We start from the raw sequence: 115343 nt of genomic DNA on the forward strand, positions 1-115343 counted from the left end.
GGGCATATGCCAGCTTACGTTGTTCAGGAACTTCTGCTTAGTGCCAGAAGCAGACATTTCTAGCTTTAAAACTGGGAGCAAGTCAGGGCAGCTCTTTGCAGTATCGTTTGACCGAGCACTCATTCAGGAGCCCCCAAAAAAGATACGATATTTTTTTCGACTTGTACATCAAAGAGCAAAGGAAGCAAAGATGTCTGAATTAGCACAAGAATCAATCGGAACCAATGACTTCGAAAAGTGGCTGAATGAACGTAGTAACTGGCTTCAAACGGCAGCAAAACAGCTTATCGAGAATAAACGTTTACCAAATGAGGTCGAACTCACTGAGCTGGTTCGACTCTGCAAACTGGAAGCAGCTAAACAAAATGACCCTGGGTTCTTGAAGGTTGCACCTGGCTCATTCTCAGCAGGGTTGCTACAGCGAATTGTACGTATTGAAGAAGTAAGCCAAGTATTTGGTGTAAATGCCATCAAACCAGGGGCGTCCTTACCATTCGGAGCTGGTAGTTTAGCTGTTATATATGGGCAGAATGGCTCAGGGAAAAGTAGTTTTTCTCGTCTGCTCAAACAACTCTGTGGCTCACGTTCAAGGGACGAAATCCGCCCGAATGTTTTCAGCAGCGAAGAGCATACATGCAGTGCTCAATGTCGAATCACCATTGATGGTAAACCCGTAGAAATCAATTGGCAGGCGGGGGCTGCCCCACATCCGATGCTCAAGTATGCCCAAGTATTTGACTCGAAAACTGCGACTCAATATATGGGACGCACTGAATCAAGCTACGAACCGAGCAGCATGCGTTTTATATCTTTGCTCATTCAGATCTCAGGAATGGTTTCTGAACAATTAAGTCGAGAGAAGGAAAAGCTTGTCCGTGCTCTTCCACTTTTCCCAAGTGATCTTACAGAGACCGCCGAAAATACTTGGTTCTACTCTCTGGTGATGCTGCCAACTTACTGATTTAGTGTATGATGGTGTTTTTGAGGTGCTCCAGTGGCTTCTGTTTCTATCAGCTGTCCCTCCTGTTCAGCTACTGACGGGGTGGTGCGTAACGGCAAAAGCACCGCCGGACATCAGCGCTATCTCTGCTCTCACTGCCGTAAAACATGGCAACTGCAGTTCACTTACACCGCTTCTCAACCCGGTACGCACCAGAAAATCATTGATATGGCCATGAATGGCGTTGGATGCCGGGCAACCGCCCGCATTATGGGCGTTGGCCTCAACACGATTTTCCGCCATTTAAAAAACTCAGGCCGCAGTCGGTAACCTCGCGCATACAGCCGGGCAGTGACGTCATCGTCTGCGCGGAAATGGACGAACAGTGGGGATACGTCGGGGCTAAATCGCGCCAGCGCTGGCTGTTTTACGCGTATGACAGGCTCCGGAAGACGGTTGTTGCGCACGTATTCGGTGAACGCACTATGGCGACGCTGGGGCGTCTTATGAGCCTGCTGTCACCCTTTGACGTGGTGATATGGATGACGGATGGCTGGCCGCTGTATGAATCCCGCCTGAAGGGAAAGCTGCACGTAATCAGCAAGCGATATACGCAGCGAATTGAGCGGCATAACCTGAATCTGAGGCAGCACCTGGCACGGCTGGGACGGAAGTCGCTGTCGTTCTCAAAATCGGTGGAGCTGCATGACAAAGTCATCGGGCATTATCTGAACATAAAACACTATCAATAAGTTGGAGTCATTACCCGAAGAACTCAGCGATAAGGCCAAAAATGCAGCAGTCAGCAGGCGAAACGATATGGACTGGTCACGCACGGGTAAACTCTGTTATACTTAGCGTTACACTTTTGGGGCTGATTCTGGATTCGACGGGATTCGCGAAACCCAAGGTGCATGCCGAGGGGCGGTTGGCCTCGTAAAAAGCCGCAAAAAAATAGTCGCAAACGACGAAAACTACGCTTTAGCAGCTTAATAACCTGCTTAGAGCCCTCTCTCCCTAGCCTCCGCTCTTAGGACGGGGATCAAGAGAGGTCAAACCCAAAAGAGATCGCGTGGATACCCTGCCTGGGGTTGAAGCGTTAAAACTAATCAGGCTAGTCTGGTAGTGGCGTGTCCGTCCGCAGCTGCCAGGCGAATGTAAAGACTGGACTAAGCATGTAGTACCGAGGATGTAGGAATTTCGGACGCGGGTTCAACTCCCGCCAGCTCCACCAAATATTGATGTACCGAAGTTCAGTAAAGTCTACTAAGCCCGCACAGCACAAGCTCTGCGGGCTTTTTTACGTCCATTGTCGTCTAGTGAGAATTGCTGAGAACCACGAGTTATGGCACCCTAAATGGGACCCAAGACAAAGGGTCCAAAAATCGAGGGTCCCAAAATGGCAAAGATCGCGAAGAAACTCACCGACACTGAAATCAAAAACACCAAGCCAGCAGACAAAGAAATCAACTTGTTTGACGGGGATGGCTTGATTCTACGAATCTCTCCCCTCTCAACAGGTGGGAAAAAGAATTGGTATTTCAGGTATTCAGTGCCAGTGAGCAAGAAAAGAACCAAGATGAGCCTTGGGACCTACCCTCACCTTACCCTGGCAAGAGCAAGAGCCTTACGTGATGAATACCTCTCCTTGCTTGCGAATGGCACGGACCCTCAAGTCCATAACAACGATAAAGCTAATGCATTAAAGAATGCCACAGAACACACATTACAAGCCGTGGCGAGAAAATGGTTGGATGAGAAGGTAAAGACCTCTGGCATCTCACAAGACCATGCAGAAGACATCTGGCGGAGCCTTGAACGAAATATTTTCCCCGGTCTGGGTAATGTGCCAATCAATGAGATCCGTCCCAAGCTCTTAAAACAGCATCTTGATCCAATTGAACAACGGGGAGTACTGGAAACTTTGCGGCGGCTAATTTCCAGGTTGAATGAAATCTTCCGTTGGGCGGCTACAGAAGAGCTGATTGAATTTAACCCCGCAGATAATCTAGGCCAACGTTTCAGTAAGCCTAAAAAACAGAATATGCCTGCCTTACCCCCCTCTGAACTCCCTCGTTTTCTGGCAGCACTGAACAATGCTTCTGTCCGTTTAGAAACAAGACTACTGATTGAATGGCAACTTCTCACATGGGTTCGCCCTGGTGAAGCTGTCCGCGCAAGATGGTCTGATATAGATATGGATAACAGCATGTGGAACATCCCAGCTGAATTTATGAAGATGAAAAAACCTCATAAGGTCCCATTAAGCAAAGAATCTCTTCGGATACTCAAGTCTATGGAATCAATCAGTGGGCACCGCGAGTGGGTATTTCCCAGCATAAAGGCTCCCTTAAATCATATGCATGAACAAACAGCCAATGCAGCAATTATCCGTATGGGCTTGGGAGGTGAACTTGTTGCCCACGGGATGCGATCTATTGCAAGAACGGCAGCGGAAGAGTCAGGTAAGTTCAGGACAGATGCCCTTGAAGCGGCCCTTGCCCACTCAAAAAAAGACGAAATTATCGCTGCATATAATCGTGCGGAATATATTACCGAACGAGTAGCTCTCATGCAGTGGTGGGGAGATTATGTCCTGGCGCAACAGCTTAAAATTTTTGCTGCTTAAAGGGACGAAAGGCTACTAATCAGTAGCCTTTCCAGTATCCCCATACATGGGGCAAATAACAAACTGTACATAGTACAGGATACATATCAGCAAAAACACTTGGGTAATGACTCCAACTTATTGATAGTGTTTTATGTTCAGATAATGCCCGATGACTTTGTCATGCAGCTCCACCGATTTTGAGAACGACAGCGACTTCCGTCCCAGCCGTGCCAGGTGCTGCCTCAGATTCAGGTTATGCCGCTCAATTCGCTGCGTATATCGCTTGCTGATTACGTGCAGCTTTCCCTTCAGGCGGGATTCATACAGCGGCCAGCCATCCGTCATCCATATCACCACGTCAAAGGGTGACAGCAGGCTCATAAGACGCCCCAGCGTCGCCATAGTGCGTTCACCGAATACGTGCGCAACAACCGTCTTCCGGAGCCTGTCATACGCGTAAAACAGCCAGCGCTGGCGCGATTTAGCCCCGACGTATCCCCACTGTTCGTCCATTTCCGCGCAGACGATGACGTCACTGCCCGGCTGTATGCGCGAGGTTACCGACTGCGGCCTGAGTTTTTTAAATGGCGGAAAATCGTGTTGAGGCCAACGCCCATAATGCGGGCGGTTGCCCGGCATCCAACGCCATTCATGGCCATATCAATGATTTTCTGGTGCGTACCGGGTTGAGAAGCGGTGTAAGTGAACTGCAGTTGCCATGTTTTACGGCAGTGAGAGCAGAGATAGCGCTGATGTCCGGCGGTGCTTTTGCCGTTACGCACCACCCCGTCAGTAGCTGAACAGGAGGGACAGCTGATAGAAACAGAAGCCACTGGAGCACCTCAAAAACACCATCATACACTAAATCAGTAAGTTGGCAGCATCACCAGGAATAGCGACCGGAAACCAGACGGTAACCGTGACCGCCTCTGACGTTAACGGCAACTCGGCCTCGGCGACGGGCTCGCTGACGCTGGATCTGCTGGCACCGGCGCTCTCGTCGCTCTCGGTCTTTGGCGACGGGCTGCTGAATGCCGCCGACGCGCTGGTCAGCCAGACCATTTCAGGCGTCGTCACTAACGCGACGGCAGGCTCCAGCGTCTCCGTAGCGCTGGGCGCGCGCACCTTTACCGGCACGGTGGGCACAGGCGGGCGCTTTACTATCCAGCTTAACCCGACCGATCTCGCCTCGCTGGCGGAGGGCTCGCTGACGCCGCGCGTCACCATCACCACGCCGGACGGCAATACCACGACGGTCAACGGAACGCCGGTGGTCGTGGGCATCACCACGCTGCCGACGGTCGCCATCAATACGCTGTTTGGCGGCGACGGCTGGCTGAACGCGGCGGAGGCGAACGCCGGGCAGGTTATCAGCGGCACCAGCAACCTCACGAGCGGTACGGTCACGCTTAACGTGGGGGGCAGCACCTTCACGGCGGCGATTAGTAACGGTGCCTGGTCGGTGAATGTACCGTCGGCAACGCTGAAAGGCCTCCAGGACGGCACGCTGACGGTCAGCGCCAGCGTTACCGACCCGGTCGGCAACGTGGCGACCGGCTCGCAGATAGTGAATGCGATTGTTCAGGCGCTGCCGCAGGTGGCGGTCAACCCCATCTTTGGGGATGGCATCCTGAGCCTCAGCGATCTGTTAAGCCCACAGCTTATCAGCGGCACCGCCACTAACCTGGCGGCGGGTAGCGCACTGACGGTCAAACTGGGCGCGCTGACGTTTAACACCACGGTGCGCGCCGATGGCACCTGGCAGGTGTCGGTGCCAACCACGTCTCTGCAGGGGCTGACCGACGGCCCGCTGAACGTCACCGTGACGGCGCGCGACGCGGCAGGTAATACCGCCAGCGGCAGTAACGGGCTGACGGTGAATATCGGCGCGCTGCCGACGCTCGCCATTACCTCGCTGTTTGGCGATAACGGCCTTAACGCCACCGATATCCTGAGCGCCCAGACCATTTCCGGCACCAGCACCAACGCTGTCGGCTCGCAGGTCACGGTGTCGCTTGGCGGTAAAAATTACGTCACCACCGTCGGTAATGACGGCACCTGGCAGCTGTCGGTGCCGAAAACCGACCTCAGCGGGCTGCTCGACGGCACGCTGACGGTGAACGCGAGCGTGACCAACCCGGCGGGCAACAGCGCTAACACCAGCGGCGTGCTGAATGTCATTACCCATTCGCTGCCGACGGTGTCACTGACCTCGCTGTTTGGTAACGATGGCTATCTGAACGTTAGCGAGGCGGGCAGCGGCCAGACGATCAGCGGGAAAATCACCGGCGCGGCGGATGGCGCGACGGTGAAAGTGACGCTTGGCACAAACACCTATAACGCGACGGTGGCGAGCGACGGCACCTGGTCGCTGCCGGTCAGCAGCTCGATTCTGGATGGGCTGTCCAACGGCGCGCTGAAAGTGGGTGTCTCGGTGACGGATAAAGTGGGCAACGTCAACAGCACCAGCAGCGACGTGACGGTGAAACTCACCACGCCGACGCTAACGTTCAACCCGCTGACCAGCCTTAACCCGCTGGCGCTGCTCTCAACAGGCCTGACGCTGCGCGGCGGCTCCGCTAACCTGGCGCCGGGCTCGGTGGTGCATCTGTCACTGCTGAACGGGACGGTCAATACCACGGCTATTACCGACAGCAATGGCAACTGGTCAGCAAACCTCGGCCTGGGGCTGAATATTCTGCAACTGCTGTCGCTCTCCAGCGTGCTGAATATTTACGCCACCGATGTGGCGGGCAATACCGGGTACCTCAACGTCGGGCTCGGCGGGCAGATTATCTCCACCACGCCGCCAGCCACGTTCGCGGCCGCGAGCGTTGAGCATGAAGCCTCGCTGTTCGCGCTGGTTGATGAGACCAGTCAGACCGCGACGACAGCCGACAGCCAGCAGTCTGCGGTGACCGCGAAAATCGCCGCTGTTGGCGCGATCACAGAAACAAACAGTGATAGCGGTTCCACCGTGGCAGACGACAGCAGCAGCGTAGCGGGTGGCTATACTATCGGCGGGGTCAGCATCGATCTCGCCGATGGCACCAGCCAGAGCGGCGAGTCGGTGCAGGGCAGTAGCGGCAGCGACACGATTCACCTCGCCTCGCTTGGCTTTGCGTCGCTCGACGGCGGCGCGGGAACCGACACCCTGGTCATCGATGGCGTCAATCTCAAACTCGACCTGACGGCGTTGAGCGGACAGGTTCAGCACATTGAGATCTTCGATCTCGGTAAGTCCGGCACCAACAGCCTGACGCTGGATCTGCACCAGGCGCTGACCATCACCGACAAGCCGGAAGACGATCTGATCGTCAAAGGCGTGAACGGGGATCAGGTCAATCTGGTGAAAGGCGGCAGCGATATCTGGGAAGTGAGCGGACAGCGCGAAGTGGACGGCGTGCAGTTTGATGTCTGGCATAACAGCTCGCAAACCAACACGTTGGGGGATGTCCTGATCCAGCACGGATTGCACGTCAATATGGTCTAACGCCACGGCGCCTCAGGGAGGAGGCGCCTGCGTCATCTTAACAATATCACCAGCCGCGCAGACGGCGTCATAAGGTGGAACTGGATGTACAACAACACAATGCGCTACAGGCGGCTGGCATTGCTGCTGGCCGCTGCCCTTGTCAGTTTTCCCGCCGTTTCACAGGAGGAATTCGCCTGGCAGACCGCTCCCAGCGAGCAGCTACAGGCGCAGCTTACGATAAAAGAAGCCATACTTCGCGCCTTCGCGCGTAACCCAAAAATCGCACAGGCCGCGGCGCAAATCCGTGTCGGCAAAGCCAATCTGGAAGAGGCGCAAAGCGCCTGGTTTCCGCAAATCTCCTTACAGGGCAATGTCGGGCGAAACCACCGTACCGACTCTTCAGGCTCTCTCAACAGTAACGCCGCAGGTGGCGTGAACCTCAAACAGCTGATTTACGATTTCGGCAAAACCGGCGGCAGTATTGACGAGCAGGAAAATCTCTCCGAAGCCTACCGCTTTCAGCTCTACGACACCCTGAATCAGGTCGGAATGCAGACGCTGCAGGCGTATTTACAGGTGCGCCGCTACCAGAGCCTCGCGGCGGCCGCCGAGCGCAATCTTGAGTCGCTGCGTTCAGTACAGAGCATGGCGGATTTACGCTCAGAGGCCGGGCTCAGTACGCAGTCTGATGTGTTACAGGCGCAAAGCCGCATCGCCGGGATGAACGCCACACTTGAGCAGTACCGCGCCCAGGCGCGCTCGGCGCAGGCGGCGCTAAGCGTGCTTACTGGCGTGGTGGCTGACACGTTGCCGGATCTGCCAGAGGATTTGCTGCGCCAGCCGATTACGCTCAAATCGCTGCCGTATGAACAGACCAACGCGGTGCGCGCGGCCCAGGCCAAACAGCTCGCGGCTGAACAGCGCATTCGCCAGGCGCAGGCCCAGCACTGGCCGACGGTTTCTGTACAGGCCGGGCGCACGCGCTACCAGAACGACAATTCCAACTACTGGGATGACCAGGTCCAGCTGGTGGTGGACGCGCCCGTCTATCAGGGCGGCGCGGTGAGCGCCCGCGTGGAGGCGGCCGAAGGCGATCGCGCCAGCGCGCGCGCCGATGTTGAGGCGAGCAAGCTCGATATCAACCAGAAAGCCGCCACCGCCTGGGCTGATTTGACCGGCGCGCAGCAGCGTCAGCTGGCGGGTGAACAGCAGATCGCCAGCGCCGGGCACGCGCGCGAGGTGTACCGCGATGAATACCGGCTCAGCAAGCGCAGCCTGAACGATCTTCTGAGCATCGAACAGGACGTTTTTCAGGCCGACACGCTCGCCATTACCGCCCGCTACGACGCGTGGGATGCCGCGGTGCGCTACGCCGCCGCAGTGGATAACCTGCTCGATATGCTTGGCATTGAACGCGCCCGGATGACCGGAGATACCCTGCCGTCGCTCTGAGCGCGGCATTTTAAGGAGTAGCGATGTCCCAGATCCCTGATACCGAAAGCTGGATCCGCGCCATGACGCGCGCGGCGGGGCGGTTCGGACTGCCCGCCGACGCGCCGGCGGTGCGCCAGCAGATGCGCTGGTTTGAAAATTTACCGCTCGCGCCACGGCTCGAGCGGCTCGCCGGGCTGATGGGCTTACAGGTCCGCCTGACGCCCATTAAAAATATGCGCTGGAACAGCCAGACGCTGCCGGTCATCGTGCAACTGGAAGAGGGCGGGCTGATGCTGCTGGAAGCCATCGACGCCGACGGCGTGGTGACTTACTGGCTGAGCGAAGGCGGCGACCTGGTGCGCGAAGAGCCGCTGGAAGAGTTACTCAAGCGCGTCAAACCGGAGGTGGCGCTGCTCGGTATCGCCGCCCGCGGGCGCGACGCCCGCATCGATGATTTTACCCGCCCTTACGAACAACACTGGTTCTGGCGTCACTTCCGCCATGCCGGGCGCAAGCTGGCGGAGATTTCGCTGGCGTCGATTCTCGGCAATGTGCTGGCGCTCGCGGGCATTTTATTTTCGATGCAGGTGTATGACCGCGTGATCCCGGCGGAGTCGTTCCCGACGCTGTGGGTGCTGTTCTTCGGCGTGCTGCTGGCGGCGCTGTTTGAATTTTTCATCCGGCTTGCCCGCACGCATGTCTCCGACATCATGGGCAAGCATATCGATCTCAATGTGTCATCGCTGTTTTATGCCCGCGCCATGGCGATTAAAAACGACGAGCGGCCGAAATCCACCGGATCGTTTATCTCGCAGTTACGTGAGATCGATCAGGTGCGCGAGCTTTTGACCTCCACCACTGTTGGCGCGGCGATGGATATTCCGTTCGTGCTGCTGTTCCTCGGGATCATGGCGCTGGTAGGCGGGCAACTGGTGGCGATCCCGCTTATCGCGATCCCGCTGATTGTGATCCCGGGGCTTCTGATCCAGTGGCCGATGGCGAAACTCGCCAAAGAGGGGATGCGCGAGAGCGCTATCCGTAACGCCGTGCTGGTGGAGTCGATCGAGGGCGTTGAGGATATTAAAGCGCTCCAGGCCGAGCCCTATTTTCAGCGCCAGTGGGAGCACACGCACAGCGTGGGCGCGAACATCGGCATGAAGCAGCGCGTCTGGGGCGCGCGCTTAAGCGGCTGGGCCTCGACGGTGCAGCAGATTACTTACGCGGGCATGCTGGTGTTCGGCAGCTATCTGGTGCTTGACGGGCAAATCACCACCGGGACACTGGTGGCGTGCAGCCTGCTTTCCTCGCGCACGCTGGCGCCGCTGATGCAACTGACGATGGTCTTTTCCCGCTGGCAGCACGCCAAAACCGCCATGAGCGGGCTGAATGAGCTGCTGAAAAAGCCGCTGGATAAAGAAGCGGGCAGCAAGATGGCGCACTGCCCGGTGCTGGCGGGCCACTATCAGTTTCAGGATGTGCAGTACAGCTACGATAAAGAAAAAGGCGATCAGGCGCTGCTGGTGCCGTCACTTGAGATCAAACCCGGCGAGCGCGTGGCGATCCTCGGCAAAGTGGGTGCCGGGAAATCGACGCTGCTGAAATTGCTCTCCGGCCAGGCGCAGGCGAGCAAGGGCAAAGTGATTATCGACGGTGTCGATCTGGCGCATATCGATCCGATGGACGTGCGCCGCCAGGTGGGATTTTTGTCGCAGGAGTCGCGGCTCTTTTTCGGCACCCTGCGCCAGAACCTGATGCTCGGGCACCCGAACGCCACCGATGCTGAACTGTTGCAGGCGCTGCGCATCAGCGGCGCGCTCTCCATGGTGCAGCATGACGCCGCAAGCCTAGACCGGCTGATTAACGAAGGCGGGCGCGGGCTCTCCGGTGGGCAGCGCCAGATGGTGCTGCTGAGCCGTCTGCTGGTGCGTAATCCGCAGATTGTGCTGCTTGATGAGCCGACCGCATCGATGGACGAACAGCTGGAAAGCTACGTTATCCGCCAGCTTCACCAGTGGCTGACCGGCCGCACGCTGGTGCTGGTGACGCACCGCCCGGCGCTGTTGTCGCTGGTTGACCGCGTGGTGGTGATGGAAAACGGCAAAGTGGTGGCGGACGGCCCGCGCGACGCGATTTTGCAGACGGCGCAGCGCAACAGCAATGTCGCCTCGGTGGCGTAAGGAGCATTGATGAGCCAATTAACGATGCAGGAAGAGCTGGCGCGCCAGGGGCGGTTTTATTCGTCGGTTATCTGGCTGACGCTGGCGGCGCTGGTGCTGTTTTTCGTCTGGGCGTGGTTTGCCACGCTCGATGAAGTGACGGTCGGTACCGGCAAAATCACGCCGTCGAGCCGCGCGCAGGTGATTGAGAGCCTGGACGGGGGCATAGTTAACGCGCTGATGGTGCATGAGGGCGACGTGGTGGAGCGCGGGCAGATGCTGGCGCGGCTCGACCCGACGCGGTTTCAGTCAAACTACGGCGAGGCGGCGGCGAGAGCGCGGGCGCTGCGCGCGTCCAGCGAGCGGCTGCGCTCGGAACTGACCGGTGAGCCGCTTCAGTTTAGCGAGGAATCAATGCGCGAACCGGCGCTGGTGGCCCGCGAACGCCAGCTTTATGAATCGCGCCGTCGTAATCTCAACGAGACGCTGGAGAACCTGCAAAAAACCTACAATCTGGTGATGGCGGAGCTGCGCATGACCCAGCCGCTGGTGGCGAAGGGGGCTGCCAGCGAAGTGGAGGTTATTCGTCTGCAACGTCAGGCCGCGGAGCTGAAAGGCAAAATGGACGATGCGCGTAACCAGTTCGCGGTGCGCGCGCGTGAAGAGCAGGTGAAGAATAATGCCGATCTCGACGCGCAGTTGCAGGTGATGGCGGGCAAGGCGGATCAACTCGATCGCGCTACGCTGTTTTCGCCGGTGCGCGGGGTGGTGAAAGATATCCAGGTGACGACGGTGGGCGGCGTGCTCCAGCCCGGCGGCAAGCTGATGGAGATTGTGCCGCTGGAAGATCAACTGCTGGTAGAAACATGCATCAACCCGCGCGATATCGCTTATATCCGGCCGGGATTACCCGCGACGGTGAAGATCACGGCATACGATTCATCTATCTATGGCGATCTGAAAGGCGAGGTGGAGATGGTCTCGCCCGATACGCTTCAGGATGAGGTAAAGCGCGATCAGTTTTATTACCGCGTGTATGTGCGCACCAAAAGCGCCGAGCTTAAGAACCGCAACGGCAAGCGTTTCCCGATCCTGCCGGGGATGGTCGCGAATGTGGAGATCAAAACCGGGCAGAAAACGGTGCTCGATTATTTGATTAAGCCGCTTAATAAGGTGAAAGAGGCGTTAAGGGAGCGTTAGGTTGGCGGCCTGATAGTGAGGTGCAGGTGCGCTATTGAGATGGCGGGTGCGCTGCGCTTACCCGCCCTACACGCGTATATAGTGTCATCTTGTAGGGTGGGTAAGCGAAGCGCACCCACCGCGCCCATAAAAAAACCGGCATCCGCCGGTTTTTTTGTCGCCAGGCTTAACGCCCCGCGTTTTTCATAATGCGTGCTTTATCAAGCTGCCATTCGCGCTCTTTCAGGTCGGAGCGCTTATCATGCTGCTTCTTACCTTTCGCCACGCCGATTTTGACTTTGCACCACGCGTTCTTCCAGTACAGCGTCAGCGCCACCACGGTATAACCATCGCGGTTAATGCGGCCATACAGATTATCCAGCTCGCGCTGGTTAAGCAGCAGCTTACGCGTGCGGGTCGGGTCGCAAACCACGTGCGTGGACGCCACGTTCAGCGGCTGGAAGTTGGCACCGAACAGATACGCCTCGCCGTCTTTGAGGATAACGTAACTGTCGCCGATGTTGGCTTTCCCCGCGCGCAGGGATTTAACTTCCCAGCCCTGAAGGGCCAGGCCTGCTTCAAATTCTTCTTCGATGAAGTACTCATGGCGGGCGCGCTTGTTGAGCGCAATGGTGGCTGAGCCAGGTTTGTGTGCTTTTTTCTTGGTCATAGTGCCGCTCAGTATAGGTAATCCGGTCGTAAAACGCACCCCTTTCCCGGGGTGGAAAAGGGTTATCTTAGCATGTCTGCCGGCGAGTTTTTGTTTAATGGATGATAAATGTTATTATTTCTAAGTCGTATGACTCACAGGAAATACTATGCCCCAGATTAGTCGTACTGCCCTGGTGCCTTACAGCGCTGAGCAGATGTATAAGTTAGTGAACGATGTAAAATCCTACCCGGAGTTTCTGCCAGGCTGCGTGGGAAGCCGCGTGCTGGAATCGTCGCCGGGCCAGATGACGGCCGCGGTGGAAGTATCGAAAGCCGGCATCAGCAAAACGTTCACCACCCGCAATACGCTGATCAGCAATCAGAGCATTTTGATGCATCTGGTCGATGGCCCTTTCAAAAAACTGATGGGCGGCTGGAAATTTACGCCACTGACCGAAGACGCCTGCCAGATTGAATTCAATCTCGATTTTGAATTCACCAATAAGCTCATCGAACTCGCGTTTGGCCGGGTCTTTAAAGAGCTTGCGTCCAGCATGGTGCAGGCGTTCTCGCAGCGCGCCAAAGAGGTTTACAGTGCCGGGTGAGATTCAGGTGGAAGTGGCGTATGCCCTGCCCGAAAAACAGTACCTGCGTAAGGTCAAACTGCCCGAAGGCGCGTCGGTGGAAGAGGCGATTATCGCCTCCGGCCTGCTGGAGCTGCGTAAAGACATCGATCTGAAGAAGAATAAGGTCGGGATCTACAGCCGTCCGGTTAAGCTTGCTGATACGTTAAATGACGGCGATCGTGTGGAGATTTACCGCCCGCTGATTGCCGACCCGAAAGAGCTGCGCCGCCAGCGTGCCGAACGCGCGGCAAAAAAGTAAGCGGCGAGCCTCGCAACGCATTACTCAATGTCGCCGTCTGGCTCACGCCATAAAGCGGCCAATAAAAAAGGTGCCTGAGGCACCTTTTTCGTTTCAGCATCCGCTGCGATTAACGCTTCGCGTCGAGCTTCGGCTTGTTATCCATATTGGTCAACACACCGTTGCTGTTGAAGGTCAGCGTCAGCGTCTGCTGCGTGACATCTTCGTGACCCGGCTGCTGGCGGAAAACGTAGAACCATGTATTGCTGCCGAACGGGTCCGTCATCATCGGCGTGCCCAGCGCGTAAGCAACCTGCTGTTGCGTCATGCCAATACGGACTTTAGCAATGTCGGTAGACGTCAGGTAATTACCCTGGTTTATGTCGGGGCGGTAAACCACTCGCTCCAGAGTAGAACAGCCTGCGGTCAACATGAGAAGGACCGCTGCGGCAGCAGTCAGCGTTTTACAGCGCATAGTGATTAGATTCCTTTTCGGGCCCGAGCAACACGCGGCTCATACATAATTAGCCGATGATAATAAACCTTCAGTCAGTTTAAAACCTTAAGGCGCTTCACTATGACCGTAGCGGAGGAAAAAAGTTAGCGCAAAAAGCGATTAAAGCACGCCACGCGCTTTTGTTGATGCTTTTCTGAGCGAAAACGCGGGGCGCAAAGCCCCGCCTGGGAGAAATTATGCTGCCAGCAGCTCTTTAGCGTTCGCCAGCGTATTGCGCGTCACTTCGCTGCCGCCCAGCAGACGGGCCAGCTCCTGCAGGCGCGCTTTTTTATCCAGCGGCTGCATATGGGTTTCGGTCATCGCGCCATCGGTCTCTTTGCTGACAAAGAAGTGGTGATGCCCGCAGCCCGCGACCTGCGGCAGGTGGGTAACGCACATCACCTGAGTGGATTCGCCCAGCTGGCGCAGCAGTTTACCCACCACGGCGGCGGTCGGGCCGCTGATACCCACGTCCACTTCATCGAAAATCAGCGCCGGGGTTTCCATCTTACGGGCGGTGATCACCTGAATCGCCAGCGCGATACGAGAAAGCTCGCCGCCGGAGGCCACTTTCGCAAGCGGCTGCAACGGCTGGCCTGGGTTCGTGGAGACGCGGAAATCGATGCGATCCGCGCCTTCCGCTGTCAGGTGATGCTCTTCAAACAGCACGTCGATGGTGAACTGGCCGTGCGGCATCGACAGCGAATGCATACTGTCGGTAATAAGCTGCGTCAGTTCGCGCGCATACACTACGCGACTTTCATGCAGCGCGTGCGCTACCGCCAGCGCCTGCTGGTGATGTTTGTTGACCGCCAGAGTCAACGTTTCCAGGCAATCGGCCTGGTCGTCCAGGAGCTGTTGCTCTTCAAGCAGCTTCTGGTGGAACGCGGGCAGCTCTTCCGGGGCGATATGGTGCTTGCGCGCAAGCGTGATTTGACGGGAGATGCGCTGTTCCAGCTCATACAGACGGTTCGGGTCGAGATCCAGGCGTTCGCAGTAGTGACGCAGTTCGTCGCTGGCTTCGCTCAGCTGGATGGCGGCCTCTTCAAGCATATTCAGCACGCCCGAGAGTTTGTCATCCATGCCGACGAGATCGGTCACCAGATTGCGTGCGCTGTAGAGCTGGCTTTGCAGATTGGCATCTTCCGCGTCGGCCAGCAGGTTTAACGCCTGCTGGCTGGTAGAAAGCAGCTGCCCGCTATTGGCTAAGCGTTTGTACTCTTCATCGATTTGCTCGAACTCGCCCGGCTGCGGGTTGAATTCGTTAAGCTCTTTTAACTGGTAGTGCAGCAGCTCGGCGCGCGCGGCGCGCTCCTGGCTTTGCTGCTGATGCAGGGCGAGATCGCGACAGCTTTGATGCCACTGGCGGTAGCTCTGCGCCATCTGTGCCATCAACTCGCCTTCGCCCGCATAGCCATCCAGCAGGCGTTTCTGATGCTCGGGTTTAAGCAGAAGCTGGTGGGCGTGCTGACCGTGGATTTGAATCAGCAACTGGCCGAGTTCTCGCAGTTGTGAGAGCGGCACAGCGGTACCGTTGATAAAGCCGCGCGAGCGGCCATCGCTGCTGATAACGCGGCGCAGCAGACACTCGCTGCCATCTTCAAGCTGGTTTTCTTCCAGCCAGCGCAGCGCGGCGGGCGTGTCTTTCAATGCAAAGCGGGCGCAGAGATCCGCGCGGCTGGCACCGGCGCGCACCATATCGCCCTCCGCGCGGCCACCCAGGCACAAACCCAGCGCATCGATCGCAATGGATTTACCGGCGCCGGTTTCGCCGGTGATGGCGGTCATCCCGGCGTTAAAGTCGATTTCCAGTTCACGAACAATAGCGAAATTACTGATGGTTAATTGTGCCAGCATAGCCGCCTTCCTGTATAAACTCACAGAGCTGTAATTGCATACAGTATAAACTGGTTTTATATACAGTAAAGTGGCTGATGCCGGTTTCAGAATAATTTTTTTGACCAGCCGAGTTTTGAGCTTAACGTGTTGAAATAGCTGTAATCCTTCGGGTGAATGAGGTTCAGCGGGTAGTCGCAGCGGCGTATAAACACATCTTCGCCTTCCTGGATAGGCAGCGCTATCTGGCTGTCGCAGCTGATTTCGAGATCGCTGCGCATGTTGGAAAAACGCAGGCGAATGGTGCTGCTGCTGTTAATCACCAGCGGACGTGCCGAGAGCGTATGCGGGAACATGGGCACCAGCGTGATGGCATCGAGCGACGGCGTGAGAATCGGGCCGCCTGCCGAGAGCGAATAGGCGGTGGAGCCGGTCGGCGTTGAGATAATCAGGCCGTCAGAGCGCTGAGAGAAGGCGAATTTTTCATCAATATAGACTTCAAATTCAATCATGTGCGCTACTTTTCCGGGGTGTAAAACCACTTCATTAATGGCGGTGCTGATGCGCTTCTGGCAATTTTTCTGGCAGACCTGCGCCTCCAGTAAAAAGCGTTGCTCGCGGATGTAATGACCTTCAAGCACGTCCGCCAGCTGCTGCTGGGCGTTGTCCGGGTCGAGATCGGTGAGGAAACCGAGATTACCGCGGTTGATGCCGATGACGCTGATATCGTAGCGCGCCAGAACGCGCGCGGCGCCGAGCATATTGCCGTCCCCGCCGACCACGACCGCCAGATCCGCCTGCTGGCCGATTTCCGCCAGCGTCCCGGTGCGGGCATCCGTGAGTTTTAACTCCTCGGCTATCTGCTGCTCGATAATGACGTCGTAGCCGCAATCTAAGAGCCAGCGCCAGAGCATTTCATGCGTCGTCAGCGCGGTAGGGTGGCGTGGATGTCCGACAATACCGATGCAGTTGAAATGGTTATTCATTTTCCTGGTCGTCCTTATAGGCGTGGAAAGGGGGACAATCTGTCTGCTTCCCTTGAAACCCGCAAACTGATCCCCATAATAATCCAGGTTAGCGATACGAATGCATAAACGCGGAGAATTTCATGAGTAGTAAAGAACAGAAAACGCCTGACGGGCAAGCCCCGGAAGAGATCGTCACGGAGCAGCATGAAGAGGTTGAGGCTGTAGAATCTGCCGAATCTGCTGAGCAGGTGGATCCGCGCGATGAAGAGATTGCCCGGTTGCAGTCGGAGTTAACGCAGGCCCAGAACCGCGAGCGCGACACTGTGCTTCGCATGAAAGCGGAGATGGAAAACCTGCGTCGCCGTACCGAGCAGGATATCGAGAAGGCGCATAAATTCGCGCTGGAGAAATTCATCAACGAGCTGCTGCCGGTCATTGACAGCCTCGATCGCGCGCTCGAAGTGGCGAACAAAGAAAACCAGGATATGGCCGCGATGGTGGAAGGGATCGAACTGACCCTGAAATCGATGCTGGATGTAGTGCGTAAGTTCGGCGTGGAAGTGATTGCCGACACCAACGTGCCGCTGGATCCGAACGTGCATCAGGCTATCGCCATGGTGGAATCGGAAGACGTTGCGCCGAACCACGTGCTGGCAGTGATGCAGAAAGGCTATACCCTGAACGGCCGCACCATTCGCGCCGCGATGGTGACCGTCGCGAAAGCGAAGGCGTAAGCCGCGTCGTAACGGACGTAGTAATGAAAAAGGCCAGTCATCGACTGGCCATTTTTTAATGGGGTAACGGTTAGTTGCCTTCCACGCTTTCCCGCAGCGGTTTTACCGGCGTTATCCGTACCTGTTTAATCATATTTTCCTGCACATCGAGAATATCGATATCGTACTGGTGCAGACGCAGGCGAATGCCGGCGGAGGGGATCTCCTCCAGCGCTTCGAGGATCATGCCGTTGACGGTGCGGGCTTCTTCTTCCGGTAAGCGCCAGTTAAACGCTTTGTTAAGCTCGCGCACGTTGGCGCTGCCTTCGATGATAACCGAGCCGTCGTTTTGCGGCGTGACTTCCTCAGCAAGCGTGGGTGACATCGAGGTGGTGAAGTCCCCGACAATCTCTTCAAGAATATCTTCTACCGTCACCAGCCCCTGAATATCGCCATATTCATTGACCACCAGGCCCACTTTCTTTTTATTGCGCTGGAATTTCACCAGCTGAACGCTGAGCGGCGTGCCTTCCGGCACGTAGTAGATCTCATCGGCGGCGCGCAGCATCACCTCTTTGGTGAACTCTTTTTTCTCGTTCATCTGCCGCCAGGCCTCGCGGATTCGCAGCATGCCGATAGCGTCGTCAAGGGATTCGCGATACAGCACGATGCGCCCGTGCGGCGAGTGGGTCAGCTGGCGGACGATGGATTTCCAGTCGTCGTTAATATCAATGCCGACGATATCGTTACGCGGCACCATGATGTCGCTGACGCTCACTTTTTCCAGATCCAGTACGGAGAGCAGCATGTCCTGATTGCGGCGCGAAATCTGCGAGCGCGATTCATGCACGATGGTGCGCAGCTCATCTTTGCTGAGCGCGGCGCTCACCACGTTATCCGCTTTAATACCGACCATACGCATCAGCACGCGCGTGATCATATTCAGCAGCCAGACCAGCGGCATCATGATGATTTGCAGCGGGCCGAGCAAAAAGCTGCTCGGGAAGGCCACTTTTTCCGGGTAGAGCGCCGCAACGGTTTTCGGCAGGACTTCGGCGAAAACCAGCACCACGAACGTCAGTACGCCGGTGGCGATCGCCACGCCCGCATCGCCATACAGACGCATGCCGACGATAGTGGCGAGCGACGAGGCAAGGATATTGACCAGGTTGTTGCCGATTAACACCAGGCTTATCAGCCGGTCGGGCTTACGCAGCAGGCGTTCCACCCGTTTCGCCGCGCGGTTGCCCTGCTTCGACAGGTGCCGCAGGCGATAACGGTTGAGGGTCATCATCCCGGTTTCCGAGCCGGAGAAGTAGGCGGAGACCACCACCATCACGATAAGCGTTACGATGAGTGTGGTGGTTGAGATATGTTCCAACGTATTGTCCTTTGAAGTTTAGCCAGCGAACTGCTGGATAACCCGGCTGCCGAAGTAGGCGAGCGTCAGCAAGGCGGCGCCTGCGACGTTAAACCACACTACGCGGCGGCCGCGCCAGCCTTCATGATAGTGTCCCCAGAGCAGGATGATATAGACAAACCATGCGACGATGGACAGCACCGCTTTGTCGATATTCTCCATGCTGAACATGTTGTGAAGATAGAACAGACCGGTGCAGAGCGTCAGCGTCAGCAGCACGACGCCCACCTGGGTGATATGGAACATCTTGCGCTCGATACCCATCAGCGGCGGCATGTCGGCGCTGAACACCAGCTTTTTGTTTTTCAGCAGATAGTCTATCCACGCCAGTTGCAGCGCGTAGAGCGCGGCGATAATCAGCGTCGCGTAGGAAAAGAGCGACAGGCCGATATGCACCATCATGCCGGGCGTGGTTTCCAGATGCGTAATGTATTCATTCGGCACGAAGGTCGCGAAGGCCAGGTTGATCAGCGCAAACGCGTAAACAATCGGCAACAGCAGCCAGCCGCGGTTTTTCGAGGCCACAATAGTCATCACGGTGCAGATCATCAGGCTGACCAGCGAACCGACGTTCAGCAGGCTGAGATTCTGGCCGCCGCTGCTGTCGTCCGGGAACAGTCGACCTTCCAGCGCCACGGCGTGACAGACGAGCGCTATCACCGCCGAAATTATCGCAAGACGACGCCACGCGCTGTTCTTGCGAAGCAGACCGGGAATGATAAGCGCCAGGCTTACCGAGTAGGCGACAAGCGCCAGCAGTGAAAAAACAGGCATATAGGATGTCGGATTAGCCAGAAGAGAAAGAGAAGCAGTATAGCGTTACGCGCCGCCTGCTCCAACCGTTGCATCACAACCAGGGCGGCTTCATGTTATACTGCGCCTCATTCTTACTCGGTGTCGCTGCGGCGGCCTAAAGTTACCCTTGGGCAAGAGATCATGTTTGATAATTTAACTGACCGTTTGTCGCGCACGCTGCGCAATATCAGCGGCCGTGGGCGCCTGACTGAAGACAACATTAAAGAGACGCTGCGCGAAGTGCGCATGGCGCTGCTGGAAGCCGACGTCGCGCTGCCGGTGGTGCGTGACTTCATCAACCGCGTAAAAGAGAAAGCGGTAGGGCATGAAGTTAACAAAAGCCTGACGCCAGGCCAGGAGTTTGTGAAGATTGTTCGTAACGAACTGGTGGCGGCGATGGGCGAAGAAAACCAGAGCCTGAATCTGGCCGCGCAGCCGCCCGCCGTGGTGCTGATGGCGGGCCTGCAGGGGGCCGGTAAAACGACAAGCGTCGGTAAGCTCGGTAAATTCCTGCGCGAAAAGCACAAGAAAAAAGTGCTGGTGGTTTCCGCGGACGTGTATCGCCCGGCGGCGATTAAACAGCTCGAAACGCTGGCGCAGCAGGTCGGCGTGGATTTCTTCCCGTCTGACGTCGCGCAAAAGCCGGTCGACATCGTTAACGCGGCGCTGAAAGAAGCGAAGCTGAAATTCTACGACGTGCTGCTGGTGGATACCGCCGGTCGTCTGCACGTCGACGAAGCGATGATGGACGAAATCAAGCAGGTTCACGCCTCTATCAAACCGGTGGAAACGCTGTTTGTGGTCGATGCGATGACCGGCCAGGACGCCGCCAATACCGCGAAAGCCTTTAACGAAGCGCTGCCGCTGACCGGCGTGGTGCTGACCAAAGTGGATGGCGACGCCCGCGGAGGTGCGGCGCTCTCGATTCGTCACATCACCGGCAAACCGATTAAATTCCTCGGCGTTGGTGAGAAAACCGAAGCGCTGGAGCCGTTCCACCCGGACCGCATCGCGTCGCGTATTCTCGGCATGGGCGATGTACTGTCGCTTATCGAAGATATCGAAAGCAAAGTCGATCGCGCGCAGGCGGAGAAACTCGCCTCCAAGCTGAAAAAAGGCGACGGCTTCGATCTGAACGATTTCCTTGAGCAGCTCAAGCAGATGAAAAACATGGGCGGCATGGCGAGCCTGATGGGCAAACTGCCGGGCATGGGACAACTGCCGGATAACGTGAAATCGCAGATGGATGACAAAATCCTGGTGCGTATGGAAGCCATCATTAATTCGATGACGATGAAAGAGCGCGCGAAGCCGGAAATCATCAAAGGCTCTCGCAAGCGTCGTATCGCGGCAGGCTGCGGGATGCAAGTGCAGGACGTTAACCGCCTTCTGAAACAGTTCGACGACATGCAGCGCATGATGAAGAAGATGAAGAAGGGCGGGATGGCGAAGATGATGCGGAATATGAAGGGGATGATGCCGCCAGGATTCCCTGGCCGCTAAAGGGCCTGGCTTGTTTGCCATTTTGGCACCAGGGTGTGCTCGCCATCCTCACGTACTACGTGTACACTCCGGTGGCTGTGCGCACGCCGGCACCGAACTGACTGCACCGCCGACGGCCTTTTACAGTGGGTGTATCAACTGCAGATTGCTTTTTCCTCAGAAATCAGTAAAATTTTCGGGCTTTTAATATGACGCCGGGCTCCGTTCCTCGATGGGGCCCGGTGTTTTATTCACACAAGAGGATGTTATGGTAACTATTCGTTTAGCACGTCACGGCGCTAAAAAGCGTCCGTTCTACCAGGTTGTCGTTACTGATAGCCGTAATGCACGCAACGGTCGCTTCATTGAGCGCGTTGGTTTCTTCAACCCGATCGCGAACGAGAAAGAAGAAGGCACCCGCCTGGATCTGGATCGTATCGAGCACTGGGTTGGCCAGGGCGCTACCGTTTCCGATCGCGTTTCCGCGCTGATCAAAGCAGCAAAAAAAGCAGCTTAATCTGTCACGGTGGTCATGATGAGCAAGCAAGACGCCGCTAAAGCCCCTGTTAACCCGATTGTTCTCGGGAAAATGGGTTCTTCTTACGGCATTCGTGGTTGGCTCAGAGTGTTTTCCTCCACCGAAGACGCTGAAAGCATTTTTGACTATCAGCCCTGGTTTATCCAGCAGGCGGGTCAGTGGCAGCAAGTACAGCTGGAAAGCTGGAAGCACCACAATCAGGACATGATTATCAAGCTGAAAGGCGTTGACGATCGTGATGCCGCGAATCTGTTGACCAATTGCGAAATTGTCGTGGATTCCTCGCAGTTGCCGGACCTCGAAGAAGGCGACTACTACTGGAAAGACCTTATCGGTTGCCAGGTGGTCACGACGGAAGGGTACAGCCTCGGTAAAGTCATCGACATGATGGAAACCGGGTCGAACGACGTTCTCGTCGTTAAGGCAAACCTGAAAGATGCGTTCGGTATCAAGGAGCGGTTACTTCCGTTCCTCGATGGGCAGGTTATCAAGAAAGTCGATCTCGCTACTCAAACCATTGAAGTAGATTGGGATCCTGGTTTTTAAACCTCCGGACAAACGGTAATAAACGGCGCTATGTGGATTGGCATAATCAGCCTGTTTCCTGAGATGTTCCGCGCGATTACCGATTACGGGGTAACTGGCCGGGCAGTAAAAAATGGCCTGCTGAGCATCGACAGCTGGAGTCCTCGCGACTTCACGCACGACCGGCACCGTACCGTGGACGACAGGCCCTACGGCGGCGGACCGGGGATGCTAATGATGGTGCAACCCTTGCGGGACGCCATTCACGCAGCGAAAGCCGCGGCAGGTGAGGGCGCAAAGGTGATTTACCTTTCACCTCAGGGACGCAAGCTTGATCAAGCGGGCGTCAGTGAGCTGGCGACGAACGAGAAGTTAATTCTGGTTTGTGGCCGCTACGAAGGGATAGATGAGCGCGTAATTCAGACCGAAATTGACGAAGAATGGTCAATCGGCGATTACGTTCTCAGCGGCGGCGAGCTACCCGCCATGACGCTGATTGATTCGGTCGCCAGGTTTATTCCGGGCGTACTCGGTCACGAAGCGTCGGCAACGGAAGATTCCTTTGCCGACGGGTTGCTGGATTGCCCGCACTATACCCGGCCTGAAGTGTTAGAAGGGATGGAAGTACCGCCAGTTTTACTGTCGGGGAACCATGCCGAAATCAGACGCTGGCGCCTGAAGCAGTCGCTGGGCCGTACCTGGCTTAGAAGACCTGAACTTCTGGAAAACCTGGCTCTGACTGAAGAGCAAGCAAAGTTGCTGGCGGAGTTCAAAACTGAACACGCACAACAGCAACATAGACATGATGGGACTGGCGACGCGTAAGCCGCTACCCGAAACATCAGTTTACCCAGGATAAGAGATTAAATTATGAGCAACATTATTAAGCAACTTGAACAAGAGCAGATGAAGCAGGACGTACCTTCCTTCCGTCCGGGTGATACCGTGGAAGTGAAAGTATGGGTTGTTGAAGGTTCCAAAAAACGTCTGCAGGCATTCGAGGGCGTGGTTATCGCTATCCGTAACCGCGGTCTGCACTCTGCATTCACTGTTCGCAAAATCTCCAACGGCGAAGGCGTTGAGCGTGTCTTCCAGACTCACTCTCCGGTAGTTGACAGCATTGCTGTTAAACGTCGTGGTGCTGTACGTAAAGCTAAACTGTACTACCTGCGTGAGCGCACTGGTAAGTCTGCTCGTATCAAAGAGCGTCTTAACTAAGATTCGCTTAAGCGACATCCGATATAAAAAGGGCTGGCCTGCGGGCTGGCCCTTTTTTTGTCGCTTTATCGCTTAAACTGAGTGTAAAGAGCAGCTGTTTCCCTTCCCATGCGTTAACCTTTTACATCCAAATCATTTACAATAAGCCTCCCTTTCTGGAGGTGCAGTGGGCAGCAACATCTTTTATCAGTCCGTGTTTCGTTATCGCGCAGCCATGCTTGCGCTGTTCGCGATCCTGCTGATTGTGGTGGCGCCGCTTATTTCTGTCAGCCTGCAAAAAGGCCCGATGAGCGCGATGCCCGGCATGCATCATGAGATGCCGATGGCGGATATGGGCGATATGGCTGATATGCATCAGGGGATGCATCACGAGAGGGCTGCCCCTGAGCCGATGTCTATGCCGGTCGATCATGCCGAAGCGTGCGGCTACTGCGTTTTACTGGCGCACGTGCCTGGCCTGTTGCTGGCGCTTGTACTGCTCATCTCCTTTATTCTCCAACGCGTGCGGTTGCCGGTTCCTCGCCCGGTGGCCAGGCACTGGCGTTTTTACCCGCGTCTCTGGCCCGATACCCGCGCGCCGCCGCGCCTGTCTGCTTTTTCCTGCTAAAAACCCCTGCGCCCTGGCGCAGCGATAACATCTGCTTTTAAAAAAGGAAAAGTATGACTTCCTGCACCCCGCGCGCGGCATGGCTCAACCTGCTGCGACGCCTTCATTTCTATATTGGTCTGTTTATCGGGCCGTTTATTTTCATCGCCGCGCTGACGGGCACGCTCTATGTCGCAACCCCGCAGCTGGAAAACTGGATCTATCGCGAGGCGCTGTCCGGCGCTACGTCGGGCACGCCTCTGCCGCTGGCGCAGCAAATCGCGGTGGCGGAGCAACAGACCGGCGGTAAGTTGCGCCTCTCTGCGGTGCGTCCGGCATTAACGCCTGGCGAGACGACGCGGGTGATGTTTGCTGACCCGTCGCTTGGTGAGTCGGAGTCGCACGCCATATTTATCGATCCGGTGACCCTTGCGGTAAAAGGCGACATGACCGTCTATGGCACCAGCGGCATTCTGCCCCTGCGCCAGTGGATAGACTATATGCACCGCTCGCTGTTGGCTGGCGACGTCGGGCGTGTCTACAGCGAACTGGCGGCCTCATGGATGTGGGTGGCGGCGCTCGGCGGGATCGCGCTCTGGTGCCTGACCCGCCCGAAACGGCGCATGAAAAACGCGTTTCAGAATACACGCCGCCTGCATACGGGCCTCGGCTGGGCGCTGCTTGCCGGTATGCTGCTCTTCTCTGCGACGGGACTCACCTGGTCGCAGTGGGCAGGCGCGAACGTCGATAAAATGCGCGCCGCGTTTGGCTGGCTGACGCCGCAGGTCAATACGCAACTGCATGGCGGGGCGCAGGAACACGATCCGCATGCGGAACACCATATGCATCACGGCACGATGGACATGCCAGCGCTGCACATTGATGCGCGTCAGTATGACCAGGTGTTGCAGGCGGCGAGAAACGCCGGTATTGACGCCCGCAGGCTGGAGATTCGTCCGCCGCGCGAGGCGGGGCGTGCCTGGACGGTAACTGAGATAGACCGTACCTGGCCCACGCAGGTCGATGCCGTGGCAGTGGACGGCGCCACGCTCCAGGTTATCGATGTCACACGCTTCGCGGATTACCCGTTGATGGCGAAGCTCACACGCTGGGGCGTCGATTTTCATATGGGCATTCTGTTCGGCCTGCTAAACCAGTTGCTGCTTATCACCTTTGGCATCGCGCTGTGCGTGGCAATTGTGCTTGGCTACCGGCTCTGGTGGTTGCGTCGCCCGCAGGGGCCGTTGGTTAGCCCGGCAGCGACGCTAAGCCAGGGCTGGCTGAATCTGCCGGTTGTCTGGCGCGTGGTGACACTCGCGGTAGTCATACTGCTGGGGCTGGCGCTGCCGGTCATGGGCATTAGCCTCGTTATAATATTGTTGATGGACTACTGGCGCTGGCGGCAGGGGCGTCGCGAACCGGTCGTTGAGAAAGGGCAATAATAACAGGGCGGGGAAACCCGCCTTTTCTTATTGTGGAAAGTAATAATTACACGTTCAGGCCCGGTAATCGCCATTTATTTTCCTATTGTAAAGTTATCGGTACGTTTTATGGATTGAAATCTTTACCATCTGTGATATTGTTAAATCCTCCTCGCAGAGGAAAACTATCGCAACGAGCAAACTTACAGGATCGCCATCATGCAAAAAGACGCGCTGAATAACGTTCATATCGCCGATGAACAAGTGTTAATCACTCCGGATCAACTCAAAGCCCAGTTTCCGCTGACCGTTGAACAGGAGGCGCAGATCGCGCGCACTCGCCAGACCATTTCCGATATCATCGCCGGTCGCGATCCGCGCCTGCTGGTGGTGTGTGGACCTTGCTCGATCCACGATCCTGAAGCTGCGATGGAGTATGCTCGTCGATTTAAAGCCCTGTCTGAACAGGTCAGCGATAGTCTTTACCTTGTCATGCGCGTCTATTTTGAAAAGCCCCGTACCACGGTTGGCTGGAAAGGGCTGATTAACGATCCGCATATGGATGGCTCGTTTGATGTGGAAGCGGGGCTGAAGATCGCGCGCCGCCTGCTGGTGGATCTGGTGAGCCTTGGCTTGCCGCTCGCGACCGAAGCGCTCGATCCGAACAGTCCGCAATACTTAGGCGATCTCTTTAGCTGGTCCGCGATTGGCGCGCGTACCACGGAATCGCAGACGCACCGCGAAATGGCGTCCGGCCTCTCAATGCCGGTTGGCTTTAAAAACGGTACCGACGGCAGCCTTGCGACTGCGATTAACGCGATGCGCGCCGCCGCGATGCCGCACCGCTTTGTCGGCATCAACCAGGCAGGCCAGGTGTGTCTGCTGCAAACGCAGGGCAACCCGGATGGCCACGTGATCCTGCGCGGCGGCAAAGCGCCGAACTACAGCCCGGCGGATGTCGCGCAGTGTGAAAAAGAGATGGAGCAGGCGGGTCTGCGTCCGGCGCTGATGATTGACTGCAGCCACGGCAACTCGAACAAGGACTACCGCCGCCAGCCGGGCGTCGCGGAATCCGCGGTGGCGCAGATTAAAGACGGCAACCGTTCTATTATTGGTCTGATGATTGAAAGCCACCTTCACGAAGGCAATCAGTCTTCCGAACAGCCGCGCAGCGCCATGAAATACGGCGTATCGGTTACCGACGCCTGCATTAGCTGGGAAACCACCGAGGCGCTCCTGCGCGAGCTTCATCAGGATTTGCGAGGGGCGCTGGCGGCGCGCCTGGCGTAAGGGGTTTAACGATGGTGGCTGAACTGACCGCGCTGCGCGATCAAATTGATGAAGTGGATAAGGCGCTGCTGGGGTTGCTGGCGCGCCGTCTGGAGCTGGTGGCGGAAGTGGGCGAAGTAAAAAGCCGCTACGGGCTGCCGATTTATGTGCCGGAGCGCGAAGCCTCTATGCTGGCGTCGCGTCGTCATGAGGCCGAAACGCTCGGCGTGCCGCCGGATCTTATCGAAGATGTGTTGCGGCGCGTGATGCGCGAATCGTACTCCAGCGAGAACGATAAAGGCTTTAAAACGCTTAACCCGGCCCTGCGTCCGGTGGTGATTGTCGGCGGCGGCGGCCAGATGGGCCAGCTGTTTGAAAAAATGCTCACGCTTTCCGGCTACCAGGTGCGCATTCTGGAGCAGCAGGACTGGCCACAGGCGCAGACGCTGTGTGCTGATGCCGGAATGGTGATTGTCAGTGTGCCGGTGCACCTGACCGAAGCGATTATCCGCAAGCTGCCCGCGCTGCCGGAAGATTGCGTGCTGGTCGATTTAACCTCGGTGAAAAACGTACCGCTCCAGGCTATGCTGGAAGCGCATTCCGGCCCGGTACTGGGCCTGCACCCGATGTTCGGGCCGGACAGCGGCAGCCTTGCCAAACAGGTAGTGGTCTACTGCGACGGACGTATGCCGGAGGCGTACCAGTGGTTCCTTGAGCAAATTCAGGTCTGGGGCGCGCGGCTGCACCGCATCAGCGCGGTCGAGCACGATCAAAACATGGCGTTTATCCAGGCGCTGCGCCATTTTGCGACGTTTGCCTACGGTCTGCATCTGGCCGAAGAAAATGTACAGCTGGAGCAACTGCTGGCGCTCTCCTCGCCGATTTACCGGCTGGAACTGGCGATGGTGGGCCGCCTGTTTGCGCAGGACCCGCAGCTCTACGCCGACATTATTATGTCGTCGCCGGGCAATCTGGCGCTCATTAAGCGTTACTACCAGCGGTTTGGCGAGGCGATTGGCCTGCTGGAGCAGGGCGATAAGCGTGCGTTTATCGACAGCTTCCGGAAAGTGGAGCACTGGTTCGGCGATTATGCGAAACGATTCCAGCAGGAGAGCCGCGCGCTGTTGCGCCAGGCAAACGACAGCCGCCAGTAACGCAAAATCCGCTTATACTCAAAAGCCAGCAGGCCAGTTCCGCTGGCTTTTTTTATGGCGAAAAAGGATGAACGAAATGGCGCAACCGCAGCTGTTGTTTGATTACACCGGCCACCTGCCGGAATGCCCGACCTGGGACGCGCAGGAGCAGGCGCTCTACTGGGCCGATATCCTGGAGCAGGAGATCCATCGCTACCAGCCGCAAAGCGGCGAACACCGCGTCTGGCAATTCCCGGAAGAGGTGGGATGCTTCGCGCTGCGTGAGAAGGGCGGCTTTATCGTCGCGCTGCGCAGCGGCATCTGGCTTGCTGACGAGCGGGGCATTCTGGGGCAGAAGATTTGCGATAACCCCAATAACCCGGCGCTGGCGCGCTTTAACGACGGCGGCACCGACCACGACGGACGCTTTTACGCGGGCACTTTCTGGGCTCCCGGTGACTACAAAGGCGCGCTGCTGGTGCGTGTAGACAATGATCTCAGCGCGCATGTTATCCAGAGTGATATTCACGGCGCGAATGGCCTTGCCTTCAGCCCTGACAGACGCTGGATGTATACCTCTGATACGCCGAAAGGCGTGATTTACCGCACGCCGCTTGATGAGCTCGGCGAGCCGGGCAAACGCGAGATTTTTAAAACCTTTGGCGAAGGCGAAGGCATTCCTGATGGCGCGGCGCTGGATGTGGAAGGCTGCTACTGGACGGCGATGTATGACGGTCACCGCATCGCGCGGTTTTCGCCAGACGGCGAGCAGCTTGAGGAGTATCGCCTGCCGGTGCGCTGCCCGACGATGGTCTGTTTTGGCGGCCCGGAGATGAAAACGCTCTATATCACCACCACGCGGGAAAATATGGATCTGGAGGAGCTGGAGAAGTTTCCGCTCTCGGGCGCGCTCTTTACGCTTGAGGTCAGCGTCGCAGGCCTGCCGAAGCCGCGATTTAAAGGATAAAAAAACGGCCGGATCTCCGGCCGTGTCTGGTTATGCCGGGTCGACCGGCACCACGTTTTCGCTCGGGTAACAGCCCAGTACTTTCATCGACCGGGTGATCTCCACAAGCTCTTTCAGCGCCTGCTGCATCGCAGCATCGTGGAGATTCGCCTGAACATCCAGATAGAACATCTCTTCCCACGGGTTGCCGTTAATCGGGCGCGATTCAAGCTTCGTCATAATCAGATTGTGATTACGCAGCACCAGTAACGCCTCTACCAGCGCGCCAGCCTGCTGGCCGGTGGCGATTAACAGCGTGGTTTTTGCCGGCACCTGATCGGATACGTTGATTGCCTTGCGGGCCAGCACCACAAAACGGGTGATGTTTTGCGTCTGGTTGGCGAGATTGCGCTCCAGCACCTGCAAACCGTAGAGCGCGCCGCCTGCTTCGCTGCCGAGCGCGGCGACATACGGAGAGCTGGCGTGCGCCACTTTCTCCATCGCGGCGGCGGTGCTTTCGCAATATTCGATTTTCCAGTTCGGGTAGCGCTTGAGGAACTGGCTGCACTGCTGGAACGGCTGCGGATGGCTGTAGACGGTTTCGATTTTCTCAAGCGTGGTGGAGGTGGAGACCAGCACGCAGTGATCGATAGGCAGCGTCAGCTCGCCGACAATCGACAGGCTGGTGTGTTGCAGCAGATCGTAGACATCGTTAATCGCGCCGGAGCTGGTGTTCTCAATCGGCACGACGGCGTAATCGGCCTGGCCCGTCTCCACCTGATTAAAGATATCGTGAAATTTTGCGCAGCCGCTTTCGATGAAGTGATCGAAATGGCGAGCCGCGTACTGGCGGGCGGCCAGGTGCGAGTAAGAGCCTTTCGGGCCGAGAAACGCGATGCGGGCGGAGTGCGGGTTGGTCTGGTTAAGATGCTGCTGGAGTAGCGCCTGCTGGGTAAGAACGGAGTCTTCGATGATCAGCTGAAAAAGCCGGGTGATGTAGTGCGCGTCGAGATGGTGAGTTTTGCCAAGGCTAATTAACCGCTCCAGTAAATCTCGCTCGCGATCGATATCCCTGACCGGACGATGGGTGGCGAGTTTCGCTTTGCCTACCTCAACCGCCAGCGCCCGGCGTTGCGCCAGCAGGGCGAGTAATTGTTCATCCAGCGCGCTGATTTTATCGCGCAGGGCCAGCAACGGGTTTTCCGCAGTCATAACGCCACCTTGTGTATAGCCATAAAAAAGGCCCCCCGGAGTGGGAGGCCTGTTAGTTCGTCTTCGCTTGCTTTCTGTACGACGACACGCCTCCCGTTCAGGGGAAGGTAAAAAAGAAAGCGAAGAAAAACGCGTGTTGCTTCATGAGAGATTCCTTAATAAGCATACCGGTAAAGTACCCGCACCCTTTTTGTTCTGTCAATAAAAAACGCGCCCGAAGGCGCGTGATAAAAGATGACGCTGATGTTTTTACTCTTCTTCTTCGACTTCGGCGAAGTTGGCGTCTTTAACGGAGCCTGTGGTGCGGCGGGCCTCGCCTTTGTGTTGCACCTTGTTCAGTTGCCTTTCCAGCTTGTTAATGAGTTCGTTAATGGCCGTGTACATATCTTCATGTTTGGCGCTGGCGACCAGATGGCCGTTAGGCGTATTGATGGTGGCGTCCGCGACGAACCCCTGGGGCTCTTTAGATAAAATGATATGCGGATTAATCAGATGAGTTTGCCATTTTTCAAGTTTGGCGAGACGGTCGGCGACGTGCTGGCGGATAGCGGGGGTGATTTCCATCTGTTTGCTGGTAATGTTCATTGTCATAAATGTTACCTCTTGTCTTTCCCGTCTTGGTAACTTCAGCATAACCGCCCCAGCGTCAATTTGCGTGATTCAGATCACTTTATTTTGTCACTTTTTGTCAATAAAACGTTTTTGTGAGTCAGGACAGGAAGAGGGCGGATTTCGCTTGTCGGCCTCGTTAAAAGCGGTCATAGTTGATGAGTTAACTCCACCGCCTTCTCTGTTTAAACCTTCATCAAATCCGTTTTTATGCCTCTTTTTTGGTCCGTATACCTTTTTTAAGAGCTCCTCGAAAGGCGCAGCTTCGGCAATAATGCGTCACTCATACCTGCCTAAATGCACGGCTCTTTACGTAAAAAGGATTGTTATGAAAGCCACCTTTCGGCTGACGGCGCTTCGTCGTCTCGCGCTCTGTGTGACGCTCGCCTGTGGCGCTGCGCCTGCCATCGGCGCGTCATTTGATTGTGATAAAGCGGGCACGCCTGTTGAACACGCCATCTGCCAGCAAACGTCGCTCGGCGAACTCGACAGCAAAATCAGCGACAGCTACCTGCGCGCGACAAGCAGCATGACCGCACAGGACGCCGCGGCGTTACGCACGGAGCAGCGCGCGTGGCTTAAAACGCGCAACGCCTGTGCGGGTAACGCGAGTGAACTTAACGCGTGTCTTATGGCGACCATGAAACCCCGCGCTGAACAGCTTGAGCGTATCGCGCGCCGCGCCACCCACGATTTCGATGCCGCGGTCAGTCTTATCCCTGCTTCACCGGCGACCGCCACGGATAAGCTGCGCCAGTATCAGACACCGCTCGCCTCCGCATGGCTGGTCTATCTCAACCGTTTCGTACCCGCCAGCGGCGTGACGGCGCAGGAGGCCAATAAGCGTCATCAGATGGCGCTGGACGGGCTTAAGGATGATGATTTCGCCTGGTCGGTGATGAAAGATATCGACAGCGACCCGAAAGAGGGCAAAGACCGGGCGGTGCTGACGCTGCTGCGTATGAATATCGAAAGGCTGGATTACGAAAACGATAGCGATCGCCCGTACGTCCACTGCTTTATTTTCCCGGCGCAAGGGCAGGCCGCTTATGAAGCGTTTGGGGCGCTGTATGGTTCATCACGCGATGGCGCAGCGCCAGTTTGTGCCCCTCAGGCTGCAATTTTCAGTACGCCCGCCTGGAAAGCGCTCGACGATGCGTTTTCCGATGCGCTGAGCAAAGCGAGTGAAGGCGCCGGGACGATTCAGCATGCCAGCTATGCGGACTGGCGTATTTTTGAGCTGCACGTGACCGTTAAGCCGGAGGATTACCTCAACCCTTCCGAACCGGCTCAAAAACCGCGGGATTCGGAAAAAGAGATCCGCGAGTGGAAAGACGAAGCGGCCTGGCCAAAAGCGCAGCGTGAAAAAGTGCTGGCGGCGCTTGAGCCTGCGCGTCAGGCAACGGCAGAGTGGTTGCAAAACGATCGCGGCTTTACGCCCGAAAACGCCCGTAAAGCGGCAGAGAACATCGTGCGCGAGTGGGTGGATGACCGCGTTACCTTTATTGACGGATCGACGTGGACCGGTGAGTAACGCCATAAAAAAAGCCAGCCCGCCGGGCTGGCTTTTTACGCTGATGTAAGGATCAGGAGCCGGTGTTATTCGCGGCGATAATTTTCGCCACTTTATCCGCCTGCGCGTTGAGCTGCAGCTCGCGATAGGCGTTTTCCATCAGGCCCAGCCCTTCATGGGTCGCCTGGGTATCCGGATAATCACGCAGCATACCTTCCACACGGTTCACAACGGCCACCCACGCGCCGCGTTTGGTGTAATATTGCGCAACGGAAAGCTCATATTTCGACAGACGGTCTTTCAGGTAGACCAGACGTTTAGTGGCGTCGGTAGCGTACTGGCTCTGCGGGTAACCACGAACCAGCTTCGAGAAGTCGCGGAACGCGTCGCGCGCATGCTGCGGATCGCGGTCGCTGCGATCGACGCCGAAGAAGCCCTGCAGCGCACTGTCATCAAGCGCCATATTGGCCAGGCCGCGCATGTAGATAACGTAGTCGATATTCGGGTGGGTCGGGTTAAGGCGAATAAAGCGGTCAATAGCGGCCTGGGCCAGCGGCAGATCGGCGTTTTTATAATAGGCGTAGATCAGATCCAGCTGTACCTGCTGAGAATATGGGCCAAACGGATAACGGTTATCTAACGCTTCCAGTTGCGTTATTGCCGCTTTCCAGTTACCGTCCTGCAGCTTTTGCTGCGCAGTCGCGTAGATCTCTGAAGGCGGATTATCGGGCACCTCTTCCTTAGAACCGGAGCAGCCCGCCAAAGCCAGGCTCAACGTGGCGGCTGCCACCAGATATTTCATGCGCGTCATGACGTTTTGACTTTCCTCAGATGTTATGCGGGAGTTTCACTGTTCCAGCTCCCGATTAAGACCAGCTACAATAGCACACTATATTAAACGGCAAAGCCGTAAAACCCAACGTTAACGAAGAAGCTGTATATGGCACAACGAGTACAACTCACCGCAACGGTGTCCGAGTCACAACTCGGTCAACGCTTAGATCAGGCTTTGGCCGAATTGTTCCCGGATTATTCACGTTCACGCATAAAAGAATGGATCCTTGACCAGCGCGTGCTGGTAAACGGCCAGATGTGCGATACGCCGAAAGAGAAAGTGTTGGGTGGGGAACGTGTCGCCATCAATGCTGAAATCGAAGAAGAAGCGCGCTTTGAGCCGCAGGATATCCCGCTCAATATCGTTTATGAAGATGACGATATTCTGGTTATCAACAAACCGCGCGATCTGGTGGTTCATCCGGGTGCCGGCAACCCGGACGGCACGGTGCTTAACGCGCTGCTGCACTATTATCCGCCTATCGCGGATGTGCCGCGCGCGGGTATCGTGCATCGTCTGGATAAAGACACGACCGGCCTGATGGTTGTCGCGAAAACCGTTCCGGCGCAGACGCGTCTGGTTGAAGCGCTACAGCTGCGTGAAATCACCCGCGAATATGAAGCGGTGGCGATTGGTCATATGACGGCGGGCGGTACGGTCAGCGAGCCTATCAGCCGCCACCCGACCAAACGCACCCATATGTCGGTGCATCCGATGGGCAAACCGGCGGTGACGCACTACCGCATCATGGAGCATTTTCGGATTCACACCCGCCTGCGTTTGCGTCTGGAAACCGGCCGTACGCACCAGATCCGCGTACACATGGCGCACATCACCCATCCGCTGGTGGGCGATCAGCTGTACGGCGGCCGTCCGCGTCCGCCGAAAGGCGCGAGTGAAGCATTTATTCAGGCGCTGCGTAAGTTCGATCGCCAGGCGCTGCACGCAACCATGCTGCGTCTTTATCACCCCATCAGCGGTATTCTGATGGAGTGGCATGCGCCTATTCCGCAGGACATGGTTGATCTTATCGACGCGCTGCGCGCCGACTTCGAAGCCCATAAAGACGACGTGGACTGGTTATGAAACTGATTACTCCGCAGTGGCCGCTGCCTTCGGGCGTCGCGGCCTGTAGCTCTACCCGCCACGGCGGCGTCAGCCTGCCGCCTTACGATGCCTTAAATCTGGGCGCGCACTGCGGGGATAATCCTGAACATGTCGAAGAAAACCGTCGCCGCTTTTATCAGGCGGCGAATTTCCCTTCATCGCCCGTCTGGCTTGAGCAGGTCCACGGCAACGCGGTGCTTCATCTCGACGGCGGGCCGTATCCCTCTAAGCGCGCGGATGCCTCTTATACCCGTGAGCGGGGAACGGTCTGCGCGGTGATGACCGCCGACTGCCTGCCGGTGCTGTTTTGCGAGTCGTCCGGCACGGAAGTGGCGGCGGCGCACGCAGGCTGGCGCGGGCTCTGCGAAGGCGTGCTCGAAGAGACCGTCGCCTGTTTTCGCGCGCCGCCCGCCACTATTCAGGCCTGGCTTGGCCCGGCGATTGGCCCGCAGGCTTTTGAAGTTGGTCCGGAAGTGCGCGAGGCGTTTATCGCTAAAGATCCGGCGGCTGCAGCTGCTTTTCGCCCGCACGGCGAGAAATATTTCGCCGATATCTATCTGCTGGCGCGCCAGCGTCTCGCGAAGATGGGCGTGACCGCCGTTTATGGCGGTGAGCGCTGTACGCATAGCGAAAGCCACGATTTTTTCTCGTATCGCCGCGACAGAACGACAGGTCGTATGGCAAGTTTCATTTGGCTGATATAACCTATTGAATCAAGACGATCCGGTACGGATAACTGACGCTCTACATAATTAAGGTCATTAACCTTGAATAATTGAGGGATGACCTCATTTAATCTCCAGTAGCAATTTTGACCTGTTATGGGAGGAGTTATGCGTCTGGATCGTCTTACCAATAAATTCCAGCTTGCTCTTGCCGATGCCCAGTCACTCGCACTGGGGCACGACAACCAGTTTATCGAACCCCTTCACCTCATGAGCGCCCTGCTAAATCAGGAAGGCGGTTCCGTTCGTCCTTTGCTGACATCCGCAGGCGTTAATGCCGGGAAGTTACGCACCGATCTCGACCAGGCGCTGAGCCGCCTGCCGCAGGTGGAAGGCACCGGCGGCGACGTTCAGCCGTCGCAGGATCTGGTGCGGGCACTGAATCTCTGCGACAAGCTGGCGCAGAAACGGGGCGACAATTTTATTTCCTCAGAGCTGTTTGTTCTGGCGGCGCTGGAGTCGCGCGGAACGCTTGCGGATTTACTTAAAGCTGCGGGCGCCACGACCGCGAACGTCACACAAGCGATTGAAAATATGCGCGGAGGCGAAACCGTGAACGATCAGGGTGCCGAAGATCAGCGGCAGGCACTGAAAAAATATACCGTCGATCTGACCGAGCGTGCCGAGCAGGGCAAGCTCGATCCGGTCATTGGCCGCGATGAAGAAATTCGTCGTACGATTCAGGTTCTGCAACGTCGTACCAAAAACAACCCGGTACTGATTGGTGAGCCTGGCGTCGGTAAAACCGCGATAGTCGAAGGGCTGGCGCAGCGTATCGTTAATGGCGAAGTGCCGGAAGGCCTGAAAGGGCGCCGGGTGCTGGCGCTCGATATGGGCGCGCTGGTGGCCGGTGCGAAATACCGCGGCGAATTTGAAGAGCGTCTGAAAGGCGTACTGAACGATCTGTCGAAACAGGAAGGCAACGTCATTCTGTTTATCGATGAGCTGCATACTATGGTCGGCGCGGGTAAAGCTGATGGCGCGATGGATGCGGGCAACATGCTCAAACCGGCGCTGGCGCGCGGTGAGCTGCACTGCGTAGGCGCCACGACGCTTGATGAATATCGCCAGTACATTGAAAAAGACGCCGCGCTGGAGCGCCGTTTCCAGAAAGTGTTTGTCGCCCAGCCGTCGGTGGAAGATACCATTGCGATTCTGCGTGGCCTGAAAGAGCGCTATGAGCTGCATCACCATGTGCAGATAACCGACCCGGCGATTGTCGCGGCGGCGACGCTGTCGCACCGCTATATTGCCGACCGCCAGTTGCCGGACAAAGCCATCGACCTTATCGATGAAGCGGCGTCCAGCATTCGTATGCAGATTGACTCGAAGCCAGAGGAACTTGACCGCCTCGACCGCCGCATTATTCAGCTCAAACTGGAACAGCAGGCGCTGATGAAAGAGTCTGACGAGGCCAGTAAAAAACGCCTCGATATGCTGAACGATGAGCTGTCGGATAAAGAGCGTCAGTATTCCGAACTGGAAGAAGAGTGGAAAGCGGAAAAAGCCTCACTCTCCGGTACGCAGACCATTAAAGCAGAGCTGGAGCAGGCGAAAATCGCCATCGAGCAGGCGCGCCGCGTGGGTGACCTGGCACGAATGTCTGAACTGCAGTACGGCAAAATTCCGGAGCTTGAGAAACAGCTCGCCGCCGCCACGCAGTCGGAAGGCAAAACGATGCGGCTGCTGCGAAATAAAGTCACTGACGCGGAAATCGCCGAGGTGCTGGCGCGCTGGACGGGTATTCCGGTCTCCCGCATGATGGAGAGCGAGCGCGATAAGCTTCTGCGTATGGAGCAGGATCTGCATCAGCGCGTGATCGGCCAGGATGAGGCGGTCGAAGCGGTGTCGAATGCGATTCGCCGTAGCCGCGCCGGGCTATCCGACCCGAACCGGCCGATTGGGTCGTTCCTGTTCCTCGGGCCGACCGGGGTGGGGAAAACTGAGCTCTGCAAAGCGCTGGCTAACTTTATGTTCGACAGTGACGATGCGATGGTACGTATCGATATGTCCGAGTTTATGGAGAAACACTCGGTGTCGCGTCTGGTTGGCGCACCTCCGGGATATGTCGGTTATGAAGAGGGCGGTTATCTGACTGAAGCGGTTCGCCGTCGTCCTTATTCCGTCATTCTGCTGGATGAAGTGGAAAAAGCGCACCCTGATGTGTTCAACATTCTTCTGCAGGTGCTGGATGATGGACGTCTGACGGACGGGCAGGGCAGAACGGTCGATTTCCGTAATACCGTGGTCATCATGACGTCTAACCTGGGTTCCGATCTGATTCAGGAGCGTTTCGGCGCGCTGGATTACGCGAGCATGAAAGAGCTGGTGATGGGCGTGGTCGGGCAGAGCTTCCGCCCGGAATTCATCAACCGTATTGATGAAGTGGTGGTATTCCATCCGTTAGGACAGAAACACATTGCCTCTATTGCGCAGATCCAGTTGCAGCGGCTTTATCAGCGCCTGGAAGACCGGGGATATGCGGTGCATATCTCGGATGACGCGCTGCAGTTGCTTGGTGAGAACGGCTACGACCCGGTTTATGGCGCGCGTCCGTTGAAACGTGCGATTCAGCAGCAGATTGAAAACCCGCTGGCCCAGCAAATCCTCTCCGGTGAGCTGGTGCCCGGTAAAACTATCGAGCTTATCGTGCGCGACAACCATATTGTCGCTGTGCAGTAACTCGCAAAAAATGAAAAACGGGCCCTGCGGGGCTCGTTTTTGTTTATAAACCAGGCAATGATGGTGGTTCCTCAGCCGTTCTGCCTGGAAAATGAACGATCGGAATTTTTTTTAAAATTACCTCTTGTCAGTTGAGAAGAACTCCCTATAATGCGCCTCCACTGACACGGCACAACGGCAAACGAGCCGGCCCGTCAGACAGACGAAAGCGAAAATAAACGCTTGACTCTGAAAAAGGAAAGCGTAATATACGCCACCTCGCGACAGCAGGCTGAATGCCGCGTCGCACCGCTCTTTAACAATTTATCAGACAATCTGTGTGGGCACTCGGGGCACTGATATCTTAACGTCCTCGGACGATAAACGAATATCAAGTCTCAAGTGAACAACAGTTAATTCATTACGAACTAACAGTTTAATTCTTTGAGCATCAGACTTTTAATTGAAGAGTTTGATCATGGCTCAGATTGAACGCTGGCGGCAGGCCTAACACATGCAAGTCGAACGGTAACAGGGAGCAGCTTGCTGCTCTGCTGACGAGTGGCGGACGGGTGAGTAATGTCTGGGAAACTGCCTGATGGAGGGGGATAACTACTGGAAACGGTAGCTAATACCGCATAACGTCTACGGACCAAAGTGGGGGACCTTCGGGCCTCATGCCATCAGATGTGCCCAGATGGGATTAGCTAGTAGGTGGGGTAACGGCTCACCTAGGCGACGATCCCTAGCTGGTCTGAGAGGATGACCAGCCACACTGGAACTGAGACACGGTCCAGACTCCTACGGGAGGCAGCAGTGGGGAATATTGCACAATGGGCGCAAGCCTGATGCAGCCATGCCGCGTGTATGAAGAAGGCCTTCGGGTTGTAAAGTACTTTCAGCGGGGAGGAAGGTGTTGTGGTTAATAACCGCAGCAATTGACGTTACCCGCAGAAGAAGCACCGGCTAACTCCGTGCCAGCAGCCGCGGTAATACGGAGGGTGCAAGCGTTAATCGGAATTACTGGGCGTAAAGCGCACGCAGGCGGTTGATTAAGTCAGATGTGAAATCCCCGGGCTCAACCTGGGAACTGCATTTGAAACTGGTCAGCTTGAGTCTCGTAGAGGGGGGTAGAATTCCAGGTGTAGCGGTGAAATGCGTAGAGATCTGGAGGAATACCGGTGGCGAAGGCGGCCCCCTGGACGAAGACTGACGCTCAGGTGCGAAAGCGTGGGGAGCAAACAGGATTAGATACCCTGGTAGTCCACGCCGTAAACGATGTCGACTTGGAGGTTGTGCCCTTGAGGCGTGGCTTCCGGAGCTAACGCGTTAAGTCGACCGCCTGGGGAGTACGGCCGCAAGGTTAAAACTCAAATGAATTGACGGGGGCCCGCACAAGCGGTGGAGCATGTGGTTTAATTCGATGCAACGCGAAGAACCTTACCTGGTCTTGACATCCAGAGAATCCTGCAGAGATGCGGGAGTGCCTTCGGGAACTCTGAGACAGGTGCTGCATGGCTGTCGTCAGCTCGTGTTGTGAAATGTTGGGTTAAGTCCCGCAACGAGCGCAACCCTTATCCTTTGTTGCCAGCGGTTCGGCCGGGAACTCAAAGGAGACTGCCGGTGATAAACCGGAGGAAGGTGGGGATGACGTCAAGTCATCATGGCCCTTACGACCAGGGCTACACACGTGCTACAATGGCGCATACAAAGAGAAGCGACCTCGCGAGAGCAAGCGGACCTCATAAAGTGCGTCGTAGTCCGGATTGGAGTCTGCAACTCGACTCCATGAAGTCGGAATCGCTAGTAATCGTGGATCAGAATGCCACGGTGAATACGTTCCCGGGCCTTGTACACACCGCCCGTCACACCATGGGAGTGGGTTGCAAAAGAAGTAGGTAGCTTAACCTTCGGGAGGGCGCTTACCACTTTGTGATTCATGACTGGGGTGAAGTCGTAACAAGGTAACCGTAGGGGAACCTGCGGTTGGATCACCTCCTTACCTGAAAGATACAACCTCGCGTGCTCACACAGATTGTCTGATAGAAAGTAAAGAAGCAAAACCTCTACAGGCTTGTAGCTCAGGTGGTTAGAGCGCACCCCTGATAAGGGTGAGGTCGGTGGTTCAAGTCCACTCAGGCCTACCAACTCCGCAGGAGTTGAAGAGGTTTAACTACGATGGGGCTATAGCTCAGCTGGGAGAGCGCCTGCTTTGCACGCAGGAGGTCTGCGGTTCGATCCCGCATAGCTCCACCATCACTTCAGAGTGTACTCAGTGAGTATACTGCGAAGTATTTGCTCTTTAACAATCCGGAACAAGCTGAAAATTGAAACAGACACGCTGCTGTATTTCTCCGTAATAAGAAATGCGCGGTGTGTCAGAGTCTCTCAAACTCGCAGCACGAAGACTTCTTCGGGTTGTGAGGTTAAGCGAACAAGCGTACACGGTGGATGCCCTGGCAGTCAGAGGCGATGAAGGACGTGCTAATCTGCGAAAAGCGCCGGTAAGGTGATATGAACCGTTATAACCGGCGATGTCCGAATGGGGAAACCCGGTGCACTTCGGTGCATCATCGTTAGCTGAATACATAGGCTAACGAGGCGAACCGGGGGAACTGAAACATCTAAGTACCCCGAGGAAAAGAAATCAACCGAGATTCCCCCAGTAGCGGCGAGCGAACGGGGAACAGCCCAGAGCCTGAATCAGCTTGTGTGTCAGTGGAACGGTCTGGAAAGGCCGGCGATACAGGGTGACAGCCCCGTACACGAAGGCACACAGGCTGTGAGCTCGATGAGTAGGGCGGGACACGTGATATCCTGTCTGAAGATGGGGGGACCATCCTCCAAGGCTAAATACTCCTGACTGACCGATAGTGAACCAGTACCGTGAGGGAAAGGCGAAAAGAACCCCGGCGAGGGGAGTGAAACAGAACCTGAAACCGTGTACGTACAAGCAGTGGGAGCCTTCGTAAGAGGGTGACTGCGTACCTTTTGTATAATGGGTCAGCGACTTATATTCTGTAGCAAGGTTAACCGTATAGGGGAGCCGAAGGGAAACCGAGTCTTAACCGGGCGTTAAGTTGCAGGGTATAGACCCGAAACCCGGTGATCTAGCCATGGGCAGGTTGAAGGTTGGGTAACACTAACTGGAGGACCGAACCGACTAATGTTGAAAAATTAGCGGATGACCTGTGGCTGGGGGTGAAAGGCCAATCAAACCGGGAGATAGCTGGTTCTCCCCGAAAGCTATTTAGGTAGCGCCTCGTGAACTCATCTCCGGGGGTAGAGCACTGTTTCGGCTAGGGGGCCATCCCGGCTTACCAACCCGATGCAAACTGCGAATACCGGAGAATGTTATCACGGGAGACACACGGCGGGTGCTAACGTCCGTCGTGAAGAGGGAAACAACCCAGACCGCCAGCTAAGGTCCCAAAGTCATGGTTAAGTGGGAAACGATGTGGGAAGGCCCAGACAGCCAGGATGTTGGCTTAGAAGCAGCCATCATTTAAAGAAAGCGTAATAGCTCACTGGTCGAGTCGGCCTGCGCGGAAGATGTAACGGGGCTAAACCATGCACCGAAGCTGCGGCAGCGACGCTTATGCGTTGTTGGGTAGGGGAGCGTTCTGTAAGCCTGCGAAGGTGTGCTGTGAGGCATGCTGGAGGTATCAGAAGTGCGAATGCTGACATAAGTAACGATAAAGCGGGTGAAAAGCCCGCTCGCCGGAAGACCAAGGGTTCCTGTCCAACGTTAATCGGGGCAGGGTGAGTCGACCCCTAAGGCGAGGCCGAAAGGCGTAGTCGATGGGAAACAGGTTAATATTCCTGTACTTGGTGTTACTGCGAAGGGGGGACGGAGAAGGCTATGTCGGCCGGGCGACGGTTGTCCCGGTTTAAGCGTGTAGGCTGACTTTCCAGGCAAATCCGGAAAGTTAAGGCTGAGGCGTGATGACGAGGCACCACGGTGCTGAAGTGACAAATGCCCTGCTTCCAGGAAAAGCCTCTAAGCATCAGGTAACATCAAATCGTACCCCAAACCGACACAGGTGGTCAGGTAGAGAATACCAAGGCGCTTGAGAGAACTCGGGTGAAGGAACTAGGCAAAATGGTGCCGTAACTTCGGGAGAAGGCACGCTGACATGTAGGTGAAGCCCCTGCGGGTGGAGCTGAAGTCAGTCGAAGATACCAGCTGGCTGCAACTGTTTATTAAAAACACAGCACTGTGCAAACACGAAAGTGGACGTATACGGTGTGACGCCTGCCCGGTGCCGGAAGGTTAATTGATGGGGTTATCGCAAGAGAAGCTCCTGATCGAAGCCCCGGTAAACGGCGGCCGTAACTATAACGGTCCTAAGGTAGCGAAATTCCTTGTCGGGTAAGTTCCGACCTGCACGAATGGCGTAATGATGGCCAGGCTGTCTCCACCCGAGACTCAGTGAAATTGAACTCGCTGTGAAGATGCAGTGTACCCGCGGCAAGACGGAAAGACCCCGTGAACCTTTACTACAGCTTGACACTGAACATTGAGCCTTGATGTGTAGGATAGGTGGGAGGCTTTGAAGCGTGGACGCCAGTCTGCGTGGAGCCGACCTTGAAATACCACCCTTTAATGTTTGATGTTCTAACCTGGCGCCATAATCTGGCGTGGGGACAGTGTCTGGTGGGTAGTTTGACTGGGGCGGTCTCCTCCCAAAGTGTAACGGAGGAGCACGAAGGTCAGCTAATCCTGGTCGGACATCAGGAGGTTAGTGCAATGGCATAAGCTGGCTTGACTGCGAGAGTGACGGCTCGAGCAGGTGCGAAAGCAGGTCATAGTGATCCGGTGGTTCTGTATGGAAGGGCCATCGCTCAACGGATAAAAGGTACTCCGGGGATAACAGGCTGATACCGCCCAAGAGTTCATATCGACGGCGGTGTTTGGCACCTCGATGTCGGCTCATCACATCCTGGGGCTGAAGTAGGTCCCAAGGGTATGGCTGTTCGCCATTTAAAGTGGTACGCGAGCTGGGTTTAGAACGTCGTGAGACAGTTCGGTCCCTATCTGCCGTGGGCGCTGGAGAATTGAGGGGGGCTGCTCCCAGTACGAGAGGACCGGAGTGGACGCATCACTGGTGTTCGGGTTGTCATGCCAATGGCACTGCCCGGTAGCTAAATGCGGAAGAGATAAGTGCTGAAAGCATCTAAGCACGAAACTTGCCCCGAGATGAGTTCTCCCTGAGACTATAAGTCTCCTGAAGGAACGTTGAAGACGACGACGTTGATAGGCCGGGTGTGTAAGCGCAGCGATGCGTTGAGCTAACCGGTACTAATGAACCGTGAGGCTTAACCTTACAACGCCAAAGAAGTCTGGCGTGTTGAGAGACAATTCAGCTTGTGACGGATAAACGTTCATGGCGGAAGCGGTGAACGGAACAGAATTTGCCTGGCGGCTGTAGCGCGGTGGTCCCACCTGACCCCATGCCGAACTCAGAAGTGAAACGCCGTAGCGCCGATGGTAGTGTGGGGCCTCCCCATGCGAGAGTAGGGAACTGCCAGGCATCAAATAAAGAACCCCTCAGCACCGCTGAGGGGTTTTTGCTTTATGAAATGGATACAAAACCGCAGGGTTTCGGGTATTACCGTATCCGGCTTTTTACGCGCGACAGCACTTAATGCCACCATCTGGTTATCCTCCGCCTTTCTTTCCCTGAACCCCGCCCCTTTGCGCTTATCGCCGGAATGACACCTGTGCTCGCTGCGCTGTCAGCCAGTCAGCGATAAACGCCGCCACCTGCGCGGGCTCGTTGATATCCAGTACCGTCTGTGCCACGCCGGGCAGGGGGATATCGCTGGCCACGGCAATCACGTGGCTGTCCGGCATTAACTCTGCGACGTCCCGCCCGGCACCCTCCCGGAACAGCATGATTTTCGCGATCGCCTCGTGTTTAAACCCTTCCACCAGAATCAAGCTTCGCAACAGAATACCGACGCTACGCACATCAGGGTTGCTACATTAAATCCATCCATACCCCGCTTACAATAAGCCCCGATCTTGCTCAACCTGCGGCCACGTCATATTCTGATTTTCAGCCTGTGAAGCTATGTCAGCAGCGTGTCGCCTTACTGTCGTGTCTCTGTCAGGCCCGTGTCGTGGCGGTTTTTACCAGCAGAGCGCAATACTGTCTGCCACATCCCTCATAAAGAAGGTCACAGTTATGCAAACCGAAAACCGCATCCGCGCGCTTCGCCTCGCTCGCGCCTGGTCTCAGGAACAACTGGCAGAACTCTCCTCGGTCAGCGTTCGCACTATTCAGCGCATAGAAAAAGGCGAGCCGCCCTCGCTCGAAACCTTAAGCGCGCTGGCCGCCGTTTTTGACACGCGCGTAGAAGAATTAACGGGCGCGCCGCTCCAGGCTGCGGGCCCTCTGGATGAAGCGGTATCCACTGCCCGCAGGCGTCTGGATGAGGAGCGACACTTTTATCGCAGCCTGTCCACTGCCGTGGTGGTTTGCGTTGGGCTTTTCCTGATTAATCGTTTTACAGCGCCGGAAAGTCACTGGTCATTATGGGCGATGCTCATTTGGGGTGGATTACTGGTAGTGAAAGGCCTGCGTTTATTCTTACTACGGGGCTGGATTGAACAATGGCAGCAGCAGCGGCTGCAAAAATTACTGCGCAAGTAAGAGAAAAGGCTCCTCAGCTTGCCTGAGGAGCCGACGCGTTACGATTTCTTACCCGGCAGGACGGTATTCATCACCTGATGCGCGGTATCGGCAATCACCTTACCAGCCGATTTATCGCCTTTCGCCATAGAGGACATAAACCCTTTCGCCTGGGCGAAGCTGATATGCGGTGGCAGCGGTGCCACTTCCGGATCGGTTTTCACTTCCAGTACGACCGGACGATCGGCCGCCAGCGCCTGCTGCCAGGCGGCCTGAAGTTCTTCCGGCGAATCTACATAAATCCCTTTCAGCCCGATTGATTCCGCAAACTGCGCATAGGGCACGTCCGGCACATCCTGCGTGGCGGCAAAGCGCGGGTTGCCTTCCATAATGCGCTGCTCCCACGTTACCTGATTCAGATCCTGGTTATTAAATACGCAGACGATCAACCGCGGATCGGACCAACGCTGCCAGTATTTCTGGATGGTAATCAGCTCCGCGAGATTATTCATCTGCATCGCGCCATCGCCCACCAGCGCCACGACGGGTTTTTCCGGGAAAGCGAATTTCGCGGCAATGGCATATGGCACTGCCGCGCCCATACACGCCAGACCGCCCGAGAGCGACGCCCGCTGGCCCTGCTTCACTCTGTAATCCCGCGCAAACCAGTTGGCGCATGAGCCGGAATCTGAGGTGACTATCGCGTTCTCCGGCAGCAATGGCGACATCTCCCACACCACGCGCTGCGGGTTGACCGGCGTCGCTTTCGCCATTGCGCGTTCTTCGATTTTCTCCCACCACGCTTTGACGGAAACCGCGATTTTCTCCTGCCAGCTGCGGTCTTCTTTACGCTTGAGCAGAGGAAGCAGCGCCTGTAACGTGCTTACGGCATCGCCATGCAAATTTACCTCTGTCGGGTAACGCAGACCGAGCATCGAGGCATCGATATCTATCTGTACCGCTCGCGCCTGTCCCTCTTTTGGCAGGAACTCTGTCCACGGGAAGCCGGTGCCAATCATCAGCAGCGTATCGCAGCCCTGCATCAGATCCCACGACGGCTCGGTGCCAAGCAGGCCAATACAGCCCGTCACAAACGGCGCATCATCTGGCAATACATCTTTGCCAAGCAACGCTTTAGCAACACCCGCACCGAGCAGGTTTGCCGCCTGTACCACTTCCACCGCCGCTTCGCGCGCACCCGCGCCTATCAGGATCGCGACTTTTTTGCCGTCGTTAAGAATATCCGCGGCGCGCTGAAGATCGTACTGATGCGGGATCACGTGCGGGCGCTGATAGCCGGGCCCGGAATGCGTGAAGCCATGCGCGTGCTGCGGCTCCTGCCAGGGTTCATCCTGAAGATCTTTTGGCAGGATCAGCACCGTCACGCCATTATTCGCTTTCGCAATCCGCACCCCGCGATCCACCAGATGACGCAACTGCGCGGGCGTTGCCGCCTCCTGAACAAAACTCGCCACGTCGCTGAAGACGCGATCCAGATTCAGTTCCTGCTGATAGGTCGCGCCGCGGGCGGTCGTTTCCGCCTGGCCTGCAATTGCGATAACCGGCATATGATCCATCTGCGCGTCATACAGGCCAGTTAATAGATGGGTAGCGCCCGGCCCGCCGGTTGAGAGGCAAACACCCGGCTCGCCCGTAAATTTCGCATGGGCGCAGGCCATAAATGCCGCCATCTCTTCATGGCGCACCTGGATAAACTCAATGCCGTCGCCGGCTTTATCGGCGCGCTGCAACGCGCCCAGTACGCCGTTAATCCCGTCGCCGGGGTAGCCGTAAATGCGGGTTACGCCCCAGGCTTTCAGTCGTTCTACAAAAAAGTCGCTCGTTTTTTTGGTCATTATCGTGCCTCGCGTCAGGTGAGTGTGCGCATAAATCCTGAGCTGCGCTCGAAAAGCTAACCTGTTGAAGGGTAGTCCACTTCATAGAGGTAAGCGAAAAGCGGGAGTTCTCTGAAGCCTGCTATGGTTATACGAAACGCATTACAGGAGGCACTATCGTGGCCACAAAGCCTTTTGATTATCAGCAGGACTTCGACAGCATCGACTTTCGCGCGCACCCGGAACGGTATCAGGTCGGGCGTGGCGAACAGGGCGTCTTATTGGTTGAGCCGTATAAAAGCGAAATCCTCCCGTACTGGCGCTATAAAGACGAAGAGAGCGCCAAAGCCTCGGCGGAAAAAATCTATCAGTTGTTTGAAGAGTACCGTGAAAAGGACGATTTTGTCGGGATGGATATGGCGCGCAAGTTCATTCAGATGGGGTACACCCGCGCGCGTCGCTACGCCAATTATAAAGGCGGCAAAAAATATGACGCCGACCGTAACCTGAATCCGCGCGGCAACGATCCGACTAAAGCGGCGGCGGCAAAAGTCTTTAAAGGGTGGTGGGATCGCATTCGGGCAGATGAAGATTATCTGCGGCGTAAAAAAGCCCATCAGGAAAAGTGGGGCTAACGACGCGTAAATTCCCCGCCTCCTCACGGAAATGCTATTAACATATAATTAACATGATGTTTTATAGCCTGCTAGTTGCCCCGGAGTACAAGCCGCGGATTTAAAAAGGAGAGAGACATGACCGAAGTTACCGCCCGGACAGATAAACCGTCACTGACTTCCAGCGATACCCGCCGACGTGTCTGGGCGATTGTCGGTGCCTCGTCTGGCAACCTCGTCGAGTGGTTTGATTTCTACGTCTACTCCTTTTGTTCGCTCTACTTTGCGCATATCTTTTTCCCCTCTGACAACAGCACCACACAGCTTCTGCAAACGGCAGGCATCTTCGCCGCAGGCTTTCTGATGCGCCCCATCGGCGGCTGGCTCTTTGGTTACATCGCCGATAAACATGGCCGTAAAACCTCCATGCTGATTTCTGTCTGTATGATGTGTTTCGGCTCGCTGGTCATTGCCTGCCTGCCGGGTTACGCAGTGATTGGCACCTGGGCGCCGCTGCTGTTACTTGTGGCGCGCCTGTTCCAGGGGCTGTCGGTCGGGGGAGAATATGGCACCAGCGCGACTTACATGAGCGAAGTGGCTATCGAAGGGCGCAAAGGCTTTTATGCGTCATTCCAGTACGTGACGCTTATCGGCGGGCAGTTAATGGCGCTGCTGGTTGTCGTCGTGCTGCAACAGATTTTGTCAGATGACGCTCTGCGCGCCTGGGGCTGGCGTATTCCCTTTGCGCTGGGCGCGGTGCTGGCGGTGGTGGCGCTGTGGCTGCGTTGCTCACTGGATGAGACTTCGCAGCAGGAGACGCGCGCGCTGAAAGAGGCGGGCTCGCTGAAAGGCCTCTGGCGCAACCGTCGGGCGTTCATCATGGTACTCGGGTTTACCGCCGCCGGTTCGCTGAGTTTTTATACGTTTACGACCTATATGCAGAAATATCTCGTCAATACGGCGGGAATGCATGCGAATACCGCGAGTATGGTGATGACCGCCGCACTCTTCGCATTTATGCTGCTGCAACCGTTCTTCGGGGCGCTGTCGGATAAAATTGGCCGTCGCAGTTCGATGCTCTGCTTCAGCGCGCTTGCCACGCTCTGTACCGTGCCGATCCTGATGGCGCTGCAAAATGTCAGTTCGCCGCTCGCGGCGTTCGGGCTGGTGATGCTCGCACTGCTGATTGTCAGCTTCTATACCTCGATTAGCGGCATCGTGAAAGCCGAGATGTTTCCCGCGCAGGTACGCGCGCTGGGCGTCGGGCTTTCTTACGCGGTTGCCAACGCGCTCTTTGGCGGCTCGGCGGAGTATGTGGCGCTGTCGCTGAAATCGCTGGGTTCAGAAACGGCGTTTTTCTGGTATGTCTCGGCGATGGGTGCCGTCGCGTTTCTGGTTTCGCTGAAGCTTCACCGCAAAGGAAAAGGCATGCGCCTTTAATGCTCCGCCATCTGCCAGACCGCATAACCGGCGCTGGCACCCGCCACGTCCCACGCCAGATCTTTCCAGCTCCAGCCGCTCCCCGCCGGGCGGCTGTCCCAGAGTTCTTTCGTCGCGCCAAGGGAAACCGAAAACATCAGCCCGAACGCGGCGGACCGATCCGGGGAATGCCCTTGCCGCTGGGCGTATTCATTCCCGGCGGCGGCGAGCAGCGCTGAGCCTAAAAAGTGCTGGGCTTTATCCTGGCCTGCCCAGCTATCCTGCGCCATATGGCTACAGCCGGTAAGTGTGACAACTAACGAAAGCAGAAAGGCGCGCATAGCGTTCTCCATAAAAAAGCCCTGCATGGCAGGGCTTCGTTAAGCGACAGGCGTCAGAGAATGCGGCTAATCAGCCGGTCGATACGGATACGGCGCAGGCGGCGGATAAGCTTGCGCACTTTTACCGGGTAATCGGCGATGCTTTGCAGGTCGCGATAGTGTTTTACCACCGTGGTATGGGTGCGGATTTCGGCAAGTTCACGCTGGCGCAGGGAAGCCAGTTGCTGCTTCGGATCGTGGATAAGAATCGCGTTTTCCAGATCGAGACGCCAGGCGCGCGGGTTAAGGTTGTTGCCGGTCAGCAGCATCCATTCATTGTCGACCCACATGCCTTTCAGGTGATAGCTGTTATCACCATCTTTCCACAGACGCACCACCAGTTGATCGGTGTTGACGTAATACTGCAGACGGCTTAAGAAACGGCGCAGGTTGATCTCATAGAGATAAGGCAGCGCGCCGATGATCTTAAACGGCTGATCTTCCGGAATATAGAAGTCGTTCGCCGTTTTATCGCCGACGATGATTTCCACTTTTTTGCCGTCGCGCAGAAGCTGGATGATATTACGCACCAGCACCGCGGGCAGGTTAAAGTACGGCGTACAGATGACCAGCTTCTCTTCCGCGCAGGGCATCAGGTGAAAAATGGCTTTATTCAGCGGGCTCGATTTGCCAAGCCCCACCAGCGGCGTCACGGCCAGCTGATCGTTATCGGCATCGCCCTGAAAATGGTACGCGGCGTCGCGCAGCAGATGGCGGAACTGGCGGATGTCGTTTTTGATTTCCGGGCTTTTTGGACGGTTCGGATCGTCGAGACGATTCACCGCGTGGCCATTCATTAACTGCGTGCGCACCCAGTCAAACATCACGTCGGCAAGCTTCGCGTTACGGATGCAATGGTAGCGGTCATAGCGATATTTATCGTGCTGGTGCAGATACACGTCGTTCAGGCTCGCGCCGCTGTAGAGCACGCAATCATCGATGATAAAGCCTTTGAAATGCAGCACGCCCAGCGCCTCGCGGGTATTCACCGGCACGCCGTAGACCGGCACGCTGACGTCCGGGTTTTCCTGCGCCATGCGGCAATACCAGTCGGCGTTAGTGTTCGAGGCTTCCACGCCGATGCGTCCGCGCTGCGCGCGATGCCAGTCCACCAGGACGCTGACGTCAAGCTCCGGGCGTTGACGCTTGGCTTCATAAAGTGCCGACAACACGCCTTTGCCGCCATCGTCCTGCTCAAGGTAGAGCGCGATGATGCAGATACGCGTGGTCGCCGTCGCTATCTTTTCCAGGAGCTGTTTGCGGAAATCGGCGGGCGCGAAACAGAACGCGACATCATCAACTGACTGAGAAAGCTTCGGTAGTTGGGCAAGGTGTTGTTGATGTTTGTTGCGTTTAAATTTTGACAACATCACAGTGCATATCTTCTCTGAAGTGGATGGTCTTCTGTGCAATGCAGACGACGGAAGCGGACGATAATACCATTACTGTCCAAAAAAGTGGTCAACATTTCCAGTACCTTACTCACGAATCGGCGGGTTTTGCCAGCGCCAGGCTCAGGGCAACGATGCCTTCATCCAACTGAATATCGACGCTAAAGCCAAGCTTGCGGGCTAGCGCCACCATCCCCTGGTTATGCGGCATGGTAATGCCATTCAGCCGCGATAAACCATGATCGCGCGTGTAGGCTATCAATTTTTCCAGCAGCCGACGCCCGAGGCCGAGGCCTTTAAGATCGGATCTGACAAGAACCGCGAACTCGGCGTCGATATTATCCGGATCGGAAATGGCGCGGGTAACGCCAATAATTTCCTCACTGCCTGTCTGCTGACGTACCGCCACAAAAGCCATTTCTCGATCGTAGTCGATCTGGGTCATATTGGCTAAATCATCATGGGTAAATTCATTGATCTCGCTAAAGTAACGGTAATAAAGATCTTCCTTCGTCACCTGCGAGATAAAGCGTTGTAGCTGGGGTTCATCTTCGGGAAGAATAGGGCGGAACAGGCAGCGCTCGCCGTTTTTCAGCGTCACCCACTCCTCTAAACGGTGTGGATAGGGGCGAACCGCCAGCCGCGCGTCTGCATCACCGCTAAAGGGCGCAAGCTGCATCGTGACGTCCAGCGCCGTAAAATCGCTGCCCGAAGCAAGCAGCGGATGAATATCCAGACGCGCGATTTCCGGGCAATCCACCACCAGGTTAGACACCTGCACCAGCAGCTCGCTTAAGCCTGCGATATCCAGGGGACGCAGCGCGCTACGCCCGCGAATTTTGCCGCTCTTAATGGCCTGTATGACCAGATAACGCGCCAGATTCATGTTCAGCGGCGGCAGCGCGACGGCGGCCTGCGCCTCAGGACGCCACTCGACACCGCCTTCGCCCAGCATAATCAGCGGCCCGAAGACCGGGTCGTGCTCGACGACCACCCGCAGCTCCTGCGCGCCGGCGCGGTTCGCCATGCTCTGCACCAGCAGGCCATGAATGCGCGCCTGCGGCCAGGTCATTTTCACCCGGTCAAGCATCGCGTCCGCCGCGCGCTGCACTTCGTGAGCGGTGCGCAGATAAAGCATCACCCCCTGAACTTCAGATTTATGCGGAATATCCGGCGAGCGCAGCTTCAGCGCCACCGGGTAACCAATCTCTCCCGCGATATGCACCGCCTCGGCGCTGTCGCCCGCTATCCATGTCGGCAGCGTGTGCAGGCCATAAGCCTCCAGAATCGGGCGCACTTCATGAGTATCGAGCTGCGTCACGCCTTCGGCGCACGCCTGCTGCAACAACTGGTGCGCCTGGGCGGTATCCGCCGGGAGCGTGGCGGGCAGCGCCGGGGTTTCCCGCAGCTGTTTCTGGTTGCGGCGATACTCCACCATATGCATAAAGGCGGTGACTGCGCCTTCCGGCGTGCGATAGGTGGGAATACCCGCTTCGCTGAACAGATGACGCGCCTCCTGGGAAGAGAACTCACCGCCCCAGTTGGTAATCAGCGTCACGTACTTGCCGCGCGGGTGGCGGTTAAAGAGATCGATCAGCGCGCGGGCGCTCTCGCTGCCGGGCGCGGCGGCGCTCGGCGAGTGGATAACCATCAGCGCGTCGAAATCGTGGCTGTCCAGCAGCGCTTCGATCGTTTTTAAATAGCGCGCAGGCGTGGCGTCATCGCGCAGGTCGAGCGGGTTGTCAGCGTGAATGCCTTCCGGCAACTGCTGCTGAAGCCGCGTCAGCATGGCGTCATCGAGCGTGGCGAGTTTCCCCTGTCGCCGCCAGAGTTCGTCGAGCGCCAGCGCGGCAGGGGCGGCGCCGTTGCTGACAATCATCAGTCGCTCGCCGCGCAGCGGGCGCATATGACTTAAGGTTTCCACCGCCGAGAACAGTTCATGAGTGTCCTGTACGCGCAGCAGACCGGCGCGCTGGATTGCCGCATCCCAGGCTGTGTCCAGCCCGGCGTGGGTATTCAGCAGACGGCGCGCGCTGGGGCTGCGCCCGCTCTTGATGACCAGGATAGGTTTATTGCGCGAGGCGCTACGCGCGGCGGAGACAAAGCGTCGGGCGTCGCTCAGGTGCTCCAGGTAGAGCAGAATGGCGCTGGTTTTACTGTCGCGGGCCAGGTAATCGAGCAGTTCATCGACGTCGATATCCAGGCTGTCGCCCAGCGCGATAAACCAGGAGAAGCCGAGCTGGCGCTGCTGCGCCCAGTCGAGAATCGTGTTTGAAACGGCAGCGGACTGCGAAATAAACGCAAGTTTGCCTTTGCGGATCGGCACCGGCGAAAAACTGGCGTTAAGACCCTGCCACGGCGCCAGCAGCCCCAGGCTGTTCGGGCCGAGCAGGCGCATCTGGAAGCGCGCCGCGCAGGCCAGCAGTTCGGCATGTTGTTCCGGGGGCGATGAGAGCACCAGGCAGGTTTTACAGCCTTTTTCGCCAAGCGCCTCCAGCAGCGCCAGATTGCGCTTTGCGTGGGTACACAGCACCGCGAGATCGGGCGTAAACGGCAGGCTTGCGACATCCGGCCAGGCCAGCACGCCACAGACCGCTTTCCAGGCAGGCGTCACCGGCAGAACCGGCCCGCTAAAACCGCCCGCCAGCAGATTGCGCATCATCAGAAAACCGGCTCTGTCGGGTTTCATCGTTGCGCCGATGACGGCGATGGATTTGGGACGTAACAGCGCTTCCAGGCCACGTTGGCTCATCATTTCCTCCGGCGTCGAAGTGACCTGATGATTTTAAACGCTTTCTGCCTGCGCTGCTGTGACGCTGCCCTGATGATGTGGTTTACCGGCCAGATAGCGCTCGCGAAACAGCGCAAAGTGATCGCTTAATCCCTGCGCCGCCGCGGTATCGCCCGCGCCGTCCAGCAGTGCTATCGCCACTTCCGCCGTACAGTACTGCCCGTCGGCGTGCGCTTCGCGCAGCTGATAGGCCGATACCCGCGTTAAATCCACCGACATCACCGGCAGCGCGTCAAGATAAGGGCTTTTGCGAAACATTTTGCGCGCTTCGGTCCAGGTGCCGTCGAGCATAATAAAAAGCGGCGGCTTGCCGGTACGCGGCGGGGCGGTCAGCACGTCGCGTCCGGCATCGGCGTAAGACGCCGGGAACACCACCACAGGCTGATAGTCAGGGTTTGCCACGAGTTCAAGAAGCGCTGCGGGCGGCTCGGTGCGCGACCACTGAAACGCCTCCGTATCAGGCAGAATATCGGCGATAAGCCTGCCGGTATTGCTGGGCTTCATCGGCTCGGTATCAAACATCACCAGACAGAAACGGCTGCGGGCCGGTTGGGGTTGCAGCGTGTCGCATAAGCAGTGTCGTAACGGCAGCAGGCAACGCTGGCAGCGCTTAATACGGTTGCCGCGGGCGAGAAAAGGGCGGGTGGCGCGTGCCAGGCGCTCGGCGCGCAGGCGAAGGACGGCGTTTTCAGTCATGGGAAGTCGGCAAAAACGCCATTGTCGCAGAGGGAATCGCGGGGCACAAGACGCGCCCCGCGGCAGACGTTATACGGCTTCGTTCGTCGCTTCGTTCAGCCAGGTATCGAACGGCGCTTTTGGTACAGCGCCGTTGAGCATATCCACCAGCTGTCCGTTTTTGAACATCATGATGGTCGGGATGCTGCGAATGCGAAAACGCGCGCTCAGCTCCGGCTCGGCCTCGGTGTTCACTTTTACAAAGCGTATTTTGCCGCTGCGCTCTTCGGCGACATCTTCAAAGATCGGCGCAAAGCTACGGCACGGGCCGCACCACGGCACCCAGAAATCAATCACTACCGGCAGGTCATCTTTAAGCAGCTGATCCAGCGTTTCGCTGGTGGCGTTAATCACATCGCCGTCAAACAGCGCGTGGCCACAGCGGCCGCACTTCGCGCCGTCTTCAATACGCTCTTCATCCACGCGATTGACAGTCTGGCAAGCGGCACAAACGGTATTCATAGCTAACCTCTGGGTTGCAGGTGACAGAAACCGACGCGGAAACGTCGGCTATGTTTCGATAATGTTATCCAGTATCTGCAAGAATGTTTCGAGGCTCAAACCGTTTTATCCAATGAGTACAATAGTTATTAGCTTTTGCGCGAAAGAATGGCTAAGCGCGGACACATCGGGTAATCTGCGCGCTTCGCGCAGCGCAGGTGGAGAAAGACATGAACGACGAATTTAAAGGCAAGAGCGGCAAGGTCAAAGTGATGTATGTCCGCAGTGATGAAAATACGGACAAACGCAGCTCAAACCCGCGTACCGGAAAAGGCGGCGGTCGTCCCGTTGGCAACGGTAAACCGGAAGGCGGTCGTCGTGCTGCGCGCAGTGACAGACCGTCTGACCGTGAACGCAGCCGTGGCCGTGACGGCGACGGCGACCGTGAGGCATCACCGTGGCGCACTGTTTCCCGCGCGCCGGGCGCAGAAGCGCCAGCGAAGCCGGATCATGGCGGCATCAGTGGCAAAAGTTTTATCGATCCGGAAGTGCTGCGCCGTCAGCGCGCCGAAGAGACCCGCGTCTATGGCGAAAACGCCTGTCAGGCGCTGTTCCAGAGCCGTCCGGAATCTATCGTTCGCGCCTGGTTTATCCAGAGCGTGACCCCGCGCTTTAAAGAAGCACTGCGCTGGATGGCGGCGAACCGCAAAGCGTATCACGTGGTGGATGACGCGGAGCTCACCAAAGCTTCCGGCACCGAGCATCACGGCGGCGTCTGCTTCCTGATTAAAAAACGCAGCGGCGCGAGCGTTGACCAGTGGCTGAGTAAAGCGGGCGATGAAGATTGCGTGCTGGCGCTGGAAGATGTGGGCAACCCGCATAACCTCGGCGCTATTGTGCGCAGCTGCGCGCACTTCGGCGTGAAAGGCGTGGTCGTGCAGGACGCCTCGCTGCTGGAATCCGGCGCGGCGGTGCGTACCGCAGAAGGCGGTGCCGAGCATGTCGAGCCGATCACCGGCGACAGCTTCAGCGACGCGCTGGCGCAGTTCCGCGCTGCCGGTTACGCCATCGTGACCACCTCCAGCCATAAAGGTACGCCGCTCTTTAAAGCGACGCTGCCGAAGAAAATGGTGCTGGTGCTGGGCCAGGAAAGCGAAGGTATTTCTGAAGCGACGCAGGCGAATGCCGATTTAAGCCTCTCCATCGACGGCACCGGCAATGTAGAAAGCCTGAACGTTTCTGTCGCGACCGGCGTACTGCTCGCCGAGTGGTGGCGTCAGAATAAAGCGTAAAAAAAACGCCAGCGTAAGGCTGGCGTGATAAACGTTAAAGCCTCCTGCGGGAGGTTTTTTATTGGGCGTTTTCCGGCAGAACGGGCATCCAGTCGATGGGGGCTTCGCCACGGCTTTCCAGATACTGATTCGTTTTGACGAAATGACCGCAGCCAAAGAAACCGCGATGCGCGGAGAGCGGCGACGGGTGCGGCGCCTGCAACACATGGTGGCGGTTGCGGTCGATAATCGCGCCTTTTTTCTGCGCATGCGAGCCCCAGAGCAGAAACACCACGCCTTCACGATGCTCGTTAATCAGCGAGATCACTTTATCGGTAAAGGTCTCCCAGCCCAGATTGGCATGCGAATGCGCTTTGCCGGCCTGTACCGTCAGCACGGTATTAAGCAGCATAACGCCCTGGCGCGCCCAGCTTTCTAAATAACCGTGAGAAGGGCGGGCGAAACCCGGCACCGACTGCTCCAGCTCTTTATACATGTTGACCAGCGATGGCGGCGGCGCGACGCCCGGACGTACCGAAAAGGCGAGGCCATGCGCTTGTCCTGGCCCATGGTAAGGATCCTGGCCCAGGATCACCACTTTCACATCGCCAAGCTCGGTAAAGCGGAAGGCGTTAAACACCTCTTTCTGCGGCGGATAGATGGTGACGCCTGCTTCACGCTCGGCAGCGACAGTGGTCAGGATCTTTTTGAAGTAAGGCTTTTCTTTTTCATCAGCCAGCACGTCGTGCCAGGTCAGTTTATCGGTCATCTCGCTCTCCTGCGATTTTCTGTTTCCTAAGCTTAACGCCTTATTTCCGAAGAACAAAACCGGGCCGTGCGTGACGCAGATTTACAAAATTCCCGAAGGTTCGGGACAGCGCTAAGTTGATGTAAAGCAATTCCTTTATGTTATACCCACATTCATAGAGTGGTTTATTTTGATTTAAATCAAAGAATGACCGCCCTTTGGTGGTATATAAAACAATAAGACAACATTGGTTTTACCAATTAGCCAGCCGCCTGTTCTGACGCCTGCTGGCTGAACGCATCAAACTCGCCCACAGGGAGGCAACTTATGATCACAGGTATCCAGATTACTAAAGCCGCAAACGACAGTCTGCTGAACTCTTTCTGGCTGCTCGATAACGAAAAAGGCGAAGCACGCTGCGTCTGCGCCAAAGCCGGTTTTAATGAAGATGACATCGTGCCGGTGAGCCAGCTTGGCCAGTTCGAATACCGTGAAATTCCGATGGAAATCAAACCGGAAGTGCGTGTGGAAGGCGGTCAGCACCTGAACGTGAACGTGCTGCGTCGTGAAACGCTGGAAGATGCCGTTAAGCACCCGGAAAAATATCCGCAGCTGACTATCCGTGTTTCCGGTTACGCGGTGCGTTTTAACTCGCTGACTCCGGAACAGCAGCGCGACGTGATTGCCCGTACCTTTACCGAAAGCCTGTAAGTTCAGACGTTCGTTCACCGGCGGCGCGCCGTCGGATAAAACAAAAACCGCCAGCATCGGCTGGCGGTTTTTTTATCACTCTGCCTTATCGGATGACGCTGTCGCGTTACCGCTCGGCTTACGGCGTTTGCCGATATTTTTGGTGTCGCGGTGACGTTTTTTCACGCGCGGCTTCTCTTTTTCTTTCTCTTTTTTCTTCTCTTCGCGTTTCGCGAGCGCTTTTTTGGACGGTTTGCCGGTGAGCTTTTCACTCGGCGCACGCGTGGTCGGACGCAGTTCATCAATCACGCGGGCTTTCAGCGGTTCGTTAAGGTAGCGGCCTACTTTGCCCAGCAGCAGATGGTCGTGCGCTTCAACCAGCGAAATCGCGGTGCCTTTACGCCCTGCGCGACCGGTACGGCCAATGCGGTGCAGATAGGTGTCGGCGGTGCGCGGCATGTCATAGTTAAAGACGTGGCTGACATCCGGAATATCAATCCCACGAGCGGCCACATCGGTGGCGATAAGCACATTAACGCGGCCGTCGGTCAGACGTTTAATCGCCTCGTTACGCTTCACCTGCACCATTTCGCCTTCGAGATAGCAGTTATTGATGCCCGCTTCACGCAGCCAGTTCGCCAGCTCATGCACACGCTCGCGTTTACGCACAAACACGATGGAGCGGGTGGCTTCCGGCTGCTTAAGCAGGTGCACCAGCAGCGCGGTTTTGTGTTCGATGTTATCGGCGCGGTAATACCACTGGTGGATCTTTTTGCGCTCGCGGGTGGAGGGCGTCGCAGAGACTTCCACCGGCTCTTCCAGCAGGCGTTCGGCGAAATCTTTAATCGCGTCGCCTTCAAGCGTGGCGGAGAACAGCAAAGTCTGTTTGCGCCAGCGGGTTTCACCCGCGATAGTTTCGATATCCTGCGCGAAGCCCATATCCAGCATACGGTCGGCTTCATCAAGGATGAGGGTTTCCACCGCGCGGCAGTCGAAGTTTTCTTCTTTAATGTATTGCAGCAGACGACCCGTCGTGGCGACCACGATATCCTGGTTTTCGCTGAAGACTTCCGCGTGATTCATATAAGCCACACCGCCGGTGATCGTGGCGATATCCAGATGCGTATGCTTTGCCAGTTCGCGCGCATGCTCTGCAACCTGCATCGCCAGTTCGCGGGTCGGGGTCAGGATAAGAATGCGCGGCGGCCCCGATTTTTTGCGAGGGAAGTCGAGCAGATGCTGCAACGCCGGCAACAGATAAGCTGCCGTTTTACCGGTGCCTGTCGGCGCAGAACCGAGCACATCACGCCCGTCGAGCGCAGGCGGAATGGCGGCCGCCTGGATAGCGGTCGGGCGGGTGAAGCCTTTTTCCTGGAGCGCGTCCAGCAGGCTGTCATCTAGTTCAAGTTCGGAAAAAGTGGTTACAGTCATTTTCTACCTCAGTGTGGGGCGCAGATTATAGACGTTCAGCGCCCAATGTTCATCCCTTTCCCGGCTTCTCCTTTTCCCCGGCGGCGCTTTCGCCTATGCTACAGCGGTTTTGTTACCAGGTCTTAAAGATGTCGCAGCCAAAAACCCCGTTACGCCGCAATGGTTTTACCTTCAAACAATTTTTTGTCGCGCACGACCGCTGTGCGATGAAAGTCGGTACTGATGGCATTCTCCTCGGGGCGTGGGCACCGGTTGCGAAAGCGCAGCGCGTGCTGGATATCGGGGCGGGCAGCGGTTTGCTGACGCTGATGCTGGCGCAGCGCACGGATGATACCGTGACGCTGGATGCCGTCGAGCTTGACGCCCAGGCCGCAGATCAGGCTCGTGAAAACATTGATGCCTCGCCGTGGGCGGCGCGGATTCAGGTGCATAGCGCCGATATACAGACCTGGACGCAGCAGCAGACGCAGCGCTACGAACTTATCGTCAGCAATCCGCCTTATTATGACAAAGGCGTCGCCTGCGCCACGCCCGCCCGTGAACAGGCGCGCTACACTACAACGCTCGATCACGGAACGCTGCTCGCCTGTGCGGCACAGTTAATTACGGAAGAGGGGTTCTTCTGCGTGGTGTTGCCGGAAAGCAGCGGCGAAGCGTTCAGCCGTCTGGCCGGCGAACAAGGCTGGCATTTGCGGCTACGCACCGATGTGGCCGAAAACGAAGGAAAACTGCCGCACCGGGTGCTGCTGGCGTTTTCCCCATCGCCTGGCGAATGCTTCTGTGATGATTTACTGATCCGCGGGCCGGATCAGCACTACTCACCGGCCTATTGCGCCCTCACGGAAGCTTTCTACCTGTTTATGTGAACCAGCGGGGCGAGCACCGACGGCCCGGATTCCGGCAACGTTTCCGGGTAATCCAGCGTGTAGTGCAGCCCGCGGCTCTCTTTGCGCATCATGGCGCAGCGGACGATAAGCTCCGCCACCTGAACCAGGTTACGCAGCTCCAGCAGGTTATTGGAGACGCGGAAGTTGGCGTAATACTCTTCTATCTCCTGCTGTAACATCGTAATGCGTCGCAGCGCGCGCTCCAGACGTTTGGTGGTGCGCACAATGCCCACGTAATCCCACATAAACAGCCGCAGCTCATGCCAGTTATGCTGCAATACCACCAGTTCATCCGGGTGCTCCACGCGGCTTTCGTCCCAGGCGGGCAGGGTTTTGACCTCGCGCGCATAGGGCAGGCGCAGCCGGATATCTTCCGCCGCCGACCAGCCGTAAACCAGACACTCCAGCAGCGAGTTTGAGGCCATACGATTCGCGCCGTGCAACCCGGTGTAGGTCACCTCGCCGATGGCGTAAAGCCCGTCGACGTCGGTGCGTCCGTGCTCATCGACCATTACGCCGCCGCAGGTGTAGTGCGCCGCGGGCACCACCGGCACCGGCTCTCGGGTGAGATCGATGCCAAGCCCCAGTAGCTTTTCATAAATCGTCGGGAAATGCTGGCGAACAAACGCCTCCGGCTTGTAGCTGATGTCGAGATACATGCAGTCGGCGCCGAGACGTTTCATTTCATGGTCAATGGCGCGCGCCACGATATCGCGCGGCGCCAGTTCGGCGCGCTCGTCAAACTCCGGCATAAAGCGGGTGCCGTCAGGACGTTTAAGATAAGCGCCTTCGCCACGCAGCGCTTCGGTCAGCAGGAAATTGCGCGCCTGCGGATGAAACAGGGCGGTTGGATGGAACTGATTGAATTCGAGATTCGCGACGCGACAACCGGCGCGCCAGGCCATCGCGATGCCGTCGCCCGAGGCGATATCCGGGTTGGTCGTGTACTGATAGACTTTTGACGCACCGCCGGTGGCGAGCACCACGGCTTTCGCGCGACAGGTTTCCACTTCTTCTTTATTGCGGTTCCAGATCCAGGCACCCACCACGCGGCGCGTGCCCGGCAGACCGATTTTATCAGAGATAATCAAATCCACGGCGTTATGACGCTCAAGGATGCGGATATTCGGATGGCTTAACGCTTTATCCATCAACGTTGTAGCGACGGCCTTACCGGTGGCGTCCGCCGCATGCAGAATGCGGCGGTGGCTGTGGCCGCCTTCACGCGTGAGGTGGTAGCTCTCTTCGCCGTTCGACTGCACTTCGGTATCAAACAGCACGCCCTGATCGATAAGCCACTGCACGCAGTGGCGGGCATTACTGGCGACAAACTCGACGGCGCTGCGATCGCACAGGCCAGCGCCTGCAATCAGCGTGTCTTCTACGTGCGAGGCGATGCTGTCGGTTTCGTCAAAAACCGCGGCTATCCCGCCCTGGGCATAAAAGGTAGAGCCTTCGCTCAAAGGACCTTTGCTCAATACTATCACCTGGCTATGTTCCGCCAGGCGCAGCGCCAGTGAAAGGCCGGCGGCACCGCTGCCGACAATCAGCACATCACAGTGAAGTTCAGGTGTCTTATTCATTGTCGTGTTTAATTTACTAAACAAGGTTTGGCCAGCATAGCACCGTAATGCGAAATCAAACACGCTTTTTTTAATCTGCGTTGTAAACGCTAAACACGAGAGAGAGATTCTGACTTAACGCATAGCCGCATACTCAAAACGCTGCGTACCGCCGCGCATCCTCAGGATTTAAAGGTGAAAAAATGGTGGTGTTGCGTTACCCTGCAAGCGGTCTGTGCAACAAAATACAGCCCTGGCAGGCCGTTATTCAGATTGTGAACATATAATGAGTAGAACTGGCGTTCGCCATTGCCGCACAAAAACAAAGGCGTAACGGAACTTTCCGGGCAACCGGCGCTCTAAGCTTCTGCTTGCTCACAGTGCAGAGTTCGGGTGGCATTTCGATTACGCGTGGAAATTCAGGTTTGGGGAGACATTACCTCGGATGAGCGAGCAGTTAACGGATCAGGTCCTTGTCGAACGGGTCCAGAAGGGAGATCAGAAAGCCTTTAACTTACTGGTCATTCGCTACCAGCATAAAGTGGCGAATCTGGTGTCCCGCTATGTCCCCTCAGGCGACGTCTCTGATGTTGTTCAGGAATCTTTTGTTAAAGCCTGGCGCGCGTTTGATTCTTTTCGCGGCGACAGCGCATTTTATACCTGGCTCTACCGTATCGCCGTGAATACGGCAAAAAACTATTTAGTGGCTCAGGGCCGCCGTCCGCCGTCCAGTGATGTGGATGCCAACGAGGCGGAAAATTTCGAAAGTGGCGGCGCGTTGAAAGAAATTTCGAACCCAGAGAACTTAATGTTGTCTGAGGAACTGAGACAGATTGTATTCCGTACCATAGAGTCACTCCCGGAAGATTTACGCATGGCAATTACGTTGCGGGAGCTGGATGGCCTGAGCTATGAAGAGATAGCGGCTATTATGGATTGCCCGGTCGGTACGGTACGCTCCCGCATTTTCCGTGCGCGGGAAGCCATTGATAATAAAGTTCAACCGCTTATCAGGCGTTGACGATAGCGGGATACTGGAAAAGGTATTAAGCATGCAGAAAGAAAAACTTTCCGCTTTAATGGATGGGGAAGCACTGGACAGCGAATTGTTGAGCGCGGTCGAAAACGACAAAGCGTTACAGCAAACCTGGGAAAGCTATCACCTCATTCGCGATACCCTGCGCGGCGATACCGGCGAAACGCTTCATTTTGATATCTCCGCACGTGTCATGGCGGCGATTGAAAATGAGCCCGCCCGACAGGCTGCGCCGCTCATCCCTGAATCACAGCCTGCGCCACAGCAGTGGAGCAAAATGCCGTTCTGGCAGAAAGTGCGGCCCTGGGCGAGCCAGCTCACGCAAGTCGGTATGGCCGCATGCGTTTCGCTGGCGGTGATTGTCGGCGTTCAGCACTATAATGCGCAGCCTGATGCGAGCGCACAGCCGGAAGCGCCGGTGTTCAATACGCTGCCGATGATGGGTAAAGCCAGCCCGGTTAGCCTTGGCGTGCCGACAGCGGATAATAACGCCGCAGGCGGTCAGCCGCAGGTGCAGGAACAGCGTCGTCGCATCAACGCGATGTTGCAGGATTACGAACTGCAACGCCGCCTGCATGCCGAGCAGCTCCAGCTGGAGCAGTCGCAGACGCAGCAGGCCGCCTTACAAGTGCCTGGTAACCAGACTTTAGGAACTCAATCGCAGTAATGAAGCAACTTTGGTGCGCCGTCTCTCTTTTGACGGGCAGCCTGTTCGTTTCCTTCAACGCCTCGGCAGATGCATCGTCCGAGGCGTTGTTGCAGCAAATGAACCTGGCGAGCCAGTCACTCAACTACGAGCTTTCATTTGTCAGCATCAACAAGCAGGGTGTGGAATCTTTACGCTATCGCCACGCCAGGCTCGACAATAAGCCCCTCGCGCAGTTATTGCAGCTGGACGGCCCGCGTCGCGAAGTCGTGCAGCGTGGTTCGGAAATCAGCTATTTCGAGCCAGGGCTTGAGCCGTTTACCCTGAACGGCGATTTCATCGTCGATTCGCTGCCGTCGCTGGTTTACACCGATTTCCGCCGCCTTGCGCCGTATTACGATTTTATCTCTGTCGGGCGCACCCGCATTGCCGACCGGCTTTGCGAAGTGATCCGCGTGGTGGCGCGCGATGGTACCCGTTATGGTTATATCGCATGGGTAGACAGCGAAACGCGTCTGCCAATGCGTGTCGATTTGCTGGATCGCGATGGCGAAACGCTGGAGCAGTTCCGCGTCGTCTCCTTTACGGTGAACGATAAGCCCGGCACGATGATGCAGAATCTGGCGAAGGCCTCGTTGCCGCCGCTGCTCTCGGTACCATCGGGCGATAATGCAAAATTTGGCTGGTCAGCGTCGTGGCTGCCGCAGGGCTTTACTGAAATCTCCAGCAGCCGCCGGCCGCTGCCCGGTATCGATTCGCCGGTGGAGTCGCGGCTCTATTCTGACGGGCTCTTTAGCTTCTCGATTAACGTCAGCCGCGCCAGCGCTAACAGCAGCGAACAGATGCTGCGCACTGGCAGGCGCACCGTCAGCACCGAAGTGCGCAATAATGCTGAAATCACAGTGGTAGGCGAGCTGCCGCCGCCGACGGCGAAGCGCATCGCGAGTAGTATTACCTTCAGGGCATCTCAATGATTAAAGAGTGGGCCACGGTCGTGTCGTGGCAAGACGGCGAAGCCGTACTCAGTTGCGACGTTAAAGCCTCCTGCAGCAGCTGCGCGTCTCGCGCTGGTTGCGGCACGCGCGTGCTGAATAAGCTGGGGCCGCAGAATACGCACTATATCAACGTACCGAGCGAGCAGCCGCTGGTAGCCGGACAGAAAGTGGAGCTGGGCATCGCCGAAGGCAGTCTGCTGGGCTCCGCGATGCTGGTCTATCTCTCTCCGCTGGTGGGGCTGTTTGTCATGGCCGGTGTTTTCCAGGCGCTGTTTGGCTCTGACCTTGCCGCGATGTGCGGTGCGGCGCTGGGCGGCGTGGGCGGTTTTCTGCTGGCACGCGGTTTGTCGCCGAAATTCGCCTCCCGTGAAAGCTGGCAGCCGGTCATTCTCAGCGTCGGGCTTCCGCCCGATGCGTTGCGCGTTGAAACCACCCCTTCTTCTGACAGCCGGTAATCGCCGGCTGTTGGTTTTACGCCTCCTTTCCCGATGATTTTCATTCGCCGTCTATGCTTACCTGAGACGCAGTTTCCCCGCTTTCTGGTTGTAGTGTAGAATGCAGCGTTTCAGGCATAAGACAGCCAGAGACATCATGCTCAGTACCGCGCGTTGCGCCGAGCCTCTCAGGATTTATAAGGCATAAAAATCTCGCTATATGAAGAACATACGCAACTTTTCGATCATCGCTCACATCGACCACGGTAAATCGACGCTGTCTGACCGTATTATTCAAATTTGCGGCGGCCTTTCCGATCGCGAAATGGAAGCGCAGGTGCTGGACTCCATGGATCTGGAGCGCGAGCGCGGCATTACCATTAAAGCCCAGAGCGTGACGCTGGATTACAAAGCCTCCGACGGCGAAACCTACCAGCTTAACTTTATCGACACCCCCGGCCACGTGGACTTCTCCTATGAAGTTTCCCGCTCTCTCGCCGCGTGCGAAGGCGCGCTGCTGGTGGTAGACGCAGGCCAGGGCGTGGAAGCGCAAACGCTCGCCAACTGCTATACCGCGATCGAAATGGATCTCGAAGTGGTGCCGGTACTGAACAAAATTGACCTGCCTGCCGCCGATCCTGAGCGCGTGGCGGAAGAGATCGAAGATATCGTCGGCATCGACGCTACCGACGCGGTGCGCTGTTCGGCGAAAACCGGCGTGGGCGTGCAGGATGTGCTGGAGCGTCTGGTGCGCGACATTCCGCCGCCGGAAGGCGACCCGGACGCGCCGTTACAGGCGCTGATTATCGACTCCTGGTTTGATAACTACCTGGGCGTCGTTTCACTTATTCGCGTTAAGAACGGCACCCTGCGCAAAGGCGACAAAGTGAAAGTCATGAGCACCGGCCAGACGTACAACGCTGACCGTCTCGGGATTTTCACGCCGAAGCAAATCGACCGCACCGAGCTGAAATGCGGCGAGGTGGGCTGGCTGGTGTGCGCGATTAAAGACATTCTCGGCGCGCCGGTGGGCGATACCCTGACGCTTGCCCGTAACCCGGCGGAAAAAGCGCTGCCTGGCTTTAAGAAAGTGAAGCCGCAGGTTTACGCGGGCCTCTTCCCGGTCAGCTCTGACGATTACGAGTCTTTCCGTGACGCGCTTGGCAAGCTAAGCCTGAACGACGCCTCGCTGTTCTACGAGCCGGAAAGCTCGACGGCGCTGGGCTTCGGCTTCCGCTGCGGCTTCCTCGGCCTGCTGCATATGGAAATCATCCAGGAGCGTCTGGAGCGCGAGTACGATCTCGACCTCATCACCACGGCACCGACTGTGGTGTATGAAGTGCAGATGACCAATAACGAAGTGGTCTATGTCGACAGCCCGTCCAAGCTGCCGCCGCTGAACAACATTCAGGAGCTGCGCGAGCCTATCGCCGAGTGTCACATGCTGCTGCCGCAGGAATATCTTGGCAACGTCATCACGCTGTGCGTTGAAAAACGCGGCGTGCAGACCAACATGGTGTATCACGGCAACCAAGTTGCGCTGACCTATGAAATTCCGATGGCGGAAGTGGTGCTCGATTTCTTCGATCGCCTGAAGTCCACCTCCCGCGGTTACGCGTCGCTGGATTACAACTTCAAGCGCTTCCAGGCCTCAAACATGGTGCGTGTCGACGTGCTGATCAACGGCGAGCGTGTCGATGCGCTGGCGCTGATCACCCATAACGATAACGCGCCGTACCGCGGCCGCGAGCTGGTGGAGAAGATGAAAGATCTGATCCCGCGCCAGCAGTTCGATATCGCCATTCAGGCGGCCATCGGCAACCACATTATTGCCCGCTCCACAGTGAAACAGCTGCGTAAAAACGTGCTGGCAAAATGCTACGGCGGCGACGTCAGCCGTAAGAAAAAGCTGTTGCAGAAACAGAAAGAGGGTAAAAAACGCATGAAGCAGGTCGGTAACGTCGAGCTGCCGCAGGAAGCGTTCCTCGCCATTCTGCACGTTGGGAAAGACGGTAAATAACCTAAGGAGTTGGCATGGCGAATATGTTTGCCCTGATCCTGGTCATCGCAACGCTGGTGACGGGCATCTTGTGGTGCGTGGATAAATTTATCTTCGCGCCGAAGCGTCGCGAGCGCGCGGCGCTTGCCGCCGCGGATGCGCAGGACGCGGGCGCGTCGAAGAAAGCAGGCCCGAAACCGGGCTGGCTGGAAACCGGCGCGTCGATATTTCCGGTTCTGGCGGTGGTTCTGGTGGTGCGCTCGTTTATTTATGAGCCGTTCCAGATCCCGTCTGGCTCCATGATGCCGACGCTGCTTATCGGCGATTTTATCCTCGTGGAGAAATTCGCCTACGGCATCAAAGATCCGATTTACCAGAAAACACTTATCGAAACCGGTCATCCGAAGCGCGGTGATATCGCCGTGTTTAAATATCCGGGCGATCCGCGCCTTGACTACATCAAGCGCGTGGTTGGTCTGCCGGGCGATAAAGTCAGCTACGATCCAGTCGCGAAAGAGGTGACCGTCCAGCCGAACTGCAGTTCAGGCCAGGCGTGCGCGAACGCGCTGCCTATCACCTATTCGAACGTCGAGCCGAGCGATTTCGTGCAGACGTTCGGTCGTCAGAGCGGCGGCGAGGCGAGCAGCGGTTTCTTCCAGGTACCGAAAAACGAAAGCAAAGACGGCGGCATCCGCCTGACCGAGCGTAAGGAAACCTTAGGCGACGTCACGCACCGTATTCTGACAGTGCCTATCGCGCAGGATCAGGTCGGTATTTACTACCGTCAGCAGGGCCAGCAGACCGGTACCTGGATTGTTCCGCCGGGCCACTACTTCATGATGGGCGACAACCGCGATAACAGCGCCGACAGCCGTTACTGGGGCTTCGTCCCGGAGGCGAATCTGGTGGGTAAAGCGACCGCTATCTGGATGAGTTTCGAGAAGCAGGAAGGTGAATGGCCGACAGGCGTGCGTCTGAATCGAATCGGCGGCATTCATTAACGAATTAAATCTGTTGGAACTAACGACATCCCCTGTCGTTGTGTATAGAATATTCCCCCGACGATTTCCGGCTGGCTCCCGCAAGGGAGCCACGGCACACGAAACAGCTTTGAACCCCATCAGCCCTGTTCCGTGTGCTGAATTTTTGACGCATTCATTAATTGGTATCGCATGAACCCCATCGTAATTAATCGGCTTCAGCGAAAGCTGGGCTACACTTTTCATCATCAGGATCTGTTGCAGCAGGCATTAACGCATCGCAGTGCCAGCAGCAAACATAATGAGCGTCTGGAGTTTCTGGGTGACTCCATTTTAAGTTTCGTGATTGCGAACGCGCTGTATCACCGTTTTCCACGTGTCGATGAAGGCGACATGAGCCGTATGCGCGCAACGCTTGTGCGCGGCAATACGCTCGCCGAAATCGCGCGTGAATTTGAGCTGGGCGAGTGCCTGCGTCTTGGGCCGGGCGAGCTGAAAAGCGGCGGTTTTCGTCGCGAATCGATTCTTGCCGATACCGTTGAAGCCTTAATTGGCGGCGTGTTCCTCGACAGCGATATCCAGACCGTTGAGCGCTTAATTCTCACCTGGTATCAAACGCGTCTGGATGAAATTAGTCCGGGCGATAAACAAAAAGATCCGAAAACGCGTCTGCAGGAATATCTGCAGGGGCGCCATCTGCCGCTGCCGTCTTACCTGGTGGTGCAGGTGCGTGGGGAAGCTCACGATCAGGAATTTACTATCCACTGCCAGGTAAGTGGCCTGAGCGAACCGGTGGTCGGCACGGGTTCCAGCCGCCGCAAAGCGGAGCAGGCAGCCGCTGAGCAGGCGCTGAAAAAACTGGAGCTGGAATGAGCGAAACCAAAACATACTGCGGATTTATCGCCATCGTTGGCCGCCCGAACGTCGGGAAATCAACGCTGCTGAACAAACTGCTCGGGCAGAAAATCTCAATTACTTCCCGTAAGGCGCAAACCACGCGCCACCGTATCGTAGGCATTCACACCGAAGGCGAGTATCAGGCGATTTACGTCGATACCCCCGGCCTGCATATGGAAGAGAAACGCGCCATTAACCGCCTGATGAACAAGGCGGCCAGCAGCTCTATCGGCGACGTCGAGCTGGTAATTTTTGTGGTCGAAGGCACCCGCTGGACGCCGGACGACGAAATGGTGCTGAACAAACTGCGCGAAGGCAAAGCGCCGGTTATTCTGGCTATCAACAAAGTCGACAACGTGCAGGACAAAGCGGAGCTGCTGCCGCATTTACAGTTCCTGGGAAGCCAGATGAATTTCCTCGATATCGTGCCGATCTCCGCGGAAACCGGTATGAATGTGGATACTATCGCGGCGATTGTGCGCAAGCATCTGCCAGAGGCGATTCACCACTTCCCGGAAGATTACATCACCGACCGCTCGCAGCGCTTTATGGCCTCTGAAATCATCCGTGAAAAACTGATGCGTTTCCTGGGCGCTGAGCTGCCGTATTCGGTGACGGTCGAAATCGAGCGTTTCGTGACCAACGAGCGCGGCGGTTACGACATCAACGGGCTGATCCTCGTTGAGCGCGAAGGGCAGAAGAAAATGGTGATTGGCAATAAAGGCGCCAAAATCAAAACCATCGGTATCGAAGCGCGTAAGGACATGCAGGACATGTTCGAAGCGCCGGTGCATCTGGAGCTGTGGGTCAAAGTGAAATCGGGCTGGGCCGACGATGAGCGCGCCCTGCGCAGTCTCGGTTACGTCGACGATCTCTAAGGCCGCCTGATGGAAGGCTGGCAGCGTGCCTTTGTGCTCCACGCGCGTCCGTGGAGCGAAACCAGCCTGATTATCGATCTGTTCAGCGAAGAATCCGGCCGCGTGCGCGTTGTCGCCAAAGGCGCGCGCCGCAAACGTTCTAATCTTAAAGGCGCGCTTCAGCCGTTTACCCCGCTGCTGGTGCGCTGGAGCGGGCGCGGCGACGTCAAAAACCTCACCAGCGCCGAAGCCGTTTCGCTCGCGCTTCCGCTTTCCGGCATCACGCTTTACAGCGGCCTGTACGTTAACGAACTGGTCGCGCGCGTGCTGGAGCCGGAAACCCGCTTTTCCGAACTTTTCTTTGATTATCTGCACTGTATTCAGGCGCTGGCGGGTGCCAGCGGATCGCCGGAGCCTGCGCTGCGTCGCTTTGAACTGGCGCTGCTCGGGCATCTCGGCTACGGCGTCGATTTTCTGCACTGCGCGGGCACCGGCGATGAAGTCGATGACGCCATGACGTACCGTTACCGCGAAGAGAAGGGCTTTATCGCAAGCCTGGTTATCGACAACACCTCCTTTACCGGCCGCCAGCTCAAAGCGCTCGCCACCCGCGAATTTCCCGATGTAGACACCCTGCGCGCCGCCAAGCGTTTCACGCGTATGGCGCTCAAACCGTATCTTGGCGGCAAACCGTTAAAGAGCCGCGAGCTGTTTCGCCAGTTTGTGCCTAAAAAACGTCCGCTTCCGCCGGAAGGCGAAACCGCCTGACCGCGCAACCATAGCCAGCCTTTCCCGACCAGGTGTAAACTGCCTGCACTTTTTGTCGATTTACGAGGATTGTCATGGCTGAATTGCTGTTAGGGGTTAACATCGACCACATCGCCACGCTGCGTAACGCCCGCGGCACGGCTTATCCGGACCCGGTACAGGCGGCGTTCATCGCCGAGCAGGCAGGTGCGGATGGCATCACCGTTCACCTGCGTGAAGATCGCCGTCATATCACCGATCGCGATGTGCGTATCCTGCGCCAGACACTCCACACCCGTATGAACCTTGAGATGGCCGTCACCGAAGAGATGCTGGCCATCGCCTGCGAGACAAAACCGCATTTCTGCTGCCTGGTGCCGGAAAAGCGTCAGGAAGTGACCACCGAAGGCGGGCTCGATGTCGCAGGCCAGCTCGATAAAATGCGCGACGCCTGCCAGCGTCTGGCGGCGGCGGGCATTCTGGTGTCGCTGTTTATCGACGCCGATAACGCGCAGATTGACGCAGCGGTCGCCGTCGGCGCGCCGTACATTGAAATCCACACCGGCTGCTATGCGGATGCCGAAGACGACGCCACCCGCGCGCGCGAGCTTGAGCGTATCGCGAAAGCCGCCACCTACGCCGCGAGCAAGGGCCTCAAAGTGAACGCCGGACACGGGCTGACGTATCACAACGTCCAGGCGATTGCCGCGCTGCCGGAAATGCATGAGCTGAATATCGGCCACGCGATTATCGGACGCGCCGTGATGAGCGGCCTGAAAGAGGCGGTGTCTGAGATGAAACGCCTGATGCTGGAAGCGCGTCGCTAATGGCGATTCTGGGGCTCGGTACCGATATCGTGGAGATTGACCGCATCGAGGCGGTCATCTCCCGCTCAGGCGACCGGCTGGCGAAGCGGGTGCTGAGCGCGAACGAATGGGCGCAGTATCAGGCGCACCAGCAGCCGGTGCGCTTTCTGGCAAAGCGCTTCGCGGTGAAAGAGGCGGCGGCGAAAGCCTTCGGCACCGGCATCCGCAACGGGCTGGCGTTTAATCAGTTTGAAGTGTTTAACGACGAGCTGGGAAAACCGAAGCTGCGGCTGTGGGATGAGGCTGAACGGCTGGCGGCGCGGATGGGCGTGACATCAGTGCACGTCACGCTTGCTGACGAGCGGCACTACGCCTGTGCCACGGTAATTATCGAAAGCTAGATCTTATCGGCATGATGGAGCAGCACGAATTTATCCCACAGCTGCTCTTCATTCTCTGCATGCGCCGGATCCTTAATAATCGTGTTGGGGATCGGGCACACTTTCTGACAGGTGGGCGTCTCGTAATGCCCCACGCATTCTGTGCAACGGCTGGTGTCAATCTGGTAGATGTTGTCTCCCATTGAGATAGCCTCGTTCGGGCACTCCGGCTCGCACATGTCACAGTTGATACATTTTTTAGTGATTAGCAGCGCCATCAGGAAAATCTCAGAAACAACACAAACAGGGCGGGCATTATACGCCCATTTGTTACTCAGACCAGTTTTTTTACCAGCGCCTCGCTGTGACGAATGCGCTCCGGCGCTTTCTCCAGATCCTGCTGCACCAGCGCCATAAACAGCAGATCCGCGAGCATCATCTGGGCGGAGGTGGAGGAGATAGCCGCGCTGCGCGTCGCCTGCTCTTCGGCAATCGTATAAAGGCACTGCGTCGCGCGCTGTTGCAGCGCGTTCGGCGTAAAACCGGTAATGGCGAGAATGCGAGCGCCCACGCGCAGCGCTTCGTCGGCGGCGAGATTGATTTCGCGCCGCTCGCCGGAGTAAGAAAGCGCCACCAGCAAATCTTCCGGCTCCATCGCCTGCACGGTGGCCAGCAGCGCATGCATGTCCTGTTCGGCGACGGCGTTAAGGCCAATTTTCATCAGCTTCCAGGAGAAGTTTTTCGCCACCAGCCCTGACGCGCCGATGCCGGTCAGCACGATGCGCCGCGCGTTGCGCAGCAGCCCGACGCTCGCCAGCAGTTTCTCTTCCGGGTTGATATCCAGCGACGCATGCATCGCCGCGACATTCTCTTTAATCAGCTTTTCACCGACCAGGCGCAGTGGGTCGTCGCCCAGGATCTCATTATGTACTGCCACCGAGTGAATATTACTCTGGCTCGCGAGCGCTTCGCTGATAGCGAGTTTCAGCGCCGGGAAGCCTTTATAACCGAGCTTCTGCGAAAACTTCACCACGCTAGACTGGCTGACGCCCGCTTCCGCCGCCAGCTGCTGCGAGCTTAAATGACGAGCGTAGTCAGGGAACTGAAGCAAAAAGTCGGCAAGTTTTCGGTCGCTTTGCGCCAGCGTCGGGTATCGCTGGCGGATAAGGATCAGGGTATTCATCAACGCCTCCGGCTGGATTAAGTGTGATCGGCTTTTCAATGCCGGGAAATTTACTCGCCACTTTGAATTTTATATTCCATTATAGCGTCATCATTATGAATTAAAAATTCAGAGGTGCAATATGAATCTTGGCTCGCTGGTCTCAGAAACCCGCAATCCCGATACGCTGGATCTCGACGCGCTCCCGACGCTTGAGATGCTGAGGCGTTTTAACGAAGAAGACAAGCGGGTAGCGTACGCCGTCAGTGAAACGCTGCCGGAGGTCGCGAAAGCGGTGGACGCGGCAGCCGCGGCGCTCACCAGCGGCGGGCGGCTCATCTATATGGGGGCCGGCACCAGCGGGCGTCTTGGCGTACTGGACGCCTCGGAATGCCCGCCAACGTTCGGCGTGCCGCATGGCGTGGTGGTCGGGCTTATCGCAGGCGGCCCCGGCGCGCTGCTGAAAGCCGTCGAAGGCGCGGAAGATAACGCGCAGCTTGGCGAAGACGATCTTAAAGCCATTGGGCTTAACGCGCGCGATATGGTGGTAGGGCTGGCAGCCTCCGGGCGCACGCCGTATGTCATCGGCGGCCTGAAGTACGCCCGCGCGCTGGGTTGCGCGACGGCGGCCATCTCCTGCAACCCCGGCTCGCCGATAGCTGAAGCGGCGGAAATCGCCATTTCGCCCGTGGTCGGCCCGGAGGCGCTCACTGGCTCCACGCGCCTGAAATCCGGTACGGCGCAGAAGTTCGTCCTTAATATGATTTCCACCGGCGCGATGGTGAAGTGCGGCAAGGTCTACCAGAACCTGATGGTGGATATGAAAGCGACCAATGTCAAACTGGTGGATCGCGCCTGCCGGATGGTGATGGAAGCGACGGGTGTGACGCGTGAAGAGGCCGAAGCGGTGCTCACGCAGACCGAGTACGAGGTGAAACCCGCCATTTTAATGGTGCTGACCGGGCTGGACGCGCAGGCCGCCCACGCGCGTCTCGTGGCGCATAACGGCTTTTTAAGAGCGGCGTTGCAGCCGTAAGGGGACGTAACGTATGGAAAAATCGGTGACGCTCGCCACGCAAATCCTCAACGGCGTGGGCGGTGAAGGCAACATTTTACGGCTGGAAAACTGCATGACGCGCGTGCGTCTGGAGCTGCGCGACGAGAGTCTGATGGATCTCCCGGCGCTGAAGGCGCTGCCAGGCATCAGCGGTTATGTGAAGCAGGGCGAACAGCATCAGCTGATTACCGGCCCCGGACGCGCCGCGCAAATCGTCGATGCGATGCGCGCGCAGATGCAGGGCGCGACGTCCACCGAACCGGCGATTGATGACGCCGCACGTACGAAAGCCCTGGCGAAAGCGCGCTATAAAGCGCCGATGAGCGATGCGCTGCGCCAGCTTGCGAACGTGTTTATTCCGCTGATCCCGGCGTTTATTGCTTCGGGGCTGATTACCGGGATTATTAATATCCTCAAACGCCCTGATATCGTCGGCGGCTTCGCCACCAGTTACCCCAATCTGCTGGGGTTACTCGGCATTTTCGGCAGCGCCGTGTTTGCCATCATGAACATTCTGGTCGGCGTTAACGCCGCGCGGGTGTTCGGCGGCTCGGTGGCGATGGGCGGCGTTATGGCGGGTATTCTCTCCAGCCCACAGCTGGCGCAGATCACGCTCTTCGGCGAGCAGTTACAGCCGGGACGCGGCGGCGTTATCGCCGTGCTGCTGGTGGTGATGCTGATGTGCTGGCTTGAGAAAAAGCTGCGTAATCTGCTGCCGGTGTCGGTCGAACTCATCCTCAACCCGCTGCTGACAACACTGATTACTGGCACCATCGCTATTGTGGCGCTGCAACCGCTCGGCGGCTGGATCTCAGAAACCATCGCGCATGGCGCGTCGCTCGCTATCGATAAAGGCGGGCTGCTGGTGGGCGCGGTGCTGGCGGGCACGTTTTTACCGCTGGTGCTGACGGGCCTGCATCAGGGGCTGGTGCCCATTCACGTCGAGCTGGTTCAGGCGCACGGCTATAACGCGCTCTTTCCCATCCTCGCGATGGCGGGCGTGGGGCAGATTGGCGCGTCGCTGGCGGTGCTGCTGAAAACCCGTAACGCCCGGCTGAAAAAGGTGATTAAAGGCGCGCTGCCGGTCGGTCTGCTCGGTATCGGCGAGCCGCTGATTTTCGGCGTGACGCTGCCGCTCGGCAAGCCGTTTATCGGCGCGTGTCTTGGCGGGGCGGCAGGCGGCGCGATTATCAGCTACTTTAAAGTGGCGACGGTCATCACTTTTGGCATCTCCGGGCTACCGCTGGCGCTTACCATCGTGACCGGAAAAGTGATGCTCTATCTGTTAGGCTATCTGGTAGCGGTGAGTGCCGGTTTTCTGTTTACGTGGTTCCTGGGCTTTAACGATCCAGAGGAGTAAGGTTTGGCCAATAACGAGCGTCGGGTGGTGTTTTTCGATCTGGATGGCACATTGCATCAACAGGATATGTTCGGCACTTTTATGCGCTATCTGCTGCGGCGTCAGCCGCTTAACCTGCTGCTGGTTATTCCTCTGCTGCCCGTTATCCTGGGCGGGCTGTTAATCAAAGGGCGCGCCGCTCGCTGGCCGATGAGCCTCTTGCTGTGGGGCTGTACCTTCGGCCACAGCGAGGTGCGTCTGAAAACGCTGGAAAAAGCTTTCGCCGACTGGTTTCGCACCCATGTCGTCACCTTTCCGGTGGTGCATGAGCGCCTGACCAGTTACCTCACCAGCACCGATGCCGACGTCTGGCTCATCACCGGCTCCCCGCAGACGCTGGTAGAACAGGTTTATTACGATACCCCGTGGCTGCCGCGCGTGAATGTCATCGCCAGTCAGATGGAGCGGCGCTTTGGCGGCTGGGTACTGACGCTGCGCTGCCTCGGCCATGAAAAAGTGGCGCAGCTGGAGCGCCAGATTGGCACGCCGCTGCGTCTTTACAGCGGCTACAGCGACAGCAAGCAAGATAACCCGCTGCTTTACTTCTGCCAGCACCGCTGGCGCGTCACTCCGCAGGGGCAGCTCCAGCAGCTCGAATAAGGCGCGTTTCGCAACCCATAAACGGTGTGTATAATGCCGCCCGCCTTATACTCCCGGAGAAGCTTGTGTCACAGACTGAACTCACCCATGAATACTGGATGCGCCATGCGCTGACGCTGGCGCAGCGCGCCTGGGACGAGGGAGAAGTGCCGGTAGGCGCGGTGCTGGTACACAACAATCAGGTTATCGGCGAAGGCTGGAACCGCCCGATTGGCCGCCACGATCCGACCGCACACGCCGAGATCATGGCGCTGCGCCAGGGCGGGCTGGTGCTGCAAAATTATCGTCTGCTGGATACCACGCTGTATGTCACGCTTGAGCCATGCGTCATGTGCGCAGGCGCGATGGTGCACGGGCGTATCGGCACGCTGGTGTTCGGCGCGCGTGATGCCAAAACCGGCGCGGTCGGGTCGCTGATGGACATCACCGGGCATCCCGGTATGAACCATCAGGTGCAGGTTATCGAGGGGATACTGGCGACAGAGTGTTCGGCAATGCTGAGTGCGTTTTTCCGCCAGCGCCGGCTTGAGAAAAAGGCCCTAAAGGAAGCGACGAAAAGGGCGACGGGAACAGACCCTGCGGCGTAATATTCGTCGGGTAACTCTGCACAAGCTTAGGCTGCGCTGCCGCGGCGGCCTGCTTTTCCTTCTCCAGCAGATAACCGACCAGGCTTATCTGATATTTACGGATATTTTCCACATAGGCGTAAGCCTCATGCCCGCGCGCGTAGCCATAGGTGAGCTTGCTGTAATAGGGGCGCTGGCTTAACAGCGGCAGCCGCTGTTTTACATCCGACCAGCTATCCGGGTTGCCTTTCTGTTTTGCTGTCAGCGCGCGGGCGTCCAGCATATGCGCGTAGCCCATGTTATACGCCGCCAGCGCAAACCAGATCCGCTCCTCTTCCGGTACGCTTTCCGGCACTTTGCTCATCATATCTTTCAGATAGCGCGCGCCGCCGCTGATGCTCTGCTCGGCATCAAGACGGTCAGTCAGGCCCAGGCTTTGCGCCGTATTGCGCGTCAGCATCATCAGACCGCGTACGCCGGTGGGCGAGGTGGCCTGGCTGTCCCAGTGGGATTCCTGATACGAGATGGCCGCCAGCAGTCGCCAGTCGATATCCGTCGCGTATTTCTCAAAGAGCGGCTGCAGCTCCGGCAGCACGCTGTCCACGGCGCGCAGGAAACTGCGGGTATCCACGTAATCGAAATCATTGCCGTGGCCCAGATACTTCTCTTCCAGGCGCGCCAGCGTACCGTCTTCGTTAATCTGATTGAAGAAATCGAGCAGCGCGGCTGAGAGCGAGTTATCGCTGCTGCGGCGGCTGAACCATGTCACCGGCTGCTCATCGCTGAGATCGAGCGCGACCGCAAGCTGCGGATGAACGCGCTGGAACAGGCCGATGGCGACCGAATCGGCGATGGTGTAATCCAGCGTGCCCTGAGCCACCTGCAGCATCAGCTCGTTGCTGCTGAGTTTCGGGTCGACGCGCCAGGTTAAACCCGGGTATTTGCTTGCTTTGAGTTGTTCCAGCTCGCTTTGCGCCACGTGGCCCGGCGCAATGGTCAGTTGCCCCTCTTTAATACTGGCGAGGCTTCGCGGACGCAGGCTGCCGACGCGGTAAACCATCTGCTGCGAGACGGAATAATAGATAGGGCCAGCCTGATAGTGTTGGCTGCGCGCTTCGTTATAGACCAGGCCTGCGGCGAGAAGATCGGCGTCGTTATTGTCGAGATCGTCAAAGAGCTGACTGATGTTCTGGCGCACGGTGATTTTAAGCTTCACGCCCAGATAGTCGGCGAAGGCCTGGCTTAGCTCGTAATCAAGCCCGGACATGGTGTCACCGGCGCGGTACATAGTCAGCGGCGTGGCGATGGTACTGACGCGCAAAACCCCCCGCGCCTGAATCGCGGCGATACGGTTATCGGCTTTGCCGGACCAGGGAATGGCCGGCCACAAGGCCACTGCCAGCAGCAGGGTAACGACGCCGATGAGCAGATAATTAAGCTTTAATTTTTTCAATTAGTTAATTCTCTGCGTTGCCTCGGGGCTCAGCGAACAATCGTTAGTAAACCGTTTCGTTTGAATGGCATGGAGCGGCATTTTGCGTAACAAAGCGCCACTTGGCAACTAATTAGAGGAATCGGCCACACCAAACGTTAACGCGACGGCGGGATTTTATTTCTACGCAAACGGTTTCGTCAGCGCGCCGGATTCTCTATAATGACGCCCGTTTTCCCCCTTGCGCCCACTGAGGTGCCCTCCGGCGCTTCGAAGACGAGAGACTAGATGATGGAAATTCTGCGTGGTTCGCCCGCTCTGTCGGCATTTCGTATTAACAAACTGCTGGCTCGTTTCAAAGACGCTCACCTCCCGGTGAAAACCCTTTATGCCGAGTATGTCCATTTTGCTGACCTCGCCGCACCGCTGAATGCCGAAGAGCACGCGCGCCTTGAGCGCCTGCTGAAATATGGGCCGAGCCTTACTGGCCACGCGCCGTCGGGCCGTCTGCTGCTGGTAACGCCGCGCCCTGGCACTATCTCTCCCTGGTCCTCTAAAGCGACAGACATCGCCCATAACTGCGGGCTCGCCCAGGTCAAACGCCTGGAGCGCGGCGTGGCGTATTACCTCGATGTGGATCCCACCGCGGGCGACGACGCCTGGCGCCAGATTGCGGCAGAGCTGCATGACCGCATGATGGAGAGCGTGTTCGGCGCGCTGGAAGACGCCGCGCAGCTGTTCGCGCACCACGACCCCGCGCCGGTACAGAGCGTGGATCTGCTGGGGCAGGGCCGTCAGGCGCTGGCAGACGCCAACGTGCGTCTGGGGCTGGCGCTGGCAGAAGATGAAATCGACTACCTGCATGACGCATTCACCCGCCTGGGGCGCAACCCGAACGACATCGAACTCTACATGTTCGCGCAGGCCAACTCTGAGCACTGCCGTCACAAAATTTTTAACGCCGACTGGGTTATCGACGGCGAAAAACAGCCGAAGTCGCTGTTTAAAATGATTAAAAACACTTTCGAGAAGACCCCGAATTTCGTGCTCTCCGCGTATAAAGATAACGCGGCGGTTATGGAAGGCTCTTCCGTGGGCCGTTTCTACGCCGATCATGAAGCGGGCCGCTACGCGTTCCATCAGGAACCGGCGCACATTCTGATGAAAGTGGAAACGCACAACCATCCGACCGCCATTTCCCCGTGGCCGGGTGCCGCGACAGGCTCCGGCGGCGAAATTCGTGACGAAGGCGCGACGGGCCGCGGTGCGAAGCCGAAAGCGGGCCTGGTGGGTTTTTCTGTTTCGAACCTGCGCATTCCGGGCTTTGAGCAGCCGTGGGAAGAAGATTTCGGCAAGCCGGATCGTATCGTTACCGCGCTCGATATCATGACCGAAGGCCCGCTTGGCGGCGCGGCGTTCAACAACGAATTTGGTCGTCCGGCGCTGAACGGCTATTTCCGTACCTATGAAGAGAAAGTGGCCAGCCACAACGGCGAAGAGCTGCGCGGCTACCATAAGCCGATCATGCTGGCAGGCGGCATCGGCAACATTCGCGCCGACCATGTGCAGAAAGGCGAAATTCCGCCCGGCGCGAAGCTGATTGTGCTCGGCGGCCCGGCGATGAATATCGGTCTTGGCGGCGGCGCGGCGTCCTCCATGGCGTCTGGCCAGTCAGACGCCGATCTCGATTTCGCCTCGGTACAGCGCGACAACCCGGAAATGGAGCGCCGCTGCCAGGAAGTGATCGACCGCTGCTGGCAGCTTGGCGAGGCCAACCCGATCCTCTTTATTCATGATGTTGGCGCGGGCGGCCTTTCCAACGCCATGCCGGAGCTGGTGAGCGACGGCGGGCGCGGCGGGCGTTTTGAACTGCGCGATATTTTAAGCGACGAGCCGGGCATGAGCCCGCTGGAAGTCTGGTGTAACGAATCCCAGGAGCGTTACGTGCTGGCCGTGGCGCCCGAACAGCTGGCGCTGTTTGATGAGCTGTGCCGCCGCGAGCGCGCGCCGTACGCCGTGATTGGCGAGGCGACCGAAGCGCAGCACCTGACGCTTACCGACAGCCACTTCGACAACCAGCCGGTGGATATGCCGCTTGACGTTCTGCTCGGCAAAACCCCGAAAATGACCCGCGACGTTACGCGTTTACAGGCCGAGGGCCAGCCGTTTGACCGTACGGGCATTACGCTTGCCGATGCGGTGAAGCGTGTGCTGCATCTGCCGACAGTCGCGGAGAAAACCTTCCTGGTGACCATTGGCGACCGCACCGTGACCGGCATGGTAGCGCGCGATCAGATGGTCGGCCCGTGGCAGGTGCCGGTGGCGAACTGTGCAGTCACGACCGCAAGCCTCGACAGCTACTACGGCGAAGCGATGGCGATGGGCGAGCGCGCGCCGGTGGCGCTGCTGGACTTCGCCGCTTCCGCCCGTCTGGCGGTAGGTGAAGCGCTCACTAACATTGCGGCGACCCAAATCGGCGATATCAAACGCCTGAAACTTTCCGCCAACTGGATGGCGGCGGCGGGGCACCCTGGCGAAGACGCCGGTCTCTATGCTGCCGTCAAAGCGGTGGGCGAGGAGCTCTGCCCGCAGCTCGGCCTGACCATTCCGGTCGGTAAAGATTCGATGTCGATGAAAACCCGCTGGCAGCAGGATGGCGAACAGCGCGAGATGACCTCGCCGCTGTCGCTGGTGATCTCCGCTTTCGCCCGCGTGGAAGATGTGCGTCGCACCGTGACGCCGGAACTCACTACCGAAGATAACGCGCTGCTGTTAATCGATCTCGGCAACGGCCAGAACGCGCTGGGCGCGACGGCGCTGGCGCAGGTTTATCGTCAGCTCGGCGACAAGCCTGCCGACGTGCGCGACGCCGGTCAGCTGAAATGCTTCTACGACGCCATCCAGGCGCTGGTGGCGCAGCGTAAACTGCTGGCCTACCACGACCGCTCCGACGGCGGCCTGCTGGTGACGCTCGCGGAGATGGCGTTTGCGGGTCACTGCGGCATTGAAGCGGATATCGCCGCCCTCGGCGACGACGCCCTGGCGGCGCTGTTTAATGAAGAGCTGGGCGCGGTGATTCAGATTGCCGCCGCCGAGCGCGAGCAGGTAGAGCGCGTACTGAAAGATCACGGTCTTGGCGAATGCACGCACTATCTCGGCAAGGCGGTCGCGGGCGATCGCTTCACGCTGACGGCGGGCGACAAGGTGGTGTACAGCGAAAGCCGCACCCAGCTTCGCATGTGGTGGGCGGAAACCACCTGGCAGATGCAGCGCCTGCGCGATAACCCGGAATGCGCGGATCAGGAACATCAGGCGAAAGCCAACGACAGCGATCCGGGCCTTAACGTGAAGCTGACGTTCGATATCAAAGAAGATATCGCCGCACCGTTCATCGCCACCGGCGCGCGCCCGAAAGTCGCGGTACTGCGCGAGCAGGGCGTGAACTCCCATGTGGAGATGGCGGCCGCGTTCCACCGCGCGGGCTTTGACGCCATCGACGTGCATATGAGCGATCTGCTCGCCGGTCGTCGTGGCCTCGGCGATTTTCACACGCTCGTCGCCTGCGGCGGCTTCTCTTACGGCGACGTGCTGGGCGCGGGCGAGGGCTGGGCGAAGTCTATTCTGTTCAACGACCGCGTGCGTGACGAGTTCACCGAATTCTTCCACCGTCCGCAGACGCTGGCGCTCGGCGTCTGTAACGGCTGCCAGATGATGTCCAACCTGCGCGAGCTGATCCCCGGTAGCGAACTGTGGCCGCGCTTTGTGCGTAACCAGTCCGACCGCTTTGAAGCGCGCTTCAGTCTGGTGGAAGTGACGGCCAGCCCGTCGCTGCTGCTGGACGGCATGACCGGCTCCCATATGCCGATTGCGGTTTCCCACGGCGAAGGCCGCGTGGAAGTCCGCGACGACGCGCATCTGGCAGCACTTGAGAGCAAAGGGCTGGTGGCGCTGCGCTATATCGATAACTTCGGCGCGGTAACGGAAACCTATCCGGCGAACCCGAACGGTTCACCGAACGGCATTACCGCCGTGACCAGCGAAAGCGGGCGCGTCACTATCATGATGCCGCATCCGGAGCGCGTCTTCCGTACCGTGGCGAACTCCTGGCATCCGGCGAACTGGGGCGAGGACAGCCCGTGGATGCGCATTTTCCGCAACGCGCGTAAGCAGCTCGGTTAACCCTGCTCGTTTTATCCTGATAAAGGCCTCGCAAGAGGCCTTTTTTCTTTTAATCGCTTTTTCTTTGAGTGCGAATCCGGCAGGTGTCGGTAAATTGCGACAGCGACAGGATCGTAGTGTCGCTGATTTGCGACATGTAACCCATTGATTTATATAGCGCATGAAAAGCATCAGGGGAAGTGTTGGGATTTAGCGACACTCTGGCGAAAAATAACGCAAAACTTTGAAGCGCCTCATATAATTAAAACTATTACATAACAGCCACTTATGTTTTATGTGGTAAATCTGGCACGGTTACTGCATAATCACACGCAGTGGCTCATTCACCTTCTTATGTCAGCCCCATTGCGAGCGCTACATAAACTTCGAATGACGCACTCAAAGGTGCCTGCCGTCCAACTGCTGATCATAGCGCTGCTATTTCAGAACCCGGGCGACACGTTGAGTAAGGCACCGCCTGATTCCATCACAAAGGCAGGGTTAATCCCCTGCCTTTGTTGTTTTTTGCGTTTGGCTTTGCTCCGGCGCGGCTGTCGGTTAGCATCAGGCTTTTGCAATCACTTCGGAATAACGCCGTGAAACGCTGGCCTGCTTTTCCCCGCTCGCTTCGCCAACTGGTGATGATGGCTTTCTTACTGGTGATGGTGCCGTTGCTGTTTCTCGCCTGGCAGGCCTGGCAGAGCCTGAATACGTTAAGCGCCCAGGCGGCGCAGTCCAACACGCTCACCCAGATGGATGCCCGGCGCAGCGAGGCGATGACCAATATCGCGCTCGAAATGGAGCGCAGCTACCGGCAGTACTGCGTGCTGGATGACGTGACGCTGGCGAAAGTCTATGAAAGCCAGCGCCAGCGCTATTCCCGAATGCTGGAGGCGCAGGCGAGCGTGCTGCCTGACGCGAGACTCTATAAAGCCCTGCGCCAGAGCCTGGTGGATCTGGCGCAGCTTCAGTGTCACAACAGCGGCCCGAAGCCGGATGCCGCCGCACGTCTGGAAGCCTTCGCGGATACCAACACCCGGCTGGTGCAGGCCACCCGCGCGGTGATTTACGCACGCGGCCAGCAGCTTCAGCAGGAAATCGCCTCGCGCGGACGACTGTTCGGCTGGCAGGCGCTGGCGCTGTTTCTGGCAAGCCTCGCGCTGGTGCTGCTCTTCACGCGGATGATTATCGGCCCGGTAAAAGGCATCGAGCGGATGATCAACCGGCTGGGCGAGGGGAAATCGCTCGGCACTGCCATGATGTTTAAAGGCCCGCGCGAGCTGCGATCGGTAGGCCAGCGTATTATCTGGCTCAGCGAGCGTCTCGCCTGGCTTGAATCGCAGCGTCATCAATTCTTGCGTCATATCTCCCATGAATTAAAAACGCCGCTCGCCAGTATGCGCGAGGGCACCGAACTGCTTGCCGATCAGGTCGTCGGGCCGCTGACCGCGGAGCAGCGCGAGGTGGTGGAAATTCTCGATACCAGCAGCCGTAATCTGCAAACGCTCATTGAGCAACTCCTTGATTACAACCGTAAACTCGCAGGCGGCGCGGTGGAGCTTGAAAAAGTGGAACTGGCGCCGCTGGTGGAGATTGTCATCGCCTCACACAGTCTGCCAGCGCGGGCTAAAATGATGCATACCGAGGTGTCGCTTGCCGATGCGCCTTGCCTCGCGGAGCCGATGCTGCTGATGAGCGTGCTGGATAATCTCTACTCCAATGCGGTGCACTACGGGCGTGAATCCGGTACCATTTATCTGCGAAGCCGCCGCCTTGCCAGTACGTTATGTATTGAGGTGGCGAATACCGGCACGCCCATTCCTGAGGCGGAACGGCAAATGATTTTCGAGCCCTTTTATCAGGGAAGCCATCAACGTAAAGGGGCGGTGAAAGGCAGCGGCCTGGGCCTGAGCATTGCACAGGACTGCATCCGACGTATGCACGGCGAACTGCGTCTGGTTGAAGATGACACCGCCGACGTCTGTTTTCGCATCGAATTACCGCTCTTTGACCCGGAACGATTAAAAAAATGAATTCACGTCTGGTAAGCGCATGGCGCAGCCTGCGCTCGCGCGGCACACGGTTTTTCTCTCTTCGCACGCGGGCCTGTTCCGTGCTGTTGCCATGCCTTCTGGCAGGCTGCGTGCAAAGCCCGGTTTCCAGCCATATCAAACAAACGCACGACCCAAAACTGCCGGAACAGCAGCTGGCGGATTTTCTCTTTACCGACTGTTCCGGCATCTGGCAGCTCTCCGGCACCAGTGTGGAAAATAACCCGCTGTTCTGGCTGCGCGGCATGGACTGCGCGGAACGCCTTTCGCCCGCCGAGGCGCGCGCGCAGGCGCGTCGTTTCCCGGACGATACCTGGCAGTATGCCTTCCGACGCGGCATTTTGCTGGCTAACGCCCGCATTACGCCTGCCGAACGCCGCAGCTATCTCACCACGCTCAGCGCCACCTCCGGCGCGATACCGGCGCACGTGCGCCCGCTCTATGAAACCTGGCGCGACGGCCAGGCGGCGCAGCTTGCGCTTTCGGAAGAGCGTGGCCGCTACAGCAAGCTTCAGGAAAGCACCGACAGCGAACTGGATGCCCTGCGCGAGCAGCAGCGGCACCTGCGCAGCGAGCTTGAGCTCACCACCCGCAAGCTGGAAAACCTGACCGATATTGAACGCCAGCTCTCCACGCGGAAAAGCGCGGGCGGCTATATTCAGGACAACAGCCACAGCCCGGATGCCGAGAAAGAGGGCGCCGCGCCGGCTGATAAGGACACCGCACCCGCGCAGGAGGAGACCAAACCATGACGCAGCATAAACCCGCGCGCCTGTTGCTGGTGGATGACGATCCGGGCCTGCTGAAACTGCTGGGCCTGCGGCTCACCAGCGAAGGATTTACCGTTGAGACCGCTGAAAGCGTCCATGAAGGGCTGCGCATTTTAGCGCGTGAGAAGATCGATCTGGTGATTAGCGATCTGCGGATGGATGAAATGGACGGCATGCAGCTTTTTGCCGAGATCCAGAAGCTCCAGCCGGGCATGCCGGTGATCATTCTGACCGCGCATGGTTCGATCCCTGATGCGGTGGCGGCAACCCAGCAGGGTGTCTTCAGTTTTCTCACTAAACCGGTGGATAAAGACGCGCTGTATAAAGCCATCGATGACGCGCTGGCGCATGCCGCGCCCGCAGGCGACGAGCAGTGGCGCGAGACGATTGTCACCCGCAGCCCCGTGATGCTGCGGCTGCTTGAGCAGGCGCACATGGTGGCGCAGTCGGACGTTAGCGTCCTGATTAACGGCCAGAGCGGCACGGGCAAAGAGATTCTGGCGCAGGCCATCCATAACGCCAGCCCGCGCGCCAAAAACGCATTTATCGCCATTAACTGCGGCGCGCTGCCGGAACAGCTGCTGGAATCTGAGCTGTTCGGCCATGCGCGCGGCGCGTTTACCGGTGCGGTCAGCAGCCGTGAAGGGCTTTTTCAGGCGGCTGAAGGCGGCACGCTGTTTCTCGATGAAATCGGCGATATGCCGGTGCCGTTACAGGTGAAGCTGCTGCGCGTTTTACAGGAGCGCAAAGTACGCCCGCTCGGCAGCAACCGCGATATCGATATCAACGTGCGGATTATCTCCGCTACCCACCGCGATCTGCCGAAGGCGATGGCGCGCGGCGAGTTCCGTGAAGATCTTTTTTATCGCCTGAACGTGGTGAATTTAAAGATCCCGGCGTTGCAGGAGCGCGCGGAAGATATTCCGCTGCTGGCGAACCATCTGCTGCGTCAGGCGGCGGATCGCCATAAGCCGTTCGTGCGCAGTTTCTCTACCGATGCGATGAAGCGTCTGATGGCGGCGAGCTGGCCGGGCAATGTGCGCCAGCTGGTGAACGTCATTGAGCAGTGCGTGGCGCTGACCTCCGCGCCGGTCATTAGCGAGGCGCTGGTGGAGCAGGCGCTGGAGGGCGAGAACACCGTGCTGCCGACGTTTGTCGAGGCGCGCAATCAGTTTGAGCTCAACTATCTGCGTAAACTGTTGCAAATCACCAAAGGCAACGTGACGCATGCCGCGCGGATGGCGGGGCGTAACCGTACCGAATTCTATAAATTACTGGCTCGCCACGAGCTTGAGGCGAATGATTTTAAAGAGTAGTTTTTGGTGCCCAAACCGCTGCAAGGTATGGTAATTTGAGCAACCGATTTCGCGAACTGAATCGCCGTGCAGGCGCTGGCAGGAATTAAGGATCCACCATGAAAAAGATTGATGCGATTATTAAACCCTTCAAACTCGATGACGTACGTGAAGCGCTGGCGGAAGTCGGGATCACCGGGATGACGGTGACCGAGGTGAAAGGGTTTGGTCGTCAGAAAGGCCATACCGAGCTGTATCGCGGCGCAGAGTATATGGTGGATTTCCTGCCGAAAGTGAAAATCGAGATCGTGGTGACCGACGATATCGTCGATACCTGCGTGGATACGATTATCCGTACCGCCCAGACCGGTAAAATCGGCGACGGCAAGATTTTCGTTTTCGACGTGGCGCGCGTGGTGCGTATCCGCACCGGCGAGGAAGACGACGCCGCGATTTAAGCGGGCGCGACGACAAAAAAAGCAGGCCAGTGGGCCTGCTTTTTTTATGCCCGACGCGCATGGGGCGCGCAGGGATATGAATTGTGGGTGCGCTTCGCTTACCCACCCTACAGGGGACGCTGGTGTTCGGCATGGTGGGTGCGCTGCGCTTACCCACCCTACAGGGGACGCTGGTGTTCGGCATGGTGGGTGCGCTGCGCTTACCCACCCTACAGGGGCGCTGGTGTTCGGCATGGTGGGTGCGCTGCGCTGACCCACCTTATAACAGACGGTGTGATTTTGTAGGGCGGGTAAGCGAAGCGCACCCGCCGAACCGCCCCAAAAAACCGCCGGGCGCTTACAACACCTTATGCGGGCCGAAACATTCGTAATGAATGTTCTCTTTATTCACACCCATGCTCACTAACTGCTCCGCGGCGAACTGCATAAAATTCACCGGGCCGCAAACATAAAACTGCATACCGGGCGTGGTCACTTGCGCCTTGCGATCGTGAAGCGCCATCAACCCTTCGCTGTTATAACGGCCCGCGCTGCGATCGGCGTCGGTCGGCACGCGGTACCAGATATGGCTGGTAAAACGGGGGAGCGTCGCGCCGAGCTGCGCCACTTCATCGGTAAACGCATGCACATCGCCGCTTTCCGCCGCGTGATACCAGTTCACCTGCGCCGGATGCTGCGCGCTTGCCAGCGTATCGAGCATCGCCAGCATCGGCGTCTGACCCACACCCGCCGAGATAAGCGTCACCGGCGTCTGCGGTTCAACATCCATAAAGAAATCGCCCGCAGGCGCGGCAAGGCGAATCACATCGCCCGGCTGCGCATGCTGATGCAGCCAGTTCGACACCTGGCCTTCGCCTTCGCGTTTCACCGCGATGCGGTAGCTTTTACCGTTCGGCTTGCGGGTGAGCGAATACTGGCGAATCTCCTGATGCGCAAACCCCTGCGGCTTGATCCAGACGGCGGTGTACTGGCCGGGCAGGTAATCGGCGACCGGGCCGCCATCCACCGGTTCCAGCTCAAAGCTTGTGACAATGGCGCTCTGTGGCGTTTTATTCGCGATGCGGAATTCGCGCGTGCCTTCCCAGCCGCCGGTTTTCTGCGCGTTACTCTGGTAAATCTCGGCTTCGCGGTTAATAAACACGCCCGCCAGCACGCCATAGGCTTTGCCCCACGCGTCCAGCACTTCCTGGCCTGGGCTGAACATCTCATCGAGCGTCGCCAGCAGGTGCTCGCCCACAATGTTGTACTGCTCCGGTTTGATATTAAAGCTGGTGTGCTTCTGGGCGATTTTCTCCACCGCTGGCAGCAGGGCCGCGAGGTTTTCGATATTGGTGGCGTAGGCGCAGATGGCGTTGAACAGCGCTTCACGCTGATCGCCATTGCGCTGGTTGCTCATGTTGAAAATCTCTTTCAGCTCCGGGTTGTGTGTAAACATCCGGTCATAAAAGTGCGCGGTGAGTTTCGGGCCAGTCTGCGCCAGCAGCGGGATGGTGGATTTCACGACGGCGATGGTTTGACTATCCAGCATGGTTGCTTCCTTCCGTTTTTCTATAAAATGTATTTTAAATGCATCTTATAAAAATACCTGCACGCTGTAAATGGTTTTATCAAGCCTGGGGAAAACACCACGGCGTATGAAAAAACGACAGGTTGAAAATGAAAATAAGTCGCGTAAACGGCACGTTTGCTTAATCGTTCAAACCCTTGCGCCACGCCATGCCAAACGTTTGCGTAAAAACCTCTGTCAAGCCCTATCTTCACGCTGCCAATCGGTTTACACTGTTGGCCGTCGCCCAAAAGGGCCCCTAATTGCAGTACATTTTATTGTCAGCTGAGTCAGGAGATGCGGATGTTAAAGCGTGAAATGAACATTGCCGATTATGATGCCGAACTGTGGCAGGCTATGGAGCAGGAAAAAGTACGTCAGGAAGAGCACATCGAACTGATCGCCTCCGAAAACTACACCAGCCCGCGCGTGATGCAGGCGCAGGGCTCTCAGCTGACCAACAAATATGCCGAAGGTTATCCGGGCAAGCGCTACTACGGCGGCTGCGAATATGTGGATATCGTTGAGCAACTGGCGATTGACCGCGCGAAAGAACTCTTCGGCGCTGACTACGCTAACGTGCAGCCGCACTCCGGTTCTCAGGCCAACTTCGCGGTTTACACCGCGCTGCTGCAACCGGGCGATACCGTTCTTGGTATGAACCTGGCGCAGGGCGGCCACCTGACTCACGGCTCCCCGGTTAACTTCTCCGGTAAGCTCTACAACATCATTCCTTACGGTATCGACGAGTCTGGCAAAATCGATTACGAGGACATGGCGAAGCAGGCGAAAGAGCACAAACCGAAAATGATCATCGGTGGTTTCTCCGCGTACTCCGGCATTGTTGACTGGGCAAAAATGCGTGAAATCGCTGACAGCATCGGCGCATACCTGTTCGTCGATATGGCGCACGTGGCGGGCCTGATTGCCGCAGGCGTCTACCCGAACCCGGTTCCGCACGCGCACGTCGTGACCACCACCACTCATAAAACGCTGGCTGGCCCGCGCGGTGGTCTGATCCTCGCCAAAGGCGGCAGCGAAGAGCTGTACAAAAAACTGAACTCTGCCGTGTTCCCGAGCGCGCAGGGCGGCCCGCTGATGCACGTTATCGCGGCGAAAGCGGTCGCGCTGAAAGAAGCGATGGAGCCGGAGTTCAAAACCTACCAGCAGCAGGTGGCCAAAAACGCCAAAGCGATGGTGGAAGTGTTCCTGAACCGCGGCTACAAAGTGGTTTCCGGCGGTACGGAAAACCACCTGTTCCTGCTGGATCTGGTTGATAAAAACCTGACCGGTAAAGAAGCGGACGCCGCACTTGGCCGCGCCAACATCACCGTTAACAAAAACAGCGTGCCGAACGATCCGAAGAGCCCGTTCGTCACCTCCGGCATCCGTATCGGTTCTCCGGCGGTCACACGTCGCGGCTTTAAAGAAGCCGAAGTTAAAGAGCTGGCAGGCTGGATGTGCGACATCCTGGACAACATCAATGACGAAGCGGTTATCGAGCGCGTCAAAGGTAAAGTACTGGATATCTGCGCACGCTTCCCGGTTTACGCGTAAGCGTTCACTCACTGCTGAAGGCCGCCTCGCGCGGCCTTTTTTTATGGGGCTACGGTAGACAGGAGGCGGCCATGCGTATTCAGGCATTCGCGACGCTGACGGGGCTTGGCGTTCATACGCTGCGCTATTACGAAAAGCTCGGTTTGCTGGTGCCGGCGCGTAATGCGAGCGGGCATCGCGACTATTCTCGTTCGGATCTCGACTGGGCGGCGTTTATTAAACGGTTAAAGGCGACCGATATGCCGCTGGAGGAGATTCAGCGCTACGCCCTCTTGCGCGCGCAGGGGGAGACGACCGCTGGCGCACGTCGTGAACTGCTGGCGCATCACGCGCAGCGGCTCGAAGCCCGGCTCGCGGAGCAGGCAGACCATCTGGCGCGCCTGAAAGAGAAAATGGCCTATTACGATGAAACGCTGTTAAAAAACAGCGCTTGACCTGGAGTTAACTCGAAGGCTTACCGTTATCTCAACCACACAAAAGGAGAACGGTATGACTTCATCACGTTACGAGGCAGGCCTCGCGCGGCTGTCTGAAATCGACGGCGCGGCAGGGGAAAATGTCATTAAAGCGCTGGCCGATATCGCGCCGGATCTGGGGCGCTACGTCATTGAATTCGGCTTTGGCGATATCTACAGCAGGCCGGGGCTGTCGCTGAAAAGCCGGGAGCTCGCGACCGTCGCGGCGCTTACCGCGCTTGGCCACGCGCAGCCGCAGCTGGCGGTGCATCTGCACGCGGCGCTGAATGTCGGCTGCACCCGCGAAGAGATTATTGAAGTCATCATCCAGATTGCGCTCTATGCCGGTTTCCCGGCGGCGCTGAATGCGATGTTTACCGCCAAAAAGGTCTTTGCCGAGGCGGGCATATAACAGGACAGGCCGCTGCGGCGGCCTCATTACGCAGTAAAAGCGAATTGTTATTAACGTGTTATGCATCGCTTGCAACCCCTGCGCTTTCCCGCCAGACTAACGCCTGCGAAACGGGAGGGAATCATGGTGTTGCAATCCACGCGCTGGCTGGCGCTCAGCTATTTCACCTATTTTTTCAGCTACGGTATTTTCCTGCCGTTCTGGAGCGTCTGGCTCGCAGGCGTCGGCGTCGCGCCGGAAACTATCGGCCTATTGCTCGGCTCCGGCCTGATTGCACGTTTTCTTGGCAGCCTGCTGCTGGCACCGCGCGTCAAAGATCCTTCCCGTTTAGTGTTTGCGCTGCGCCTGCTTGCATTGCTGACGCTCGTTTTCGCGCTCGGCTTCTGGTTCGGGCATCAGACCGCCTGGCTGTTTGTCGTGCTGGTGGGCTTTAACCTCTTTTTCTCGCCGCTGGTGCCGCTCACCGACGCGCTCGCCGCCACCTGGCAGCGTCAAATAGCGATGGATTACGGGCGAGTGCGGCTGTGGGGATCGCTGGCGTTTGTGATTGGCTCGGCGCTCACCGGCAAGCTGGTAAGCGTCTACGATTACCGCGCTATTCTGGCGCTGCTGTCGCTCGGCGTGGCGTCAATGCTTATCGGGATGTTGCTGAAACCCTCCGTGATGCCGCAGGGCGAAGCGCGTCATAACGAGGCCGCAGGCTGGCCGGTATGGCGCAAGTTAATGGTTGAAAACTGGCGTTTTCTCGCCTGCGTAAGCCTGCTTCAGGGCGCGCACGCGGCCTACTACGGCTTCAGCGCCATTTACTGGCAGAGTAAAGGCTATTCCGCCTCGGTCGTGGGGTATCTGTGGTCGCTCGGCGTGGTGGCGGAAATTATCATCTTCGCGCTCAGTAAACGGCTTTTCAGCCGGTTTGGCGCGCGCGATCTGCTGCTGCTCTCCGGCGTGCTGGGGATTATCCGCTGGGGAATGATGGGCTGGACGACCGCGCTGCCGTGGCTCATCGTGGCGCAGATCCTGCACTGCGGGAGCTTCTCCATCTGCCATCTGGCGGCGATGCGCTATATCGCCGCCCGCGAAGGCTCAGAAATCATCCGGCTACAGTCGGTCTACTCCGCCGTCGCGATGGGCGGCGGGATTGCGGTGATGACCGTCTTCGCAGGCTTCCTGTATCAGCACCTCGCAGGCGGCGTCTTCTGGGTGATGGCGCTGGTTGCGCTGCCCGCGCTCTTCCTGCGCCCGAAAGTCGTGGCGCGCGCTTAAGCCTCCAGAATCTCGCGTATCCGCTGCTGCTGGTGTTCACCGAGCGGCAGCGTCGCGTGAATGAGCGGCGGCGAGAAGAGCGGCAGCGAGGTGGTGTATGGCGTCACAATCAGCGCCACCTCTTTCGGCGCGCCTTCCTGCTGGAAGGTATGCAGCGTCAGATGTTTGATGTTGAGCGGCAGCAGGGTAAGTTCCCGTAGCTGCTGCTCGATTTCTGCCTCAAGCGCAGGGTCGTTGCCCGTCAGCAGCAGCACCTGTTTTTCATGCAGATCCGCCTCCTGCATCAGCCACGCGCCGAAAATCACCGCCACCAGCCCGACTTCTTCATCAGAAAACGTCACCCGGTACTCTTCCTCAAAGCTATCAAACGCTTTGCGGGTGGTGCGCATCAGGCGCGGATAGAGACGGTTAATCTCTTCCGGCAGCGCGTTATCGATACCGATGCCGAACAGGCTGCGGTCAAGCGCCTGGCAGAGATGAATATAGAGCTGATCCGCAAGTCCCTGCTCATCGCTGAACGCCATGCCGGAGAGCTCGCGAAAGCGGGCAATCAGCGAAAGCACGGCGTGACGCAGCCGGTGATCTTCCGGGTGCGCGTCGCGCAGCGGATCGGGCGTGCGCAGCATCATAAAGAGCAGTGCCAGAAAGCAGTGTTCGTTCACGTGCGGCGACTGCGCGACGCGGCGCTGCCAGTGGCGGACTATCTCCTGCGCGGCGAGAAACTCGGCGCGAGCGCGCATCCAGAGCTGTTGCGGTTCGGTGAATTCCGGCGTCTGGCCGTAATGGTGCTGCACCAGGCAGTATTGCAGGTAGAGGCGCAGGAACTGTACGTCGCGCGGCTCGAACTGGCGGTTCAGGCGACGCGCGCAAAGGTTGACCAGCGCGTGTAAATTCGTATCGTCATACAGCGCTGTCGCGATGCCGTGCTGGCGAAGCTCGTTTTTCAGCGCGGGCGTGAAATGCTGCTGGATAAACTCGGGGCACAGGCGCAGCGCCCGGCGCAGCCAGTGCAGCAGGCAGAGGCGTCTGTCTAACGCCGTGCCTTCAATCCGGTAGCTGCCGTCCTGCTGGGTGATAATACTCAGGCGGTGATACCGCTTAATTTCGTCGCCGGTTTCGGCAATGTCCTGACGGGCGATGGCGCCGTCAACGCCATTCAGCCGGCCTAACATTTCCGGCGTGATGGTTTGCCCCGGCAGATAGAGCATTAAAAGCACCTGGCAGCGGCGCTGCGGACTGGAGAGCACAGATGGTGGAGGGCAGAGCAGAGTCATCATCCGTTTTGTCCAGTGAGTGAGAATATTGCTAAGAATAGCTAAAGGATTATTGAATGCCGTTCAGGGTGCCCAGTTTGATCGCGGAATTCTGGCTGGCTCACAGAATTTTTCGCCAGAGGAAGATAATGAGCGCTCGTCTTTACCGGTTAATGTGTGCTGCGGCTGTAGTATCGCTGTTTCCGGCGCAGGAGGCGCTGGCGCATCCGCACAGTTTTATCTCGTTGAAAACCGACATCGTCAGCGAAGCGGGACAGATAACGGCGCTGAAAATGCGCTGGAAAATGGATGAAATCACTTCAGCGGATCTACTGTATGACGCAGGCGACGCCGCGCCCGGTTCGCCGGTGTGGAAAAAGCTGGCGGCGGAAGTAATGGCGAATGTTATCGGACAGCATTATTTCACCGAGTTCTGGCACAACGGGCAGAAGGTGAAATTCGCCGCCACGCCGCTGGCGTATGGTCTGGCACGCGAAGGGCATCAGGCAGTGCTGACTTTCACGCTGCCGCTCGCGCATCCGCAAAAAGCCTCAGGCGCGCGCTATACGTTCGCCACGTTCGATCCCACCTATTATGTGTCGATGAGTTATGACGCACCGGGCGATGTGACGCTCAGTGCTGAGCTGCGCGAGCGTTGCAAGGTGGCGGTGAAAACGCCGCAGCCGGATGCCGCCGTGCAGGATTTCGCGCTGTCCCTCGATAAATCTGACGCGCCGCCGGAAGATATGGATTTAGGCAAACAATTCGCTCAGGAGGTGACGTTGCAATGTCAGTGATTTCAACGCCGCTCGCGACCCGCCGCTGGCTGCATTTCTGGCCGCTGGCGCTCTTTGTTGTGCTGGCGCTCGGCGCGGGCGTCTGGCTGTGGCTTGAGTGGCCGCAGGTGCTGATGAAAAGCACCGTCTGGCAGCGCGATATTAACCGCGAGATGAGTGCACTGCTTCAGCAGGTGGCGGAAAACCCGACGCGCGCGGGCAGTTCGCTGCTGCTGTTTAGCCTGGTTTATGGCGTGCTGCACGCGCTGGGGCCGGGTCATGGCAAAGTGGTGATCGCCACCTGGCTTGCCACACATCCGTCGCGCCTGAAAACCAGCCTGCAACTGACGTTCGCGTCGTCATTACTGCAGGGGCTGGTGGCGATTGCGCTGGTGACGGTAGTGCTGACGGTGCTGGCGCTGCCCTCGCGGCAACTGCATTTGAGCGGGTACTGGCTGGAGAAGGGGAGCTATCTGCTGGTCGGCGCGCTGGGGTTGCTGCTTTGCTGGCGTGCGGTGAAAACGCTGCGCGGGCTGGTGCGGCGTCCGGTGTTTACCGCGTTTACGCCACACCATACGCACAGCAACACCTGCGGCTGCGGGCATCAGCATGTGCCGTCGCAGGCGCAGCTTGAGCGCGGTGAGGACTGGCGCGCGAGGCTGATGGTGGTGCTCTCGATGGGGATGCGGCCCTGTTCCGGCGCGCTGATGGTGCTGTTGTTCAGTAAAGTGATTGGGGTGTTTAGCTGGGGTGTTGCGTCAGCGCTGGCGATGGCGGCGGGAACGTCATTAACTATCTCAGCCATCGCGATGTTTGTGCACAGCTTCCGGCATCTGGCGGCGCGGCTCGGCGGGCAGAAAACGCCCCCGTTGTGGCGGCGAACGGGCGGGGCGACGCTGGCGCTCGCCGGCGGCGTGGTGTTGGTCGTCGCCGCGCTGGTGATGTGGTCAGGCGCAGCGCCCGTCGCGCAGGGGTTGAGAGCGTTTTAGACGCGACACGGCGGGTGCGCATTCGCTTACCCGCCCTACGAAATTAGCGGGTTTAATGCAAGGTGGGTAAGCGCACCCACCAGGTCAGTTGGGATTTTTGCACGTAGGGTGGGTAAGCGTAGCGCACCCACCGGCTGACGAAATCTCACGCGCCAAAAAACCAACAAAAAAGGCAGGCCGCTTACGCGTACCTGCCTTTTTTGTGCCGGGAAACGATTAACGCTTCAGCGCTTCGCTCAGCTCGTCGCGCATATTGCTAAGCATCGCTTTCACGACGCGCGGGTTACCGGCCACGATGTTGCCGGTCGTCAGGTAGTTATGACCACCGACGAAATCGCATACCAGACCGCCAGCTTCACGCACCAGCAGTTCGCCCGCGGCGAAATCCCACGGCTTCAGGCCGATTTCAAAGTAACCATCCACACGGCCTGCGGCCACATAGGACAGATCCAGCGCGGCAGAGCCGGTGCGGCGGAAATCAGCGCACTGGGTAAACAGTTTGGTCACGATATTCATGTACGGCGTGGCGTGCTGTTTGGCTTTAAACGGGAAGCCGGTCGCCAGAATGGTGCCGTCCAGATCGCGAGCGGTGCTGCCGCGCAGACGGTAGCCGTTAAGCTGCGCGCCCTGGCCGCGAACGGCGGTGAAGAGTTCGTTACGCATCGGATCGTAAACCACGGCGACTTCCGCGCGGCCTTTAATGCGTACAGCGATAGAAACCGCGAAGTGCGGGAGACGTTTAACGAAGTTGGTGGTGCCATCCAGCGGATCGATAACCCATTGAATATCCTGCTCGGTGCCGGCGTGTTCACCGCTTTCTTCGGTGATGATGGTGTGTTGCGGGTAGGACTGGCGAATGGTGTCGATAATAATGCGCTCTGCGCCTTTATCCACGTTCGTCACAAAGTCGTTGCTGCCTTTCTGGCTGGTCTCTACGGCGTCCGGGGTTTCGTAGTTTTTGGCGATAAAATTTCCGGCCTTGCGCGCAGCACGCACGGCGATGTTGAGCATCGGATGCATCAGGTTTCTCTCACTGGATGTTAAAGAACGGGAAAACGGCGCGGATTATAGCAGAGGGTTCGGAATATGTCTCAGGTTTATGATAAGATGCGCTGATATTCTTTTCGGATACTGAGTCGCTATGCTGCAAAACATTCGTATCGTGCTGGTTGAAACCTCACACACCGGCAACATGGGTTCTGTTGCCCGCGCCATGAAAACCATGGGCCTCACCAACCTGTGGCTGGTTAATCCGCTGGTGAAACCGGATTCCCAGGCCATCGCGCTCGCCGCCGGTGCCAGCGATGTGATTGGCAACGCCAGCATCGTCGATACGCTGGATGAAGCGCTGGCGGGGTGCAGCCTGGTGGTGGGCACCAGCGCGCGTTCGCGCACGCTGCCCTGGCCGATGCTCGATCCGCGCGAATGCGGGCTGAAAAGCGTTTCTGAAGCGACGCATGCGCCGGTGGCGATTGTATTTGGCCGCGAGCGTGTGGGACTGACCAATGACGAACTGCAAAAGTGCCACTATCACGTGGCTATCGCGGCGAACCCGGAGTACAGCTCGCTCAATCTCGCGATGGCGGTACAGGTCATAGCCTACGAAGTTCGCATGGCGTGGCTTGCCTCGCAGGACGCCCAAACGCCTGCGCCTGGTGAAGAAGAAAACCCGTATCCGCTGGTGGACGATCTGGAGCGTTTTTACGGTCATCTTGAGCAAGTTTTGCTCTCAACCGGCTTCATTCGCCCGAATCATCCCGGCCAGGTAATGAACAAATTGCGTCGTCTTTTTACCCGCGCACGCCCGGAAAGTCAGGAACTTAACATCCTGCGCGGCATGCTGGCGTCGATAGAAAGCAGCCGTAATGAGAAGCCGTAATACTTGAGTAAAATACTCGGGTAAATAGTTGACCATTTTACTCGGGAATGTCAGACTTGCGCCTGCTATGCAATACCCCCATTTTCATAAAAACCCCCGCGTCGAGGGGCGAGCTTGAGGTTAAGTAAGACATGAGACTGACATCTAAAGGGCGCTATGCCGTGACCGCAATGCTTGACGTTGCGCTCAACTCCGAATCCGGTCCGGTACCGTTGGCAGATATTTCTGAACGTCAGGGTATCTCCCTTTCTTATCTGGAGCAGCTGTTCTCTCGTCTGCGTAAAAATGGCCTTGTGGCCAGCGTGCGTGGTCCGGGCGGCGGCTATCTGCTGGGTAAAGACGCGGGCCAGATTGCGGTCGGTGAAGTAATTAGCGCCGTTGATGAGTCTGTCGATGCGACCCGTTGTCAGGGCAAAGGCGGCTGCCAGGGCGGCGATAAATGCCTGACCCACGCGCTGTGGCGCGATCTGAGCGACCGCCTGACCGGTTTTCTGAACAACATTACCTTAGGTGAACTGGTGAACAACCAGGAAGTGCTGGATGTCTCTGACCGTCAGCATAATGAAGCCCATCGCCCGACCCGCGCTCAGGACGCTATCGACGTTAAACTGCGCGCTTAAAAAAATAATACGCTTTTCCCGAATCAGGCCAGGAAGCTCCGGCATCCTGTAGACTGCGGCGTACATCCAGCCGGCTGCCTGATTCACCGCTTTGAGATGTACGGAGCTTAAGAGCAATGAAATTACCGATTTACCTCGATTACTCCGCGACCACGCCGGTGGACCCGCGCGTCGCCGAGAAAATGATGCAGTTTTTAACGATGGACGGAACCTTCGGTAACCCGGCCTCCCGCTCCCACCGTTTCGGCTGGCAGGCGGAAGAGGCAGTGGATATCGCCCGTAACCAGGTGGCCGATCTGATTGGCGCCGACCCGCGCGAAATCGTCTTTACCTCTGGCGCGACCGAATCCGACAACCTCGCTATTAAAGGTGCGGCCAATTTCTACCAGAAAAAAGGCAAGCACATCATCACCAGCAAAACCGAGCATAAAGCGGTGCTGGATACCTGCCGTCAGCTGGAGCGCGAAGGCTTTGAGGTGACTTACCTCGCCCCGCAGAGCAACGGCATTATCGATCTCAAAGAACTCGAAGCCGCGATGCGTGACGACACCATCCTGGTTTCCATCATGCACGTGAACAACGAAATCGGCGTGGTGCAGGATATCGCGACCATCGGCGAAATGTGCCGCGCGCGTGGCATTATCTATCACGTTGACGCCACCCAGAGTGTCGGCAAACTGCCTATCGACCTGACCCAGCTGAAAGTGGACCTGATGTCCTTCACCGGCCACAAAATCTATGGTCCGAAAGGCATCGGCGCGCTCTACGTGCGTCGTAAACCGCGTATCCGCATCGAAGCGCAGATGCACGGCGGCGGTCACGAGCGCGGCATGCGTTCTGGTACGCTGCCGGTTCACCAGATTGTCGGCATGGGCGAAGCCTATCGTATCGCGAAAGAAGAGATGGCGAGCGAAATGGAACGTCTGCGCAGCCTGCGTAACCGTCTGTGGAACGGCATTAAAGATATCGAAGAAGTTTACCTGAACGGCGATCTCGAGCAGGGCGTTCCGACCATTCTGAACGTGAGCTTCAACTATGTTGAAGGCGAGTCGCTGATCATGGCGCTGAAAGACCTGGCCGTATCGTCGGGCTCCGCCTGTACCTCTGCGAGCCTTGAGCCGTCTTACGTGCTGCGCGCGCTGGGTATGAATGACGAGCTGGCGCACAGCTCTATCCGTTTCTCTCTGGGCCGTTTCACGACTGAAGAAGAGATCGACTACACCATCGAACTGGTACGCAAATCCATTGGCCGCCTGCGCGACCTCTCTCCGCTGTGGGAGATGTTTAAGCAGGGCGTGGATTTAACCACCATCGAATGGGCTCATCATTAATCGGTATCGGATTCAGGAGAAATAACACATGGCATACAGCGAAAAAGTCATCGATCATTACGAAAACCCGCGCAACGTCGGCTCTTTTGACAACAACGACGACAACGTCGGCAGCGGCATGGTCGGCGCGCCGGCGTGCGGCGACGTGATGAAGTTGCAGATCAAAGTCAACAATGAAGGTATCATTGAAGACGCACGTTTCAAAACCTACGGTTGCGGCTCCGCTATCGCGTCCAGCTCGCTGGTCACCGAGTGGGTCAAAGGCAAATCCCTGGACGAAGCGCAGGCAATTAAAAATACCGACATCGCAGACGAACTCGAACTGCCGCCGGTAAAAATTCACTGCTCTATCCTGGCGGAAGACGCCATCAAAGCCGCTATTGCGGACTATAAAAGCAAACGTGAAGCAAAATAATCATTGATGAGTTGAGGTTGTAGTATGTCGATTACCCTTAGCGACACCGCCGCCGCGCGCGTCAACGCTTTCCTGGCCAACCGCGGTAAAGGTTTTGGCCTGCGTCTTGGCGTTCGTACGTCCGGCTGTTCCGGCATGGCCTATGTGCTGGAATTTGTTGACGCACCGCAGCCAGAAGATACGGTGTTCGAAGACAAGGGCGTGAAGGTGGTGGTCGATGGTAAAAGCCTGCAATTCCTTAATGGCACTCAGCTGGACTTCGTCAAAGAAGGCCTGAACGAAGGGTTTAAATTCACCAACCCGAACGTTAAAGATGAGTGCGGCTGCGGCGAAAGCTTTAACGTCTGATAGTCTTTCCCGCCTCTCCCCGTCTGCGCCAGCCGCAGGCGGGGTATTTGCTTTATCACGTTGACTGACCCCGAGACTGTTATGGATTACTTCACCCTCTTTGGGCTGCAGGCCCGTTATGCGCTGGACAGTGCCCAACTGGCGGCTCGTTACCAGGATCTGCAACGTCAGTATCATCCCGATAAATACGCAAGCCATTCCCAGGCCGAACAACTGGCGGCGCTCTCGCAATCCGCCACTATCAATCAGGCATGGCAAACGCTGCGCCATCCGCTGACGCGCGCGGAATATCTGCTCTCTCTGCACGGCTTTGATCTGGCGAATGAACAGCACACCGTGCGCGATACCGCGTTTCTGATGGAGCAACTGGAGCTTCGCGAAGCGCTGGATGAGATTGAGCAGGCCAAAGACGCCGACCGCCTCGAAGCCTTCGTCCGTAACGTCAAAGCAATGTATCAGGAACGCCACCAGCATATGGTCACGGAGCTGGACGACGGCGCGTGGGCGCAGGCGGCCGATACGGTACGCAAGCTGCGTTTTCTCGACAAGCTGTTAAGCCAGTCAGAACAACTCGAAGAAAAGTGGCTCGATTTTTAATTCTGGAAGCTCAACATGGCCTTATTACAAATCAGTGAGCCCGGCATGAGTAGCGCGCCGCACCAGCGCAGACTGGCGGCGGGCATCGATCTTGGCACTACGCATTCGCTGGTCGCGACGGTTCGCAGCGGCCAGCCGGAAACGCTGGCAGACCATCAGGGGCGTCACCTGCTGCCGTCCGTGGTGCACTATCAGGCACAGGGCTACAACGTCGGGTACGATGCCCGTGCCCAGGCGGCGGACGATCCGGTAAACACCATCAGCTCCGTGAAGCGCCTGATGGGCCGCTCCCTTGCCGACATTCAGGCGCGCTACCCGCATCTGCCGTATCAGCTGCGCGCGAGCGAAAACGGTCTGCCGATGATTGATACGCCGGCAGGGCTGTTGAACCCGGTACGCGTCTCCGCCGATATTCTTAAAGCCCTCGCCGAACGCGCGCGCGAAGCGCTGGCAGGCGATCTCGACGGCGTGGTCATCACCGTTCCGGCCTATTTTGACGATGCGCAGCGCCAGGGCACCAAAGACGCCGCGCGCCTTGCCGGGCTGCATGTGTTGCGCCTGCTGAATGAGCCGACCGCGGCGGCGATCGCCTACGGCCTTGATTCCGGTCAGGAAGGCGTTATCGCCGTCTACGATTTAGGCGGCGGCACGTTTGATATCTCCGTGCTGCGCTTAAGCCGCGGCGTGTTTGAAGTGCTGGCGACGGGCGGCGATTCCGCGCTCGGCGGCGACGACTTCGACCATCTGCTGGCGGATTATATTCGCGAGCAGGCGGGTATCGCCGATCGCAGCGACAACCGCATTCAGCGTCAGCTGCTCGATGCCGCCACAGCGGCGAAAATCGCGCTCAGCGACGCCGATGTCGCGCAGGTGAATGTGGCTGGCTGGCAGGGCAGCATCACCCGCGAGCAGTTCAATGAACTTATCGCGCCGCTGGTCAAGCGCACGCTGCTCTCGTGCCGTCGCGCGCTGAAAGACGCGGGCGTGGAAGCAAGCGACGTGCTGGAAGTGGTGATGGTCGGCGGTTCAACCCGCGTGCCGCTGGTGCGCGAGCGCGTCGGCGAGTTTTTTGGCCGCACGCCGCTCACCTCCATCGACCCCGATCGCGTGGTCGCCATTGGCGCGGCTATCCAGGCCGATATTCTGGTGGGCAACAAGCCGGACAGCGAAATGCTGCTGCTGGACGTTATCCCGCTGTCGCTCGGTCTTGAAACCATGGGCGGCCTGGTGGAGAAAGTCATTCCGCGCAATACCACGATCCCGGTGGCGCGCGCGCAGGAGTTCACCACCTTTAAAGATGGTCAGACTGCGATGGCGATTCACGTCATGCAGGGCGAGCGTGAACTGGTGCAGGATTGCCGATCGCTCGCGCGCTTTACGCTGCGCGGCATCCCGGCGATGCCGGCAGGCGGCGCGCATATCCGCGTCACCTTCCAGGTGGATGCCGATGGCCTGCTGAGCGTGACGGCGATGGAGAAATCCACCGGCGTTGAAGCGTCTATTCAGGTGAAACCGTCCTACGGGCTGACCGACGGCGAAATCGCCAGCATGATTCAGGACTCCATGAGCTTTGCCGAGCAGGACGTGCAGGCACGCATGCTTGCCGAGCAAAAGGTGGAAGCCGCGCGGGTGCTGGAAAGCCTCGACGGCGCGCTGAAAAGCGACGGTGCGCTGCTTAGCGCGGCCGAGCGCGCCGCCATTGATGACGCGATGGCGCAACTGCGCGCCGCCGCGGAAGGCAATGACGCCAGCGCCATTGAAGACGCTATAAAAAATACAGATAAACAGACCCAGGAGTTTGCCGCTCGCCGCATGGATGAATCCATCCGTCAGGCGCTGAAAGGCCACTCCGTTGACGAGGTTTAATAATGCCTAAGATTGTTTTTTTGCCTCATCAGGATCTTTGCCCTGATGGCGCAGTACTGGAAGCGCAAAGCGGTGAAACCATTCTTGACGTTGCGCTGCGCAACGGCATTGAAATTGAACACGCCTGTGAGAAATCGTGCGCCTGCACCACCTGCCACTGCATCGTGCGTGAAGGTTTCGATTCGCTGCCGGAAAGCACCGAAGATGAAGACGACATGCTGGATAAAGCGTGGGGGCTGGAGCCGGAAAGCCGTCTGAGCTGCCAGGCGCGCGTCACGGACGAAGATCTGGTGGTGGAGATGCCGCGTTACACCATCAACCACGCCAGGGAGCATTAATATGGGACTGAAATGGACCGACAGCCGCGAAATCGGCGAGGCGCTGTATGACAGCCGCCCGGACGTGGACCCGAAAACCGTGCGCTTTACCGATATGCACCAGTGGATCTGCGACCTCGAGGATTTCGATGACGATCCACAGGCCTCTAACGAAAAGGTTTTAGAGGCTATACTGCTGGTCTGGTTAGACGAAGCAGAATAACGCAACGGGCTGCCAGAAGGCGGCCCGTTTTCGTTGCGCATCAGGCGAGATAAGGAAAATAAAATGACCGAAGCCATGAAGATTACCCTTTCCCACGAGCCTGCCGACGCTCGCTGGGGTGAAAAAGCACTGTACAGTTTTACGCAGGACGGTATCGCGCTGCACCTGACGGGCAAAGACGATTTGCATCTCATCCAGCGCGCCGGGCGTAAAATCGACGGCCAGGGGCTCAAACACGTTGAGCTTGCCGGCGATGGCTGGGATGTTGAAAAAAGCTGGGCGTTCTGGATGGGCTATCGCGGCCCGAAAGGCAAACGCACCGTCACCTGGGCGCCGCTTGACGACGTGCAGCAGGAAGAGTTGAACAGCCGCCTGAAAGTCATCGACTGGGTGCGCGATGTCATTAACGCCCCGGCGGAAGAGATGGGCCCGGAGCATCTGGCGCAGCGCGCCGTGGATCTGCTGGCGGATGTCGGCGGCGAGCGCGTGAGCTACCGCATCACCAAAGGCGAAGATCTGCGCGAGCAGAACTACATGGGCCTGCATACCGTAGGCCGCGGCTCTGAACGCCCGCCGGTGCTGCTGGCGCTCGATTTTAACCCGACGGGCGATGCGAACGCGCCGGTCTATGCCTGCCTCGTCGGCAAAGGCATTACGTTTGACTCCGGCGGTTACAGCATCAAGCAGACTGCGTTTATGGATTCGATGAAATCCGATATGGGCGGCGCGGCGCTGGTGACCGGCTCGCTGGCGTTCGCCATTACGCGCGGTCTGAACAAGCGCGTGAAGCTTATCCTCTGCTGCGCGGATAACATGATTAGCGGCAACGCCTTCCGTCTGGGCGATATCATTCGCTACCGCAACGGCAAAACCGTGGAAGTGATGAACACCGACGCGGAAGGGCGTCTGGTGCTGGCGGACGGGCTGATTGACGCCAGCGCCCAGAAGCCGGCGCTGATTATCGACGCCGCGACGCTGACCGGCGCGGCCAAGACCGCGCTTGGCAACGATTACCATGCGCTGTTCAGCTTTGACGACGCGCTGGCGAACCGTCTGCTGCAAAGCGCGCAGGCGGAAAACGAAGCCTTCTGGCGTCTGCCGCTGGCGGAGTTCCACCGTAACCAGTTGCCGTCGAACTTCGCCGAGCTGAACAACACGGCGGGCGGCGCGTATCCGGCGGGGGCCAGTACGGCCGCCGGTTTCCTGTCGCACTTTGTGGAAAATTATCAGCAGGGCTGGCTGCATATCGACTGTTCCGCCACTTACCGTAAAGCGGCGGTGGAGCAGTGGGCGGCGGGCGCGACCGGCATCGGCGTGCGCACGCTGGCGAATCTGCTGACCGCCGAGTAACGGCGGGGCGTGTTAGGGGCGTGGCGGGTGCGCTTCGCTTACCCGCCCTGGAAACAAAGTTTTATTCCTGTAGGGTGGGTAAGCGAAGCGCACCCACCAACGCGATAATAATGTGAAGCGATGATTGCGCTGCTTTCATCTGCCTTACATCCCTATTAGCGCGATGCCCAGGTTCCCCCTCTCCGGCAGGCGAGGGCCGGGGCGAGAGGCTTTTCTCTCGCCCATTACTGACAAATACAAACGCTATGTCCGAAACGAAAAACGAAAACAACGCAGAAAAAAACGAACTCGAAACCCTGCTGGAAAAGGCCGCGGCGGAGCCTGCGTTCCGTCCGGCGTTTTTCCGCACGCTGCTGGAATCCACCGTCTGGGTGCCAGGCGAAGCGGCGGATGGCGAAGCGGTGGTCGCTGAAAGCGCGGTGGATCTTCAGCACTGGGAAAAGGACGACGGCACGTCGGTGATCCCTTTCTTTAGTTCTCCTGCGGCGCTGGAACAGGCAGTCGAAGGTGAGCAGGCGTTCGTGGCGATGCCGGTGCGCACACTCTTTGAAATGACGCTTGGCGAAACGCTGTTCCTTAACGCCAAACTGCCGACCGGCAAAGAGTTTACCCCCAATGAGATTCGCCACCTGATAAGCCCGGAAGGCTCCGCGCTCAGCCAGCAGGAGGTGCTGGAAGGCGGCGCGTCGCTGCTGCTTTCCGAAGTCGCTGAACCGCCTGCGCAAATGATCGAATCATTGACCGTGCTGTTCAAAGAGATGAAAACGGTAAAACGCGCGTATCTGTGCCTTTTAAAAGAACATGCCGACGAGCCCGCGAACTATCTGATCGGCATTGAGGCGGACGGCGACATCGAGCCGGTGATTAACGCCGCCGGTAGCGTGGCGACCGACACCCTGCCGGGCGACGAGCCGGTGGATATCTGCCAGGTGGTGGAAGGCGAGAAGGGCATCAGCCACTTTATGATGGCGCACCTGACCCCGTTCTACGAGCGCCGCTGGGGCAGCTTCCTTCGCGATTTCAAACAAAACCGCATTATCTGACATACCCTTCACGCGGCACTCAATGCCGCGTTTTTCTTTCTCGTTAACACCTTGTTTTTAGTAGCAAGCCAAATTCTGGTAGGCCCGCCTGCGGGCTCGCTTTGTTAAGCTTTCGGCCTTCTGCGCCCCTCATTACGTTTATCCACGCTTTCGCTGCCTGAATTCATGGGCGGGCGCCGTTTCTGTTTTCATCGCACAAGGGCCATACCATGCATAAAAAGAGCGTCGTTTACCTCTTTTTAATTCCACTGATCCTGTTTTGCTATGCCACCTGGCAACACTGGCGTGTCAGCCATGTGCTGGAGCGCGCGCAGTATGAAACGCAAATCGTTGAAACCGCGAGCAAGTCGCCGCGCGCGACGCTGACGTATCGTCACGATGGCCAGGAGACGGAAATGCCCGCCATCGACGCGCAGGAGCGGGCGCAGGCATACCTTGCGGAGAATCGTGACTGGATTGATGCGGCGGATGTCGAGCTGTTTCTGGCGCGCGGGGGGATGCTCTTTGCCTTTATCAGCCTGATGATTAACGCCGCGACCGTAGCGCTTTGCCGCTTTTGCGTGGCGCAGGGCCAGCGTTCGCAGGGCGCGTTACTGCGCGCCTTCTGGCTGTGCCGACTCCTGCTGCCTTTTATTATGGCCGCGCAGCTGGTGGTCGGCGCGGTTTATCAGTTCAGTATTATTTTTTACGAAGTCGTCTGGGCTGCGGTTACTTTTAAGCCGAACATCAACGCTTTTACGATAGGCCTTTACCTTCTGATGATGGCAGGCGTCGTGTTCTGGGTGTTCTGGCACATATTGAAAGTCATGGTGAAATGCTTCGCGCTTTTCCGCCCAATGGCGAAGCCGATAATGGGACACCGACTCAGTCGTCACGACGCGCCTGCGCTCTGGCAGGCAGTAGAAGCACTGGCCAGCGGCCCTGGCGCTGTGGTGCCGGATAATATCGTCGTGGGGCTGACGGACAATTTCTACGTCACCGCAAACCCGCTTCTGCTTGATAATGGCGAAACGGTTACCGGACAGACGCTCTATTTTCCGCTTACCTGGGCGGCGTTGCTAAGCCCGGAGGAGATGACAGCGGTCATCGGCCATGAACTGGGCCACTTCTCGGGTAAAGATACTGAATTCAGCCAGCGGTTTTTGCCAGTTTATGACGGCTTTAGCCGCAGCCTTGACGTGCTCGATCCTGATGACGGGAAAAAACCGTACGTGGGACGGGTTGAGTTACGCACGGCACTGTACAGCGCGCACTACTTTCTTGAGCAGTTCCACAGGCTGGTCATGATGTGGCGCCAGCGACGCGAACATGCTGCTGACGAGGCGGGCGCGCAGGCCAGCTCGCCAGAGGCGCTTGCGTCGGCGCTGTTGCGTATTGTGGCGCTAGGCGGCCCGGTGAATGCGTATCTGGAGGCCGTTTATCAGGCGCAGGTGCAAACCGATAATGTGGCGGCAACGCTGCTGACGCATCTCAGCGGACATCCCGTGCCGGACCCGCGCGAGTATCTGGAAAACGAAATATCGCACCCTTATGACTCCCACCCGTCGTGCCGTGCGCGCATTGAAGCGCTGGGCTGCTCGGTCGAGCTGGCGGCGATTCAGGCTTCACGTCCGGTAAGCCTGCAGAATTACGGACATTTGCACGCATTGTTCACCAACACCGATGAGCTGGCGCGTTCGCTGACCGCCACACTGACTGGCCGGGTTGCTGAGCAACGCAATGCCTGGCGCGACGAATTACAAACCGTGGTGCAGGCCGTCTCTGGCGAGAAGGTCATTTATTCCCGCCGCCGTATTTCGCGCGGCGGCGTGCTGACCATCGTGACGTTTGTGTCGATGCTTGTGGCGTTTCATGCCGATCGCGAGTGGCAGTTTCCGCCCGGTAAGCGGGAATGGGCGGGGCTTATCATTACGCTGATATTTGCGTATTTCATCTGGCTTGGCGCCAGGAGCGTGCTGCGTTTCTGGCGCGAAAGCAAAGCGCCATTGCTGGTGTTAACCCCACAACATTTGATTTTCCGTGAATTAAAAGAACCTGTGCCATTTTCAGCGCTGACCAGTTATCTGTTCATGGCAGCAAAAAAGGAAATGATGATAGGCCTTGAATATAAAGAGGGCTATCAGCCACCTGCATTGGCTGGCGCGCGCTTTCGGCCTTACCGCTACGTGAATAAAAAAGAGCGTCTGATGCTGCTGGATGCAGATGGCAAATTGTATGACGCCGACAACAACCCGGTTTCACAGGAGGCGCTGATGGAGATGATCGAAATGTATTTCCATGCCCCTGATGTAAAGGCGCAGCTCGATACGATGCAGTAACCCATCGGCCCCGTCAGAGGGCTGTGGGAGGAGGCGTCTGTTATCAGACAGACGCGTTTAACCGCGGGGCGTGTCCCCGCCGTCTATGGATTAACAAGGAAACGACGTAACGATGAACAGGAAGCATCTCGCTTATCTTTTTCTGGTGCCGCTGCTGGTGGCCTGCTATGCCGTCTGGCAGCACTGGCGCGTCAGCGACATTCTGGAGAGCGTCGACAGCTCAAACAGCCTGATTCAGACGGCGAGCGACGCGCTGAAACAGGATCCGAAAGCAATCATTGAATTCACCAGCGACGGGAAAAACTATCGCGTTCCCGCGACAGAAGTGATTGAGAGCGAACGGAGCGTTCAGAACGAATACGCGGGCCAAATCATGCTGGCGCGCACCCAGAGCGGGCTGGCCTCTTTCGCCGTCGGGCTGGCGCTGCTGTGCATGGTGCTGAACGCCGGAGCGATCGCGCTGTGTCGGCGCAGCGTGACCATCGCAAAGCAGTCGCAGGATGCGCTGGTACAGGCGTTTGATAAGTGCCGCAAACTGCTGCCGTGGCTGATGGTGTCGCAGATTGTCTGCTGCGGCCTGGCGCTGTTCGCGGTCGTCGGGTATGAGACGCTCTGGTTCGCCACCCATTACAAAATGAACGCCGGCGGCATCAAAGTGATGCTGTTCGCGCTGGTGATCCTGTTCGGTATTCTCTGGGTACTTTACAAAAGCCTCGGCAGCATCCGCCGCTGCTTCGCGCTGTTCCAGCCGGAGCCAAATGAAGTGGTGGGCTATAACCTGACCCGCGAACAGGCACCCGCGCTCTGGAGCATGGTGGAAGCGCTGTCGCAGAAAACCGGTGCGATGATGCCGGATAACATCGTGGTCGGTATGCTGGAAGGCTTTTACGTCACCGCCAACAGCGTGCAACTGGAAGACGGCCCGCTGTTAACCGGTCAGACGCTCTATTTTCCGCTCACCTGGGCGGCGCTACTTGATAAAGACGAAACCTGCGCGGTTATTGGTCACGAACTGGGCCACTTCGCAGGTCAGGATACACAGTACAGCCTGCGGTTTGCGCCGCTGTACGCGGGCATTACCAATAGCATCAATACCATGGCGCAAAACCAGCAGAGCGCGCCGTTTATCGATCACGTGGTGCTTTACCCGTCGCTCTATATGGGCGTCTATTTTATCGAGCAACTGCATGAAACGGTGAGCCACTGGAGCCGCATCCGCGAACACGCCGCCGATGAGATGGGCGCGCGCGCCAGCTCCCCGCAGGCGCTGGCATCGTCGCTGCTGCGTATTTCTGCCGTCAGTGAGCCGCTGAACAACACGCTCGACGATTTCTTTAACGGCAAACCGGGCTTTGAGGATCTGGTGGCCGCGCTGGTCACTCGCTTGCGCGAAGAAGGCTTTGGCGATATCCAGGCTTATCTGGAGCACAAAGCCGCACACCCGACCGACAGCCATCCGCCGTCACGCGCGCGTATCGAAGCGCTCGGCTGCGCCATCGACGACACGTTGATTCAGCACGCCACCCGCGCGGTGCCGCAGGACCCGTGGGAAAACCTGCGCCTGTGGTTCGCACAGCCAGAAGCGCTCTCCGGCAAAATGACTGGCGAGCTCGCCGGGAAAGCCGCCGAGCATCGCGAAGAGTTTCGCCGCGAGCTGGAAGAGGTGGTGCAGCAGTCTGGCGAGACCGTCACGCTCTACTCCGGCAAAAAAGTCTTTTTCGTCGGCGGGATTCTGGCGGTGGTGCTGTTTGTCGCGACGGTCGCCATGCTGAAAATCGTGGATCCGTTTAATATTCAGGGCATTGCCGACGGTAAAATCGTCGCCATCGCGATTGGCACGGGGTTGCTGAGCTTACTGACCTGTTACGTGCTCTGGCAGCAGTGGCAGAAGCGCGAGATCCCGTTCCTGACGATGACGCCCGATTCGCTGCACTGCCGTCAGTTCACCGCGGGAATTCCGCTGAGCGCCATTGAAGATTTCTCGGTGCAGACCGCCAACGATACCACCACCGTGACGCTGATTTACCGCGAAGGGTTTGAGCCGCCGCGCGCCGTCGGCGGCCGCTGGAAAAACTTCACCCGCGTGAAGCGCGGTAAACGTAAGCTGGCGTTCGTATTTATCGGCGGGCTTCGCGAAGGAGAGAGCCGTAAGGCGTACTCCGCCGACATGCTGGTGGAGTTGCTGGTGCGTAACCTTAACGCTATCCACGCGCGCGACGCGCTGTCGCGTTTCTCGTAAGGAAGCGGCGCGGCCTGCTGGCCGCGCCGTTACGCCTGCGCCTGCAACAGCAGCAGGTCGATAAGCATCACCAGATTGGATTCAAACGAGGTGATCCCCGCCGCTTCAGCGGCGAAATGGATTGCCTCGTCATAGAGTGGAAAATGCAGCCCGGACAGCGCCGCCAGCGGATTTGGCGACGCGCGGGTAAATGCCACCACCTCCATGCCGACATTACGGGCGATGCGCGCTTTGTCGAGCACCTGTTCCGTTTCGCCGCTGCGCGAGACGGCAACAAACACTTCATACCGCGCCGCGTTGCTGAGAAAAATATTACGGCTGTCACCAGGGCCGGAGATAAAGGCCGTCTTGCCGAGCACCTGTAACTTTTTGGTCAGATATTCCGCGAAGAGATACGAAAACCCCGCGCCGTAGAGAAAAAAACGCTCTTTTTCCCGCAGCAGTTCGCTGAACGAGGCGATCTTTTCGGGCGTTACCCAGCGAAAGGTCTGCTGATAATTTTCGACAAAGCGGTTAAACAGGGCGGGCAGAACGTCGGGCGCGGCGTCGGGTTCAATGGCGAGATGGGGCGTTTCAGTGAGCAGTTGCTTACAGTGCCAGATAAGTTCGCTGTAACCGCTGAAGCCAAGCTTATGGCACAGCCGCATAATCGTGGCGGTGGAGACAAACGTCTCCTGCGCCAGTTCGCGTACCGTGATATTCCCCACCCGCAGCGGATGCGCCGTCAGGTGGGAAAGCACGCGGTACTCGGCGCGGGTCAGCGACTCGCCGCGCATCAGCAGCGGCGTCAGGCGGTTATCCATTATGACGCCGGTTCGATGGGCAGATCGTCGCGCGCGCCCCATTCACTCCAGGAGCCGTCATAGAGCTTCACATCGCTGGCCTCAAGAGTGGCGAGGGCGAGCATCACGACGGCCGCCGTCACGCCGGAGCCGCAGCTGGCGATAATCGGGCGATGCAGATCCACGCCCTGGTCCGCGAATATCTCGCGCAGTTCGTCGGTGGTTTTCAACTGGCCTTTAACGACCAGATCCGTCCACGGTACGTTCAGCGCGCCGGGAATATGGCCGCGCCGCAGGCCCGGTCGTGGTTCATCGGCTTCGGCGTTAAAGCGCGCCGCCGGGCGGGCATCAACGAGCTGTGCGGTTTTCTCGTGGCTTGCCAGTAAGACATCGGTCAGGCGTTTGACCAGCCCGTCGTCAAATTTGGCTTCAAAGTCGCCTTCGGGCGCGTCGACCATACCTTCTTCCAGCGGAAAACCGTCGCGCTGCCATTCGGCAAGGCCGCCCGCCAGAATTGACACATTCTGTACGCCGAAGGCGCGCAGCATCCACCAGGCGCGCGGCGCTGAGAAAAGGTTGCCTTCGTCATAGACAATGAGATGTTTGTCGTGGCTGACGCCCAGTTCACGCATCGCGACCGCGAACGCTTCCGGGCGCGGCATCATATGGGGCAGGGGGGTAGAGTGATCGGACAGCGCTTCGATATCGAAAAAGCGCGCGCCGGGAAGATGGCCCGCGCGATACTCTTGCGCCATATTGCGCAGGTGCTCCTGGCCCGCAGGGGCCATACGGGCGTCGAGGATCTGAATTTCCGGGTCGTCGATATGCTCTGCAAGCCAGTGGCTCGCGACAAAAAAGGATGTGGACATGGCGTTCTCCGTGTCATCGCTGAGAAACGGATTGTCAGCGCTTTTTCACCTCACCACAAGCCATCATTATTGATGTCGCGAGCAGGCTCCGGTTATGACGCCGCTTCTCCGTTCACCCAGGCTTTTTGCAGCGCCGGCCAGTAGTCGCGGTTCGCCTCAATCATGTCATCAAGGATCGCTTTAGCGTGCTGCATCGTGGGGACAGTACGGTTAAGTGTAAATGCCTGCAGCGCTTTTTCGTAACTGCCTTCGAGCGTCGCCTCGACCAGCAGTTGCTCGGAGGCGAGCTGCTGCATCAGCAGTGTCTGGTGGAAGAGCGGCACCTCGCCCATACGCACCGGCTCCGGCCCGGCGGCGGTGATATACGCCGGCACTTCCACCATCGCGTCGTAAGGCAGATTGGCGATAGCGCCTTTGTTTTCGACAATCACCAGATGCCGCTGGCGTAAATCGAACGCCAGCGAGCAGGCGACATCAACAATAAACGCGCCGTGAACGCCTACGTGGAACGCATCCGGCAGAGTGCCGGTGCGCTTGTACTCTTCCGCCGCCGCGAACAGTTTTTTCTCGCGCCCGTCCATCACTTCATTGGCGCGGGTGTAATCCGGGTTCTGATGCGCAACGATGTCGTTTGGCATCAGGTAATACTGTAAATACGGGTTCGGCAGATAATCCGGGAAGTGATCCATGATCGGCTTAATATTGCGCCAGGTTTTCACCCATGACGGATCGGAGTGCTGCGGATCGGTCTGCGCCGCGTCTTCGGTCAGCAGGCCGAATTTCGCGATATGACGGCGCAGCGCGGGCAGTTGATCTTCACCATCCACCAGCACGCGGGTGAACCAGCCGAAGTGGTTCAGGCCAAAGTAATCCACTTCAAGCTTATGCCGGTCGACCCCGAGAATCGCGCCCATGTTGCGCATCGCCGCCACCGGCATATCGCAGATATTGAGCACGCGGGCAGTGGGGCGCAGGCGTCGCACGCCTTCCGCCACAATCGCCGCCGGGTTGGAGTAATTCACAATCCAGGCTTTTTCATCGGCGTAACGCTCGACCATATCGATAAGTTCGACCATCGGCAGAATAGTGCGAAGGCCGTAAGCGAGGCCGCCCGGCCCGCAGGTTTCCTGGCCCACCACGCCGTGACGCAGCGGGATTTTTTCATCCTGCTCGCGCATTTTGTACTGGCCGACGCGCATCTGGGCGAACACAAAATGCGCGCCGCTGAACGCCACTTCCGGGTCGCGGGTGGTAGTGAATTTAATGGTCTGGCTGTGATCGCGGATCACTTTCTCCACCACCGGCGCGATCGTCTCCTGACGCGCGCTGTCGATGTCATAGAGACGAATTTCGGCGAGCGGAAAATCGCTTAAGCGCACCATCAGGCTTTTTACAATACCTGGCGTATAGGTGCTGCCGCCACCGGCGATAGCAAGAATAAAGGGAGGTTTCAACATCATCAGCTCCTGTCAGAGAAACATTTCAACGGCTTCACGCATTTTTTTTACATGCAGCCCGTAGACCACCTGAACGTTATTGCCTTGTTTAATCACCGCTTTTGCTCCGGTTGATTTCAGGCGCGGCTCATCAATAGTGGCCACGTCGCGCACCGTGACGCGCAGACGGGTGTAGCAGTTATCAACCACTTCGATGTTGGCCCGACCGCCGAGGCCTTCGATAATCGCCTCGCCCAGACCGTCGTTTGTGCCTTTCGCCTGATATTCCTGCTTGCTGTAGAGGCGCGTCTCCTGGTCGTCATCCTCGCGCCCCGGCGTTTTCATGTTGAAGCGCAGGATCAGGAAGCGGAACACAGTGAAATAGAGAACCGCCATAATCAGCCCCACCAGCAGATACATCGGCCAGTTCGATTTCGTGGTGCCAAGCGGCAGGTTATAGAGAATGAAATCGATAATGCCGTTAGCGCCGATGGCGTGAACGTCCAGCAGATAAAACAGCATCATGCCGATGCCGGTCAGCACCGCGTGCACCACAAACAGCAGCGGGGCGATAAACAGGAATGAAAATTCGATAGGCTCGGTGACGCCTACCAGAAGCGACGTCAGCGCCGCCGGGATCAGAATCGCTTTGGCGGCGGCCCTGCGCTCTGGTTTGGCCGTCATATACATCGCCAGCGCCGCCGCGGGCAGGCCGAACATTTTGCTGATGCCGCGCGCATCCCAGACTACGGTCGGGCTTAACTGCGTGACGGAAGGGCAGGCCATCTCGGCAAAATAGATATTGCGCGCGCCCTGGTAGACCGTACCGCAGACGTCCTGAGTGCCGCCGAGTTCGGTATAGAGAAACGGCGTATAGACAAGGTGATGCAGGCCTGTCGGCACCAGAATGCGCTCCAGGAAGCCATACACCGCCACGCCAAACGGGCCTGCGCCTTTAATCGCCAGCGCCATCGCGCTGATGCCGTGCTGGGCGAAGGGCCAGATCTCACTCATCACTACGCCTAATACCATCGAGACCGGCAGCATAATGATGGCGACAAAGCAGTGGCCGGAGTAAATCGCCATCGCGCCTGAGAACTGCACGCCGGAGTAGCGGTTATAGAGCCAGCCGGAGAGCGCGCCGGTCAGAATGCCCGCGAACACGCCCATCTCCAGCACCTGCACGCCAAGCACCATGCTTTGCCCGGCCGCGCGCATCTGATCGGCAGGCGCCAGTTCGCCCTGCAACTGTAAAGTCACATTCATGGCGTTAATAAAAACAATAAACGTCACCAGCCCTGTCAGCGCCGCGTAGCCTTTGTCGCGCGCCGCAAGACCAATGGGAATGCCGACGGCGAAGACCAGCGCCAGGTTCGCCAGCACCGAGACCGCCGATTTGGCGATAAGCTGGCCGGTGTGCTGCAATGCCGGATGGCCGAGAAACGGCAGATAACCCGCCAGGCTGCCGTTGCCGAGCACGTTACCGAAGGCGATAAACAGGCCGACAATCGGCAGGATTAATACCGGTCCGTAAAGGGACTTGCCAAAGTTTTGTAGGGCGTTTACGGCGTATCTCATTTAGCTCTCTCTTTTTTATCGTCTGGCTAAACCACCTGATGTGCAGAGGCACCGCTCAAAGGTAGCAACCCGCTGCCTTTAAAATCCAGTTATCTGATTGTTTTAAAAACAAATAACTCCAAAGGTAACATGTAACGTTATGCACTGTGATCGCGGTAACATCCGGGGGCAGGTGAGGAGAAAGCCAGTGTTTTGCAGGTCGTTGCAAGGAATTTGCAAAGCATCTTCCGCTATTCATTTTTGGTGGTTTTTTTTTGTCACAGCTTTTAAGCATAATAGCCGCCGTTACCGGCAACCGACGGCCACTACGGCCAGGGAAAACTATGAAACAACTGCGTCTGGCTGTCATCGCGACAGCGTTACTGGCGTCTTTCACTCTCGGCGGGTGCGACGACAAGGAGAGTGCTTCCGCCGATTCCACCGCGCCTGCGGCCCAGAGTAGCGCTCCGGCGCCCCAGGCAAAGCCCCAGGCGGCTGACCTGCAAAAACTGGCGCAGCAAAGCGCCGGAAAACCACTCAAATTACTGGACGCCTCCGAGGTTCAGCTTGATGGCGCCAGTACGATGGTGCTTACCTTCTCGGTGCCGCTCGATCCCAACCAGGATTTCGGCCGCGTGGTACATCTTGTTGATAAGAAAGACGGCAAGGTGGACGGCGCGTGGGAGCTTGCACCGAATTTAAAAGAGCTGCGCCTGCGCCATCTGGAGCCGAACCGCGAACTGGTGCTGAGCGTCGATCGCGAACTGCTGGCGCTTAATAAAGCCACTTTCGGCATGGCGTATGAGAAAACCCTGACCACGCGCGATATCGCGCCGAGCGTCGGGTTCGCGAGCCGTGGATCGCTTTTGCCGACCAAAGTCGTGCAGGGGCTGCCGGTGATGGCGCTCAATATCTCAAGCGTCGACGTTAACTTCTATCGCGTGAAGCCGGAATCGCTGGCGGCGATGGTGAGCCAGTGGGAGTACCGTAATTCACTCAGTAACTGGGAATCAGACCAGCTGCTGAAAATGGCGGATTTGGTTTATACCGGGCGTTTTGATCTCAACCCGGCCCGCAATACGCGCGAAAAACTGCTGCTGCCGTTAAGCGACATCAAGCCGTTGCAACAGCCGGGCGTCTATCTGGCGGTAATGAACCAGGCGGGGCACTACAACTACAGCAACGCCGCGACGCTCTTTACGCTGAGCGACGTTGGTCTTTCGCTGCACCGCTACCACGACCGCATGGATATCTTCACCCAGAGCCTGGAGAACGGCGCGGCGCAAAGCGGCGTCGAAGTCCGTCTGCTGAATGACAAAGGGCAGACGCTGGCGCAATCGACCAGTGACAGCACCGGTCACGTGCGTCTGGAAAATCCGAAAGAGGCGGCGCTGGTGCTGGCCCGTATGGGCGAGCAGACCACGATGCTCGATCTCAACCTCCCGGCGCTGGATCTCGCCGAGTTTGATATCGATGGCGATCGCGGCTACAGCAAACAGTTCTTTATGTTTGGCCCGCGCGATCTTTACCGCCCGGGTGAAACGGTGATCGTTAATGGCCTGCTGCGCGACAGCGACGGCAAGCCGCTGACGGCGCAGCCGGTGAAATTCGAAGTGGTGCGCCCGGACGGCCAGGTGGCGCGCACGCAGGTGGTGGAGCCGAATAACGGGCTTTATCAACTGACCTGGAAACTGGATGCTCAGGCCGCCACCGGCCAGTGGGTGATCCGCGCCAATACCGGCGACAACCAGAACCGTAACTGGCTCTTCCATGTGGAAGACTTTATGCCGGAGCGGATGGCGCTCAATCTCAACGTGCAGAAAACGCCTCTGGCACCTGCTGATACCGTCAATTTTGGTATCGAAGGTCACTATCTCTACGGCGCGCCTGCCGCGGGCAACAGCCTGCAGGGGCAGCTCTATCTGCGTCCGCTGCGTGACGCGGTGGCGCAACTGCCGGGCTTCCAGTTCGGCAATATCGCGGAAGAAAACCTCTCCCGCAGCCTGGATGAAGTGCAGCTTAATCTTGACGACGCGGGTGTCGCGCAGGTCGCTGCTGAAAGCCAGTGGCAGGATGTGCGCTCGCCGCTGCGTCTGATTTTGCAGGCAAGCCTGCTGGAATCCGGCGGTCGTCCGGTGACGCGCCGCGTTGAACAGGCCATCTGGCCTGCCGACGCGCTGGTGGGTATTCGCCCGCAGTTTGGTGAAAAAGCGGTTTACGACTACCGTACCGACGATACCGTCAGTCAGCCGATGGTCGATGAAAACGGCAATGCCGGTTTCGATATCGTCTATGCCAACGCGCAGGGTGAAAAAGTCGCGGTCAAAGGGCTCAAAGTGCGCCTGGTGCGCGAGCGCCGCGACTACTACTGGAACTGGTCAGATTCTGAAGGCTGGCTGTCGCAGTTCGATCAGAAAGATCTGGTGGAAGCCGAGCAGACTATCGATCTGGCGGCGGGTGAAACTGGCAAAGTCAGCTTCCCGGTGGAGTGGGGTTCCTATCGCCTGGAAGTCGTCTCGCCTGACGATCTCGTCAGCAGTGTGCGCTTCTGGGCGGGTTACAGCTGGCAGGATAACAACGACGGTGCCAGCGCGCCGCGCCCGGACCGTGTGACGCTGAAAATTGATAAGCCGTTCTATCAGCCAGGCGACACCATTAAGCTGCATATCGCCGCGCCAGCCGCAGGCAAAGGCTATGCGATGGTGGAATCCTCTGAAGGCCCGCTGTGGTGGCAGGAGATCGACGTGCCGGAGAAAGGCCTCGATCTGGACATTCCGGTGGATAAAGCCTGGAAGCGTCACGATCTCTACCTCAGCACGCTGGTGGTGCGCCCTGGCGATAAATCCCGCTCCGCGACGCAAAAACGCGCGGTCGGCCTGCTGCATCTGCCGATGGGCGATGAAAACCGTCGCCTGAATTTGTCGCTGGAAACCCCCGCGAAGATGCGCCCGGACAGCACGCTGTCGGTGAAAGTGAAAGCCAGCGTGAAAAACGGCGAACTGCCGAAGCAGATCAACGTGTTGGTT

98 protein-coding genes, 2 tRNA genes, 3 rRNA genes, 1 other RNA gene, 3 pseudogenes and 1 other annotated feature (1 of these 108 cut by a window edge) are annotated in these 115343 nt (G+C 57.7%); of the genes and pseudogenes, 76 read left to right on the forward strand and 31 right to left on the reverse strand.

The features are described from left to right. Positions 1 to 190 precede the first annotated feature (190 nt). From CSK29544_RS09155 to CSK29544_RS09165, 4 genes are all read left to right on the forward strand, one after another. Positions 191 to 961, forward strand: coding sequence for a hypothetical protein (locus tag CSK29544_RS09155; protein ID WP_032976416.1), 771 nt, complete (start codon positions 191 to 193; stop codon positions 959 to 961). A 33-nt stretch (positions 962 to 994) separates the two neighbouring features. Beyond that, a protein-coding gene (locus tag CSK29544_RS09160; RefSeq protein ID WP_095033700.1) for an IS1-like element IS1B family transposase occupies positions 995 to 1692 on the forward strand; the annotation gives its coding sequence in 2 pieces (ribosomal slippage) (positions 995 to 1244 and positions 1244 to 1692; 699 coding nt in all). A 118-nt stretch (positions 1693 to 1810) separates the two neighbouring features. After that, positions 1811 to 2174, forward strand: a transfer-messenger RNA (tmRNA) gene (ssrA, locus tag CSK29544_RS22660). A 165-nt stretch (positions 2175 to 2339) separates the two neighbouring features. After that, positions 2340 to 3569, forward strand: coding sequence for an integrase arm-type DNA-binding domain-containing protein (locus CSK29544_RS09165; RefSeq protein ID WP_169737566.1), 1230 nt, complete (start codon positions 2340 to 2342; stop codon positions 3567 to 3569). Between the two features lie 117 nt (positions 3570 to 3686). Here CSK29544_RS09165 and CSK29544_RS09170 read toward each other — a convergent pair. Then, positions 3687 to 4384 (reverse strand): IS1-like element IS1B family transposase gene (locus tag CSK29544_RS09170; protein WP_095033700.1). Its coding sequence is split into 2 segments (ribosomal slippage): positions 3687 to 4135 and positions 4135 to 4384, totalling 699 coding nucleotides; the frame shifts between segments, so codons are not numbered across the junction. A gap of 44 nt (positions 4385 to 4428) precedes the next feature. Here CSK29544_RS09170 and CSK29544_RS09175 point away from each other — a divergent pair. The 4 genes and pseudogenes from CSK29544_RS09175 to CSK29544_RS09190 all read left to right on the forward strand — a co-directional run. Beyond that, positions 4429 to 7044, forward strand: a pseudogene (locus tag CSK29544_RS09175) (beta strand repeat-containing protein); the annotation flags it as partial. An 84-nt stretch (positions 7045 to 7128) separates the two neighbouring features. Next, positions 7129 to 8478 carry a TolC family outer membrane protein gene (locus CSK29544_RS09180; protein ID WP_007896281.1) on the forward strand — a complete coding sequence of 450 codons (1350 nt, stop codon included), beginning with the start codon at positions 7129 to 7131 and terminating at the stop codon, positions 8476 to 8478. Between the two features lie 23 nt (positions 8479 to 8501). Continuing rightward, a complete protein-coding gene (locus CSK29544_RS09185; protein ID WP_007896282.1) occupies positions 8502 to 10637 on the forward strand; it encodes a type I secretion system permease/ATPase in 2136 nt (711 codons plus the stop codon). Between the two features lie 9 nt (positions 10638 to 10646). Continuing rightward, positions 10647 to 11816, forward strand: coding sequence for a beta-barrel domain-containing protein (locus CSK29544_RS09190; RefSeq protein WP_007896283.1), 1170 nt, complete (start codon positions 10647 to 10649; stop codon positions 11814 to 11816). A 166-nt stretch (positions 11817 to 11982) separates the two neighbouring features. On the opposite strand, the gene smpB is transcribed toward CSK29544_RS09190, so the two are convergent. Further along, on the reverse strand, positions 11983 to 12465 hold the full coding sequence (smpB, locus tag CSK29544_RS09195) for an SsrA-binding protein SmpB (RefSeq protein ID WP_029039582.1): 483 nt from the start codon (positions 12463 to 12465) through the stop codon (positions 11983 to 11985). 148 nt (positions 12466 to 12613) lie between these two features. Here smpB and CSK29544_RS09200 point away from each other — a divergent pair, with 148 nt between their 5' ends. Both CSK29544_RS09200 and CSK29544_RS09205 read left to right on the forward strand, forming a co-directional pair. Next, positions 12614 to 13051 (forward strand): type II toxin-antitoxin system RatA family toxin, encoded by a 438-nt coding sequence (locus tag CSK29544_RS09200; protein WP_007763442.1) that lies wholly within the window; start codon positions 12614 to 12616, stop codon positions 13049 to 13051. Then, a complete protein-coding gene (locus CSK29544_RS09205) occupies positions 13041 to 13331 on the forward strand; it encodes an RnfH family protein (protein WP_004387955.1) in 291 nt (96 codons plus the stop codon). The genes CSK29544_RS09200 and CSK29544_RS09205 overlap by 11 nt, the downstream gene beginning before the upstream one ends. Positions 13332 to 13440: 109 nt before the next feature. On the opposite strand, the gene bamE is transcribed toward CSK29544_RS09205, so the two are convergent. From bamE to nadK, 3 genes are all read right to left on the reverse strand, one after another. Continuing rightward, the gene (bamE, locus tag CSK29544_RS09210; protein WP_004387956.1) at positions 13441 to 13785 is read right to left on the reverse strand and encodes an outer membrane protein assembly factor BamE; all 345 of its coding nucleotides are present in this window, start codon (positions 13783 to 13785) and stop codon (positions 13441 to 13443) included. Between the two features lie 216 nt (positions 13786 to 14001). Beyond that, on the reverse strand, positions 14002 to 15663 hold the full coding sequence (recN, locus tag CSK29544_RS09215; RefSeq protein ID WP_007896285.1) for a DNA repair protein RecN: 1662 nt from the start codon (positions 15661 to 15663) through the stop codon (positions 14002 to 14004). 86 nt (positions 15664 to 15749) lie between these two features. Then, positions 15750 to 16628, reverse strand: coding sequence for an NAD(+) kinase (nadK, locus tag CSK29544_RS09220; RefSeq protein ID WP_004387957.1), 879 nt, complete (start codon positions 16626 to 16628; stop codon positions 15750 to 15752). 122 nt (positions 16629 to 16750) lie between these two features. On the opposite strand from nadK, the gene grpE reads away from it, so the two are divergent. After that, complete coding sequence (grpE, locus tag CSK29544_RS09225; RefSeq protein WP_004387959.1) at positions 16751 to 17344, forward strand: nucleotide exchange factor GrpE; 594 nt, start codon at positions 16751 to 16753, stop codon at positions 17342 to 17344. 70 nt (positions 17345 to 17414) lie between these two features. On the opposite strand, the gene CSK29544_RS09230 is transcribed toward grpE, so the two are convergent. Together CSK29544_RS09230 and CSK29544_RS09235 are read right to left on the reverse strand one after the other, a co-directional pair. Continuing rightward, entirely contained in the window at positions 17415 to 18704 is a 1290-nt protein-coding gene (locus tag CSK29544_RS09230) for an HlyC/CorC family transporter (RefSeq protein WP_014728249.1), read from the reverse strand. 18 nt (positions 18705 to 18722) lie between these two features. Beyond that, entirely contained in the window at positions 18723 to 19517 is a 795-nt protein-coding gene (locus CSK29544_RS09235; RefSeq protein ID WP_007795757.1) for a cytochrome C assembly family protein, read from the reverse strand. A 162-nt stretch (positions 19518 to 19679) separates the two neighbouring features. Here CSK29544_RS09235 and ffh point away from each other — a divergent pair, with 162 nt between their 5' ends. From ffh to CSK29544_RS09285, 10 genes are all read left to right on the forward strand, one after another. Further along, positions 19680 to 21041: a signal recognition particle protein gene (gene ffh, locus CSK29544_RS09240; RefSeq protein ID WP_004387961.1), complete on the forward strand. Its 1362-nt coding sequence runs from the start codon at positions 19680 to 19682 to the stop codon at positions 21039 to 21041. A gap of 247 nt (positions 21042 to 21288) precedes the next feature. Next, positions 21289 to 21537, forward strand: coding sequence for a 30S ribosomal protein S16 (rpsP, locus tag CSK29544_RS09245; protein WP_004385557.1), 249 nt, complete (start codon positions 21289 to 21291; stop codon positions 21535 to 21537). Positions 21538 to 21555: 18 nt separating this feature from the next. Beyond that, the gene (rimM, locus tag CSK29544_RS09250; RefSeq protein ID WP_007870198.1) at positions 21556 to 22104 is read left to right on the forward strand and encodes a ribosome maturation factor RimM; all 549 of its coding nucleotides are present in this window, start codon (positions 21556 to 21558) and stop codon (positions 22102 to 22104) included. Between the two features lie 30 nt (positions 22105 to 22134). Further along, positions 22135 to 22908 (forward strand): tRNA (guanosine(37)-N1)-methyltransferase TrmD, encoded by a 774-nt coding sequence (trmD, locus tag CSK29544_RS09255; RefSeq protein WP_004385559.1) that lies wholly within the window; start codon positions 22135 to 22137, stop codon positions 22906 to 22908. A gap of 45 nt (positions 22909 to 22953) precedes the next feature. Further along, the gene (rplS, locus tag CSK29544_RS09260) at positions 22954 to 23301 is read left to right on the forward strand and encodes a 50S ribosomal protein L19 (protein ID WP_002914145.1); all 348 of its coding nucleotides are present in this window, start codon (positions 22954 to 22956) and stop codon (positions 23299 to 23301) included. Positions 23302 to 23467: 166 nt separating this feature from the next. Then, positions 23468 to 23908, forward strand: coding sequence for a DUF2946 domain-containing protein (locus CSK29544_RS09265; protein WP_007896295.1), 441 nt, complete (start codon positions 23468 to 23470; stop codon positions 23906 to 23908). A gap of 53 nt (positions 23909 to 23961) precedes the next feature. Continuing rightward, positions 23962 to 25329 carry a PepSY-associated TM helix domain-containing protein gene (locus CSK29544_RS09270; RefSeq protein ID WP_007896298.1) on the forward strand — a complete coding sequence of 456 codons (1368 nt, stop codon included), beginning with the start codon at positions 23962 to 23964 and terminating at the stop codon, positions 25327 to 25329. 198 nt (positions 25330 to 25527) lie between these two features. Next, on the forward strand, positions 25528 to 26598 hold the full coding sequence (gene aroF, locus CSK29544_RS09275; protein WP_007896300.1) for a 3-deoxy-7-phosphoheptulonate synthase AroF: 1071 nt from the start codon (positions 25528 to 25530) through the stop codon (positions 26596 to 26598). Between the two features lie 11 nt (positions 26599 to 26609). Continuing rightward, complete coding sequence (tyrA, locus tag CSK29544_RS09280) at positions 26610 to 27731, forward strand: bifunctional chorismate mutase/prephenate dehydrogenase (RefSeq protein ID WP_007896302.1); 1122 nt, start codon at positions 26610 to 26612, stop codon at positions 27729 to 27731. A 76-nt stretch (positions 27732 to 27807) separates the two neighbouring features. Beyond that, positions 27808 to 28677 carry an SMP-30/gluconolactonase/LRE family protein gene (locus CSK29544_RS09285; protein WP_411814039.1) on the forward strand — a complete coding sequence of 290 codons (870 nt, stop codon included), beginning with the start codon at positions 27808 to 27810 and terminating at the stop codon, positions 28675 to 28677. Between the two features lie 30 nt (positions 28678 to 28707). Here the strand turns inward: CSK29544_RS09285 and pheA are convergent, their stop codons facing one another. The 3 genes from pheA to raiA all read right to left on the reverse strand — a co-directional run bounded on the left by pheA (position 28708) and on the right by raiA (position 30459). After that, positions 28708 to 29868, reverse strand: coding sequence for a bifunctional chorismate mutase/prephenate dehydratase (gene pheA, locus CSK29544_RS09290; protein ID WP_007896306.1), 1161 nt, complete (start codon positions 29866 to 29868; stop codon positions 28708 to 28710). A gap of 21 nt (positions 29869 to 29889) precedes the next feature. Then, positions 29890 to 30014, reverse strand: a sequence feature (Phe leader region). Next, the gene (gene pheL, locus CSK29544_RS24740; protein ID WP_192961017.1) at positions 29966 to 30013 is read right to left on the reverse strand and encodes a pheA operon leader peptide PheL; all 48 of its coding nucleotides are present in this window, start codon (positions 30011 to 30013) and stop codon (positions 29966 to 29968) included. Its footprint overlaps the feature before it by 48 nt. 103 nt (positions 30015 to 30117) lie before the next feature. Then, complete coding sequence (gene raiA, locus CSK29544_RS09295; RefSeq protein WP_004385565.1) at positions 30118 to 30459, reverse strand: ribosome-associated translation inhibitor RaiA; 342 nt, start codon at positions 30457 to 30459, stop codon at positions 30118 to 30120. 346 nt (positions 30460 to 30805) lie between these two features. On the opposite strand from raiA, the gene CSK29544_RS09300 reads away from it, so the two are divergent. Beyond that, positions 30806 to 32011: a lysozyme inhibitor LprI family protein gene (locus CSK29544_RS09300; protein ID WP_007896311.1), complete on the forward strand. Its 1206-nt coding sequence runs from the start codon at positions 30806 to 30808 to the stop codon at positions 32009 to 32011. 52 nt (positions 32012 to 32063) lie between these two features. Here the strand turns inward: CSK29544_RS09300 and bamD are convergent, their stop codons facing one another. Further along, complete coding sequence (gene bamD, locus CSK29544_RS09305) at positions 32064 to 32801, reverse strand: outer membrane protein assembly factor BamD (protein ID WP_007896314.1); 738 nt, start codon at positions 32799 to 32801, stop codon at positions 32064 to 32066. 129 nt (positions 32802 to 32930) lie between these two features. Between bamD and rluD the strand changes: the two genes are divergently transcribed. From rluD to rrf, 8 genes are all read left to right on the forward strand, one after another. Then, entirely contained in the window at positions 32931 to 33911 is a 981-nt protein-coding gene (rluD, locus tag CSK29544_RS09310) for a 23S rRNA pseudouridine(1911/1915/1917) synthase RluD (RefSeq protein WP_029039581.1), read from the forward strand. Next, positions 33908 to 34636, forward strand: coding sequence for a purine nucleoside phosphorylase YfiH (gene yfiH / locus CSK29544_RS09315; protein ID WP_029039580.1), 729 nt, complete (start codon positions 33908 to 33910; stop codon positions 34634 to 34636). Before rluD ends, yfiH begins: the two co-directional genes overlap by 4 nt. Positions 34637 to 34765: 129 nt before the next feature. Then, positions 34766 to 37339 carry an ATP-dependent chaperone ClpB gene (gene clpB / locus CSK29544_RS09320; protein WP_007870142.1) on the forward strand — a complete coding sequence of 858 codons (2574 nt, stop codon included), beginning with the start codon at positions 34766 to 34768 and terminating at the stop codon, positions 37337 to 37339. Between the two features lie 439 nt (positions 37340 to 37778). After that, positions 37779 to 39320, forward strand: a 16S ribosomal RNA gene (locus CSK29544_RS09325). Between the two features lie 68 nt (positions 39321 to 39388). Next, a tRNA-Ile gene (locus tag CSK29544_RS09330) sits at positions 39389 to 39465 on the forward strand. Between the two features lie 33 nt (positions 39466 to 39498). Beyond that, positions 39499 to 39574: transfer RNA gene (locus CSK29544_RS09335), tRNA-Ala, on the forward strand. A gap of 168 nt (positions 39575 to 39742) precedes the next feature. Continuing rightward, positions 39743 to 42645: ribosomal RNA gene (locus CSK29544_RS09340) — 23S ribosomal RNA — on the forward strand. A 91-nt stretch (positions 42646 to 42736) separates the two neighbouring features. Next, positions 42737 to 42852, forward strand: a 5S ribosomal RNA gene (gene rrf / locus CSK29544_RS09345). Together the 16S, 23S and 5S rRNA genes with 2 tRNA genes alongside form the textbook arrangement of a ribosomal RNA operon. 170 nt (positions 42853 to 43022) lie before the next feature. Here the strand turns inward: rrf and CSK29544_RS09350 are convergent. Further along, positions 43023 to 43262, reverse strand: a pseudogene (locus CSK29544_RS09350) (molybdopterin-guanine dinucleotide biosynthesis protein MobB); the annotation flags it as partial. Positions 43263 to 43509: 247 nt separating this feature from the next. Between CSK29544_RS09350 and CSK29544_RS09355 the strand changes: the two are divergent. Beyond that, positions 43510 to 43977: a helix-turn-helix domain-containing protein gene (locus CSK29544_RS09355; protein ID WP_007897189.1), complete on the forward strand. Its 468-nt coding sequence runs from the start codon at positions 43510 to 43512 to the stop codon at positions 43975 to 43977. 38 nt (positions 43978 to 44015) lie between these two features. Here CSK29544_RS09355 and CSK29544_RS09360 read toward each other — a convergent pair whose 3' ends face one another. Next, complete coding sequence (locus CSK29544_RS09360; RefSeq protein ID WP_029039329.1) at positions 44016 to 45812, reverse strand: thiamine pyrophosphate-requiring protein; 1797 nt, start codon at positions 45810 to 45812, stop codon at positions 44016 to 44018. A gap of 158 nt (positions 45813 to 45970) precedes the next feature. Between CSK29544_RS09360 and CSK29544_RS09365 the strand changes: the two genes are divergently transcribed. Both CSK29544_RS09365 and CSK29544_RS09370 read left to right on the forward strand, forming a co-directional pair. Then, positions 45971 to 46426, forward strand: a complete 456-nt coding sequence (locus CSK29544_RS09365) for a DUF4385 domain-containing protein (RefSeq protein WP_007897194.1) — start codon at positions 45971 to 45973, stop codon at positions 46424 to 46426. 117 nt (positions 46427 to 46543) lie between these two features. After that, positions 46544 to 47845, forward strand: coding sequence for an MFS transporter (locus CSK29544_RS09370; RefSeq protein WP_007897198.1), 1302 nt, complete (start codon positions 46544 to 46546; stop codon positions 47843 to 47845). Here CSK29544_RS09370 and CSK29544_RS09375 read toward each other — a convergent pair. From CSK29544_RS09375 to trxC, 5 genes are all read right to left on the reverse strand, one after another. Further along, positions 47842 to 48165 (reverse strand): YfiM family lipoprotein, encoded by a 324-nt coding sequence (locus tag CSK29544_RS09375; RefSeq protein ID WP_014728264.1) that lies wholly within the window; start codon positions 48163 to 48165, stop codon positions 47842 to 47844. The genes CSK29544_RS09370 and CSK29544_RS09375 overlap by 4 nt on opposite strands. 53 nt (positions 48166 to 48218) lie before the next feature. Beyond that, a complete protein-coding gene (pssA, locus tag CSK29544_RS09380) occupies positions 48219 to 49574 on the reverse strand; it encodes a CDP-diacylglycerol--serine O-phosphatidyltransferase (protein ID WP_004386364.1) in 1356 nt (451 codons plus the stop codon). Between the two features lie 112 nt (positions 49575 to 49686). Continuing rightward, the gene (locus CSK29544_RS09385; protein WP_007897201.1) at positions 49687 to 52347 is read right to left on the reverse strand and encodes a bifunctional acetate--CoA ligase family protein/GNAT family N-acetyltransferase; all 2661 of its coding nucleotides are present in this window, start codon (positions 52345 to 52347) and stop codon (positions 49687 to 49689) included. A 33-nt stretch (positions 52348 to 52380) separates the two neighbouring features. Further along, positions 52381 to 53082, reverse strand: coding sequence for a tRNA-uridine aminocarboxypropyltransferase (locus tag CSK29544_RS09390; RefSeq protein WP_007870112.1), 702 nt, complete (start codon positions 53080 to 53082; stop codon positions 52381 to 52383). 69 nt (positions 53083 to 53151) lie between these two features. After that, positions 53152 to 53583: a thioredoxin TrxC gene (trxC, locus tag CSK29544_RS09395; protein ID WP_029039328.1), complete on the reverse strand. Its 432-nt coding sequence runs from the start codon at positions 53581 to 53583 to the stop codon at positions 53152 to 53154. A gap of 209 nt (positions 53584 to 53792) precedes the next feature. On the opposite strand from trxC, the gene CSK29544_RS09400 reads away from it, so the two are divergent. Further along, entirely contained in the window at positions 53793 to 54854 is a 1062-nt protein-coding gene (locus CSK29544_RS09400) for a tRNA/rRNA methyltransferase (protein ID WP_007897204.1), read from the forward strand. A gap of 58 nt (positions 54855 to 54912) precedes the next feature. Here CSK29544_RS09400 and ung read toward each other — a convergent pair whose 3' ends face one another. Next, positions 54913 to 55602 (reverse strand): uracil-DNA glycosylase, encoded by a 690-nt coding sequence (ung, locus tag CSK29544_RS09405; RefSeq protein WP_007897206.1) that lies wholly within the window; start codon positions 55600 to 55602, stop codon positions 54913 to 54915. Between the two features lie 306 nt (positions 55603 to 55908). Here ung and grcA point away from each other — a divergent pair, with 306 nt between their 5' ends. Then, complete coding sequence (grcA, locus tag CSK29544_RS09410) at positions 55909 to 56292, forward strand: autonomous glycyl radical cofactor GrcA (RefSeq protein WP_004387369.1); 384 nt, start codon at positions 55909 to 55911, stop codon at positions 56290 to 56292. Positions 56293 to 56367: 75 nt separating this feature from the next. On the opposite strand, the gene srmB is transcribed toward grcA, so the two are convergent. Continuing rightward, entirely contained in the window at positions 56368 to 57702 is a 1335-nt protein-coding gene (gene srmB / locus CSK29544_RS09415) for an ATP-dependent RNA helicase SrmB (RefSeq protein ID WP_007870105.1), read from the reverse strand. Positions 57703 to 57830: 128 nt separating this feature from the next. On the opposite strand from srmB, the gene trmN reads away from it, so the two are divergent. After that, a complete protein-coding gene (gene trmN, locus CSK29544_RS09420; RefSeq protein WP_007897208.1) occupies positions 57831 to 58568 on the forward strand; it encodes a tRNA(1)(Val) (adenine(37)-N(6))-methyltransferase TrmN in 738 nt (245 codons plus the stop codon). Here the strand turns inward: trmN and nadB are convergent. After that, positions 58553 to 60172: an L-aspartate oxidase gene (gene nadB, locus CSK29544_RS09425; RefSeq protein ID WP_007897211.1), complete on the reverse strand. Its 1620-nt coding sequence runs from the start codon at positions 60170 to 60172 to the stop codon at positions 58553 to 58555. The two genes, trmN and nadB, sit on opposite strands and share 16 nt — an antisense overlap. 424 nt (positions 60173 to 60596) lie before the next feature. On the opposite strand from nadB, the gene rpoE reads away from it, so the two are divergent. The 11 genes from rpoE (at position 60597) to acpS (ending at position 69949) form a co-directional block, all read left to right on the forward strand. Continuing rightward, positions 60597 to 61172: an RNA polymerase sigma factor RpoE gene (rpoE, locus tag CSK29544_RS09430; RefSeq protein WP_004387373.1), complete on the forward strand. Its 576-nt coding sequence runs from the start codon at positions 60597 to 60599 to the stop codon at positions 61170 to 61172. Between the two features lie 31 nt (positions 61173 to 61203). Further along, the gene (gene rseA / locus CSK29544_RS09435) at positions 61204 to 61854 is read left to right on the forward strand and encodes an anti-sigma-E factor RseA (RefSeq protein WP_004387374.1); all 651 of its coding nucleotides are present in this window, start codon (positions 61204 to 61206) and stop codon (positions 61852 to 61854) included. Then, positions 61854 to 62807, forward strand: coding sequence for a sigma-E factor regulatory protein RseB (rseB, locus tag CSK29544_RS09440; protein WP_004387375.1), 954 nt, complete (start codon positions 61854 to 61856; stop codon positions 62805 to 62807). Before rseA ends, rseB begins: the two co-directional genes overlap by 1 nt. Then, positions 62804 to 63283 carry a SoxR-reducing system protein RseC gene (gene rseC, locus CSK29544_RS09445; protein ID WP_007897214.1) on the forward strand — a complete coding sequence of 160 codons (480 nt, stop codon included), beginning with the start codon at positions 62804 to 62806 and terminating at the stop codon, positions 63281 to 63283. Before rseB ends, rseC begins: the two co-directional genes overlap by 4 nt. A gap of 199 nt (positions 63284 to 63482) precedes the next feature. Continuing rightward, entirely contained in the window at positions 63483 to 65282 is a 1800-nt protein-coding gene (gene lepA / locus CSK29544_RS09450) for a translation elongation factor 4 (RefSeq protein WP_004387377.1), read from the forward strand. A gap of 14 nt (positions 65283 to 65296) precedes the next feature. Next, positions 65297 to 66262, forward strand: a complete 966-nt coding sequence (gene lepB / locus CSK29544_RS09455; protein WP_007897217.1) for a signal peptidase I — start codon at positions 65297 to 65299, stop codon at positions 66260 to 66262. A 171-nt stretch (positions 66263 to 66433) separates the two neighbouring features. After that, positions 66434 to 67114 carry a ribonuclease III gene (rnc, locus tag CSK29544_RS09460; RefSeq protein WP_004387379.1) on the forward strand — a complete coding sequence of 227 codons (681 nt, stop codon included), beginning with the start codon at positions 66434 to 66436 and terminating at the stop codon, positions 67112 to 67114. Then, positions 67111 to 68016, forward strand: a complete 906-nt coding sequence (gene era / locus CSK29544_RS09465) for a GTPase Era (RefSeq protein WP_004387381.1) — start codon at positions 67111 to 67113, stop codon at positions 68014 to 68016. Before rnc ends, era begins: the two co-directional genes overlap by 4 nt. 9 nt (positions 68017 to 68025) lie before the next feature. Next, on the forward strand, positions 68026 to 68763 hold the full coding sequence (gene recO, locus CSK29544_RS09470) for a DNA repair protein RecO (RefSeq protein WP_004387382.1): 738 nt from the start codon (positions 68026 to 68028) through the stop codon (positions 68761 to 68763). Positions 68764 to 68837: 74 nt separating this feature from the next. Beyond that, complete coding sequence (pdxJ, locus tag CSK29544_RS09475; protein WP_004387383.1) at positions 68838 to 69569, forward strand: pyridoxine 5'-phosphate synthase; 732 nt, start codon at positions 68838 to 68840, stop codon at positions 69567 to 69569. After that, positions 69569 to 69949 carry a holo-ACP synthase gene (acpS, locus tag CSK29544_RS09480; RefSeq protein WP_004387384.1) on the forward strand — a complete coding sequence of 127 codons (381 nt, stop codon included), beginning with the start codon at positions 69569 to 69571 and terminating at the stop codon, positions 69947 to 69949. The genes pdxJ and acpS overlap by 1 nt, the downstream gene beginning before the upstream one ends. Here acpS and CSK29544_RS09485 read toward each other — a convergent pair. Continuing rightward, positions 69946 to 70206 carry a YfhL family 4Fe-4S dicluster ferredoxin gene (locus tag CSK29544_RS09485; protein ID WP_004387385.1) on the reverse strand — a complete coding sequence of 87 codons (261 nt, stop codon included), beginning with the start codon at positions 70204 to 70206 and terminating at the stop codon, positions 69946 to 69948. The genes acpS and CSK29544_RS09485 overlap by 4 nt on opposite strands. A gap of 56 nt (positions 70207 to 70262) precedes the next feature. Further along, a complete protein-coding gene (locus CSK29544_RS09490; RefSeq protein ID WP_004387386.1) occupies positions 70263 to 71111 on the reverse strand; it encodes a MurR/RpiR family transcriptional regulator in 849 nt (282 codons plus the stop codon). 121 nt (positions 71112 to 71232) lie between these two features. Here CSK29544_RS09490 and murQ point away from each other — a divergent pair, with 121 nt between their 5' ends. The 4 genes and pseudogenes from murQ to tadA all read left to right on the forward strand — a co-directional run. After that, positions 71233 to 72126 carry an N-acetylmuramic acid 6-phosphate etherase gene (gene murQ, locus CSK29544_RS09495; RefSeq protein WP_007897222.1) on the forward strand — a complete coding sequence of 298 codons (894 nt, stop codon included), beginning with the start codon at positions 71233 to 71235 and terminating at the stop codon, positions 72124 to 72126. 13 nt (positions 72127 to 72139) lie between these two features. After that, the gene (locus CSK29544_RS09500; protein WP_007897223.1) at positions 72140 to 73507 is read left to right on the forward strand and encodes a PTS transporter subunit EIIC; all 1368 of its coding nucleotides are present in this window, start codon (positions 72140 to 72142) and stop codon (positions 73505 to 73507) included. Between the two features lie 3 nt (positions 73508 to 73510). Beyond that, on the forward strand, positions 73511 to 74146 hold the full coding sequence (gene yfhb / locus CSK29544_RS09505; protein ID WP_007897224.1) for a phosphatidylglycerophosphatase C: 636 nt from the start codon (positions 73511 to 73513) through the stop codon (positions 74144 to 74146). A gap of 98 nt (positions 74147 to 74244) precedes the next feature. Beyond that, a pseudogene (gene tadA, locus CSK29544_RS22685) lies at positions 74245 to 74646 on the forward strand (tRNA adenosine(34) deaminase TadA); the annotation flags it as partial. On the opposite strand, the gene mltF reads toward tadA, so the two are convergent. Then, complete coding sequence (gene mltF / locus CSK29544_RS09510; protein ID WP_007897225.1) at positions 74606 to 76165, reverse strand: membrane-bound lytic murein transglycosylase MltF; 1560 nt, start codon at positions 76163 to 76165, stop codon at positions 74606 to 74608. The pseudogene tadA and the gene mltF sit on opposite strands and share 41 nt — an antisense overlap. A 267-nt stretch (positions 76166 to 76432) precedes the next feature. On the opposite strand from mltF, the gene purL reads away from it, so the two are divergent. The 5 genes from purL (at position 76433) to glnB (ending at position 84876) form a co-directional block, all read left to right on the forward strand. Then, positions 76433 to 80323 (forward strand): phosphoribosylformylglycinamidine synthase, encoded by a 3891-nt coding sequence (gene purL / locus CSK29544_RS09515; protein ID WP_007897226.1) that lies wholly within the window; start codon positions 76433 to 76435, stop codon positions 80321 to 80323. Positions 80324 to 80898: 575 nt separating this feature from the next. Beyond that, positions 80899 to 82335: a sensor histidine kinase gene (locus CSK29544_RS09520; RefSeq protein WP_029039326.1), complete on the forward strand. Its 1437-nt coding sequence runs from the start codon at positions 80899 to 80901 to the stop codon at positions 82333 to 82335. Beyond that, positions 82332 to 83105, forward strand: a complete 774-nt coding sequence (qseG, locus tag CSK29544_RS09525) for a two-component system QseEF-associated lipoprotein QseG (protein WP_007897230.1) — start codon at positions 82332 to 82334, stop codon at positions 83103 to 83105. The genes CSK29544_RS09520 and qseG overlap by 4 nt, the downstream gene beginning before the upstream one ends. Next, complete coding sequence (gene glrR / locus CSK29544_RS09530) at positions 83102 to 84439, forward strand: two-component system response regulator GlrR (RefSeq protein ID WP_007897232.1); 1338 nt, start codon at positions 83102 to 83104, stop codon at positions 84437 to 84439. The genes qseG and glrR overlap by 4 nt, the downstream gene beginning before the upstream one ends. A gap of 98 nt (positions 84440 to 84537) precedes the next feature. Continuing rightward, positions 84538 to 84876, forward strand: a complete 339-nt coding sequence (glnB, locus tag CSK29544_RS09535; RefSeq protein WP_002438074.1) for a nitrogen regulatory protein P-II — start codon at positions 84538 to 84540, stop codon at positions 84874 to 84876. A 337-nt stretch (positions 84877 to 85213) separates the two neighbouring features. Here the strand turns inward: glnB and hmpA are convergent, their stop codons facing one another. Next, positions 85214 to 86404 (reverse strand): NO-inducible flavohemoprotein, encoded by a 1191-nt coding sequence (hmpA, locus tag CSK29544_RS09540; RefSeq protein ID WP_007897236.1) that lies wholly within the window; start codon positions 86402 to 86404, stop codon positions 85214 to 85216. Between the two features lie 321 nt (positions 86405 to 86725). Between hmpA and glyA the strand changes: the two genes are divergently transcribed. The 4 genes from glyA (at position 86726) to CSK29544_RS09560 (ending at position 90109) form a co-directional block, all read left to right on the forward strand. Next, positions 86726 to 87979: a serine hydroxymethyltransferase gene (glyA, locus tag CSK29544_RS09545; RefSeq protein WP_007897240.1), complete on the forward strand. Its 1254-nt coding sequence runs from the start codon at positions 86726 to 86728 to the stop codon at positions 87977 to 87979. 71 nt (positions 87980 to 88050) lie between these two features. Then, entirely contained in the window at positions 88051 to 88413 is a 363-nt protein-coding gene (locus CSK29544_RS09550) for a MerR family transcriptional regulator (RefSeq protein ID WP_004385915.1), read from the forward strand. 55 nt (positions 88414 to 88468) lie between these two features. After that, positions 88469 to 88846, forward strand: a complete 378-nt coding sequence (locus CSK29544_RS09555; RefSeq protein ID WP_007897242.1) for a carboxymuconolactone decarboxylase family protein — start codon at positions 88469 to 88471, stop codon at positions 88844 to 88846. Between the two features lie 123 nt (positions 88847 to 88969). Then, positions 88970 to 90109, forward strand: a complete 1140-nt coding sequence (locus CSK29544_RS09560) for a 3-phenylpropionate MFS transporter (RefSeq protein WP_007897243.1) — start codon at positions 88970 to 88972, stop codon at positions 90107 to 90109. On the opposite strand, the gene csiE is transcribed toward CSK29544_RS09560, so the two are convergent. After that, on the reverse strand, positions 90106 to 91386 hold the full coding sequence (csiE, locus tag CSK29544_RS09565; RefSeq protein WP_029590932.1) for a stationary phase inducible protein CsiE: 1281 nt from the start codon (positions 91384 to 91386) through the stop codon (positions 90106 to 90108). The two genes, CSK29544_RS09560 and csiE, sit on opposite strands and share 4 nt — an antisense overlap. A 125-nt stretch (positions 91387 to 91511) precedes the next feature. Here csiE and CSK29544_RS09570 point away from each other — a divergent pair, with 125 nt between their 5' ends. Together CSK29544_RS09570 and CSK29544_RS09575 are read left to right on the forward strand one after the other, a co-directional pair. Then, a complete protein-coding gene (locus CSK29544_RS09570; protein ID WP_007897245.1) occupies positions 91512 to 92159 on the forward strand; it encodes a DUF1007 family protein in 648 nt (215 codons plus the stop codon). Next, the gene (locus CSK29544_RS09575; protein ID WP_007897246.1) at positions 92150 to 93127 is read left to right on the forward strand and encodes a nickel/cobalt transporter; all 978 of its coding nucleotides are present in this window, start codon (positions 92150 to 92152) and stop codon (positions 93125 to 93127) included. The genes CSK29544_RS09570 and CSK29544_RS09575 overlap by 10 nt, the downstream gene beginning before the upstream one ends. Before the next feature lie 216 nt (positions 93128 to 93343). Here the strand turns inward: CSK29544_RS09575 and suhB are convergent, their stop codons facing one another. Continuing rightward, on the reverse strand, positions 93344 to 94147 hold the full coding sequence (suhB, locus tag CSK29544_RS09580; protein ID WP_004385922.1) for an inositol-1-monophosphatase: 804 nt from the start codon (positions 94145 to 94147) through the stop codon (positions 93344 to 93346). A gap of 121 nt (positions 94148 to 94268) precedes the next feature. Between suhB and trmJ the strand changes: the two genes are divergently transcribed. The 13 genes from trmJ to CSK29544_RS09645 all read left to right on the forward strand — a co-directional run bounded on the left by trmJ (position 94269) and on the right by CSK29544_RS09645 (position 107673). Continuing rightward, positions 94269 to 95006, forward strand: a complete 738-nt coding sequence (trmJ, locus tag CSK29544_RS09585) for a tRNA (cytosine(32)/uridine(32)-2'-O)-methyltransferase TrmJ (protein ID WP_007897247.1) — start codon at positions 94269 to 94271, stop codon at positions 95004 to 95006. A 131-nt stretch (positions 95007 to 95137) separates the two neighbouring features. Next, on the forward strand, positions 95138 to 95626 hold the full coding sequence (iscR, locus tag CSK29544_RS09590) for a Fe-S cluster assembly transcriptional regulator IscR (protein WP_004385924.1): 489 nt from the start codon (positions 95138 to 95140) through the stop codon (positions 95624 to 95626). A 116-nt stretch (positions 95627 to 95742) separates the two neighbouring features. Continuing rightward, a complete protein-coding gene (iscS, locus tag CSK29544_RS09595) occupies positions 95743 to 96957 on the forward strand; it encodes a cysteine desulfurase (RefSeq protein WP_007897249.1) in 1215 nt (404 codons plus the stop codon). Between the two features lie 28 nt (positions 96958 to 96985). After that, positions 96986 to 97372: a Fe-S cluster assembly scaffold IscU gene (gene iscU / locus CSK29544_RS09600; protein ID WP_004385925.1), complete on the forward strand. Its 387-nt coding sequence runs from the start codon at positions 96986 to 96988 to the stop codon at positions 97370 to 97372. A gap of 24 nt (positions 97373 to 97396) precedes the next feature. Further along, the gene (iscA, locus tag CSK29544_RS09605; RefSeq protein WP_004385926.1) at positions 97397 to 97720 is read left to right on the forward strand and encodes an iron-sulfur cluster assembly protein IscA; all 324 of its coding nucleotides are present in this window, start codon (positions 97397 to 97399) and stop codon (positions 97718 to 97720) included. Positions 97721 to 97801: 81 nt separating this feature from the next. Further along, a complete protein-coding gene (hscB, locus tag CSK29544_RS09610) occupies positions 97802 to 98317 on the forward strand; it encodes a co-chaperone HscB (protein ID WP_007897252.1) in 516 nt (171 codons plus the stop codon). A gap of 15 nt (positions 98318 to 98332) precedes the next feature. Further along, positions 98333 to 100183 (forward strand): Fe-S protein assembly chaperone HscA, encoded by a 1851-nt coding sequence (hscA, locus tag CSK29544_RS09615; RefSeq protein ID WP_007897255.1) that lies wholly within the window; start codon positions 98333 to 98335, stop codon positions 100181 to 100183. Between the two features lie 2 nt (positions 100184 to 100185). Then, on the forward strand, positions 100186 to 100521 hold the full coding sequence (fdx, locus tag CSK29544_RS09620) for an ISC system 2Fe-2S type ferredoxin (protein WP_004385928.1): 336 nt from the start codon (positions 100186 to 100188) through the stop codon (positions 100519 to 100521). Between the two features lies 1 nt (position 100522). Then, complete coding sequence (gene iscX / locus CSK29544_RS09625) at positions 100523 to 100723, forward strand: Fe-S cluster assembly protein IscX (protein WP_007664159.1); 201 nt, start codon at positions 100523 to 100525, stop codon at positions 100721 to 100723. A gap of 63 nt (positions 100724 to 100786) precedes the next feature. Beyond that, positions 100787 to 102073: an aminopeptidase PepB gene (gene pepB, locus CSK29544_RS09630; RefSeq protein ID WP_007897257.1), complete on the forward strand. Its 1287-nt coding sequence runs from the start codon at positions 100787 to 100789 to the stop codon at positions 102071 to 102073. A 245-nt stretch (positions 102074 to 102318) separates the two neighbouring features. Further along, positions 102319 to 103116, forward strand: coding sequence for an enhanced serine sensitivity protein SseB (gene sseB / locus CSK29544_RS09635; RefSeq protein WP_012124041.1), 798 nt, complete (start codon positions 102319 to 102321; stop codon positions 103114 to 103116). A gap of 209 nt (positions 103117 to 103325) precedes the next feature. Further along, on the forward strand, positions 103326 to 105434 hold the full coding sequence (locus CSK29544_RS09640) for a M48 family metallopeptidase (protein WP_007897259.1): 2109 nt from the start codon (positions 103326 to 103328) through the stop codon (positions 105432 to 105434). 112 nt (positions 105435 to 105546) lie between these two features. Continuing rightward, a complete protein-coding gene (locus tag CSK29544_RS09645) occupies positions 105547 to 107673 on the forward strand; it encodes a M48 family metallopeptidase (RefSeq protein ID WP_007897260.1) in 2127 nt (708 codons plus the stop codon). 29 nt (positions 107674 to 107702) lie between these two features. Here CSK29544_RS09645 and CSK29544_RS09650 read toward each other — a convergent pair whose 3' ends face one another. From CSK29544_RS09650 to CSK29544_RS09665, 4 genes are all read right to left on the reverse strand, one after another. Beyond that, entirely contained in the window at positions 107703 to 108476 is a 774-nt protein-coding gene (locus CSK29544_RS09650) for a MurR/RpiR family transcriptional regulator (protein ID WP_029039325.1), read from the reverse strand. Continuing rightward, positions 108476 to 109324, reverse strand: a complete 849-nt coding sequence (sseA, locus tag CSK29544_RS09655; protein ID WP_007870012.1) for a 3-mercaptopyruvate sulfurtransferase — start codon at positions 109322 to 109324, stop codon at positions 108476 to 108478. The genes CSK29544_RS09650 and sseA overlap by 1 nt, the downstream gene beginning before the upstream one ends. A gap of 92 nt (positions 109325 to 109416) precedes the next feature. Then, positions 109417 to 110781: a 6-phospho-alpha-glucosidase gene (locus tag CSK29544_RS09660; RefSeq protein ID WP_007897263.1), complete on the reverse strand. Its 1365-nt coding sequence runs from the start codon at positions 110779 to 110781 to the stop codon at positions 109417 to 109419. 12 nt (positions 110782 to 110793) lie between these two features. Next, the gene (locus tag CSK29544_RS09665; protein ID WP_029039324.1) at positions 110794 to 112338 is read right to left on the reverse strand and encodes a PTS transporter subunit EIIC; all 1545 of its coding nucleotides are present in this window, start codon (positions 112336 to 112338) and stop codon (positions 110794 to 110796) included. Between the two features lie 323 nt (positions 112339 to 112661). Here CSK29544_RS09665 and CSK29544_RS09670 point away from each other — a divergent pair, with 323 nt between their 5' ends. Beyond that, positions 112662 to 115343, forward strand: the 5' portion of a protein-coding gene (locus tag CSK29544_RS09670; protein ID WP_007897271.1) for an alpha-2-macroglobulin family protein. Its footprint extends 2268 nt past the window's final position; the window shows 2682 of its 4950 coding nt (coding positions 1-2682); it begins with the start codon at positions 112662 to 112664; its stop codon lies beyond the right edge, outside the window.

This window comes from Cronobacter sakazakii (genome assembly GCF_000982825.1).
Lineage (GTDB): Bacteria > Pseudomonadota > Gammaproteobacteria > Enterobacterales > Enterobacteriaceae > Cronobacter > Cronobacter sakazakii.

Excerpts from the sequence above, each read along its gene's own strand:
- CSK29544_RS09155 (WP_032976416.1), top strand. The coding sequence starts at position 191 with ATGTCTGAATTAGCACAAGAATCAATCGGAACCAATGACTTCGAAAAG.
- CSK29544_RS09165 (WP_169737566.1), top strand. The coding sequence starts at position 2,340 with ATGGCAAAGATCGCGAAGAAACTCACCGACACTGAAATCAAAAACACC.
- CSK29544_RS09180 (WP_007896281.1), top strand. The coding sequence starts at position 7,129 with ATGTACAACAACACAATGCGCTACAGGCGGCTGGCATTGCTGCTGGCC.
- CSK29544_RS09185 (WP_007896282.1), top strand. The coding sequence starts at position 8,502 with ATGTCCCAGATCCCTGATACCGAAAGCTGGATCCGCGCCATGACGCGC.
- CSK29544_RS09190 (WP_007896283.1), top strand. The coding sequence starts at position 10,647 with ATGAGCCAATTAACGATGCAGGAAGAGCTGGCGCGCCAGGGGCGGTTT.
- smpB (WP_029039582.1), bottom strand. The coding sequence starts at position 12,465 with ATGACCAAGAAAAAAGCACACAAACCTGGCTCAGCCACCATTGCGCTC.
- CSK29544_RS09200 (WP_007763442.1), top strand. The coding sequence starts at position 12,614 with ATGCCCCAGATTAGTCGTACTGCCCTGGTGCCTTACAGCGCTGAGCAG.
- bamE (WP_004387956.1), bottom strand. The coding sequence starts at position 13,785 with ATGCGCTGTAAAACGCTGACTGCTGCCGCAGCGGTCCTTCTCATGTTG.
- recN (WP_007896285.1), bottom strand. The coding sequence starts at position 15,663 with ATGCTGGCACAATTAACCATCAGTAATTTCGCTATTGTTCGTGAACTG.
- nadK (WP_004387957.1), bottom strand. The coding sequence starts at position 16,628 with ATGAATAACCATTTCAACTGCATCGGTATTGTCGGACATCCACGCCAC.
- grpE (WP_004387959.1), top strand. The coding sequence starts at position 16,751 with ATGAGTAGTAAAGAACAGAAAACGCCTGACGGGCAAGCCCCGGAAGAG.
- CSK29544_RS09235 (WP_007795757.1), bottom strand. The coding sequence starts at position 19,517 with ATGCCTGTTTTTTCACTGCTGGCGCTTGTCGCCTACTCGGTAAGCCTG.
- ffh (WP_004387961.1), top strand. The coding sequence starts at position 19,680 with ATGTTTGATAATTTAACTGACCGTTTGTCGCGCACGCTGCGCAATATC.
- rpsP (WP_004385557.1), top strand. The coding sequence starts at position 21,289 with ATGGTAACTATTCGTTTAGCACGTCACGGCGCTAAAAAGCGTCCGTTC.
- rimM (WP_007870198.1), top strand. The coding sequence starts at position 21,556 with ATGAGCAAGCAAGACGCCGCTAAAGCCCCTGTTAACCCGATTGTTCTC.
- trmD (WP_004385559.1), top strand. The coding sequence starts at position 22,135 with ATGTGGATTGGCATAATCAGCCTGTTTCCTGAGATGTTCCGCGCGATT.
- rplS (WP_002914145.1), top strand. The coding sequence starts at position 22,954 with ATGAGCAACATTATTAAGCAACTTGAACAAGAGCAGATGAAGCAGGAC.
- CSK29544_RS09270 (WP_007896298.1), top strand. The coding sequence starts at position 23,962 with ATGACTTCCTGCACCCCGCGCGCGGCATGGCTCAACCTGCTGCGACGC.
- aroF (WP_007896300.1), top strand. The coding sequence starts at position 25,528 with ATGCAAAAAGACGCGCTGAATAACGTTCATATCGCCGATGAACAAGTG.
- tyrA (WP_007896302.1), top strand. The coding sequence starts at position 26,610 with ATGGTGGCTGAACTGACCGCGCTGCGCGATCAAATTGATGAAGTGGAT.
- CSK29544_RS09285 (WP_411814039.1), top strand. The coding sequence starts at position 27,808 with ATGGCGCAACCGCAGCTGTTGTTTGATTACACCGGCCACCTGCCGGAA.
- pheA (WP_007896306.1), bottom strand. The coding sequence starts at position 29,868 with ATGACTGCGGAAAACCCGTTGCTGGCCCTGCGCGATAAAATCAGCGCG.
- raiA (WP_004385565.1), bottom strand. The coding sequence starts at position 30,459 with ATGACAATGAACATTACCAGCAAACAGATGGAAATCACCCCCGCTATC.
- CSK29544_RS09300 (WP_007896311.1), top strand. The coding sequence starts at position 30,806 with ATGAAAGCCACCTTTCGGCTGACGGCGCTTCGTCGTCTCGCGCTCTGT.
- bamD (WP_007896314.1), bottom strand. The coding sequence starts at position 32,801 with ATGACGCGCATGAAATATCTGGTGGCAGCCGCCACGTTGAGCCTGGCT.
- rluD (WP_029039581.1), top strand. The coding sequence starts at position 32,931 with ATGGCACAACGAGTACAACTCACCGCAACGGTGTCCGAGTCACAACTC.
- yfiH (WP_029039580.1), top strand. The coding sequence starts at position 33,908 with ATGAAACTGATTACTCCGCAGTGGCCGCTGCCTTCGGGCGTCGCGGCC.
- clpB (WP_007870142.1), top strand. The coding sequence starts at position 34,766 with ATGCGTCTGGATCGTCTTACCAATAAATTCCAGCTTGCTCTTGCCGAT.
- CSK29544_RS09355 (WP_007897189.1), top strand. The coding sequence starts at position 43,510 with ATGCAAACCGAAAACCGCATCCGCGCGCTTCGCCTCGCTCGCGCCTGG.
- CSK29544_RS09360 (WP_029039329.1), bottom strand. The coding sequence starts at position 45,812 with ATGACCAAAAAAACGAGCGACTTTTTTGTAGAACGACTGAAAGCCTGG.
- CSK29544_RS09370 (WP_007897198.1), top strand. The coding sequence starts at position 46,544 with ATGACCGAAGTTACCGCCCGGACAGATAAACCGTCACTGACTTCCAGC.
- CSK29544_RS09375 (WP_014728264.1), bottom strand. The coding sequence starts at position 48,165 with ATGCGCGCCTTTCTGCTTTCGTTAGTTGTCACACTTACCGGCTGTAGC.
- pssA (WP_004386364.1), bottom strand. The coding sequence starts at position 49,574 with ATGTTGTCAAAATTTAAACGCAACAAACATCAACAACACCTTGCCCAA.
- CSK29544_RS09385 (WP_007897201.1), bottom strand. The coding sequence starts at position 52,347 with ATGAGCCAACGTGGCCTGGAAGCGCTGTTACGTCCCAAATCCATCGCC.
- CSK29544_RS09390 (WP_007870112.1), bottom strand. The coding sequence starts at position 53,082 with ATGACTGAAAACGCCGTCCTTCGCCTGCGCGCCGAGCGCCTGGCACGC.
- trxC (WP_029039328.1), bottom strand. The coding sequence starts at position 53,583 with ATGAATACCGTTTGTGCCGCTTGCCAGACTGTCAATCGCGTGGATGAA.
- CSK29544_RS09400 (WP_007897204.1), top strand. The coding sequence starts at position 53,793 with ATGAACGACGAATTTAAAGGCAAGAGCGGCAAGGTCAAAGTGATGTAT.
- ung (WP_007897206.1), bottom strand. The coding sequence starts at position 55,602 with ATGACCGATAAACTGACCTGGCACGACGTGCTGGCTGATGAAAAAGAA.
- grcA (WP_004387369.1), top strand. The coding sequence starts at position 55,909 with ATGATCACAGGTATCCAGATTACTAAAGCCGCAAACGACAGTCTGCTG.
- srmB (WP_007870105.1), bottom strand. The coding sequence starts at position 57,702 with ATGACTGTAACCACTTTTTCCGAACTTGAACTAGATGACAGCCTGCTG.
- trmN (WP_007897208.1), top strand. The coding sequence starts at position 57,831 with ATGTCGCAGCCAAAAACCCCGTTACGCCGCAATGGTTTTACCTTCAAA.
- nadB (WP_007897211.1), bottom strand. The coding sequence starts at position 60,172 with ATGAATAAGACACCTGAACTTCACTGTGATGTGCTGATTGTCGGCAGC.
- rpoE (WP_004387373.1), top strand. The coding sequence starts at position 60,597 with ATGAGCGAGCAGTTAACGGATCAGGTCCTTGTCGAACGGGTCCAGAAG.
- rseA (WP_004387374.1), top strand. The coding sequence starts at position 61,204 with ATGCAGAAAGAAAAACTTTCCGCTTTAATGGATGGGGAAGCACTGGAC.
- rseB (WP_004387375.1), top strand. The coding sequence starts at position 61,854 with ATGAAGCAACTTTGGTGCGCCGTCTCTCTTTTGACGGGCAGCCTGTTC.
- rseC (WP_007897214.1), top strand. The coding sequence starts at position 62,804 with ATGATTAAAGAGTGGGCCACGGTCGTGTCGTGGCAAGACGGCGAAGCC.
- lepA (WP_004387377.1), top strand. The coding sequence starts at position 63,483 with ATGAAGAACATACGCAACTTTTCGATCATCGCTCACATCGACCACGGT.
- lepB (WP_007897217.1), top strand. The coding sequence starts at position 65,297 with ATGGCGAATATGTTTGCCCTGATCCTGGTCATCGCAACGCTGGTGACG.
- rnc (WP_004387379.1), top strand. The coding sequence starts at position 66,434 with ATGAACCCCATCGTAATTAATCGGCTTCAGCGAAAGCTGGGCTACACT.
- era (WP_004387381.1), top strand. The coding sequence starts at position 67,111 with ATGAGCGAAACCAAAACATACTGCGGATTTATCGCCATCGTTGGCCGC.
- recO (WP_004387382.1), top strand. The coding sequence starts at position 68,026 with ATGGAAGGCTGGCAGCGTGCCTTTGTGCTCCACGCGCGTCCGTGGAGC.
- pdxJ (WP_004387383.1), top strand. The coding sequence starts at position 68,838 with ATGGCTGAATTGCTGTTAGGGGTTAACATCGACCACATCGCCACGCTG.
- acpS (WP_004387384.1), top strand. The coding sequence starts at position 69,569 with ATGGCGATTCTGGGGCTCGGTACCGATATCGTGGAGATTGACCGCATC.
- CSK29544_RS09485 (WP_004387385.1), bottom strand. The coding sequence starts at position 70,206 with ATGGCGCTGCTAATCACTAAAAAATGTATCAACTGTGACATGTGCGAG.
- CSK29544_RS09490 (WP_004387386.1), bottom strand. The coding sequence starts at position 71,111 with ATGAATACCCTGATCCTTATCCGCCAGCGATACCCGACGCTGGCGCAA.
- murQ (WP_007897222.1), top strand. The coding sequence starts at position 71,233 with ATGAATCTTGGCTCGCTGGTCTCAGAAACCCGCAATCCCGATACGCTG.
- CSK29544_RS09500 (WP_007897223.1), top strand. The coding sequence starts at position 72,140 with ATGGAAAAATCGGTGACGCTCGCCACGCAAATCCTCAACGGCGTGGGC.
- purL (WP_007897226.1), top strand. The coding sequence starts at position 76,433 with ATGATGGAAATTCTGCGTGGTTCGCCCGCTCTGTCGGCATTTCGTATT.
- qseG (WP_007897230.1), top strand. The coding sequence starts at position 82,332 with ATGAATTCACGTCTGGTAAGCGCATGGCGCAGCCTGCGCTCGCGCGGC.
- glrR (WP_007897232.1), top strand. The coding sequence starts at position 83,102 with ATGACGCAGCATAAACCCGCGCGCCTGTTGCTGGTGGATGACGATCCG.
- glnB (WP_002438074.1), top strand. The coding sequence starts at position 84,538 with ATGAAAAAGATTGATGCGATTATTAAACCCTTCAAACTCGATGACGTA.
- hmpA (WP_007897236.1), bottom strand. The coding sequence starts at position 86,404 with ATGCTGGATAGTCAAACCATCGCCGTCGTGAAATCCACCATCCCGCTG.
- glyA (WP_007897240.1), top strand. The coding sequence starts at position 86,726 with ATGTTAAAGCGTGAAATGAACATTGCCGATTATGATGCCGAACTGTGG.
- CSK29544_RS09550 (WP_004385915.1), top strand. The coding sequence starts at position 88,051 with ATGCGTATTCAGGCATTCGCGACGCTGACGGGGCTTGGCGTTCATACG.
- CSK29544_RS09555 (WP_007897242.1), top strand. The coding sequence starts at position 88,469 with ATGACTTCATCACGTTACGAGGCAGGCCTCGCGCGGCTGTCTGAAATC.
- CSK29544_RS09560 (WP_007897243.1), top strand. The coding sequence starts at position 88,970 with ATGGTGTTGCAATCCACGCGCTGGCTGGCGCTCAGCTATTTCACCTAT.
- csiE (WP_029590932.1), bottom strand. The coding sequence starts at position 91,386 with ATGATGACTCTGCTCTGCCCTCCACCATCTGTGCTCTCCAGTCCGCAG.
- CSK29544_RS09570 (WP_007897245.1), top strand. The coding sequence starts at position 91,512 with ATGAGCGCTCGTCTTTACCGGTTAATGTGTGCTGCGGCTGTAGTATCG.
- CSK29544_RS09575 (WP_007897246.1), top strand. The coding sequence starts at position 92,150 with ATGTCAGTGATTTCAACGCCGCTCGCGACCCGCCGCTGGCTGCATTTC.
- suhB (WP_004385922.1), bottom strand. The coding sequence starts at position 94,147 with ATGCATCCGATGCTCAACATCGCCGTGCGTGCTGCGCGCAAGGCCGGA.
- trmJ (WP_007897247.1), top strand. The coding sequence starts at position 94,269 with ATGCTGCAAAACATTCGTATCGTGCTGGTTGAAACCTCACACACCGGC.
- iscR (WP_004385924.1), top strand. The coding sequence starts at position 95,138 with ATGAGACTGACATCTAAAGGGCGCTATGCCGTGACCGCAATGCTTGAC.
- iscS (WP_007897249.1), top strand. The coding sequence starts at position 95,743 with ATGAAATTACCGATTTACCTCGATTACTCCGCGACCACGCCGGTGGAC.
- iscU (WP_004385925.1), top strand. The coding sequence starts at position 96,986 with ATGGCATACAGCGAAAAAGTCATCGATCATTACGAAAACCCGCGCAAC.
- iscA (WP_004385926.1), top strand. The coding sequence starts at position 97,397 with ATGTCGATTACCCTTAGCGACACCGCCGCCGCGCGCGTCAACGCTTTC.
- hscB (WP_007897252.1), top strand. The coding sequence starts at position 97,802 with ATGGATTACTTCACCCTCTTTGGGCTGCAGGCCCGTTATGCGCTGGAC.
- hscA (WP_007897255.1), top strand. The coding sequence starts at position 98,333 with ATGGCCTTATTACAAATCAGTGAGCCCGGCATGAGTAGCGCGCCGCAC.
- fdx (WP_004385928.1), top strand. The coding sequence starts at position 100,186 with ATGCCTAAGATTGTTTTTTTGCCTCATCAGGATCTTTGCCCTGATGGC.
- iscX (WP_007664159.1), top strand. The coding sequence starts at position 100,523 with ATGGGACTGAAATGGACCGACAGCCGCGAAATCGGCGAGGCGCTGTAT.
- pepB (WP_007897257.1), top strand. The coding sequence starts at position 100,787 with ATGACCGAAGCCATGAAGATTACCCTTTCCCACGAGCCTGCCGACGCT.
- sseB (WP_012124041.1), top strand. The coding sequence starts at position 102,319 with ATGTCCGAAACGAAAAACGAAAACAACGCAGAAAAAAACGAACTCGAA.
- CSK29544_RS09640 (WP_007897259.1), top strand. The coding sequence starts at position 103,326 with ATGCATAAAAAGAGCGTCGTTTACCTCTTTTTAATTCCACTGATCCTG.
- CSK29544_RS09645 (WP_007897260.1), top strand. The coding sequence starts at position 105,547 with ATGAACAGGAAGCATCTCGCTTATCTTTTTCTGGTGCCGCTGCTGGTG.
- CSK29544_RS09650 (WP_029039325.1), bottom strand. The coding sequence starts at position 108,476 with ATGGATAACCGCCTGACGCCGCTGCTGATGCGCGGCGAGTCGCTGACC.
- sseA (WP_007870012.1), bottom strand. The coding sequence starts at position 109,324 with ATGTCCACATCCTTTTTTGTCGCGAGCCACTGGCTTGCAGAGCATATC.
- CSK29544_RS09660 (WP_007897263.1), bottom strand. The coding sequence starts at position 110,781 with ATGTTGAAACCTCCCTTTATTCTTGCTATCGCCGGTGGCGGCAGCACC.
- CSK29544_RS09665 (WP_029039324.1), bottom strand. The coding sequence starts at position 112,338 with ATGAGATACGCCGTAAACGCCCTACAAAACTTTGGCAAGTCCCTTTAC.